The organism is Mesorhizobium sp. M1423 (genome assembly GCF_040317575.1).
GTDB lineage: Bacteria > Pseudomonadota > Alphaproteobacteria > Rhizobiales > Rhizobiaceae > Mesorhizobium.
In genome coordinates this window covers 111554-204266 of sequence record NZ_JAMYKU010000010.1, presented here as the reverse complement: position 1 = coordinate 204266, position 92713 = coordinate 111554, and the positions used below count along the sequence as shown (strand labels likewise).

The window sequence follows — 92713 nt, the reverse complement described above, 5'->3', positions numbered from 1 at the left end:
TCGAAGATCGTCTCATCCGACACCGCAAGGCCGTCCGCCAAGCTCAATTGACCAAGCACACGATCAACCATCCGCGAATCTCCCGCAGCGACCACGCCACAGAATCACCAATCCGATTCTGTGCAAAGGCCTCACACAAGGGGAGAAGGAAAGAGCTGCCGCTACTCCGCGTCGGCCACCATCTGCCGTCCGCCAGTCCAGTCGCGCCAGGCCCTCTCGTCGCCATGGAACACGTTGAGGTCGATGCGGCCTCTCACACCGTGCGACAGGCCGGAGCCGGAATATTGCCAGAACAGCCATTTGCGGCCGGGATAGACCTTTGACGGATGCGCCGCCACGGCGCGCAGCCAGAATGGATAATCTGGGAAGGCGCCGCGCAGATTGTCGCGGTAGAAGTCGGGGGCGGTGTAGATGATCGGCCGCTGGCCGTAGTGGCGCTCGAGCTTGTCCATGAACACCTGCATCTTCTCCAGCACCTTTTGCCGGGACGGGCGGCGCTTGCAGCTGGATTCGCCGTTCCACTCGACGTCGATCACCGGCGGCAGCGCACCCTCGACCCTCGGCACGTTGCGGATGAACCAGTCCGCCTGCTCGCCGGCGGTGCGGCACCAGTAGAAGAAATGATAGGCGCCGCGCTTCAGGCCGGCGGCGTCGGCATTGCGCCAGTTCCTGGTAAACATCGGGTCGATATGATCGCCGCCGTCGGTCGCCTTGATGTAGGCGAAATTGGCGCCCTGGGCGCGCAGCTTTTGCCAGTTCACATTGCCCTGCCAGCGCGAAACGTCGACGCCATGGACGGCAAGGCGCCTTGGCGAGGAGGACTTGCCGAAATTGATCGGCTTGGCGTCGCGAAAACCATAGCGCGTGACCGGCTCTGCAAGCATTGCCGGTGCTGCGCGTGTCAGCCGCTTCGGCGGCGACATCAGCGCGATCACCTCGGCCGGCGGTTCGATACTTTGGTCGGGCTCCAATGCAGCGACCGGCTGTTCGTCCTGCTCCTGTCCGGCAAAAGCGGGCGCAGCATCAGTTTTCGCCACGGATGCCACCGGCGCGGGTGGCCGCACAACCGAGCTGGTGGTCTCGCTGGACGGCACTTGCAGCGCATCGACGCCGGAGGTCGACGTGCAACCGGCAAGGCACAGCGCTGCGATCGAAAAGATGACGACGCCTGATATCCGCATCTGGACCTGTACGCAAAACACAACAGACCGAAGGCAGGACAACGCCGCCGGACAAACCAAGCTGGATTCCTAACAAGAAACTACCAACAAAGTTTGAATCGAATTGTTAGGGCTCTCGTCGAGACGTCGGCGGGCAAAGGGACGCTGCCCTTCCACCGTTCGGCCACGTCGCTGGCTTCGCAATCCCGCTTGACAACTCACTGCGTGAGATTAGTCTTCGCTAATCTTACGATGTAAGGCCATACTTGGGAGGGAGTCATGCAGCCCGCCGCCTTGTCAGAATTGCAGCCCTTAGTCACGCCGGAGCCACGCTCGCCCGCCATCGGGATCGACGAGATATCCGGCGATCTCAGCCGCGTCATCGAACGCGCTGAGGTCGATGCCTGGCTCGATCTCTATCGCGCCGCCCCGGCAGACTTTGCCGCAAGGCAAGGCCTAGCCATCGCCGAAGATGGCGATCTCGTCTGGACCACCTGCACGACGATCCCGTTCATCCATTTCAACTGCGTCAAGAACCTTGGTGTCGATAGCGCGGCCACCGAGAGCCGGCTCGATACGCTTCTGAGGCATTATCGCGACGCCGGCATTCTGCGGCCCTGGTTCTACACCAACCCACACACCGAGCCCGCGACGCTCAGCTGCTGGCTCGAGGCGCGCGGCCTGCAGCGTCAGGGAGGCTGGGAACGCATCTTTCGCGACGCCACGCCGTTGCCAGCGGAGCCGCTTTTCCCGACGGAGGATGTCTCGGTCGAGCGGGTGACGCCGGCAACGGCAAGGGAATGGGCTGGGTTCATCGACAGCCAATACCGGTTGCCGACCTCACCGTGGTTACTGGCGCTGGCCGGCCGGCGCGGCTGGCGCCATTACATGCTGCGGCGGGACGGCGCGGTGGCGGCGGTGCGCTCGATGTTCATCGGCGCCGACGGCATGGCCTGGAGCGGCATCGACGCGCCGGTGCCCGGCATCATGGCGCCGAGCTTCGATCTCGATGCAATGCTCGGCGAAGCGATGGTGCGCGACGGACTTGCGGCCGGTGCAAAACTGTTCGTGGCCGATATCGAGGCGCCGCAAGCCGAACGCGACGGGCCGGCCTATCGCAACTATGCACGTCTCGGCTTCAAACTCGCTTATTTCCGCAGCCATTACAGCTATTTGCCGGCAAATTCCGGCTAACCGCTTCAAGACCCTAGCCGCACAGCCACAGCTTGTGGCAGGTCGTGGCCATCAGGTGGGCCGGCGGTACAAAACGATCGTTGACCGCCACATCATCGTCCGCCCGGCGGACCTTTTCTTCGAGCAGCGTGCGAAGTTGCGCCGGTTGCACGCGGTCGCGCTCCATCACCAGCTTGATCATCGGATCGCTCAAGAGTTCGTCCAGGGTGTTGATGCTGTCGTTCATTCCGTCGCCTCCTCGACTGCCGCCCGCACGCAATAGATAGGCAGCAATGATGGCCCGCCAATGACGCTTTGCCGGCTATCTCGTGTCGCTTTGGATTAAATTTTGTCCAGATTTCACCTCAAACCGGAGGTGGCGCGCCTTCATATTGCGGCAGGCCGTCGTCGATCTGCACCCAGGGCTGCTTCGAGGCGGTCCAGATATGCATCTCGGGCCTGAACACTGAGGGGTCATCGAGCGAGCCGGTGGTGACGCCGATGATGCCGGCGGAATCGCGCCGGGAAAACATCGTCGTGCCGCAGCGCGGGCAAAAGCCGCGCTTGAGATCGGGCGAGGAATTCACCATCGCCAGCGGTCCGTCGACCGTCACATCGTCGATACGGAACAGCATGCGCGCGTTGAAGGCGGCACCCAGCGCCTTCTGGCACAACCGGCAATGGCAGACGCGCTCATTGATCGGTGCTGCCTCGGCGCGGTAGCGCACCGCGCCGCACAAACACCCGCCCTGATACCCAGCCATCGCCCGTGTCCCTGCCTGTGAGGATAGGCGGCATACCTATCGATAGGCGCGGTAGCGTCAATTGAAAAGCTTTGATGGCGCCATCTATAGCTGTGATGCGACCGATACACGACTGGCCGATGCGCCGCGCCAAGGCCTCATTGACGAAATGCCGGCCGTCTCGCGGGAGACGGCCGGCAGACAATTGACTGCGTGTCAGTTCGTTTCGTTGACGACTTCGTCCCAGGTCTTGACCTTGGTCTCGCCATTGAGGAACGGCAGCGCGGCAGCTGTGAGCTCCGGCGCGAAGAACACATCGTAGTGGGTGCGGTTCGGCACGATCGCCAGGCGGTTCTGCGACAGGTTCTCGCGCATCCAGCCGGCGTCCTTCAATCCGCCGCCGAGCATCTGGTAGAATTTGATCTCGTGCTCGGGCCGGTACATGTCGCTGTCGCCGAACACCAGCATCACCGGCATTTTCAGCTTCGGCACGTCGGCGGAATAATCGTAGTCCTTGCGCATATAGGCGCCAAGTTGATCGAGGAGTTTCGGAAAATCCTCCGGATGCGGCGCAACGGCGACGTAGGATTTGTACATCGGCGTGTCCTTCATCATGTCAGCCATCGCCGCGCCGACCTGTGCCTGCTGGCCACGCATCTCGGCATAGAAGCCGTCCGCGGCGTAGGGGGTCGAGACCAGCACCAGCCGGCGCACCGCCTCGGGATGCTGCACGGCCATACGGAAGGCGACGCCGCCACCCAGCGAATAACCCATGACGTCGACCTTGTCGTAGCCGAGCGCCTTGACGATCGCTGCCATGTCGTCGCCCATCGCCTCCAAGCTGAGCGGCCGGTCGCCGAGCGCGGTGCGGCCATGGCCCTGCAGGTCGACTCCGATGACGGTGCGGTTTTCGGTAAGCTTGGGCAGGATCGGCGCGAACATGTCGGTTGTGCCGAGACCGCCATGCAGCAGAAGCAGCGGCTCGCCCTTGCCATAGACGGCGTAATAATAGTTCAGGCCGTTGATCGGCAGCAGGCCGGATTTTTCCGGCTTCGGCAGTGTTGCGGTTGCGGTCGTCATGGCGGGCTTGGCCTCCTCTGCGTTGATGGTGCCCGGCGCCGCAAACAGCGCGGCGGCCGAGGCGAAAATGGCAAAAAATATCGATCTGGACATATCAGCCTCCCTCTCTCGTTTGCATCAAAGTCGCTTGTGCATCAAAGTAGCTTGGCGACCTCCTCGAGCTGTTCGGCGCACTGGCCCCAGCCGTCGTGAAAACCCATTTTCTCGTGCTGTTCGCGGTCGGCGACCGACCAATGCGCAACCCGGGCGATGTAGCGGGTCTTGCCCTCGCCCTCGTCGTCGAAGGTCAGCACGACCGTCATGAACGGCTTTTCGGACGGCTCCCACGCCTTGGTATAGGCATCGGTGAAGACGAGCTTTTTGCCCGGTACGACTTCGAGGAAGATGCCTGGATTCGGGAACTGCTTGCCGTCGGGATCGGCCATGACGACAAGGGTGGAGCCACCGGTCCGCACATCCATTTCGGCGCGCGGCGTCATCCACGGCTTCGGCGAGAACCATTGCGTCAACAGCTTCGGCTCGGTCCAGCAGCGATAGACGCTCTCACGCGGCGCATCGATGATGCGGGCGAGAACCAGCTCGCGGTCGGAGTTGGGGGCGATGTCGAGCTTGGTGGTCATGGTGTTTCCTCACATGTCGGATTTGGCTTTCGTGTCTAGGACGAACCGACAAGACGCAAGCCGACACGGTCCACGAGAAAAAATCCGCGGAACCGGAGATTCGAACGACGGAACCGAGTGGCTTCAGTGGCGCTTGGCTTGCACCAGATAGGCGTCGATCTCAGTCTCGCCGAGCCACTTGGCCGCTTCGAGCCGATGCAGGCCTTCGACCAGGATATGGCGCTTGCCGTCATGGCGCACCTGGATCGGCGTCTTCATGCCGTTTTCCAGAATGTCCTCGGCAAGATGGCGGACGGTCTCGGGATGCAGCGTCTTCTTGCGCGCGGTCGGCACGTAAATGTCGTTGACCCTAACCTTTTGCACTCTCAGCATATCGGCTCCCGTGGCGGACAAGGCCGCGTTTTGTGAGATAGTCTGTTTGTCCGGCAAGGCCAAGGGAGCAGCCCGGCGATGACTGGCCCGATCGTTTCCAATTGACGCTTGGCCGGCGGATGGCCGAAATGGCGGCCTTCGACCTTAGCGGTGTCCATGAACCATCTGCCGACCGAGTTTCCCGATTTCGGACTGACGCCGGAGCAGCGACGCCAGGCGGTGCGCAGCCATTACTGGGAATGGCCGGGTATGGATGGCGGGCGCGGCGAAATCTGGTGCTACAGCGACCGTTTTTCCTACCGCCCCGGCGAGATGGCGGCGCTGCATGTCAGCTCGACGGCCGCCAGTTTCGGCATCGCGATCGTCCGCGACGGCGGTACGGAAACGACGATATTCGAAAGGACCGGGATCGCGGCGCGCTGGCAGGATACGCCTGATCAGTGTTCGGTCGAGGGCTGCGGCTGGGAAGCATCGTTCGAATTTTGCATCGGCGACGACTGGCCGTCCGGCGCCTATCGCGTCACGCTTGAAGCCGACGCTCGCGACGGCAAGCCGATCCGCTACCACCATCTTTTCATCGTCGCGCCGCAGCCCGGCAAGAAGCTTGGTCGCGTGCTGCAGGTCGCGGCCACCGGCACCTGGCTCGCCTACAACACATGGGGCGGTTCCAACCATTACGAAGGCATCACCGGGCCAGGCCGCGACCAGTATGCACGAATAGTGTCGACGCAGCGGCCTTGGTGCCGCGGCTTCGTCGTGCTGCCCAGGGACGCGCCGCGCGTGCCGCTCGAAGTCGCCGTGCCGCCGAAAACCGTGCCGCGCTATCCGCATATGGAATGGGCGTTTGCCACCGGCCATTCGAAGAAATACGCCTCGTCCGGCTGGGCAAGCTATGACAGCCATTTCTTCCGCTTCGCCGAGCGTGCCGGCTACGCCGTCGATCTTGCCAGCCAGCACGATCTGCATTTTTCGCCCGACATTCTCGACGGCTACGACTGCGTCGTCTTCGTCGGCCACGACGAATACTGGACCTGGGAGATGCGCGATGCGGTCGACACCTATGTCGAGCGCGGCGGCCATGCGGCGCGCTTCGCCGGCAATTTCATGTGGCAGACCAGGCTGGAGGACGAAGGCCGCCGGCAGGTCTGCTACAAATACCGCGCTCGCGCAGAGGACCCGGCCTATCGCGGCGGCGATATAAGGCGCGCCACCAATTCCTGGGAAGCGCCGGAAATCGGCCGGCCGGGTGCGGCGACCTTCGGCCTCAACGCGACAAGAGGCGTCTATGCGGGCTGGGGCGGCTGCGCGCCGCGCGGCGTACGCGGCTTTCCGGTCTACCGGCCTGAGCATTGGGCGTTTGCCGGCACCGGCATCTACTATGGCGACCTGCTCGGCGCCGACAGCCATGTCTATGGCTACGAGGTCGACGGGCTCGATTTCGAGATCCGCGGCGGCCTGCCCTACCCCACGCCCGACAGCGGCGCACCGGACGGCCTGCAGGTGCTCGCGGTCGGCATGGCTGCCCAGGTCGAGGAAAGCGCCGACATTCCGTTCGAGGACCAGTTCCTCGGCGACGAGGACGGTCGCTTCACCGCCGAAACGCTGTTCGGCGAGGCAAGCGACGCCAATCTCGACAAGGTCAAACGCGGCAACGGCATGATCGTCAATTTCCCGCGCGGCAAGGGCGAGGTGTTTCACGCAGGAAGCTGCGAATGGGTCGCCGGCCTGCTAAGGCAGGACGCGATGGTCGAGCGCGTCACCAGAAATGTCCTCGACCGCTATCTTGGAAAGCCATGACATGCTGAAGCCCCCTGTCCCGGAAGCCCGCGAAGCCTCGCATCTGTTTTATCTGTCCAGCGTGCGTCGGCCGCTGATCGACCGCGCCGAAGGCATCTACATGTGGACGCAGGATGGCCGCCGCTTCATCGACGGATCGAGCGGGCCGATGGTCGCCAATATCGGCCACTCCAACCGCAACGTGCTCGACGCGATGAAACGGCAGATGGACCGCGCCACCTTCGCCTACCGCCTGCATTTCGAGAACGAACCGGCCGAGGAGCTCGCGCGGCAACTGGCGGCCAAACTCCCCGAGGGCCTGGACCGCATCTTTTTCGTCTCCGGCGGCTCGGAGGCAACGGAATCCTGCGTCAAGCTGGCGCGGCAATGGGCGGTCGCCACCGGCCAGCCCAGCCGCTGGAAGGTGATCACGCGTTTTCCGTCCTATCATGGCGGCACGCTGGGTGCGCTCGCCGTCACCGGCGACGATGCGCTGGCCGAAACATTTGCGCCGATGATGCAAGTGATGCCGACCGTGCCGGCGCCCATCGCCTGGCGCGACCGCGACAATCTTTCGATGGAACAGCGCGGCATCCGCTATGCCGACATGCTGGAGGAGAAGATTCTGGCCGAGGGGCCGGACAGCGTGCTCGCCTTCATCATGGAGCCGGTCGGCGGCGCTGCCACGGCAGCACTGGTGGCGCCGGACAGCTACTATCCGCGCATCCGCGAGATCTGCGATCGCTACGGCATCCTGCTCATCCATGACGAGGTGATGAGCGGCGCCGGTCGCACCGGAAAATTCCTCGGCGGCGACCACTGGAACTGCAAGCCCGACATCGTTGCGCTGTCGAAGGGGCTGGGCTCGGGCTACGCGCCGCTCGGCGCGCTGGCGGCACCGATGCGGCTGGTGCAGCCATTGCTCGCATCGGGCGGCTTCCAGCATGGCCATACCTATGCCGGCAACCCGCTCGCCTGCGCCGCCGGGCTCGCCGTGCTCGGCGAGATGGACCGTCTCGGCCTGATCGCCAATGCGGCCGATATGGGCAAGCTTTTGATGGACGAGCTGAAGGGATTGGCGAAGCGGTTTCCGTTCATCGCCGACGTCCGCGGCAAGGGCCTGCTCACAGGTGCCGAAATGGTCGCCGACCCAGATACGCTGAGGCCGATCGAGCCGGCAAAGAAGGCCACCCAGCGGCTGCTCGACCTCGCCTATGAGCGCGGACTGATCATCTACGGACGCAAGGTCAAGGGCGGCGTCGACGGCGACAATTTCATGGTCGCGCCGCCGATGATCGTCACCGCCGCGCAGATCGGCGAGATCGTAGCCATCATCGGCGACTCGCTCGAAGTGCTGGCCGGTGAACTCGACCTGCCGGTCGAAGGCTGAGGGGCGAACCATGGCGCCGCGAAAAATCATTATCACCTGCGCCGTCACCGGGTCGGTGCACACACCATCGATGTCGCCGCATCTGCCGGTGACGCCGGACCAGATCGCCGCCGACGCGATCGCCGCCGCCGAAGCCGGTGCCTCGATCCTGCATCTTCACGCCCGCGACCCCAAGGATGGAAGGCCGACCGCCGACCCCGAGGTGTTCATGCAGTTCCTGCCGCGCATCAAGCAGGCGACCGACGCAGTGATCAACATCACCACCGGTGGCTCCTCGCTGATGACGCTCGACCAGCGGTTGGCCGCCCCGCTCAGGGCGGAGCCGGAAATGTGCTCGCTCAACATGGGCTCGATGAATTTCGCGCTGTTCCCCATGCTCGAGCGGCCGCGGGAGTGGCAGCACGAATGGGAGCCGAAGCTGCTCGAGGCGACCCGCGACACGATCTTCAAGAACACCTTTGCCGACATGGAGACGGTGCTTGAGAAGCTTGGGCGTGGTTGCGGCACGCGCTTTGAATTCGAGTGCTACGATGTCGGCCACCTCTACTCGCTGGCGCATTTCCGCGACCGCGGGCTGGTGTCGGGACCGCTGTTCATCCAGTTCGTGTTCGGCATCCTCGGTGGCATCGGCGCCGATCCCGAAAACCTGATCCACATGAAGCGCATCGCCGACAAACTGTTCGGCGACAGCTACCAGTTTTCGGTGCTGGCCGCCGGACGCCATCAGATGCCGATGATCTCGATTGCGGCGGCGATGGGCGGCAATGTCCGCGTCGGGCTGGAGGACAGCCTCTACGACGGGCGCCAACTGGCCAAGTCCAATGCCGACCAGGTCCGCCGTATCCGCAGCGTGCTCGACGGGCTGTCGCTGGACGTCGCGACGCCGGCCGAGGCGCGGCAGATGCTGGCGCTCAAGGGCGGCGACCGTGTGGCGTTCTGATGGTTGCGCTCCGGCACACCCCCCTCTGGCCTGCCGGCCATCTCCCCCTCAAGGGGAGAGATCGGCAGCTTCGATCTCGCTGCCCACCCTGCAACGTTGGTGAATCGCGAAACCCGGCGCGACATCCAATCTCCCCCCTTGAGGGGGAGATGTCCGGCAGGACAGAGGGGGGTGCCTGGGCGCCCTGCCTGCCGTGAGTACGCCATCCACAAACGTGCTTATCCGCCCCGGCCGGGTGGAGGACGTCGAAACCATCCACGCCGCACTCCTACGGCTCGGCGCGCATGTCGGCGCACATCAGGAGATCACCTCGACAGCTGCGGATCTCCGCACCTATGGCTTTGGCGAAAAGCCTGCCTTCTCGACCTTGATCGCCGAAGTCGGCGGCGAATTTGCCGGGCTTTGCCTGCATTTTCCGATCTTCTCGACATGGATGGGACGACCCGGCGTCTATGTGCAGGACCTCTACGTCGAGGACCGGTTTCGCGGCCGCAGGATCGGCGAGCGCCTGCTGCGCCGGGTGGCGGCGCAGTGCCGGAAGGCAGGCGGCGTCTATCTCAGGCTGTCCGTCGATACCGACAACGAGACCGCCAAGGCTTTTTACGAACGGTTGGGCATTGCCTGGTCGAGCTACGAGCAGGTGCAGAAGATCGTCGGCGACGCCTTTTTCGCCTTCGCCGATGCACCGGAGGAGCCAACATGAAAGCCTTCTATGCCGAAGAACAGAAGCGCCACGACCCGAAGGCGTTCCTCTCAAGCGGCGCGCCGCAGCCCAATCCGGAAAAGCCGGAACGGGTCGAGCGATTGCTAGCCGGCGCAAAGGCTGCCGGCTGCACGATCGAACGGCCGCGGGATCACGGGCTCGGCCCGATTGCGGCGGTGCATACGCCCGAATATCTCGATTTCCTCCAGCATATCTTCGCTCGCTGGCAGCGCATCGAGGGTGCCTCTGCCGAGGTCATTCCCAACATCCATCCGATCGCGCGGCACGGCTCCTATCCTGCCTCGGCAGTCGGCCAGGCCGGCTACCACATGGCCGACACCGCCTGCCCGATCTCCGGCGAGACGTGGCAGAGCGCACTGTGGAGCGCCTGGAGCGCGGTTGAAGCAGCCGAGGCGGTGATGTCGGGCGTGCCTTCAGCCTATGCGCTCTGCCGTCCGCCCGGCCATCACGCCTTTGCCGAGGTCGCCGGCGGCTTCTGCTTCATCAACAATTCGGCGGTCGCCGCACGGGTTCTGCGCAAGCAAGCGGCGCGGGTGGCGATCCTCGACGTCGACCTGCATCACGGCAATGGCACGCAGGGCATCTTCTATGCCCGGCCGGACGTGCTCACCGTGTCGCTGCATGCCGACCCGGTGCGCTTCTATCCGTTTTTCTGGGGCCATGCCGACGAGCGCGGCGAAGGCGCCGGCCTCGGCTACAATCTCAACCTGCCGCTGCCGCGCAAATCCGGCGACGCCGCATTCCTCGAAGCACTGGACGTGGCTTTCCAGCGTATCCGCGCCTTTGCGCCAGAAGCGCTGGTGGTGGCGCTCGGCCTCGACGCCTTCGAGGGCGATCCGTTCGGTGGGCTGTCGGTGAGCACGCCCGGTTTCTCGCGCATTGGCGAGGCCATCGCCGGTCTCGGCCTATCGACAGTCATCGTCCAGGAAGGCGGCTATCTCTGCGACGAGCTCGGCGACAATCTCACCGCCTTCCTCACCGGTTTTGGCGGCGCCCACAAGCGATGATCGGCCCGCGAGGCGCGCTCAGGATCGTTCCTGCCTCAGCATGGCGACAACGCGGTGCACACTCTCCAGCGTCTCGTCGATCTCGGCTGAAGTGTTGTAATGAGCGATGCCGATGCGCACGACGCCCTGCTCGGCCGGAATGCCGAGCTGGTGCACGATCTCCCAGGCGTAGTTGTGGCCGGACCACAGGAAGATGTTTTCCGCATTCATCTGCCGCACGATCGTCTCCGGCACGATGCCTTCGACAGTGAAGGACACCGTCGGCACGCGCTCATTGATCCGCTTCGGATCGGTGATGCCGTGGATGGTCAGGCCGGCAATATCCGACAGACCGTCGATCAGCCGTTGCGCGAGAGGGTTCTCGTAAGCGATCGACGCTTCGAAGGCCTTGGCGATTTTCTGACGGCGCGATGCCTGCTCGCCGGCTGCCGCGCCCAGCTCGGCAAAATAATCGACCGCAGCCGACAGGCCGGCCATCAATTCAATTTGCGGCGTGCCGAGCTCGAAGCGCTCCGGCAGGGCATTGGACGAGCAACGGCATTTGTACGGCTTCAGCGCATCGATGACGTCCAGCCTGCCCCATAAAATCCCCATATGCGGGCCGAAGAATTTATAGGCCGAGCAGATCAGGAAATCGCAGCCGATATCCCTGACGTCGATCAGGCCATGCGGGGCAAACTGCACGGCATCGATGTAGACCAGCGCACCGGCCTGCCTGGCAATGCCGGTCAATGCCTTCACCCGGTTGATCGACCCGGTGAGATTGCTGGCATAGTTGAGCGCAACGAGCCGCGTCCTCTCGGAAAGCAACGCGGCAAGCGCCGCCTCGTCGATCTGCCAGCTCTGCTGGTCGAAAGGCAGCCAGCGCACGACAAGGCCAAGGTCCTCAGCCAGTTGCAGCCAGGGCGAGACGTTGCCCTCATGGTCCATGCGGGTGAGGATGATCTCGTCCCCGGGCTTCATTGTGCGACCAAGCGTTCGCGACATGTGGTAGGTCAGCGTCGTCATGTTGGCGCCGATGATAATTTCCCGCGGGCTTGCCGCACCGAGGAAATCGGTCATCGCCAGATGAGCGTTGTCGACGATTTCTTGTGCTGCAACGGTGGTCTCGAAGAAGCCACCGAGATTGGCATTGGTGGTCAGCAAGCAGCGTGACACCGCGTCCGCCACCGCCTGCGGCACCTGCGTGCCGGCAGGATTGTCTAGATAGATGCGCCTGCGGCCATTGTCGCTCAGCGACAAAGCCGGAAATTTTGCGCGCACCCCGTCGATCCGGAAGTCCATGGCTGTTCCCCTCCCCCTATGGCTATCGGACGATCACGCCTCGACGCATCAAGGGCACGGATTGCCGACGCGCTGGTGGATCGCATCGATGGCTTTCTGCATGTCCTCGGTCCAGACCACGTTGGCGGAAGACAACGCCATTTCAAGTTGCGAAATCGTGGTGGCACCGATGATGTTCGAGGTGACCAAGGGCCGGTTCGAGACATAGGCATTGGCAAACAGGGCCGGTTCCATGCCGAAGGTGCGCGCCAACCGGTTGTATTCGAGCTGCACCTCGGCAGCATTCGGCGTCTCGTAGCGCTGGCCGCGGTTGAACAACTGCGAGCGCGAGCCCTGCGGCCGCGCGCCATGATCGTATTTGCCGGTCAAATAGCCTTGCGCCAGCGGCGAATAGGCAAGCAGCGACACCTGCTCGCGCTCGCAGACTTCGGCAAGGTTCACCTCGAAGGTGCGGTTGACGAAATTATAGGCGTTCTGCAACGAGACGACGCGCGGGCCGAGGCCCTTGTCGGCTTCGGCAATGAAACGCATGACGCCCCAGGAATTCTCGTTCGACAGGCCGAAGTGGCGGATCTTGCCGGCCTTCACCAGCTCGTCGAACACACCAAGCGTCTCGGCGATCGGCGTCTCGCCCTCCGGCACGCCGACGGCATCGGAGCGTCGCGGCACGGCGCCGATGCGGTTCGGATTGGCGCCCCACGGCACGTCGCGTTCCGGCCAATGGATCTGGTAGAGATCGATGTGATCGGTGTTGAGCCTGGCGAGTGACTTATCAATAGCGTCGAAGATGTCGGCGCGCACCAGCTTCGACGGGCGGTCGCCGCGAAACCAGGTGTTGGCGGTGCGGCCAACCACTTTCGAGGCGATGATCACCTGGCCGCGATTGCGCTTCTCCTTCATCCAGTTGCCGATGATTGTCTCGGTGCGGCCCTGCGTCTCGGCCTTGGGCGGGATCGGATAGAGTTCGGCGGTGTCGATGAAATTGACGCCGCGCGCAAACGCCAAATCCATCTGAGCGTGACCGTCCGCCTCGGTGTTCTGCTGGCCCCAGGTCATCGAGCCGAGGCAGATCTGCGACACGAAAAGATCGGTCTGGCCGAGGCGGCGTTTGTGCATGGAGGTTCTCCGGTGGGAATTTTTGCGCGGCTGCGCGAGGAGGAAGCAACAGCATACAGGAAAGCGCCGGCCGCTTCCAAGCCCGCCGCCGGCAGGCCAGGCGACTTTCCCAGGATGCCGGCGAACGGGGTTTATCTCCACGGCCAATAAAAGCCGGACTGCATGTACATGCAGTCCGGAAGTTCGCCAGGAATGGCGAGGAAAAACCGGCCAAATGCCGGCACTGACGCATACGGTCGAAGTGCCGCAGAAGTTTCGCCGGACCAGCCGAATTATGTCAAAAAAGATCGGGGCAGCATGGCTGCCATGCGAATGCTGCACTGCACAATCGTCATGATCTGCCTATATTGGAGGCCGTGGAGGTTTCAATAGAGGGGCTTGAACCATGGGATTCTTCACTGAAATGTTCGCCCGTCCGCGTCCGCGGGAACAGCTGCGCTATCGCGCGGCACTGGCGCTACTCCATTCGATGAGCAATGCCGATCGCACCGATATCGGCGTCAAGCCGGCCGATTTCCCACGCATCGCCCGGGAAATGTCCTTGCGCTAAACAGTGCACCAGGAGATATCCCGGCGCGGCCGGGATATCTCCTGAGCGAATCTCAACGCAATCCGAGAAAGATCGACTTGCCCAACGGCACGCCGTTGTGACGCAGGATGTCATAGGCAGTGGTCAGGTGGAAATAGAAATTGGGCATGGCGGCATGCAGCAGATACTGCATTCCCGGCATCGAAACCTCGCGCCCCGCAAGCCTCAGTTCGACCATCCTGCCATCTGAACCATCGAATTCGGCCGACGAGAATGTGGCGAGTAGATCGAGCGTCTTGGTTATGCGCGCCTGCAGATCGGCGAAGCTCGCCTCATTGTCCTCGTATTTTGGCACCTCACGCCCGGCCAGCCGCGACGGCGCGCCCTTGGCGTGATCGGTGGCAATCTGTACCTGCCTGGTCAGGGCGAACATGTCCGGCGCCAGCCTCGCCGTGAGATACACCTGCGGATCGATCTTCCGGTCAGCCGCATTTTGCTCGGCAATGCTCAGGACGTTGGCCAGTGCCTTCAGCCTCGCCGAAAATACCGGCACGGATGCTTCATACAGTGATATGGTCACAAGAAATCTCCACGCGGCCCGACTGCCGACGGCGAGAGGTAGCGCTTTCGCACGTGATTGTTCAAGCGTCACCACGTCGCCGCAATCGATATGATAGGATTTTTCATCGAGTGGAGGTTCCCGATGAGACGCGCCCTTTTCGCAACGGCCGCTTTTATCTCTCTTGCCGTTGCCGGCCAATCGGCGCTCGCCGCAGACGCGCCTTATATCGACGACAGGTCGAATGCCGAAGCGGTCATCCGGTCGCTTTATAGTGCCATCAGCCGGCACGAATTCGCGCGCGCCTGGGACTATTTCGGCGACACCAAGCCGGCCAAGGATTTCAATTCCTTCGTCAAAGGCTATGACGGCACGGACACGGTCGAAGTCAAAACCGGTGGCGTATCCGAAGACGGGGCCGCCGGCAGTATCTACTACAGCGTTCCGGTCGCCATCCGGGCGACAGCCAAGGACGGCAGCCAAAATGTCTTTGCCGGCTGCTATACGCTGCGACAGATCAACGCCTCGATCCAGGAACCGCCATTTCGCCCGATCTTCATCGACAAGGGTGCGCTGAAACCGTCAAGGGCCGATTTCGAAGATGCCGTGCCGGCAAGCTGCGGCGAAGGACCGCCGCCGCCGAAGAAGGACGCGGCGCTTGAGCAGGCCAAAAAGGCGTTTGGCGCCACCTATGGCGACCAATGTGACAAGGAGTTTCTGAGCACCGAGCCGGACATTTTCTCGATCCAGTATAAAGACAAGGATGCGGCTGCCAGTGATCCCGAAAGGGAAACGCGGCTTTTCCACTTCTCCTGCTCGGCCGCGGCCTATAACGAAAGCTCTATTTATTACATGAGCGACGACGTGCTCGGCGTCAGGCAATTGCAGTTCGCCGAACCCGAAATGGACATTCGCTACGAAAACAACGACAGCGAAGGCAAACTGCTGGGCATGACCATAGTTGGCTTCCAGACCTCCGGCTGGGCAACCAATTCCGATTACGACGAAGAGACCAAGACGATCGCTACGTTCAACAAATGGCGTGGCATCGGCGATGCCTCTTCATCGGGGACATATCTGTTTCGCAACGGCGATTTTTCCCTGGTCCAGTACGACGTCGACGCGTCTTACGACGGCGAGGAAAATCCGCAGACGGTCGTCGACTACAACACCGCGCCCTAGGGGGCCTTCGATAACATCCAGTTGAGTGTACCCCGCCAGTCGGTCATGCGGATTGGCGTGCCATGCGTGCCAGTTTCAAAACGGACGAAGCGGGTCGGATAGGTTCTCGATTTGGCTAGGATCGATCGGAAGAAGCCTTCCTGTTTCTCGATTGGAAACACCGGGTCCTTGCTACCCTGGCCGAAGAAGACCGGCACACGACGCTTGAATGCGGGGCTTGAGAAGAAACTCTCATCCCACAGCGAGCCGAGCAGCAGCAGCCCGTCGATGCGCCCGCCGGTGTCCTTGCGATCGGCCAGCTTCCAGCATAACGAACCGCCCATCGAGCCACAGGCGACGAAGATTTTTGCGCCCGGCGACTGCTCGGCATAGTGGCCGATCAACGCAGCGATCTGGGCGGCACCGGTGTCGCCGAAGTCGGAAAAATCCGGCGACAGATAGAGGCCGCCATTGCCGGCCATCAGGTTCTTGATGCGGTTGAAATTGCCGCCGAAGGTGAAGTCGTCGGTGCCCTGCTTACGGCTGCCGCCCTGCCCGTGCAGGTAAAGCACGATGATGCTGGCGCCCCCGACTTTGCCGACGGCAATGTGGCGGACATCTCCAGCGTCGGTCTTCAGCAACAGATCCTGCTGCACCTTGCGCACGCCGGTATCGGTGTATTGCGCGTGCACACGACGCTCAGGCACTTCGTCACGGGCGTTGATGTCGCGCAGCTCACGATAGTCGATGACCGTATAGGCGCCGTTGTTTTCGGATGAGAGCGTCGCCGGATAGGCGAACAGATCATCCTTGAAGGGTTTGAGTTCGAGAGCGTTTGCGTAGGCGGCACAAGAGAGCCACAAAAGAATCGCGATCAGCAGGGCTGGGAGGCCAGAGGGGGGCAAGCGGAACCGGAAGCAGGAACGAAAGGCCATCCCGCAGCCATGCGTTTTTCGGCTTCGGTTTGTCAATCCTGCAGCACGCCGCCGGCGCTTTCCAGCGCCTCGCGCGTGTCGACATCGACGGCCGCCCCTTCGCCGATCTCGACATCGATGACGTCGAGGCCTTCGGCCTCGACCAGATGACGGGCACCGGTATCGCCTTCGAGGTGAGCGATCGCGGCGAACAGCGAGCGCGGCAGCAGCACCGGGTTGCCGCGCCGGCCATCATGAGAGGCGCGCACCACCGATCGCCCTTCGGACTTGCGGAACGCCTCGATCAGCCTGTCGAGGTCGGCCGAGGCGACGCCGGGCATATCGCCGAGGACGATCAGGGCGCCGGCGGCGTCGCCAGAAACCTTGGCGATGCCTGCCTTCAGCGACGAAGACAGACCCTCGGCGAAATCCGGATTGTCGGCGAAGGTCACATCCATGCCCGACAGTGCGCTGCGCACGCGCTCGCGCTCGTGGCCGGTGACGACGATGGTGGCCGCGGCTTTCGAACCGACCGCGCGTTCGGCGGTGCGGCGGACCAGGGGCTTGCCGTCGAACAGCGCCAAAAGCTTGTTCGGCCCGCCCATGCGGCTGGAGCGGCCGGCCGCCAGAAGCACCGTCTCGACCCTTGGTTTTGCTTTGGCCGGCAGCGGCTCGCGCGGCTGCGGCCGCGTCGGAATTTCCATCAGCAGCCCGCCAACGCCCATGCCGGCAATATCCCTGGCGGTCACGTCGAGACCAGCAATCAGCCGGTCGAGCACCCAGTCGAAGCCGTTCTCCTTGGGACTACGGGCGCAACCGGGCGCACCGATGATGCGCTTGCCGCCTAGATTGCCGAGCACCAGCAGATTGCCGGGATCGACCGGCATGCCGGCGCGAATGACGGTGCCGCCTGCCCTTTTGATAGCGGCGGGCACGACGTCGCCGAAATCGGCCATCGCCGAGGCGCCGAAGATCACCACCATATCGTTGTCGCGGATCAGCGAGGCGGCAGCCTCGGCGACGGGGCTGACCTCATGCGGGGTTCGACGCTCCGTCGTCAGCCTGCTGCCCGAACGCGCCAGGCGCGCTTCGGTGACGCGCAGCGTCTTGTCGAGCACGCTCGGCTTGATGCCGGGCAGCACCGTCTGGATGACGCCGACGCGCACCGGCTGATAGGCGTTGACCGCAAAAATCTCGCCCTCGGCGCAGATCCTTGCCACCGCATCGACCAAAGCGAAGGCGACCGCAAACGGAATGATTTTCACCGTCGCAACCATCTGACCTTTTTCGACCGGCGCATGCTGCGCCAGCGTGGCGATGGTAATCGTCGGATCGACGGCATTGATGGCGTCGATCATCGCCGCGTCGACGGTGAATATGCCGGCAGCCTGCGCGTGGAGGTTGACCCTGCCGGTCGCAGCGCGCTTCGCCTCGATGTTGCGATGGATCATATATGCGGCGAGCTTTTCGGCCGCGGCATCCTCGCTGAGATCATCGGGCGCCAACACCGCCGCGACGACCTCGGAAATCCCGGAGGCCTTCAACAGGGACACATCCTCGGCGCTTAGCCTGTGCGCCTTGCGGAAGCGGCGCTCTCCGGCTGTGGTGGCGTGCGCCAGCACTGCCCCTTCGGCCGCATCGATCGGAACGGGACCAAATTTCACGCGACCGCGCCTTTGGATTCGAGGCCGCGAGAGCGAAAGGCGTGGATCGCTTGCGCCAACACCGCGACGGCGATCTCGGCCGGGCTGGCAGCCCCAATGTCGAGGCCGATCGGTGCATGAATGCGGGCGATCTGGTCGGCGGTCGCGCCCAAGGCCAGCAAGCGTTCGACGCGTTTCGCATGGGTCTTGCGACTGCCAAGCGCCCCGACATAGAAGCAGTTGGCGTCGAGCGCCGCCTTCAGCGCGAAATCGTCGATCTTCGGATCATGAGTGAGGGCAGCCAGCGCGGTATAGCCGTCGAGCGGCTGACGCTTCAGGACATCCTCCGGCCATTCGGCATGCAGCGCGATGTCGGGAAAGCGGTCGGACGTGGCAAACGCCGTGCGCGGATCGATGATCTCGACGGGATAGCCGGCGATCCTGGCCATCGGTGCAAGCGCCTGGCTGATGTGGACGGCGCCGATCACCACCAGGCGTGGCTGCGGCAGATGTGCGTTGAGGAAGAAGGCCCGTCCCTCAGCTTCGACCGACCCGGAATTGCCGGTGCGGAATGCCTTGGCGATGGCTGCCCCGAGTTCGCCGGCAACCTGGTCGCCCTCGCGCACGATACGGTCGCGGCCGTCACCAAGATCGGTTACCAAAATCGCCGCGCGGCGGGCACGACGTTCGGCGTTGAGTGTCTTCAGCGCGTAAGGATCCATCGACAATCAGCCCAATCTTTCGACATAGACCTTGATGCGGCCGCCACAGGACAGGCCGACCTGCCACGCAGTCTCATCGGCGACCCCGAACTCCAGCATCTTCGCCTTGCCGCTATCGATGACGTCGATTGCTTCGGTCACCACTGCGCCTTCGACGCAGCCGCCCGAAACGGAGCCATGGAAATTGCCTTCGGTGTCGATGACCAGATGGCTACCGACCGGCCGCGGTGCCGAACCCCAGGTTTCGACCACGGTGGCAATGGCGACGTCCTTGCCGTCCTTCATCCAGCCCTCCGCGATGATCAGCGGGTCGCGGGCTTCATCGAGATAGACACTGTGTTCCATGATTTTCTCCCTGGGAGACATGTGGTTATGCGACGCGCTTCGCGCCAGCCTGGATCCACCGGCGCGGGTCGACCGAACGCACCGAATTCTTGTCCAGCGACGCACAGAGATCGGCGAGCGCGTCGAGATTGTGCACCGAACGGAATTCGTCGACATGCGGCAGCATCGCCCTGACGCCGCGGGCGCGCGCCTCGAAGCCGTCGAAGCGCAGCAGCGGGTTCAGCCAGATCAGCCGCCGGCAGGATTTATGCAGCCGTTCCATTTCCTCCGACAGGCCGGCGACCTCGTCGCGCTCCAGCCCATCGGTGATCAGCAGTACCACCGCGCCTTGCCCCAGCACGCGGCGCGACCAAAAACGGTTGAATTCTGCCAGCGTATCGCCGATGCGCGTGCCGCCCGACCAGTCCTTTACCGCGGCAGAACAGTCGGCGAGTGCGGCATCGGGATCGCGATGCCGCATCTGACGGGTCAGATTGGTAAGCCTGGTGCCGAAGACGAAGGCGTGCACGCGCCGGCGCTTTTCCGTCAGCGCATGCAGGAAATGCAGGAAGATCCGCGTGTACTGGCTCATAGAACCGGAAATGTCGGCAAGCACCACCAGCGGCGGATGGACTTCGCGGGGCGAGCGGAATTTAGGCAGGATCAACTCGCCGCCGGTGCGCGCAGCCGAGCGCATCATGGCGCGCGGATCAATACGGCGGCCATGCGCATCGGCTTTGAAACGCCGCGTCCGAACCATGTCGAAGGGCAGCCGCAACTGGGCGATCGCTATCTTGGCGTCGGCCATCTCGGCGGCGTTCATCTGGGCAAAATCCTTGCCTCTCAGCACCTCGTTGCCGGAGAAGGTGAAGCGCGCGTCGACCTCGATCTCGGGAACTTCCTGCGCCGGCTGGTTCTTCTGGTGACCCTCGAACATCGCCTGGCTGACGCGGTTCTCGGCCGCGCGGGGTTTTTGCTTCCCTTTGTTGTCGGGAGCGATCGGCGAAAAGATCGCCAGCATCTTTTCGATCAGCTCGTGCGACTTCCAGAACAGCCGGAAGGTCTCGTCGAAGGTGGCGTGATCTTCGTGCCTCGAGACCAGCACGGCGTGCAGCGTCCAGTAGAAATCGTCACGCGAGCCGATGCCGGCAGCGAGCACTGCCTCGATGGCGTCTTTGACCGAGGCCGGTCCGACACGCATACCGGCCTTGCGCAAGGTGCGGGAGAAATAGACGACGTTGTCGGCGATCCGCCCGTCCGCCGTTGCCTCTTTGGGTTCCGCACGCGGCATCGCCCTACTCCGCCGCCGACAGCTCGGCCTTGACCTCGTTGAGGATGCGCCGGCCTTCGCCCTCACCGATGCGGGCAATATCGTCCTGGTATTTCAGCAGCACGCCAATCGTGTCGGAAACCGTCTCAGGGTCCAACGCCACCTTGTCGAGTTCGGTCAGCGCGCCGGCCCAGTCGATGGTCTCGGCGACGCCGGGCACCTTGAACAGCTCGATCTGACGCAGCTTCTGGATGAATGAAACGACCTCGGCCGAAAGCCGGCTGTTGGCCTGCGGCACCTTTCGGCGGACGATCTCAAGCTCGCGCTCGGCATTGGGATAATCGACCCAGTGATAAAGGCAGCGCCGCTTCAGCGCGTCGTGGATTTCGCGCGTGCGGTTGGTGGTGATGATGACGATCGGCGGCTCCTCCGCCTTGATGGTGCCGAGTTCGGGCACCGTCACCTGGAAATCGGAAAGGATTTCGAGCAGGAATGCCTCGAAGGCCTCGTCGGTGCGGTCGAGTTCGTCGATCAGGAACACCGGTGCGGCGCCCGCCTTGCCAGTCAGCGCATCGAGCACCGGGCGGCGGATCAGATACTTTTCGGAAAAGACGTTGCGTTCCATGTCGGAGCGGTCGACCTTGCCGGCCGCCTCCTCCATGCGGATTTCGATCATCTGCGCGGCGTAGTTCCACTCGTAGACGGCAGACGAGACATCGAGCCCTTCATAGCATTGCAGGCGGATCAGCCTACGGCCAAGGGCCTCGGCCAGCACCTTGGCGATCTCGGTCTTGCCGACGCCGGCCTCACCCTCAAGGAACAGCGGACGCTTCATGCGCAGCGACAAAAACAGCACAGTCGCCAGCGACCGGTCCGCCACATAATCCGCACCGGTCAACAGATCGAGCGTCTCGTCGATGGTCCGCGGCACGGGGCGCGATTTCAGCTCGGTCATTTGATCTCCGTGGACGCGGCCATCAAAGCCTCTACAGAGCGTGGTAGCTGCGGTCGTGATAGATCAGCGGCCGCAAATTATCGCCGATGCGCAGGCCTGTCACCTTGCCAAAAAGCACACGATGTGTGGCCAGATCCTTGGTGTCGATCAGCTCGCAGTCGAAGACGGCGAGCGCGCCCTTCAACGTCGGCGCACCGGTCGAGATGACGTCCCATTCGGCCAATGCGAAACGCTCCTCGACCGGCAGGCCGGTGATGCCGGAAAAGCCGATCGACAGCGGCTCCTGATCCGAAGCCAGCGTGTTCAGGGCAAATTTGCCGTTTTTCACAAACGGCTCGTTCTTGGGATTTTCACGATTGAGGCAGACCAGGATGGTCGGCGGTGTGTCCGACACCGAGCAGGCCGCGATCACCGTCGCGCCACGCTTGCCGGCCGGGCCATCCGTGGTGACCACATGCACATGGCCGGCAAAATGGGCCATAGCGTCGCGGTAGGCCTGCGGCCCGATTTCATTCTTCTTCAGCACCGATGATTTTCCGTTAGTCAGAACCAGCCGTTATATATGACCGCATATTGCATGCCACAAGCGAAGTGCTTGAGCTATATCCCGAATTCGCGTGTTGCGCCAAAGCTGGCCAGCCTTTAGGTCTTGACGGCATTGGCGCCGGCAAAACACGCGATCGGCGCGGAGGAATTCTTCGCTCGCATGCGACCTTGGACAACCACGATAGCGGTGCTGGCCTGGCTCTCGCTCGCCGGTAGTGCGAGTGCCGAGACGCTGCTGATCGGCGTCGCGGCGCCTTTGTCGGGGCCGTCGGCGATCCTCGGCAAACAGATCGAGGCAGGCGCGACAATGGCGGCTGAAGCGAGTGATACCGAGATCAGGACGATCGATGACGCCTGCACGGCCGCTGGCGGCGTTGCCGCCGCGTGGGAATTCGCCGCGGCCAAGGTCAAGGTCGTCATCGGTTTTCTGTGCACCGACGCAATCGAGGCGGCTCTGCCGATCCTCAAGGATGCCGACATCCCGGTGATCACCGTCGGCGTGCGCACGGAAAGCCTGACCGACCGGCGCGCCAAGACGGGATGGCCGATCTATCGTCTCGGGCCGCGCGGCGACGACGAGCGCAATGCCGTCGCCGCCACCCTCACCCGCCTATGGCAGAACGAGCTGTTCGCTATCGTCGACGATGGCACGATCTATGGCCGCGAAATGGCCGAGACGTTTCGGTCTGCCGCCGAGCAGGCGGCATTGAAGCCAGTGTTCGTCGACACGTTCCGGCCGCAGCTCGACAACCAGATCGGCCTGATCGGCCGACTGAAGAAAGCCGGCGCAACGCATGTCTTTGCCGGCGGTGACGGCGATGATGTCGCCATTATGGGCCGCGACGCCGGCCAGCTCGATACCGGCATGGTGTTTGCCGGCGGTGAAGCGCTGCGCGCGCCGCTCGGCGACGTGCCTTACGCCGTCGGCACGCTAATGATCGCGCCGCCCGAATGGGTTGACGTCGCCGACCCCAAGGTGCTGCAAAGCTTTGCCGCACAAAACATCGTGCCAGATGGTTATACGCTGCCCGCCTATGCCGCGGTCGAGATCGCCCGCGAGGCCTTTGCGGCTTCCGAAACCTCCGGCAAAAGCCTGGCTGACCTGCTTACTGGACATGACTTCACTACGGCGATCGGGCCGATCCGCTTTGACGAGAAAGGCGACCTGACGCAAAATCCTTATCGCGCCTACCGTTTCGACGGCGGCCGTTTCGTGCGGGCGGAGAGCCAATAATGTTCCATACCGGTCCGCGCAATCTCATCACCGACGTTGCCGGCTTGCGGGTTGGCAATGCGGCGAATGCCAAGCTGAAATCCGGTGTGACCACCGTCATCTGCGACGAACCGGCCGTGGCCGGCGTGCAAATCCTGGGCGGTGCGCCGGGCACCCGCGAAACCGACCTGCTCGAGCCGCACAATTCAATCCATGCCATCCACGCCGTGGTGCTTTCGGGCGGTTCGGCCTTTGGCCTCGACGCCGCGTCGGGGGTACAGGCGGCATTGCGCGAAAGAGGCATCGGCGTCGAGGTCGGCGGCTTTCGCGTGCCGATCGTGCCGGCGGCGATCCTGTTCGACCTGCGCAATGGCGGCGACAAGGATTGGGGCCGGTATCCGCCTTACCGCGACCTCGGCTACGAAGCCGCGCAAGCCGCCGCGATAGACTTTGCGCTCGGCACCGCCGGCGCGGGTGCCGGCGCGCTGAGCTCCGGTCTGAAGGGCGGGCTCGGCTCGGCCTCGACAATGCTGGACAGCGGCGTCACCATCGGCGCGCTCGCCGCCGTCAACCCGACCGGCTCGGTGACGGTCGCCGGGACCCGCCATTTCTGGGCGGCACCGTTCGAGATCGGCGACGAGTTCGGCGGCTTAGGCTATCCTCACCCGATGCCTGACGGTGCCAGAAAGATCCTGCTGAAGTTCCGTGACAAGCATGCCGCAGAGCAGGCGGAAACCGGCGCCAACACGACCATCGCCGTGATCGCCACTGATGCGGTCCTCACCAAGGCCGCCGCCAAACGCCTGGCGATATCAGCGCATGACGGCTTTGTCCGTGCCATTTGGCCGACGCACACGCCCGCCGACGGCGATCTGGTCTTCGCGCTGGCAACGGGCAAGAGCGGCATCGAGCTCGGGCCCAACGATGCAATCGATCTCTACGCAGCTGCCGGCGCGACGATGGCGCGCGCCATCAGCCGCGGCGTCTTTGCCGCGACGCCGGCCGAGGGCGATCTCTTCCCGGTCTGGTCGTCGCGCTGAACGCGCCGACGCTCATTCGGTGAGCAGTAGTCAGACTGGACTATGATCAGGTGGGGTCGGATTTTTCTTCCTCGAACGTGACCGCAACATCCGAGTTTGCCGACAGGCGCACCTTCTGGCCCTCGACCTCGGCGACGAGGCTGAGAGGAATGAAGTGGTGATGGCCCCTGTGAGCGCCCTCGCCGCTGTCGCGCTTGGTCAGCTTGATGCGATCCCCGTCGACCTTGTCGACGGTGCCGACATGGACGCCGTCGGCGCCGATCACTTCCATACGTTCGCGGATCTTGGCTGCATCGGTCATGGGGGTCTCCCTTAGGGCGCCGCGCGTCCTTTGGACGCGCAAAGGATGCTCTAAACATTTTGAATCAATGCATCGTGCCTTACGAAAATCGATTCTGATTTTAGGAAGGCACGATGCGGTGAAGCTGCCGACAATAACAAACGACAGCCGGATTGGATGCATCGACTTCGTGTTTCAGTTAGCACGATCTTTTGACAGCATCGTGATAGGGAATTTAACGACGTCGACTGCCTGAACGGAAAGCCCCATGCGAAATCTTGCCCTGTTTGCCGTCTGCCTGTTCGCCCAGCTTGCAACTTTGGTCGCCGCCTACGCAGGCGATGTCGCCGAGCTTGAGATCCTCGGCTTCAGCCGTGACGGCGGCATCTTCGCCTTCGAAGAATATGGCGTCCAGGAAGGATCGGGATTCCCGTATGCCAACCGCTATTACATCAACACGGCCGACGACAATTTTCTCAAGGGCTCGCCGATCCGTATCCGGCTCGACCACGAGAATGCCACCGTGGACGCAGCGCGGCTGCAGGCCCGGCAAAAGGGCGAAGCGATCGTCAGTCAGGCGGAACTCACGGCAAATCGCGGCATCACCGCCGGCTTCAACCCGGTGACCGAGCTTTCTGCCGACCGCTTCCGCATGGTGGTCAATCCGCGCCCGATCTTTTCGCCGGTCGACGAACCGCTCGAGTTCCGGCTCGACCAGATCGGCATGAACGACACCGAACGCTGCCAGAGCCAGGGCGAGATCAATGGCTTTCGCCTGCTGCGCATCGAAGCGAGAGACGGCGGCCTGACGAGGATTATTCACGAGGACAAATCGATCCCGCAAAGCAGAGGCTGTCCGAATGGGTACCAGATCGGCGCGGTCCAGACATTTTCGCTGGATAGCCTCAGCGCCTATGCCGTGCTGATCGCGGTGCGCCAATACGGCTTCGAAGGGCCGGACTATCGCTGGATCGCGGTAACCGGTCGCCTGTGACGTTCCCCGCCATGCGCTATCGCGCTCTGCGCCGTCTCCGCCGCTCCTTGCCGCCGCTGCGCACCGCTTTTGTCGGTGCCTTGTTGTGGGCCATGGCGATGGGCGCCAGCGCGCTGCTCAATCTGCAGCTGTACGATTGGGAGACCCCGGCGAAGGTCCGCTTCGTCTCGCTGCTTTATGCTGCCGGCGGCGCGCTGGCCTTCCCGGTTGGGCTGTTTCTGGCGCGACTCGTCTCCCTCGGACGCAACTGGGAGATCGCCCTCGCTGCCGCCTTCGTCTGCCTTCTCACCGTGACTATCGCCTTCACCGGCGGCCTCTTTGGGCTGCAATACCGCTCCTACTATGTCCAATGGCATGCGCCCGCGCTCACCATCACCTGGGTTTTCCAGTTCGTGTTCACGATGTTGACGGCGCTCTACCAGTTCGTCGTCCTCGGCATCCGGCTGTATTTTCCGCTCGGTTTCATTGCGCTGGCTGTCGCCAGTGTCTGGTTTGCGCGCCAGCAACGTTGAGCATTTTGCTTGCCTCTGTTAGGACGCGGGCAAATGCTCTTGCAAGTCAGGACCGACTGATGATCCCTCGCTACTCCCGGCCGGAAATGGTGGCCATCTGGTCGCCCGAAACCCGGTTCCGCATCTGGTTCGAGATCGAGGCCTACGCCTGCGACGCATTGGCCGAGCTCGGCGTCATCCCGAAGGAGGCCGCCAAGACCATTTGGGAGAAAGGCGGGGCGGCGAAATTCGATGTCGAAGCCATCGACGAGATCGAACGCCTCACCAAGCACGACGTCATCGCCTTTCTCACCCATCTTGCCGAATTCGTCGGGCCGGATGCCCGCTTCATCCATCAGGGCATGACATCCTCCGACGTTCTCGACACCTGTTTTGCCGTGCAGCTCACCCGGGCCAGCGACATCCTCCTGGCCGACATTGACGGGCTGCTTGCGGCGCTCAAGCGCCGCGCCTTCGAGCACAAGGACACGATTACCATCGGCCGCAGCCACGGCATCCATGCCGAGCCGACCACTTTCGGCATCAAGCTGGCGCAGGCCTATGCCGAATTCTCGCGTTGCCGCGAGAGGCTGGTGCACGCACGCGAGGACATCGCCACCTGCGCCATCTCGGGTGCGGTCGGCACCTTCGCCAATATCGACCCTTATGTCGAAGAATACGTGGCCAAGAAACTTGGGCTGAAGCCCGAGCCGGTGTCGACGCAGGTGATCCCGCGCGACCGCCATGCGATGTTCTTCGCCACGCTCGGCGTCATCGCCTCGTCGATCGAGCGGCTGGCGATCGAGATGCGCCATCTGCAGCGCACCGAGGTACTGGAGGCGGAGGAGTATTTTTCGCCCGGACAAAAGGGCTCGTCGGCGATGCCGCACAAGCGCAACCCGGTGCTGACCGAGAACCTCACCGGCCTTGCTCGCATGGTGCGCTCCTTCGCGCTGCCGGCAATGGAGAATGTGGCGCTGTGGCACGAGCGCGACATCTCGCACTCGTCGGTCGAGCGCATGATCGGGCCCGACGCGACGGTGACGCTCGATTTCGCGCTGTCACGGCTGACCAGCGTCATCGACAAACTGCTAGTCTACCCCGACAACATGCTGAAGAACATGAACAAGTTCCGCGGCCTCGTGCATTCGCAGCGCGTGCTGCTGGCGCTGACGCAAGCCGGCATTTCGCGTGAGGAAGCCTACCGGCTGGTGCAGCGCAATGCCATGAAGGTGTGGGAGCAAGGCGCTGATTTCCTTGAGGAACTTTTGGCCGACAAGGACGTTGTTGCAGCCCTGCCTGAGGCCGAGATCCGCGAGAAATTCGACTTGGGCTATCATACCAAGCATGTCGACACGATCTTCAGCCGAGTGTTCGGAGAAGCCTGATGATTTCGGCGGCCGGAGATTTCGATTTTCTTGCCCTGCCCGGCCGCGGCAATTCCGGACCGGATCATTGGATGTCGCATTGGTGCAGGGTGCTCCCCAATTCGAGCCGCGTGCTGCAGGCAGAGTGGGACCGGCCGAAGCCTGAAGACTGGATCGGCCAGGTGGATGCTGCGGTGGCCGCCGCACCGCGCCGCATCGTGCTGCTTGCACATTCGCTGGCAGTGGCGACGGCGGTGAAGTGGGCTTCCGGGGCCAGTCAAAGCCAGCTCGACAAGGTCGCGGCGGCGTTCCTGGTCGCCGCGACCAATGTCGAGGATACCGATCCCTCATTCGACGCGGTGCGCCCGTTCGCGCCGATGCCGCTGAAGCGCCTGCCCTTCCCGGCATTGGTGGTGGCGAGCCGCAGCGACCCGCGCGTCACCTTCGACAAGGCGACCGCTTTTGCCGCAGCCTGGGGCGCGGATATCGCCGATGCCGGCGATCTCGGCCATATGGGAAACGAGGCCCGCCTGGGCGTATGGCCAGCGGGCCTGCTGATGCTAGGACGCTTACTCGAGAAGGCTAACCTCTAGCCTACGCCTTACCGGGAACCGTCCTTATCACTGTGCCCCACGGATCCTCGCGGGTAGTGTCGCTCGCGGCATTGTCCGAACGCATCTCGACCCAGGCCAGGCCGGAGCGGGAGGGATCTCGGCGACCGGCACCCGGGCTCTGCCACGCATTTGCGCCAATGTGGTGATGATAGCCGCCGGACGACAGGAACACCGCCGCGCCACCATATTTTGCCACCGTGTCGAAACCGAACTCCTGGTGCCACCATGCTTCGGCTTCTTCCGGCCTGCCGACCCGCAAATGGACGTGGCCGATAATGCTGTTTTCCGGCGCGCCCTGCCAGCCGGTGTCGCCGGCCGGCACTTCGGCAACCACCGAAGGGATGTTCAGCCGCTCCGTCGCCATCGCGATCTTGTCGCCGTTCCATTTCCAGTCCTGCGGACGGCGGTCGGCATAGATCTCGATGCCGTTGCCTTCCGGGTCGGTCAGATAAAGCGCCTCGCTGACCAGATGATCGGACGCGCCCTCGATGCCAATCTTGCCGGCGATGGCGTGATTGATCCAGCGGCCGAGATCGGCCCGACTGGGTAGTAGGAAGGCGGTGTGGAAAAGACCAGCGCTGCGCGGGTCATCCGGTTTCGCAGCCGGATCCGCTTCGATGTCGAGCAAAGGACGATTGACTGCGCCGAGCGTGATCGTGCCGCCGGAGCGGCTCAGTTCCTGCAAACCGACGACTTTGCGATAGTAGGCAGCGAGATTTTCTGCATGGCGCGCCCGCAAGCCGACGCGGGCAACGCTGACCGGGGTCGTCGCGGCAAAAGGCAGTTCGCTCATCAAAGTGCTCCGTTCAGGCGGCGCTCGACAAGCTTCCAACAGAAGAACCCGGCGCCATCAATCATTCTACGCCGTGTCCGTGCCAAAATCTCGGAACAGCCATTCTTTCCCGGCGACAGATCGTCGATCGCGATCGTTCACACAAGAGTGCAAGAAGCGAACATGGTGTTCACAATTGCGAGCAGAACCGGGCTCGTGAGAGGCCGTTTGCGTGTCGCTGTTGAGTTTATACCCGGTTGCACCCGACAGCGCCTCTCGCTACATGCGCGCCATGAAAGTCAGGGAAGCAGATATTCTCATCGTGCCGGGCTACACCAATTCCGGCCCCGATCATTGGCAGAGCCGCTGGCAGTCGAAACTATCGACAGCGCGCCGCGTCGAACAGGCGGAATGGTCGAAGCCGGTGCGCGAGGATTGGACGGCCGGTGTCGCCAAGGCGGTCAACGAGGCCGAGCGGCCGGTCGTCATCGTCGCTCACTCGCTTGGCGTCGCCGCGGTCATCCAGGCATTGCCTCGGTTCGAGCGGCCGGTCGCCGGCGCCTTCTTCGTGGCGCCGCCCGATGTCGCCAATCCCAAGATAAAGCCGAGGCACCTGATGACCTTCGGCCCCTATCCGCGCGACCCGCTGCCATTTCCGTCGGTGGTGATCGCCAGCCGCAACGACCCGTTTTGCGCCTTCGGCGTCGCCGAGGACATTGCCGCGGCCTGGGGCTCGCTGTTCATCGACGCCGGCGATGCCGGCCATCTCAACGCGGATTCCGGCTTTGGGCCCTGGCCCGAAGGGTCGATGACCTTCGCGAAATTCCTGACGGATCTCTAGGAAGCGATCGAATCCCTGACGCTGCTCAGCAGGGTCTTTGCCCCAAGCGAAATCAGCGAATGCTCGGAACCCATCGCCAGCAGCCGGTAACCCATCGACACCACGCGACCGGCGATGGCCGGTTCCATCACATAGATCGCCGCATGCTTGCCGGCCTTGCGGGTGCGCTGGGCGATCGAGGCGACGGTCTCCATCATGCTCTCCAGCGTCGAACTGACGGTGGTTCCCTTCGACCAGGCGATCGAGAAATCCGACGGGCCGAGGAAGATCCCGTCGATACCCGGCGTGTCGAGAATGCCGTCGAGTGCATCAAGCGCGGCGCGCGTTTCGACCATGGCGAACGCCATGGTGCGCTGGTTACTGTCGCGCAGCCAGTCGGCATAATCGCCCTTGCCATGGCGCGGAAAGGCATAGGTCGGCCCCCAGGAGCGCTCGCCGAGCGGCGGGTATTTCATGGCGGCGGCAAACAGCTTTGCGTCCGCCACTGAATTCACCATCGGCGCGATCACCGCCTCGGCGCCGAAGTCAAGCGCGCGGCTGGCCATGTCGAAGCGGCCGACCGGGATGCGCACCAGCGCCGGCTTGTTGGCCGCCAGCACCGGCACAAGCCCGCGCAGCACGCTGTCCTCGTGATGGCCACCATGCTGCATGTCGAGCGTAACCGCGTCGAATCCTTGTCTGGCCAATATCTCGACAGTCAGGGCATCCGGCACACCGGACCATGCGGTGAACAGCGTTTCGTCGGCCACTAGGCGTGACTTCAGGGACATTGGTGATTTCCTCTTTGCTTGCAGCAATTCAGCCGGAAATGACCGCAAAGGCAAAGAAAAACCGCCCGGTTAGGCCGGGCGGTCGATTGGTCCAGCATTCGATCGATGTCGGTGGAAGGATCAGGTGTTCTTGATCTGCTCGATCGCCTGCGCCATCAATTCATCCATGGTGCGGCGGATCTGATGGTCCGACTGGTCGATGCCAGCCGCATCGAAATCCTTGCGTATCTTGCGGAAAACGTCGTGATCGCCGGCTTCCTCTATGTCGCTGACGACCACTTCCCTGGCATAAGCGTCGGCATCGGCGCCGGATTTGCCGAGCTTTTCGGCAGCCCACAGGCCGAGCGCTCTATTGCGGCGTGCCGCAGCCTTGAACCGAAGTTCCTCGTCGAATGCGAATTTGCGCTCGAAGCCCTCTTCGCGGTCTTTCATGCTGCTCATGGCATCCCTCCGTGAAATCCGATTCGTTGGGTCAATATGTGTTGCCGGAGCACAAACCAAAAGGGCGTCGGCCGGTCAATATGCTACATTGCCTGCTGCGCTGCGGCATTTCGGTCCCGAAAGCGGTTGATTGAAAGGATTTGCCGATTGAGCAAACAGTGCGATTGGGATAGACACCGGCATTGAACCCCACCGTCGCCATCTTATTTTAGGCAGACGGACAGGAACTGGTCGCTTGCCGCCTGCCCGCAAATCCAGAGAAAAATCAGATGAAAAATCGCCGCCGCATTTATGAAGGCAAGGCCAAGATCCTTTATGAGGGACCGGAGCCTGGCACGCTGATCCAGTTCTTCAAGGACGACGCCACCGCTTTCAACAAGAAGAAGCATGAAATCGTCGATGGCAAAGGCGTGCTCAACAACCGCATTTCCGAGCACATCTTCAATCATCTCAACCGGATGGGCATTCCGACCCACTTCATCCGCCGGCTTAACATGCGCGAGCAGCTGATCAAGGAAGTCGAGATCATCCCGCTCGAAGTGGTGGTACGCAACGTCGCCGCCGGCTCGCTGGCCAAGCGCCTCGGCATCGAGGAAGGCACCGTGCTGCCGCGCTCGATCATCGAATTCTATTACAAGGCCGATGCGCTCGACGATCCGATGGTCTCGGAAGAGCACATCACCGCCTTCGGCTGGGCGAGCCCGCAGGAGATCGACGACGTCATGGCGCTGGCCATCCGCGTCAACGACTTCCTTTCCGGCCTGTTCATGGGTGTCGGCATCCAGCTCGTCGACTTCAAGATCGAATGCGGCCGCCTGTTCGAAGGCGACATGATGCGCATCGTCGTCGCCGACGAGATCTCGCCGGACTCCTGCCGGCTGTGGGACGTGGCGACGCAGGATAAGCTCGACAAGGACCGCTTCCGCCGCGACATGGGCGGGCTCGTCGAAGCCTATCAGGAAGTTGCCCGCCGCCTCGGCATCATGAACGAGAATGAGCCGCCGCGTCCGGCCGGACCGGTGCTCGTCGCATCGACCGACGGCGTCAAAGGCAAGCCGCACTGATGGCTTGCCCGCTCAACAGGTGAACAGGAGCATGTCCAGCGTGATCAAGGCCCGCATTACCGTAACCCTCAAAAGCGGCGTGCTAGACCCGCAAGGCAAGGCAATCGAGCATGCGCTGTCCGGAATGGGTTTCGGCGGCGTCGGTCAGGTGCGGCAAGGCAAGGTTTTCGATATCGAGCTTGCCGAGGGCGACAAGGCCAAGGCCGAGGCCGATCTGAAAGCCATGTGCGACAAGCTTCTGGCGAATACGGTGATTGAGAATTATAGTGTGGCCATTACCTGAGGTTGTGCCGGAGGGTAGATGGCTGAGATTGATGGAAGCCTGATTTTTGAGGTCCTCAAATCCATTCAGCCGCGGCTGGACAGGATGGATTTGACACTTGGCGAGGTAAAGTCCGAGTTGGGTTCGATCCGTGGTCATCTCGTCGCCACCGAGGGCGATGTGAAGAATATTTACGGCGTGCTGGCGCGGCAGGACGACCGTCTCGAACATATCGAACGCCGCCTAGAATTGCGCGAACTCGCGGAAGCCCAGAGGCCCTACGAACCAAAATGAAATCAGCCGTCGTCCTGCTCCCCGGCCTTAATCGCGACCGTGACATGATCGCGGCGCTGACCAAGATTTCCGGCACGCCGCCGGTCACCGTCTGGCAGACCGACACTGAAATTCCCGACGTCGACCTGATCGCCATTCCCGGCGGCTTTTCCTTTGGCGATTATCTGCGCTGCGGCGCTATTGCCGCGCGCATGCCGGTAATGCGGGCTGTGGCCGAGAAGGCGGCCAAGGGCGTCACGGTCATCGGCGTCTGCAACGGCTTCCAGATCCTGGTCGAGGCCGGCCTGTTGCCGGGTGCATTGATGCGCAACACCTCGCTGAAATTCGTCTGCCGGCAAGTCAAGCTGCAGATCGCCAATGCCAACTCGATGTTCACCAGCCGCTATCAGCCGGGCCAGGTCATCCGCGCGCCGGTGGCGCATCATGACGGCAATTATTTTGCCGATGCCGAAACGCTGGCCCGCCTCGAAGGCGAAGGCCAGGTGGTGTTCCGCTACGCCGAAGGCACCAATCCCAACGGCTCGATCAACGACATTGCCGGCATCGTCAACGGCCGTGGCAATGTGCTCGGCCTGATGCCGCATCCCGAGAACCTGATCGAAGCGGCGCATGGCGGCAGCGACGGCCGGGCGCTGTTCGAAAGCGCGCTGGGCATCGCCGCTTGATGCATTCAATTTTCCTCCTGGAGCGACGGTCATGAAACTCTATTCGCGACCGCTGTCGCCCTATTCGTCGATCGTGCGGGCGCTGGCCTACATCAAGAACGTGCCGCTCAAGGTCATTGCACCGCCGCCGGGATTTCCCATCCCCGAAGCCTTTCGTTCCATCTCCCCGCTCAACCGGATTCCAGTGCTGATCACCGGCTCGGGCGAAACGATCGTCGAATCGGTGGTCATTGCCGAATATCTGGAGGAACGCTTTCCCGAGCCAGCGCTGCTGCCCAAGGATTCGAAAGACCGGGCGTTGGTGCGCATGTTCGCCCGCATCACCGACCTTGACGTGCTCGCCCCAACGATGAAGCTGTTCGAGCTCTATTTCGTGCCGCAGCGCAACGAGGCGGACATCAAGGCACAGTTCGCCCGATTGCATCACGGGCTTGCGGCAATCGAGGCCCGCATGGCGCATGGCCCGTTCGCGCTCGGCGACGACATCTCCTTCGCCGATGCGTGGCTGACGCCGACCCGCTTCGTCTTCAACAATTTCAGGGCGACGATCGGCCGCCCCGACCTGCTTGACGCCCATCCGAAATTCGATGCCTATGAGCAAATCGCCTTGCAGCATCCGGCGCTGTCGCGCGTCTGGGGTGAGATGACAGACGGTCTGAAGATCTTTCTGTCAGAACTCGAGATGGGCGCCGCTTGACCATGCGATCGACACTCGCCAGCCTCGCCCTCGCCGCTGCCGCCGGTCTTGTACTCGCCTCCTGCCAGTCAAGCCCGAAGAGCACGCCGGCGCCGGCAGGCAAGAGCGCGTCACTGCTTGCCATGGAGCAGGTGGCAATAGCTGCCCACAAATGCTGGATCGCCAGCAAGGACCCTGCCTTCAAATCCTATCAGATGGCCAACGAGCTGAATTCGTTCAGCGGCACGCCGCGCTTCCTGCTGGTGCCGGCCAAACATTATGGCGGAAAGCCGTTGCTGGTCGTGCAGGCGCAAGGCAATTCGAGCCGCGTCGACGTGTTCGGCCCATTGATGGCGGAACCGCTCGGCGGCCGCATCGGCTCGGACATTGCCCGCTGGCAGGCGGGCAATCCGGCCTGTGGCGCTGCTGCCTAGCCCAATGGGTCGCTTGCTGCAGATCACCGGTCTGGTCGTCGGCCTGGCCGGGCTCGTCCTGCAGCTCTGCATCACCGTCCCGGCATCAATGGAAGCCGGCCGCGGCTTTGTCGGCTCGCTGGTCTTCTATTTCAGCTTCTTCACCATCCTGACCAACATCGGCGCGGTGCTCGTCCATGCCTCGTTGCTGTCGTCGACGGGTTATGCCTGGTTTCCGGCCTTTGCCGGGCCACGGATAGGGGCGGGCGTAGCCGTCGCCATAAGCCTGGTCCTCATTATCTACGCCACGGTCCTGGCGCAGCTTTGGCAGCCGCAAGGGCTGTTCCTGCTCTGCGACGTGCTCCTGCACTATGTGACGCCGGTGGTGTTCGTGCTGTGGTGGCTTGTGGCGGGCGCCGACGGCTCGACGCGATGGCGTGACATCTCGTGGTGGATGATCTATCCGATCGCCTATCTGGCCTACGCGCTGCTGCGGGCGCCGATCGTCGGCGAAGTACCCTATCCATTCCTCGACGTCTCCAAACACGGGGCGGCCAGCGTCGCCGTCTCGGCTCTGGCCATCACCGGGCTTTTTCTGGTTCTGTGTATCGTGGCCGTGCTTGTGGACCACGGCGTATCGAGGCTCAGGGCGGCGGGCGTCCGCTAAAGTGCGGTGACTCAACCCTCAGTCCCAGAACGGCCTGAGGCCCTCACGATGGGCATCACAACGCGTAATGCCTATGTCCTTGAGCTGGTCGTCGGTCATCTCGAGCAGGACCAGCCGGCTGCGCCGACGATCCATTAGCCTGCCAATCCATCTCGCGAAGGATCCGAGCGTACGCACCAGCCGACTAACATAGGTTGGCCGGCCTAACGGAGGCGCCACCTGCATCTGCAATTCAGCCCTAACGGGGCGGATTGTCTCTATTGTAGCCATTTTCTTTCTGCCAAAACTTCGGATTGTACCCTTCTCGCCGCCGATCTGATATGTATTGACTCACATCCTGGTGCAATGTAAAAAATTGTCACCATGACAACTTGGCTTCCAGATCTTACCGCGGGTACCGGCCCGCTCTATCAGCGGCTTGCCGATTCCATCGAGACGGACATCGACCGCGGCCTGATCGGTGCAGGGGCAAAGCTGCCGCCGCAGCGCGATCTGGCATACGACATCGGCACGACCGTCGGCACCGTCGGCAGGGCCTATCAATTGCTGCGCGAGCGGGGATTGGTCAGCGGCGAGGTGGGCCGCGGAACCTATGTTCTCGCTCAGCAGTCGGAAAGCGCAAAGCCGGATTTCCTGGAGCCGGTCGAACAAGGCACGCGCTATATGGATGCGCCCGGCGACAAGATGCGCTTCGATAGCACCGCCGCTCCGGATGTCGGCCAGGGTGCCATCGTCGCCGATGTGTTGACACGCACGGCGCAAGACCATCCGCATGAGATTTCAAGCTACACGCGTGATTTCCCGGACCGCTGGTTCGAGGCCGGCAGGCGCTGGCTGTCGCGCAATTCCTATCGCCCGGCGGCGGATGCCATTGTCCCCACGCTCGGCACCCACGCCGCGGTGATGGCAACAATTGCGGGGCTCACCGCCCCCGGCGACTATGTCGTCTTCGAGCACCTCACCTATTCGCAGATCTCCCGCAGCGCCGGCCTGATCGGTCGCCGGACCGCACTGGTGGCGGCTGACGACGAGGGCATCGATCCCCAGGATTTCGAGCGCGTCTGCGCACAAAAGCACCCGAAGATGATGTTTTTGATGCCGACGGCCAAAAACCCGACGCTGACAACGCTGTCGGCATCGCGCCGCGAGGCAATCGCGCATGTCGCCCGTCAATATAACGTCGTCTTGATCGAGGACGATCTCTATGGCGGACTGACCGACGACCCGACGCCTTTACTGGCCGAATATGCTCCCGAACGGACCATCGTTGCCGGCGGCCTGTCGAAATCGGTCGCGGCGGGTGTTCGCGGCGGTTGGCTCGCTTGCCCGCCGGCCTATCGTCACCGCATCCGGGTTGCCCATAAGATGATGACGGGCGGCCTGCCCTTTCTGCTGGCGGAGGTGGGCAGCCGGCTGGTGTTGTCCGGTCAGGCCGCCGAGATGCGCAAGCGCAGCATTGCCGAGATCGGTGCGCGCATCGCGATCGTGCGCGAGACACTCGACGGCTTCGACTTCAAGGCGCTGGATAATGTGCCGTTCGTCTGGCTCACTTTGCCGGACCCATGGCTTTCCGGCACTTTCAAACAGGCTTGCCTCGAACATGGCGTGCTCATCGACGACGAGGACGAGTTCAAGGCGGGGCGTTCCGAACAGGCCTTTCACGGCGTGCGGTTTGGCATCTCGCAGCCGCGACAGCGGGACGATATTGCGCACGGCGTCGCTGTGATCCGGCGGCTTCTGGACGAAGGCCGCGCCGGCTACGACAGCTTTTCCTGAACCGGCTTGAAACCGGCGGGTCGAGTGGCGATCTTCCGCTACTTGCGGCAAGCTGTTGCTTTCCGTCGTTTTAGTCATCCGACGGGGTGTATCGGCTGCAAAGCTTGCGATAAGACGGGACTCGATCCCAAGGACACAAATTGCCGATCATGACCATTTCCAATTCCGTGCCGATCACTCCGGAACTCATTGCCGCGCACGGGCTGAAGCCCGACGAGTACCAACGCATCCTCGACCTGGTCGGGCGCGAGCCGAGCTTTACCGAACTCGGTATTTTTTCCGCGATGTGGAACGAGCATTGTTCCTACAAATCCTCGAAAAAATGGCTTCGTACGCTGCCGACCACCGGGCCGCAAGTCATCCAGGGCCCGGGCGAGAATGCCGGCGTGGTCGACATCGGCGACGGCGACTGCGTCGTCTTCAAGATGGAGAGCCATAACCATCCCTCCTATATCGAGCCTTATCAGGGAGCGGCGACCGGCGTCGGCGGCATCCTGCGCGATGTCTTCACCATGGGCGCGCGGCCGATCGCGGCGATGAACGCGCTGCGCTTCGGTGCGCCGGATCATCCCAAAACCAGGCACCTCGTTGCCGGCGTCGTTTCCGGCGTCGGTGGCTATGGCAATTCCTTCGGCGTGCCGACGGTCGGCGGCGAGGTCAATTTCGACGCCCGCTACAATGGCAATATCCTGGTCAATGCGTTTGCCGCGGGCCTCGCGAAGACGGACGCAATCTTTTTGTCCGAGGCCAAGGGCGTCGGCCTGCCGGTCGTCTATCTCGGCGCCAAGACCGGTCGCGACGGCGTCGGCGGCGCCACCATGGCCTCGGCCGAATTCGACGACAAGATCGACGAGAAGCGGCCCACGGTCCAGGTTGGCGATCCCTTCACCGAAAAATGCCTGCTCGAAGCCTGCCTCGAACTGATGGCGTCCGGCGCCGTTATTGCCATCCAGGACATGGGTGCCGCTGGTCTCACCTGCTCGGCGGTCGAAATGGGCGCCAAGGGCGACCTCGGCATTGAGCTCGATCTCGACAAGGTGCCGGTGCGTGAAGAGCGCATGAGCGCTTATGAGATGATGCTTTCGGAGAGCCAGGAGCGCATGCTGATGGTGCTGCGCCCCGAAAAGGAAAAACAGGCCGAGGCGATCTTCCACAAATGGGGCCTCGACTTTGCCATCGTCGGCAAGACCACCGACGATCTGCGCTTCCGCGTGCTGCACCAGGGCGACGAGGTCGCCAACCTGCCGATCAAGGATCTCGGCGACCAGGCGCCGGAATATGACCGTCCCTGGGTCGAGCCGAAGAAGCCGGCGCCATTGGGCGCCGGCGATGCACCGCAAACCGATGTGGCCGAGGCTTTGCTGAAGCTGCTTGGCGGGCCGGACCTGTCCTCGCGCCGCTGGGTGTGGGAGCAGTACGACACGCTGATCCAAGGCAATTCGTTGCAGCTTCCCGGCGGCGATGCCGGCGTCGTGCGGATCGACGGTCATCCGACCAAGGCGCTCGCCTTCTCCTCCGACGTGACGCCGCGCTATTGCGAGGCCGACCCCTACGAGGGAGGCAAGCAGGCGGTGGCCGAATGCTGGCGCAATCTTACCGCCACCGGTGCCTTGCCGCTCGCGGCCACCGACAACCTTAATTTCGGCAATCCGGAACGGCCGGAGATCATGGGTCAGTTGGTCGGCGCGGTGAAAGGTATTGGCGATGCCTGCAGGGCGCTGGGCTTCCCGATCGTCTCCGGCAACGTCTCGCTCTACAATGAGACCAACGGCCAAGGCATACTGCCGACACCAACCATCGGCGGCGTCGGGCTGATTGCCGATTGGTCGAAAATGGTGCGGATCGGCTTTGCCGCCGAAGGCCAGATGATCGTGCTGGTCGGCGCACCGACCATGTGGGGCACGCATCTTGGCCAATCGGTCTATATGCGCGACATCCATGGCCGTGCCGACGGCCCGCCGCCGCCCGTCGATCTCGATCACGAAAAGCGCGTCGGTGACCATGTGCGGGCGCTGATTGCGTCGGGCGTCGTTACCGCGGCGCATGACGTTTCCGATGGTGGCATCGCGGTGGCGCTGGCCGAGATGGCGATGGCCTCCGGCATTGGCGCGACCATTCCAGGCCTGGTCGGCACAGATCCGATCCCGGTCTGGTTCGGCGAGGATCAGGGCCGCTATCTGCTGACGCTGTCGATCGATCCGCAGAGCGAAGCGTGGGACGCCATTCGCGAACAGCAAAGCAAGCTCGGCATCTTCGCACCGTGGATCGGCTCGACCGGCGGCAGCGACCTGAAGCTGGGCGAGGCGCGTGCGATACCGGTCAGTGAATTGACCGCTGCCCACGAATCCTGGTTCCCTCGCTTCATGGCAAATGAGGTCGTGGACCCGTGATGTGATCGAGTGGAGCCGTTTCACTGTGGTTCATCCGCCGTTTCGACCATATCTATGAGTTCACGACCTGAACAAGGAATCCTCGCATGGCAATGGACGCCCACGACATCGAACGGCTGATCAAGGAAGGCATTCCGGACGCCAAGGTGACGATTCGCGACCTGGCCGGCGATGGCGACCATTATGCGGCGGAGGTGGTGGCCGAAAGTTTTCGCGGCAAAAGCCGCGTCCAGCAGCACCAGATGGTCTATGACGCGCTGAAGGGCAACATGGGCGGCGTGCTGCACGCGCTTGCCCTGCAGACCAGCGTGCCGGACTAAACTCCCGTCCAGTTACCGGCTCGCAAGCGCCTTGCCGGTCACGGCAATGATCGGCCCGGCCGGATAGTTTCCACCAACAATCATCCGCTCGCCATTCGACAGCGCCGAAACGACCCCGTCGAAGAAAAGCGCATTGGGGCAAGTGAGCGCATCTCGAAACAGCCGTGCGAAGCTGCCGAGGCTGACTTGAGAGCGCGAGATCGCCAGCACGACGGTGTTTTCGTCACGCACGCCGACGCCGTTGCGGATATAGCGCGATGTGCCGTTCTGCTCGAATCGAGGATGAAGCCGTCCGTCGATCACCAGCATCGGGCCGGATTGCGTTGCGACCATCACGTCCGGCCTGGCCGCGGCATAGGCACTTGTCTCCATGACCGCCGCCTTGCCGTCCTTGCGGACCACGAATACGCCATTCGGTTTCAGGAAGAAATTGCCTTCGCTGTCGGCGACGTTGAGCGGCGCCTTCTCCCGGCCGTCTTCGACGAGAAGGCCGACTGGGGTCAGATCTTGGTGATACATGCCGGCGTTCATGGCGAGCAGCACCGGCCGGCCCTGATCCGCCATCGCCTTGTCGAATTTGTCCAGGGAACCGAAGGCCTTGCCGTCGAGGCCTACGTGGAACACACCGATGTCATAGCGGCGCAGATCGATTTCGCAGACGACGTAGGCGGCCGCCTCGAAGCTCGCGTCGCGGCACGGCGCCGGCAATTCACCGCCGACGACGAGGGGTGGCTGTCTCGGCGACCTGGCCCACCAAATCAAGGCCAGTGCGGCGAGCAGAACGGCGAGGAGGAACCCGGCGAGATATCGTCTTTTCATCGCGCCTCGGGAAAGATGGTGGCCAACGGCTTGGCACAAGATCAGACGTTCCTTTGCGCCATTTGCATGGCAAGGCGGCAAACATCTTGTTTCGCGCAACCCATGGGTTTATTTGAAGGGTAATGTTCGAGCCTGACTCCCACAGGCATGAAAGGGTATTCCATGAGCGGCATCAACGACTACATCGACAATGAAGTGAAGGGCAACGACGTTGTTCTCTTCATGAAAGGCACGCCCGGCTTCCCGCAATGCGGATTTTCCGGTCAGGTCGTGCAGATCCTCGACTATATCGGCGCCGACTATAAGGGTGTCGACGTGCTGACGTCGGCCGAGCTACGGCAAGGCATCAAGGACTATTCCAACTGGCCGACCATCCCGCAGCTCTACGTCAAGGGCGAATTCGTCGGCGGCTGCGACATCATCCGCGAGATGTTCCAGGCGGGCGAATTGCAGACCTTCCTCGTCGAAAAGGGCGTCAGCGTCAAAGGCGCCGCCTGACTTCTGTTTTGCGTATGGCTCTCCGAAGATCGACTGCGATTGTCGGGGTCATGCGCTTAGCGCCGGGGCACCTTGGCAAAAAGTTGTGCCCGCTATCGGGGCAATGAACGAATGGATGCGTCGGCACGCCGGCGCATTTTCGTTTGAAGATCGGACTGGCCGTGGATCAGCAAGCACAAGCGCAGCAAAAGGCAAGCACCTTGCCTATTCCGCGCTGGGAATTCATCGCGCTATGCGCGGCGCTGATGGCGCTCAATTCGCTGGCCATCGACATCATGTTGCCGGCGCTGCAGCAGATCGGCGCCTCGCTCGGCGTCGAAAATGAAAACCACCGGCAATATGTGATCACCGCCTACATACTGGGCTTCGGCGGTGGGCAACTGTTCTTCGGGCCCGTCTCGGACCGCTTCGGGCGCCGCGCTCCGCTGGTTGCCGGGCTGGTGATCTATGTTGCGGCGGCGGGCGCTGCTGCAGTCGCCCCGTCATTCGCCACGCTTCTGCTATGCCGGGCCGTGCAAGGCATCGGCGCGGCGGCGACGCGCGTCATTGCCGTCTCGATCGTGCGCGATACGTTCGACGGAAGGCGCATGGCCGAAGTCATGTCCTTGATCTTCATGGTGTTCATGGCAATTCCGGTGGTGGCACCCGGTATCGGCCAATTCATCATGCTGTTTGCGACCTGGCACGTGATCTTCGTCACCATGGCGGCCGGCGCGCTGATCGTGTCCGCCTGGTCGCTGTTGCGCCTGCCCGAGACACTACATCCAGAATATCGCCGGCCGCTGACGCTGTCCTCCATCATCGGCGGCTTCCGCATCGTTCTCACCAACCGCATCGCGCTCTGCTACGCCTTCGCCAGCACCTTCATCTTCGGCGCCATGTTCGGCTTCATCGCCTCGGCCCAGCAGATCTATGTCAGCGTGTTCGATGTCGGCGAGATGTTCCCGGTCATCTTCGCGGGGGTTGCCGGCGTGCTTGCTTTTTCGAACTATCTCAACTCGCGCCTCGTCGGCCGCATCGGCATGCGCCGTCTGTCGCAAAGCGCGCTGCTGCTGTTTCTGGCCATCAGCCTTGCCTGGCTGGTCGTTTCCATCGAAATGAAGATGCCGCTTTGGCTCTTCATTACTTTCTTTGCCTGCGCCATGGTACCGTTCGGCGCGCTCGGCGCGAACTTCAACGCGCTCGCCATGGAGCCGCTCGGTCACCTGGCCGGCACCGCCTCGTCGATTCTCGGGTTCATGCAGACATTTCTTGGCGGCATCCTCGGCACGCTGATCGGCCAGGCCTTCAACGGTACGGTGACGCCGCTGGCCGCCGGGTTCTGCAGCGTGTCGGTGGCGGCGCTGCTGATGATTCTCATCGCCGAGCGCGGCAGGCTGTTCCAGCCGCAAAACCCGCCGGTCTAGTTTTACGCGCTAGCGGGTAAAACTATTCCGCCCAGAGCTCGCGGCGCAGCTCCCGCCAGCTTTCCCTGTCCGGCGCGACCAGCAGGCCACCTCCGAGATGTGACGGCAGATAGGCGCTGCCGTCGAAGCGCGCGGCATAACCGCCGGCCTCGGCATGGATCAGCACGCCGGCCAGATGGTCCCACGGCATCAGCTTGTTGTAGACGACGAAATGGCCGTGGCCGCTGGCCAGCAGGCGATATTCGTGGGCTGCGCAGCGATAGTTGAACTGCGACAGCGACTTGGTCTGATTGCGCGCCAGGCGTGAGCGGTCCGGCTCGGGTAGATAGTGCCACGAGACCGCTCCAGTCATTTCCGATATCGGCGCCGGTTTGGCGACATGGACTTTTTCGAAATTGCCATGCGCGTGCCGAATATGACTGCCGGCGCCGCTGACGCCGACCAGCCAGTCCTTGCCGACGGGATCGTGGATGATGCCGGCGACCGTCTCGCCCTTGACCACGACGCCAAGCATGACGCCGAACAGCGGCACGCCGGAGGCGAAGTTGAAGGTGCCGTCGACCGGGTCGACGACGAAGGCGAGTTCGGCATCGCCGAGACCGTCGAGCAGCGTCGGGTCGTCGGAGCAGGCCTCCTCGCCGACGATCATCGCCTTGGGATAACGCTGAAGCAGCCTGGCGGTGATGAGCCGCTCGGCATTCACGTCGGCCTCGGTCACAAGATCGGCGGCCGAGGTCTTGCGACGCACGTCGCCCTCACTCAACCGGCGAAAGCGCGGCATGATCTCGGCGACGGCAGCGTCCGACAGAAGGTCGGCAAGCCAGTCGATCGCGCTGTCGTCAAATGTCATGGGGACCGTCTTGCTTTGCGTTAAGAGCATCGTTGAGGGCGGCGAAATCGAACAGCGTCCTGTCGAGCAGATGCGAGCGCCGCACATTAGCCATGGCACGGATCATGGTGTCCTTGCGGCCGGGCATGCGCTTCTCGATGTCGTCGAGCATCGCTTTCATGGCGTTGCGCTGCAGGCCTTCCTGGCTACCGCACAGATCGCACGGAATGATCGGGAATTTCATGGCGCCGGCGAATTTCTCGAGATCGGCTTCCGCACAATAGGCGAGCGGCCGCAGCACCATGACGTCGCCTTCGTCGTTGAGCAGCTTCGGCGGCATGGCGGCGAGGCGTCCGCCATGGAACAGGTTCATGAAGAATGTTTCCAGAATGTCTTCGCGGTGATGGCCGAGCACCAGCGCCGAGCAGCCCTCCTCGCGGGCAATGCGATAGAGATGGCCGCGCCGCAGCCGCGAACACAGCGAGCAATAGGTGCTGCCCTCGGCCAGCTTGTCGATGACCACAGAATAGGTGTCCTGATATTCGATGCGATGCGGAATGGCATGGCTGTCGAGATAGTCGGGCAATATGTGCTTGGGAAAGTTCGGCTGGCCCTGGTCGAGATTGCAGGCCAACAGCTCGATCGGCAGCAGCCCGCGCCATTTGAGATCGAGCAGCACGGCAAGCAGGCCGTAGGAATCCTTGCCGCCCGACAGAGCGACCAGCCAGCGGTCGCCGGGCCTCACCATTGAGAAATCGTCGATCGCCTGGCGGGCAAGCCGCAGCAGCCGCTTGCGCAGCTTGTTGAACTCGACGGAGGACGGCACATCGGCAAACAGCGGATGAAAGCCGCCTTCGGCGTCGGCGACCGGTTCGAGCGTTTCGGCGTCTGGCTGCATGTTCACGGCGCGTCGGCCCTAAAGTCCTGTTGCCGCCCGCAGTAGCGCATCGAACCGAAAATCGAAATCGATTTCGGAATCACGCCGCGAAAAAGGAACGAAAAAGTAAGGCCGCCCCGATAGGGCGGCCTTCGCTTGTATCGCGTACGAACGCGCCGATCAGCGCGAATAGAATTCGACGACCAGATTCGGTTCCATCTGCACGGCAAACGGAACGTCGGCCAGGCCGGGGATGCGCGTGAAGGCGGCGGTCATCTTGTTGTGGTCGGCCTCGATGTAATCGGGCACGTCGCGCTCGGCCAGGCCCACCGATTCCAGCACGATGACCAGCTGCTTCGACTTCTCGCGCACTTCGATGACGTCGCCCGGCTTGCAGCGGTACGAGCCGATGTTGACGCGCTTGCCGTTGACGTTGACGTGGCCGTGATTGACGAACTGGCGCGCCGCAAAGATGGTCGGTACGAACTTGGCGCGGTAGACGACTGCGTCGAGGCGCGATTCGAGCAGGCCGATCAGGTTCTCCGAGGTGTCGCCCTTGCGGCGGTCCGCCTCTTCATAGACCTTGCGGAACTGCTTTTCCGAAACGTCGCCATAGTGGCCCTTCAGCTTCTGCTTGGCGCGCAGCTGCAGGCCGAAATCGGAAAGCTTGCCCTTGCGGCGCTGGCCATGCTGGCCGGGGCCGTATTCACGCTTGTTGACCGGGGACTTCGGGCGGCCCCAGATGTTTTCGCCAAGACGGCGGTCGATCTTGTACTTCGCGGATTCGCGCTTGCTCATCGCATTCCCTTTCAAAACAACACACCCGGAACCTCATGGTCCGGGTGAAGGAAACGCGCCCTCCTCTGGCCCCCGTTTTCGAGACCTGACAGGGTTTTCCACGCAACGCGACGGAAAACCCACGGGACACGTCATTTCAAACAGGACATCAGGAAATTAAAACCGGCTTCCAAACGTCTTGCACACATAAAGAAAACCACCGGGCATTGCGGCCCGGTGTTGGTGGGCTGGTTAAACGGAGATTTAACCGCTGTCAAGCTTCCGGCTGGCGCGAATCGCCGAACCGGATAGTGTTGCGGTTGTAGAACGTGCCGGATGTGGCGGGAGGTTGCGCCAGCGGCATCAGGAAGGGACTGAAGTCAGAGGAGCTGGAATTCGCATGAAGAAGTTCTTCCTTACGTTGGTAGGAGCCGCGGTGATGGCCGGCACGATGGCGGTCGCGCCCGAGCCGGCGCAGGCCCGGCATTGGCACGGCCACAGGCATCACCAGGTCTGCCGCATCGTGGTCAAGAAGAAGGTGGTGTGGCGGCACGGTCATCGCAAGGTCATCCGCTACAAAGTGCGGCGCTGCGGTTGGGGATGGAACTGGTAATTTTCGCCCTCGCCCGTTGAGACTTCAGGGCCCGCGGCTCAGCCGCGGGCTTTTTATCGACCGGCATCCGCCGCCAGAATGGTCAGTCGATCAGTGTTTCGATTTCTTTTCCGGCAGGCCCTTGCGCTTGGTCTCGGCGAATTCCTCGAGCTGTTTTTCGCTCATGGATTTATACATTCCCTTCGACGCGCCTTTGAGCTCGCTCTTCTTGGTCTCGCCACGCTTGGCGGACAGTGCAGCACCGGCGGCTTTCTGCTGGGCTTTCGAGGTGGCTGGCATGATCGTTTCTCCTGTTCCTCAATGAGAAAAGAACGCATCGCCCTGGGCTGATGTTCCCGGAGCACCAAAGTGCCTGGGGTCAGGATACCGCCAGGCCAAATCCCTGCATCAGCCGGCGCGTCGGAAAATCGGCCTCGTTCGAGGTGAAGACGGCAAAATCGGCGCCTTCCGGCAGTACCTCTCTGCGATAACGGGCCTCGGTATCGGCGAGCAGCGACAGCGCGCGGCGTGCGATCGCCTCGGCCGGGTCGAGCCAGTCGACCGGCCAAGGTGCTGTCTTGCGCATGCGGTTGGCCAAAAACGGATAATGGGTGCAGGCAAGCACGACGATGTCGGTGCGTAACCCGTCATGCTCGACGAAGCACGGCGCGATCTCGGCGCGCACGGCGTCCTCGTCGACAAAACCATCGCGCATATAGGCTTCGGCCAATCCCGCCAGCTTGTCGCTGCCGACCAGGCGGACATGGCATTTCTGCGCCCATTTGCTGATCAGGTCGCGCGTGTACTGGCGCTTGACGGTGCCGGGCGTCGCCAGCACCGAAACTAGGCCTGAGCGCGTGCGTTCCGCCGCTGGCTTGATGGCCGGCACGGTGCCGACGAAAGGGTGGCCGGGAAACCTCTCGCGCAACGCATCGATGACCAGCGTCGAGGCGGTGTTGCAGGCGATGACCGAAATAGCCGGCGAAAACCGTTCGAGCAGCCTGGCGAACAACTCTAGGATGTGTGTTCTCAGCGCCGGCTCCTCCCAGGCGCCGAAGGGGAACGCCGCGTCGTCGGCGACATAGATGAAGCGGCGGTCAGGCATCAGGACGCGCGCCTCACGCAGCACAGTGAGGCCGCCAATGCCGGAATCGAACATCAGGATCGGACGGGCGCTCGATGGACTGGTCATTATCATTGAGTCACTAAGGGCTGGGAATCACAAACGAGATCACGAGAGAAGGTTCGGCCCATGCTTTTTGCTTCGGCCAATGATGCTTTATCCCGGCCGCTTCTATCTGGAACCATCATGGCCTTGATGCGGCGAGACGGTCACACCAGGCCCCGCTTGCCAAAGCCGCCGGCCCGCGGCCGGCCGTTCGCCGGAGATGCAGGGTGGTTCGACGGCACCGGTGCGGCCCGCATGGCATAGGCCGGAGCCAGGGCCGCCACGCCGGCGGCCGACTCTGAATGGGGCGCCGCGGCGCCGCGCAGCGGCCCGGGCGGGTCGAAATCGTCGAAACTCAGGGATGACGCCATATCCGAAGAGCTACCGCCCGCCGGCTTGGCCGCCAAGATGACCGCCCACAGCCCGACGAGAGCTAATCCCAGCAGGTTAAGGCCGGAATGCGACTCGTCGCCGTCGAGCTTTACGACAAGAACAGTGCCGGCCTGCAGAATCGCAAACAGGGTCGAGAACACGATATACGACCAAAGGATCCAACCGGACCCTTGCGCATCGCGGCTTCGACGCCAGGCGAAATTCGCGCGGAACAGAACAATCACCAGCGAGGCGACGAGAACGGCCGCGGCCAGCCCTTCCCTGGAAGGTCCGGGCTTCGAATTGGCCAAACCCTCGATGCCGATGGTCAGCACGACGCACAGCACAAAGGTCACGATTTCCGCAACCAGCAAGGCCGCCGAATAGAAGAAAAAGCGAGGACGACCGATATCCGAGCTAAACATCCGAGGATCCATCGTTTTCCAGACAATGGATCACATCAAATAACATTCGGTTACTGGTGAGATATGGGTAACTCGAAGGCTAGTCTTTGTCCTTCGCCTTTCCGGCGCGTGCCGCGGCCGCCGGGAGCCGCCTTGGATCGTCGCCGGGCGATCCGTCGCCGCGTGGCATGGCCGGCGAGAACCTGTCCAGCGATGATATAATACCGCGTAGCACCTTGAGCTCCGGCTCGGCAAAACCGGGGCGGGTCAGCACTGCGCGCAAATTGTCGACCATCTTCGGCTTCTTCGGTGCCGGGCGGAAATAGCCGCGCGCCTCCAGTGCACCTTCCAGATACGCAAACAGGGCGTGCAATTCTTCCTTGGCAGCTGGCGGCATTTCGGGACCGGAGAAGTTGGTCCTGGTCTCGTCTTCCAGGCCGGACTTCATCCATTCATAGGACATCAGCAGGGCCGCCTGGGCGATGTTGAGCGAGGAGAAGGCTGGATCGACGGGGAAGGTGACGATCTCGTCGGCAAGGCCGACCTCGTCATTATAGAGGCCGAAGCGCTCGCGGCCGAACAGGATGCCGGTGCGCTGGCCGGCCCGCTGCCGCGCGCGCAGCGCCCTGCCCGCCTCGACCGGGCCGCGCACCGGTTTGAAATTGTCGCGCGCGCGCGCCGTGGTGGCGAAGACGAAGTTCAAGTCGGCGACTGCCGAGCCCAGGTCGTCGAACACCTCGACGGCATCGATGACATGGTCGGCGCGGCTTGCCGCGGCACGCGCCTTCTCGCTCGGCCAGCCGTCACGCGGATTGACGAGGCGCAGTTCGGCAAGGCCGAAATTGGCCATGGCGCGTGCAACCATGCCGATATTCTCGCCGAGCTGTGGCTCGACCAGGATGATCGCCGGACCGGACGCAGGCGTTCCGGTGGCAAGAGGGTTATCGGGATCCTGAGTGGCGGTCATGGCTGTCAATGAACTGCTGTTTGCGGCATTTCGCAGTCCCTGCCACATTTGGCGGCGAAAATGAAGCTTTCGCAAAGAATGCCGGCACTACGGCGCGGTTCGCCGTTTGCGCGGCCAAAAAGCCTTTGATATACGGGCCGCATCCCAGGGCCGGCAGCCGTGCGGGCAAGGCCGTTCCGTTCCCCAAAAGCGAGGCATTCTTTCCATGGCGAAGATCAAGGTGGCGAACCCGGTCGTCGAACTCGACGGCGACGAGATGACCCGCATCATCTGGCAGTTCATCAAGGACAAGCTGATCCACCCTTATCTCGACCTCAAGCTCGAATATTACGATCTCGGTATCGAGCACCGCGACGCCACCAACGACCAGGTGACCATCGATTCGGCCAATGCCATCAAGAAATACGGCGTCGGCGTGAAATGCGCGACGATCACGCCCGACGAGCAGCGCGTCGAGGAATTCAAGCTGAAGAAGATGTGGAAGTCGCCGAACGGCACCATCCGCAACATCCTCGGCGGCACCATCTTTCGCGAGCCGATCATCTTGAAGAACGTGCCGCGGCTGGTGCCCGGCTGGACCAAGCCGATCATTGTCGGCCGCCACGCCTTCGGCGACCAGTATCGCGCCACCGACTTCCGCTTTCCCGGCAAGGGCAAGCTGACGATCAAGTTCGTCGGCGAGGACGGCCAGGTGATCGAGCACGACGTCTTCGACGCACCCGGCGCCGGTGTCGCCATGGCCATGTACAATCTCGACGAGTCGATCCGCGAATTCGCCCGCGCCTCGCTGAATTACGGCCTGCTGCGCAATTACCCCGTCTACCTGTCGACCAAGAACACCATCCTCAAGGCCTATGACGGCCGCTTCAAGGATATCTTCCAGGAGGTCTACGAGGCGGAGTTCGAAGCCGAGTTCAAGGCCAAGAAACTCTGGTACGAGCACCGGCTGATCGACGACATGGTGGCCTCCAGCCTGAAATGGTCGGGCGGCTATGTCTGGGCTTGCAAGAATTATGATGGCGACGTGCAGTCGGACACGGTGGCGCAAGGCTTCGGCTCGCTCGGCCTGATGACCTCGGTGCTGATGACGCCGGACGGCAAGACCGTCGAGGCGGAGGCCGCGCACGGCACCGTCACCCGCCACTATCGCCAGCACCAGAAGGGCGAGGAGACCTCGACCAATTCGATCGCCTCGATCTTCGCCTGGACGCGCGGCCTCGCGCACCGCGCCAAGCTCGACGACAATGCCGAACTGAAGCGCTTTGCCGAGACGCTGGAAAGGGTCTGCATCCAGACGGTCGAGTCCGGCTTCATGACCAAGGACCTGTCGCTGCTGATCGGCCCTGACCAGCCGTGGCTTTCGACCACCGGCTTCCTCGACAAGATCGACGAGAATTTGCAGAAGGCGATGGCCTGAGCCTGCGACATGGGCAAGCCCGTCGTCTACGGCGCGGACTACAGCGTCTATGTGCGCATCGTGCGGCTGGTGCTCGAGGAAAAGGGCGTCGGCTACGAGCTGGTTCCCGTCGACATCTTTGCGGCGGACGGCATTCCCGGCTGGTACTTCGAGCACCAGCCGTTCGGCCGCATCCCAGCCTTCGAGCATGACGGCTTTCGCCTCTACGAGACCGGCGCGATTGCCCGTTATGTCGACGAAGCCTTTGACGGCCCGGCGCTGCAACCGGTCGAAGCCCGGCCTCGAGCACGCATGAACCAGATCACCGGCCTGCTCGACGCCTACGCCTACAGGGCCATGGTCTGGGATGTCGCCGTCGAGCGGCTGGAAAAAACGCCGCCCGACGAAGCCGTGATCGCCAACGGGTTGCGGCAGGCGAGAACGACGCTGCAGGCACTCTCTTCGCTGAAAGCCGAGGGGCCTTGGCTATTGGGGACGGACCTGACGCTGGCCGACCTGCACGCCGCGCCAATCATCGGCTATTTCGTCAAGGTCGCCGAGGGGCGAAAACTGCTGGCGGAGTTTGCCGATATCCAGGATTGGTATGCGCGCATCGCGGCGCGTGCGGGTTTTGCGAAGATCGAAAAGGCAGAGTGAGGAGACAAGCGTTCGGCAATAGGCCTTCTGGTGATTAGCGAAAGCCGAAGTGACATCCAATCTCCCCCCTTGCGGGGGAGATGTCCGGCAGGACAGAGGGGGGTGTGAAGGATCGCTAACCTTCGACTGATCCTTTCCAATTGGGAACGGCCTGAGAACGTGGCTCCGATTGGGCTGGCAGTCGGAGGGACAGCACCCCCCTCTGCCCTGCCGGGCATCTCCCCCGCAAGGGGGGAGATCGGCAGCTTCGCCGAAGGCGACCCACTGCGAAATACCGCTCAATCGGGAAGGTAGATCTCCGCCTTCATAAAGGTCTTCGCACGGCCTGTGATCAGCACACGATCTCCGGCCAGCTCGCATAGCAAGTGCCCGCCGCGTTGCGAGCATTGGAATGCCGACAGATGCGTCTTGCCGAGTTTTTCAGCCCAGTAAGGCACCAGCGTCGCATGAATGGAGCCGGTTACCGGATCCTCGGGAATGCCTGCTCCGGGCACGAAATAACGCGAGACGAAATCATGGGCCTGCCCAGGCGCGGTAATGACCAAGCCGAGAGGATGAAAGGTTCCGATCCTGAGCAGATCGGGAACGAAAGATCGCACGCTTGTCTCGTCGTCAAGCTCGACAAACAGGTTCTCGAAATTGCGGAACCCCGCAACCGGAACCAGAGGCAATATCGCTTGCAGCGCCGACTTCAACTCTTCCTCGATGGGCTGCGGCGGAAAACAGGGCAGATCGAGTTGATAGGTCTCTTCCCGCCGGGAAACCCGCAGTTCGCCCACCCGGGTGGCGAAGGCCATTTCGCCCTGACCACTGTATTCCGTGGTCAGCACATGGGCGGCCGCAAGAGTGGCATGGCCGCAGAAGTCGACTTCATGGACCGGCGTGAACCAGCGCAAATCCCAACCTTTGCCATTCGCCCGCACAAACGCCGTTTCAGCAAGATTGTTTTCGTTGGCGATGGCCTGCATTACCTGCTCCGGCAGCCACTCCTCCAAAAGGAGAACGGCGGCAGGGTTGCCCTGGAAGGCCTGTTCGGCAAAGGCGTCGACCTGATACATCGTCAGCGTCGGCATATCAGGCCCTCAAGGATGTCCGCTGGGCGGCGCGCCATTTCGGCCGTGCCCGCCCCCGGTGCAGGTTCACGCCGCCTCGAGAGCCGCTTTCACCGCAGCGATCGCGTCTTCGGCCTTCGAGCCGTCCGGGCCGCCGGCCTGGGCCATATCGGGTCGACCGCCGCCGCCCTGCCCGCCCAATGCCGCGGACGCGACGCGCACCAGATCGATTGCGCTGAAGCGGCCGGTCAGATCATCGGTGACCGCGACGACGACGCTCGCCTTGTTGTCCTCGCCGGCGCCGACAAAGACGACGACGCCGGAGCCGAGCGACTTCTTGCCGGCATCGGCCAGCGGCTTCAAATCCTTTGGCGAGACGCCCGATACCGCCTTGCCGAGAAAACCGACACCGGCAATGGTTTCGTTTTCCGCAGGCACACCGGCTGGCGAGCGATCGCCGAGCGCCAGTTTCTTGCGCGCCTCGGTCAGCTCCTTTTCGAGCTTCTTGCGCTCGTCGAGCAGTGCCTCGACGCGGGCCGGCACATCGGCCGGCGAAATCTTCAGCGCGGCGGCGGCCGCCTTCAGCCGCTTGTCCTGCTCGTCGAGATGCTTTCTGGCCGCCTCGCCGGTCAACGCCTCGATGCGGCGCACGCCGGCAGCGACCGCGCTGTCGGACACGATGCGCACCAGGCCGATATCGCCGGTCGCCCTGACATGGGTGCCGCCGCATAGCTCGACCGAATAGGGCCGGTTGGCCTTGGCGCCATGCAGGCCTGTGCCCATCGAAACGACGCGCACCTCATCGCCATATTTCTCGCCAAACAGCGCCATGGCGCCTTCGGCAATGGCGTCGTCGACCGACATCAGGCGCGTGGTTACAGGGCTATTCTGAACGACGATTTCGTTTGCCATGCGCTCGACCTCTTCGAGCTCGTCCGGCGAGATCGGCTTGTTGTGGGAGATGTCGAAGCGCAGACGCTCGGGCGCGACCAGTGAGCCCTTCTGCGCCACATGGGTACCCAGCACCTCGCGCAGCGCCTCATGGATCAGATGCGTGGCGGAATGGTTCGCGCGCAGCCTGGAGCGGCGCGCGTGGTCCACCCTCAGCTCGACGGTCGCGCCCGTCTTGACCGTGCCGTTGGCCACCTTGCCGACATGGACGAAAAGCCCATCGGCCTTCTTCTGCGTATCGGATATCTCGATCGAGAACCCGTCGCCTGAAATGACGCCGGTATCGCCCATCTGGCCACCGGACTCGCCATAGAACGGCGTCTGGTTGACAACCACGGCAACGGCGTCGCCTTTGCCGGCACTGTCGACGGTCTTGCCGTCCCTGACCAGCGCCTGGACGAGGCCTTCCGCCTGCTCGGTCTCATAGCCCAGGAATTCGGTGGCGCCGTTCTCCTCACGCACCGCGAACCATACCGTTTCGGTTGCGGCCTCACCGGAACCAGCCCAGCTTTTGCGCGCCTCCGCCTTCTGCCGCTCCATCGCCTCGGTGAAGCCGGCAAGGTTGACCGAGATGTTGCGCTGGCGCAGCGCGTCCTGCGTCAGATCGAGCGGAAAGCCATAGGTGTCGTAGAGCTTGAACGCTGTCTCGCCATCCAGCATGTCGCCGGAGACCAACTTTTCCGTCGCCTCCGAAAGCAAGCCCAAGCCTCGCACCAGCGTCTTGCGGAAACGAGTTTCCTCAAGCTTCAGCGTCTCGGTGATCATCTGCTCGCCGCGCACCAGTTCCGGGTAGGCTTGGCTCATCTCGCGGACCAGCGCCGGCACCAGCTTCCACATCAGCGGCTCATTCGAGCCGAGCAACTGCGCGTGGCGCATGGCGCGGCGCATGATGCGACGAAGCACGTAGCCCCGCCCTTCGTTGGACGGCAGCACACCGTCGGCGACCAGGAAGCAGGACGAACGCAAGTGGTCGGCGATGACGCGGAACGATGCGACGGTGTCCGCATCCGGACCGCGGCCAAGCGCCGACGACGCAGCGTCGATCAGGTGGCGGAACAGGTCGGTCTCGAAGACGCTTTCAACCCCTTGCAGGATGGAGGCCATGCGCTCGAGGCCCATGCCCGTGTCGATCGACGGACGCGGCAGGTCGACGCGCTCGTCCTTCGTCACCTGTTCATACTGCATGAACACCAGGTTCCAGAATTCGAGGAAACGGTCGCCATCCTCCTCGGGACTGCCGGGAGGGCCACCCCAGATGTGCTCGCCACGGTCGATGAATATCTCCGAACACGGCCCGCAAGGTCCGGTGTCGCCCATTGCCCAGAAATTGTCCGAGGTCGCGATGCGGATGATGCGATCGTCGGAAAGACCGGCGATCTTCTTCCAGTAGGAGGCGGCCTCGTCGTCGTTGTGATAGACGGTGACCAGCAGCTTGTCCTTCTTCAGCCCGAACTCCCTGGTGATCAGGTTCCAGGCAAGCTCTATGGCGCGCTCCTTGAAATAATCGCCGAAGGAGAAATTGCCGAGCATCTCGAAGAAGGTCAGGTGTCGCGCGGTGTAGCCGACATTGTCGAGGTCGTTGTGCTTGCCGCCGGCACGAACACTCTTCTGGGCAGTCGTCGCACGCGAATAGGGCCGCTTCTCCAGACCGGTGAAAACGTTCTTGAACTGCACCATGCCGGCATTGGTGAACATCAGCGTCGGGTCGTTGCGCGGCACCAGCGGGCTCGACGCGACGACCTCGTGACCTTCCTTGCGAAAATAGTCGAGAAATGCCGACCGGATCTCGTTGACGCCACTCATGAATACTGCCTTTTCGAGAGAACCGCCGGCTGCCGGCGGAAAATAGACATGGCCTTTTAGCGGTCGCACCGCAGCCTGTCCAGAAACACCAAATGGGCTCAAATCCCGGCTTTCACCGGCGCTTTGAAATGCGTCTGACTCGCCGTCAAACGCCAACCGCCGGCACGGGGCCGGCGGTTCAAAATGTACCGATTACGCAAACTCAAAATCAAAACATCAAATCCAAACCTGGCTGACGCTCGGGAGGCGTCGCTTTTCCTACATCGCCCCGGCGTCGTCCTCGAAACCGTCGTCGCTGCTTTCGGAGCCGCCGTTCTCAAGGAATTTCTCGGCGATCAGTCCGGCATTCTGCCTCAGCGCCAATTCGATCTCGCGCGCCGTGTCGGGATTGTCGCGCAGGAACAGTTTTGCGTTTTCGCGGCCCTGGCCGAGACGCTGCGAATTATAGGAGAACCAGGCGCCCGACTTTTCGACCACGCCAGCCTTGACGCCGAGATCGACCAGCTCGCCGGTCTTGGAGACGCCCTCGCCATACATGATGTCGAACTCGACCACCTTGAAGGGCGGCGCCAGCTTGTTCTTGACGACCTTGACGCGGGTCTGGTTGCCGACGACCTCGTCGCGATCCTTGACCGAGCCGATGCGGCGGATGTCGAGGCGCACCGAAGCATAGAATTTCAGCGCGTTGCCGCCGGTCGTCGTCTCGGGCGAACCAAACATGACGCCGATCTTCATGCGGATCTGGTTGATGAAGATGACCATGGTGTTGGAGCGCGAGATCGAGGCGGTGAGCTTGCGCAGTGCCTGGCTCATCAGGCGGGCCTGCAGGCCGGGCAGCGAATCGCCCATCTCGCCTTCGATTTCGGCCCGCGGCGTCAGCGCCGCCACCGAATCGACCACCAGCACGTCGATGGCGCCGGAGCGCACCAGCGTGTCGCAGATCTCCAGCGCCTGTTCGCCGGTATCGGGCTGCGAGATCAGCAGGTTTTCGAGATCGACGCCGAGCTTGCGGGCATAGACCGGATCGAGCGCATGCTCGGCATCGACAAAGGCGCAGATGCCGCCCTTCTTCTGGGCTTCGGCCACCGTGTGCAGCGCCAGCGTCGTCTTGCCCGAGCTTTCCGGTCCGTAGATCTCGACGATGCGGCCGCGCGGCAGGCCGCCGACGCCAAGCGCGATGTCCAACCCAAGCGAGCCGGTCGGCACCGTTTCGATCTCGACGACCTGCTCGTTCGCGCCGAGCCGCATGATCGAACCCTTGCCGAAGGCACGCTCGATTTGCGACAGCGCCGCATCCAGAGCCTTTGATTTGTCCACCGCTTTGTCCTCTACAAGCCGCAAAGAATTCTGAGCCATGATACATCACCCCGTGGTCGTCAATGGAGGCCGGACAATCCCGCAATCCTTAAAAGAATGTACCTCGTTTGTTCTCATTTGTCAATGAGCCCCAAGGATTTGAAAAATAACGGATATCCATATTTGTTCTATTTTTGTTTCGCAATTTTGCTTCCGGACGTATCCCCTTCAAGCATGTAAATATTATTCCACAACGAAATCAACGAGTCGCGCACGCCCATGGGTTGGCGTCGTGAAGGCGCTTGTCTTAACGGTCACGGTGATTCTAGCTGGGTTAGGTTACGACGCTGTAGAGCGGCCGATCCAGAATTTCAATTTCCATGATGTCGAAGGGTTGTCCGTATTCGAATCGCCCCCAATGCTCACCGCCGCTGAGAATTGGCGGGGGAGCGGTCTTCCGGCTTACGCGGAATGCGGAAGCTGTCTGATAAAATCGTCCATCGTTCACGTAAGTGATGGATATTGCAAAAAGGAAATTGGCGCTGGGGAGCCTGTAGTTGGCTTCAAACGTTTGGGGGAATGTTATATAAACGATGTCGGTTTCAGTTTCACCGGGCAAGACTGTAAAAGCATTTTTCAGCCGTTGCTCTATGCTTTGTCGCTCTTCCCGGAGGGTCTCAACAAATTCTATGAAACCGGGTTCGTAACCGGTCTCGCTAGGGCCGGGCAGTATTTCTTGTCGCCTAACATTAATTCCCAAGGCGGGAAGTTTGCCGACGTTTGTTATGGCGATCGGAGCGTTGATTTCTCCCAAAAGACCAGACTGGCCATTGGCGCCCGGCGGGAACGCAACCGCGTCGTGAATGACCTTAAATCGAAGCCACGGTCTTTGTTCGCGCGAGAGTATGAGATTGGCTTCCTTGGCGGAGGCAGTTGCATCATTTGCGGCCTGTGTCGCGTTCTTGGCCTCGGTGACCATGTCCCTAGCGTAGTCGGCGGCCCGGCGAGTATGAACGAGAGTTCCCCAAATCAAAAGGAGCCCGATCAGCGTGACGCATATCTCCGCACCGCCAATCACCAGCATGTATTTGGCCCATTTAGCCATGCCCTCTTGGGCCGCAAGATCGCGCTCAGCGCTGTCGCGTTCTCCGGCGGTCTGAGCCTTATTGTTTCCGGCTTCTATGGCGCTGGCAATGCTTTGGAGAAGGTCTTGGATGGAAGGCGTCGCTTTTGGGTTCTGGTCGGCGGATGGCTTGGTTTGGCCCTCTCCGGCGGATTGATTGCTGCCGCTGTTCCCGTCTACTGGCTGAGCGTTTGCACCGGTTGCTAAGCCGAAAGACATTCCGACAAGCGCAGCGATGATGTAGATCCAATCCCTGAAAGACATCCGGCCCGCCGCCCTAATTTCCCCTAGCGGCTGTTATCCATTACAATGGAATTGAGGGCAACAGGAGCAACAAATGACCAACAACCAAAACGCCCGCTTTGACCGCCTTCTAAAGGCGATGGTCACTAAGCCGCCGCTCACTTCCCAACAGGGCGCGGGAACGATTTCAACAAGAGATCAATCATCAAGTGCGGCTCCCGACGAAGGTTCTGGCGGAACTCGAACTCCCAAAGGTAGGTCTGCAACCACTTCTTCGAAACCGAAACGTAAGTCCCGCACATAGAGCGCTTAACGTGCGACCAAAAGGCTTCGATGTTGTTGGTGTGAACCTCGCCTGAAACGTACTGTTTCGCGCTGTGGTTCACAGTGCCGTGGCGGTATCCGTTTTCGCCAATCTCATTAAAGGCTAGCGCCTCATCCGAAGCAACGCGCGAACCTTGTTGAACCCACTTCAAAATGGCTGGCATGACGTGGCGAGCCTTACGGCTACCAATGACCTGAGTAACGACTTCACCGCCGCGTTCGATAGCGCCGAACACTACGGCCTTGTCGTCAAAGCCGCGCCGGTCAACGCCACCAAAGAAAGCCTTGTCGACTTCGACAATGCCGCCACCCTTGCCGCCTAGTGTGTTGTCGCCATCGACGTAGCCCATGTACTGGCGAATGAGGTTGCACATGCGCCAAGCGGTCTTGTAGGTCACGCCAATGGTGCGCTGGACTTCCTTGGCGGACACGCCGTTGCGAGATGACGTGAACAGGAACATGACGGTGAACCAGTCGCGCAAAGAGGTGCGCGTGGCTTCGAACGGCGTGCCAGCGGTCGGATAGACCTGCGCACCGCAGAAATCGCACTCATAGCAGCGGCGAGCCTTCACGCGGTGAAACTTGGCGTCGCGATGACATTTAGCGCAGGAATGCCGCAAGCCGTACCGCGTGACCATGAGGTGGTCGAGGCAGGCATCTTCGGTCGTGAAGCGCTCTTGGAACTGGCGAAGGGTCGGAAGTTTGTTGCTCATGCATCATTATGTAGCATGCCGATTTACATGTTTCAAGGGGATACATCCGTTTGCTTCCGGATGTATCCCGCCTCGCATGCGGCGCCGTTGCCGTCACCATCCGAATCGCACCCGCGATTGCAGGGTTCCGCCCGGCGACCTAGTCTCCTCCCGGGCAACAGCAAAGGGCATTTTGCCGGCATGATGAACTCCCCGACGATCCTGGCCGTGGGCGGCGCCTATATCGAGCGGCGCGGCCGGGTTGCGGGCGCCTTCGTGCCGGCCGCTTCCAACCCCGGCACGATGCGCGAGCATGTCGGCGGCGCCGTCTTCAACGCCCTACGCTGTGCGGTGCGGCGCGGCGTCTCGGCCTCGCTGCTTTCGGTGCGCGGCGGCGATGCCCCGGGCGACACGGTTTTACGCGCCGTCACCGAGGCCGGCATTGCCGATTTGTCGGCGGTGTTCCTCGACCGAGCAACGCCAAGCCATACGATGCTGGTCGATAGCGACGGCAGGCTGATCGCCGGCCTTGCCGACATGGTGCTCTACGAGCTGGCGCTTCCCAAGCAGATCCGCCGCGCCAAGGTGCGCGAAGCGATCGATTCAGCCGACGCGGTGTTGTGCGACGCCAACCTACCGTCTTCCGCGGTGGAGCGGCTGGCTGCTCTCGCCGCCGGCAAGCCGGTGTTTGCGCTTGCCGTCTCGCCCAGCAAAGCGGCGCGGCTGACGCCGGTGCTTAACCTTCTGGCACTCGCCTTCATGAACCGGCACGAGGCCGGCGTGCTCGCCGGCGTCGACATCGATGCTGATGATCAAGGCATCGTCGACGGCCTGAGACGCGCCGGTCTGAAAAGCGGCGTGGTGACCGCCGGCGATGATCCAGTGCTCGGTTTCGACGAAACCGGCGCATTTTCGATCCTGCCACCGCCGATACACAAGCGGGCGGATATGAGCGGCGCCGGCGACGCGCTGGCAGGTGCCACGATCGCCGCCCGGCTGCGCGGCCTGACGCTGCGCGCGGCACTGTGCGAAGGCGTTGCCGCAGCTATGCTCACCGTCGAGAGCGCCGATACTGTTGCGGCCTTCAGCGGTGCCGGCTTTGCCGAGGCGCTGGCGCTCGTGCCCGAGGCGCGGGACCTGGCGTGAAATGCGGCCCAGAATTGCCGAAGCATGACGCAGCCTATTTGCCGGCGCGCCGTCCCGCCTCGTAGGCGCGGCGCGCCCAGATCGCCATCTCGTCGGGGTCGTCGAAAGCGCTGTCGGGAACGCTCCAATAGGGCATCGACACCAGCTTTCCGTGGCGCGAGCCGGTATAGGTCCATTGCCGGCAGCCGGCCGCTTCGAAATCCGGGGCGCTTTCGGCGTCGGCCTTCAGCATCAATTCGCCACGGATGACAATGGCGACGATGACGCCATCGAAATAGATGCCCTTGCCGCCGAACAGCTTGCGGATGCTGACCGGGCCGAGGCCTTCGAAAAGCTCTTCTATGCGCTCGTTGTCCATGGCGCGATCATGTCACCGGGATTTCCCCTTGTCATCGCCGCTACCGGCACCATCCTGACAAGTTCAGAATCAGTTTCATCGGAGTTTTTCATGCCGCTTCTGCTCAAAGGGTCCTGCCGGTGCAATGCCGTGCGTTTCGAGGTGGAAAGCCACACGCCGGTGCCGTTCATGCTGTGCTACTGCTCGATCTGCCGCAAGCAGCAGGGCGGCGGCGGTTTCGCCATCAATCTCGGCGCCGATTACGAGACGCTGAAAATCGAGGGCAAGCGCCATCTCGGCGTCTACCGGGCCGAGATCGAGGACGACGAGCACCCGCAAAGCGAGATCTCGACGGGCGAACGGAACTTCTGCACGAAATGCGGGACGGCACTCTGGCTCTACGATCCAACCTGGCCGGAGCTGGTGCATCCGTTTGCCTCGGCGATCGACACAAACCTGCCGAAGCCGCCGGAGAAGGTGCATCTGATGCTGAAATACAAGGCGAACTGGGTCGAGCCCGATATCGGCAAGGGCGATAAGGTCTTCGATGTCTACCCGGAAGAGTCGATCGCCGACTGGCACAAACGAACCGGGATGTGGGTAGATTAGCGTTTCTTCTCCCCGTTCGCTATCGCGTATGGGCAAGCGCCCCTCACCCGGATTGCCAACCGAATTGCGAAGGGCAATTCGGGGCAATCCGACCTCTCCCCGAGGGGAGAGGAAGTCGCCAGCGCTGGCGCCAGCCTCTTCTCCCCATCGGGGAGAAGGTGGCCCGAAGGGCCGGATGAGGGGGCTCCCATATGCGATTGCCGCCGGGGACGGCGAAGGAAAAGCCTCAGGCCGAAGCGCGCGCTTCGGCCAGTGCCTTCAAATCGGCGGGCTTCAACTCGACCGATTCGCCGCAGCCGCAGGCCGAGCTCTGGTTCGGGTTGCGGAAGGTGAAGCCGGTGCGCAGCGTCGTCTGCTCGAAGTCCATCTCGGTGCCGAACAGGAAAAGTGCTGCCTCTGGCGCGACATAGACATGGGCGCCGTCACGCTCGATGTGGTCGTCTTTGGTGTTGGGCTCGGTCACCAGGTCGACCGTATATTCCATGCCGGCGCAGCCGCCCTTCTTGATGCCGAGGCGAATGCCATGCGCATTCTCACGGGTCGCGACGATCTCGCGCACCCGGTCGGCAGCCTTTTCGGTCATCGTGATGACGGCAAAGCGTCCCATTCTTTCCTTCTCCATTGCGCGCAGGTTCAAGGCCTGCCGAATGATTCCTCACCTAAAATGGTGAAGTTTTGTACCCGGCGCAAGTGCGCCAGCCTTTGGCTGGTCGGATGCTAGTACCACCCCACCGCTACCTGTGCCTCTTCCGACATGCGGTCGGGCGACCAAGGCGGGTCGAAGGTCATGTTGACCTCGACGCCGGAAACGCCTTCGACGGCGCCGACGGCGTTTTCGACCCAGCCCGGCATTTCACCGGCCACCGGGCAGCCCGGCGCGGTCAGCGTCATGTCGATCTTGACCGAGCGGTCGTCCTCGATGTCGATCTTGTAGACGAGGCCGAGCTCGTAGATGTCGGCCGGGATTTCGGGGTCATAGACCGTCTTCAGCGCTGAGACGATGTCGTCTGTCAGCCGCGCCAATTCGTCGGCGGGGATTGTCGATCCGGAAACCGCCGCATTGGTAGTCGTTTCCGAATTGGTCTCGGCGGTGTGGCTGGCATCATCCATGGTCGTCACCCGAAGAACTTTCGCGCCTTTTCCAGCGCATCGGCCAAAGCATCGACTTCGGCCCTGGTATTATACATGCCGAACGACGCCCTGCATGTGGATGTTACGCCGAAGCGTTTCAACAGCGGCTGGGCACAATGCGTGCCGGCGCGCACCGCCACGCCCTGCCGGTCGATGACCATCGACACATCATGCGCGTGGATGCCCTGCAGCTCGAACGAGATGATGGCGCCCTTGCCAGGCGCATCGCCGAAGATGCGCAGCGAGTTGATGGCGCGCAGTTTTTCATGCGCATAGTCCTTCAGATCGGCCTCATGGGCGGCGATGCGCTCGCGTCCGATCTTTTCCATGTATTCCAGCGCCGCACCCAGCCCGATCGCCTGGACGATCGGCGGCGTGCCGGCCTCGAAACGGTGCGGCGGGTCGTTGTAGGTGACGATGTCTTGCGTCACCTCCTCGATCATTTCGCCGCCGCCCATGAACGGGCGCATCCGCTCCAGAATATCCTTCTTGCCGTAGAGCACGCCGATGCCCGACGGGCCATAGACCTTGTGGCCGGTGAAGACGAAGAAATCGCAGTCGAGATCCTGCACGTCGATCGGCATATGCACGGCGCTCTGGCTGCCGTCGACCAGCACCGGAATGCCGCGGGCGTGCGCAATGCGCACGATCTCCTTGATCGGCGTGACCGTGCCCAGCGCATTTGACATATGGGTAATGGCAACCAGCTTGGTGCGGTCGGTCAGCCGTTTTTCGAATTCCTCGATGTGGAAGACGCCGAGATCGTCGACCGGCACCCAAACCAGTTTTGCGCCCTGCCGCTCGCGGATGAAATGCCACGGCACGATGTTGGAGTGGTGCTCCATGATCGACAGCACGATCTCGTCGCCTTCGCCGATATTGGGCATGCCGAAGCCATAGGCGACGGTGTTGATCGCCGCCGTGGTGTTCGAGGTGAAGACGATGTTGTCGGTGCTCGGCGCGTTGAGAAATCTCTGTACTATCTTGCGCGCGTTCTCATAGGCGTCGGTCGCGGCGTTCGACAGGAAATGCAGGCCGCGATGGACGTTGGCGTATTCCTGGGAATAGGCGTGCTGGATGGCGTCGAGCACAGCCTGCGGCTTCTGCGCCGAGGCGCCATTGTCGAGATAGACCAGCGGTTTGCCGTAGACTTGCCGCGACAGGATCGGGAAGTCGCGGCGGATCGCCTCGACGTCGTAGGGAATGTTTTCGACTTTCTGGTCCATCACAAGCTCTCTCGAGGCATCGCCTCATTCCGTCCAGCACCCCTCGGCCAATTCTACCCGTGCGTCAAAAACCAATCGTCGAGCCGTCGTTCCAGCGCCTCGACGATGGCCTCGTCGTCCAGTTCCTCGATCACTTCGGCGACGAAGGCCTTGACCAGCAGGCCGCGCGCGGTCTTCTCGTCGATGCCGCGCGCCATCAGGTAGAACAGATGGCTGTGGTCGATCTCGGTGACGGTCGCGCCATGGCCGCAAACGACGTCGTCGGCGAAGATTTCAAGCTCCGGCTTGGTCGAAAACTCACCGTCGTCCGACAACAGCAGCGTGTTGCAGGCCATCTTGGCGTTGGTCTTCTGCGCATATTGGTGGACGTTGATACGACCCTGGAAGACGCCGCGCGCCTTGCCGGTCACCACGTTGCGGATGACTTCGGTCGAGGCGGTGTGCGGCACGGCATGGTCGAGCACCATGGTGACGTCGGTATGGGTGTCGCCGGCCAAAAGATTGATGCCGCGCAGCGTGAAGTCGGCGCCCTCGCCGGTCGTCCTCACGACGACCTCCTGGCGCACCAGCTTGCCGCCGGCATTCATGACGAACAGCGTCAGTTTCGAATTCTTGCCGAGATGCGCCTTGAACTGGGCGAGATGTGTTGCCGTATCCGGCTGCTCCTGCACGATGAGCCATGTCACTTCGGCGCCCTCGCCAAGCACAAGCTGGCTGACCGAGCTGACCAGCGCCGCCCCCTCGCCCGCCTGGCGCTCGACGATGACAGCCTTGGCGCCGGCACCGACGCGGACGGCCAGGCGTACATGCGTCTGTCCACCGGCCTGCAAATTCTGCAGCTCAAGCGGCTTTTCCAGTTCGGCACCGTCGGCGATGTCGACGAAATAGCCGTCGGCGACAAAGGCGGTGTTCAGCGCGCCGATCGCGTCATCGGTGCCATAGGGATCCAACCCCGGCGCAATGCTGCCGTCGGTCAGCTTCTCCGACAGGCGCTGTACGGCGACGCCTTCGATATCGGGCAGTTTCGCGCTCGAAACCCCGTTCAGGACCGGCAAAACCGAGGAGTCTTCGACGATCGGCGCAATGGCTTTCGCGACCGCTGCCGGATCGAAGTCCGGCACCGAGGTCAGCAGCCGGCGCAGGTCCGTATAATGCCAGGATTCGATGCGCCGCGTCGGCAGGCCGCCCTTGATCGCCTCGATGGCGTCGTCGCGCTTCAGCATCACCGCGCCGTCGCCGGGCAGCAGCGACAGCCGCTCGCCAAAGGCGTCGATCAGCGCCGTTTCGGCCAATGTTCGCTGGGGTGTCGTGTGCATGTTCATCAGTATCGCCTTGTTTGGCTTGCCTTCCGGGCCTGCTGGCATCTCACGCGGCTTGCCCGATCACGCCGGCATAGCCATTGGCCTCGAGGTCGAGCGCCAGCGACTTGTCGCCCGACTTGATCACCTGGCCTCTGTAGAGCACGTGCACCGTATCCGGCACGATGTATTGGAGCAGGCGCTGGTAGTGGGTGATGACAACGATGGCCCGGTCCGGCGAGCGCAGCGTGTTGACGCCGTCCGCGACGATCTTCAGCGCATCGATGTCGAGGCCGGAATCGGTCTCGTCGAGGACGCACAGTTTCGGCTCGAGCAGCTTCATCTGCAGGATCTCGGCGCGCTTCTTCTCGCCGCCGGAAAAACCGACATTGAGCGGCCGCTTCAGCATCGCCATATCCATGTTGAGCGAGGCCGCCGCTTCCTTCACGCGCTTGAGGAATTCCGGGATCTTCAGCGGTTCCTCGCCGCGCGCCTTGCGCTGCTCGTTCATCGCCACTTTCAGGAATTCCATGGTCGCCACGCCCGGTATCTCCATCGGATACTGGAAGGCGAGGAAGATGCCGGCAGTAGCGCGCTCGGCCGGATCCATTTCGAGGATCGACTGGCCGTCATAGAGGATATCGCCCTCGGTGACCTTATAGTCCTCGCGGCCGGCGAGGATATAGGACAGCGTTGACTTTCCCGAGCCGTTGGGACCCATGATAGCGGCAACCTCGCCGGCCCTGACCGTCAGGTTCAGGCCGCGGATGATCTCGGTGCCGTCATCGACGATGCGGGCGTGCAGGTTTTTTATCTCAAGCATTTTTTCTTTTTCCTGAAAATTCTTATCCGGTCAGCCGACCGAGCCCTCGAGGCTGATGCCGATCAGCTTCTGCGCCTCGACCGCGAATTCCATCGGCAGCTGCTGGATGACGTCCTTGACGAAGCCGTTGACGATCAGCGCGATCGCCTCTTCTTCCGGGATGCCGCGCTGCATGACGTAGAACTTCTGGTCGTCGGAAATCTTCGAGGTGGTCGCCTCATGCTCGAACTGCGCCGTCGAATTCTTGGCTTCCATGTAGGGCACGGTGTGCGCGCCGCACTGGTCGCCGATCAGCAGTGAATCGCAGTTGGTGAAGTTGCGGGCGTTGGTCGCCTTGCGGTGGGCCGAGACCTGGCCGCGATAGGTGTTCTGCGAAAAGCCGGCGGCAATGCCCTTGGAGATGATGCGGCTCGACGTGTTCTTGCCGAGATGGATCATCTTGGTGCCGCTGTCGACCTGCTGATAGCCGTTGGAGACCGCGATCGAATAGAACTCGCCGCTGGAATCGTCGCCGCGCAGGATGCAGCTCGGATATTTCCAGGTGATGGCGGAGCCGGTCTCGACCTGCGTCCACGAAATCTTCGAGCGATGGCCGCGGCAGTCGCCGCGCTTGGTGACGAAATTGTAGATGCCGCCCTTGCCCTCGGCGTCGCCGGGATACCAGTTCTGCACCGTCGAATATTTGATCTCGGCATCGTCGAGTGCGATCAGCTCGACCACAGCGGCGTGAAGCTGGTTCTCGTCGCGCTGCGGCGCTGTGCAGCCTTCGAGATAGGAGACGTAAGCCCCCTCCTCGGCGATGATCAGCGTGCGCTCGAACTGGCCGGTGTTCTTCTCGTTCATGCGGAAATAGGTCGACAGTTCCATCGGGCAGCGCACGCCCTTGGGGACGAAGACGAAGGAGCCGTCGGTGAACACCGCCGAATTCAACGTTGCGTAGAAATTGTCGGAGGTCGGCACGACCGAGCCGAGATATTTCTTCACCAGCTCCGGATGCTCGCGGATCGCTTCCGAGATCGAGCAGAAGATGACGCCGGCCTGCGCCAGCTCCTTCTTGAAGGTGGTGACGACGGAGACCGAATCGAACACCGCGTCGACAGCGACACGGCCCGACTTGTAGACATTGTCGCTGGCTTCCTCGAGCTCCGAGGCATCGGTCTTCTGCACGCCGGCGAGGATCTCCTGTTCCCTGAGCGGAATGCCGAGCTTCTCGTAGACCTTCAGCAGTTCGGGATCGACGTCGCTGAGCGAGGTCGGTCCGGGCGTGCTCTTGGGCGCCGCGTAATAGTAGAGGTCCTGAAAATCGATCTTGGGATAGTGGACGCGCGCCCATTTCGGCTCGTCCAGCGTCAGCCAGCGGCGATAGGCTTCCAGGCGCCATTCCAGCATCCAGGACGGCTCGTCCTTCTTCGCCGAAATGAAGCGGATAATGTCTTCGCTCAGGCCCTTGGGGGCCTTGTCCATCGCGATTTCGGTCTGGAATCCGTATTTATACTGGTCGACATCGATCTTTCGAACTCGATCGATCGTCTCCTGCACAGCAGGCATCAGCGTTCTCCATCCACGCCGGGGTCAAGGCCCGGCAGTTTTCAAACTATGGCACCGCCAACCAGCACCCTTTGGGCACCCGAAGCGGCGTAAGTTTCATATAGTGCGTTCATGCCGGAAATTCACCCGGCCAAATGCAAACGCACGGCTCTACCAGGCCGTAAGGCCCAAATGTCACGTTGCCGCGCTCAGGCGGCCTTTTCCCTGTTTGCCCGCCGCGCGACGATCGTCGCCAGCGCCGAACGGAACAGCTCGATGTCTTCAGCGCCGGTCGCGTGACCGATCGACACACGCAACGCGCCAAGGCTGTCGCCATAACCCATGGCCTTCAGCACGTGACTAGGCCCGACCTTGCCCGATGAACAGGCCGATCCGGCCGACAGCGCCACACCGGCCAGGTCGAAGGCGATCTGCGCCGTCTCGGCCTTGATGCCGGCAATAGCGAAGAATGTGGTGTTGGCAAGCCTTGGCGCGCCGGTCCCGAAGAATTCGGCATCCGGAACCAGCGTTTTCACGATCGCCTCGATTTCGTCGCGACGTTGCCGCACCGCTTCGATCGTTTGCAACCCGGCAAGCGCCTCACGCGCCGCCGCGCCAAACCCGGCAATCGCCGCCAGGTTTTCGGTGCCGCCGCGATGGCCCTTTTCCTGGCCGCCGCCGATGACCAGCGGCTTCGGCATCATCAAGTCCGACGCCGCGACAATGGCACCGACGCCCTTGGGGCCGCCGATCTTGTGCGACGAGAGAATCAAATAGTCTGCGTAACCCGCTGACATATCGAGCGGAATGCGGCCGGCCGCCTGCACCGCATCGACAACCAGGATGCCGCCCGCCGCCTTGACGATTTCGGCAATGCGGCCAACCGGCTGGATCACGCCGGTCTCGTTGTTGGCGGCGTGGATCGCCACCAACGGCAAGCCGTCGGCCTTGTCATGCGCATCGAGCGCTGCCGCCAAGGCGTCGAGCCTGACGATGCCGTCGGCGTCGACGCCGATCCGTGTCACCCGCGCCGCAGGGAAGCGCCCGCCATTCAGCAGGCAGGGATGATCGGCCTCGGACACGTAAAGCCGGCTCATGCGGACGGCGCCGCGCCCCATCTGCCAATCCGGGGTCAGCAGCGTCGAGGCCGCTTCCGTAGCGCCAGAGGTGAACACGACATGCTCGGCTTTGGCGCTGACCAGTCGCGCCACCTCGCGCCTGGCATCCTCGATCAGCCGCCGTGCAGCGCGGCCCTCGGCATGGACCGAGGACGGGTTGGCGGCGATGTCGAGCGCAGCGACCACGGCCGCACGCGCCGAGGCAAGCAGCGGCGCGCTGGCGTTGTAGTCGAGATAGGCGCGAGCTCCGGCCATTTCCGTCCAACTGGTCCCTTCAAAAGCCGTTCCGCGAAGATAGCGCGTTATTTCCTTGAAATTGCAAGGCAAGACGTCCTATTTACGCGGCTTGCGGCGCGGGTGGCCGAGCCACAATTTTTTGGCCGCCCAGTTTTGAACAATTCTAAACTAGCTTCTAGAAAGACGCCCGCCCTGCGTCAAGGCCTAGGGAAGACTGGGGCCTAGGGAAGACTGGGGCCAGAGGAAGAGTTGTTCCGGGCGCCGCGCAGTTTATGCCAAGTGGAGTATTTCATGCCTGAGGTCATTTTTACCGGTCCGGCCGGCCGCCTGGAGGGTCGCTATCAGCCCTCGAAGGAAAAGAGCGCGCCGATTGCCATCGTCCTGCACCCGCACCCCCAGTTCGGCGGTACGATGAACAACAAGATCGTCTACGACCTCTTCTACATGTTCCAGAAGCGCAATTTCACCACGCTGCGCTTCAATTTCCGCGGCATCGGCCGCAGCCAGGGCGAATTCGACCACGGCACCGGCGAGTTGTCCGACGCCGCCGCGGCGCTCGACTGGGTGCAGTCGCTGCATCCGGACTCCAAGAGCTGCTGGGTCGCCGGCTATTCGTTCGGCTCGTGGATCGGCATGCAGCTTCTGATGCGCCGGCCCGAGATCGAAGGCTTCATCTCGATCGCGCCACAGCCCAATACCTATGATTTCTCGTTCCTGGCCCCCTGCCCGTCGTCCGGCCTGATCATCCATGGCGACGCCGACAAGGTCGCGCCGCCAAAGGACGTGCAGGGCCTGGTCGACAAGCTGCACACGCAAAAGGGCATTACCATCACCCAGAAGACCTTGCCCGGCGCCAACCATTTCTTTGCCAACCATGCGGAGCTTTTGATCGAGGAATGCGCGGACTATCTCGATCGCCGGCTGGCCGGGGAGCTGTCCGACCCACGGCCGAAGCGGCTGAGATAGTCGGGGAACGAAAATGTACCAGCCGCCTCACTTCCAGGAAACCCGGCAGGACGTCCTGCACGGGCTGATCCGGGCGCATCCGCTTGGCCTGCTGGTCTCGAATGGAGCCGAGGGGCCGGTCGCCAACGCAATTCCCTTCCTGCTCGATGCCGCCTCCCTGCTCAACGTGGATGTGCCGCCGAACGGCAGGCTGCGCGCGCATCTGGCCAGGGCCAATCCGCAATGGCGGCTGTTGGCCGACAATCCGCTGGCGCCCGTGCTGGTCGTCTTCCAGGGCGCCGACGCCTATGTGACGCCGTCCTGGTACGAGACCAAGCGTGAAACCGGCAAGGTTGTGCCGACCTGGAACTATGCCATCGTCCAGGTGCGCGGCATCGTCAAGGTGATCGAAGACCAGGATTGGTTGGCCGAGCAGATTTCCGATCTGACGATGTCGCAGGAGGGCAATCGCGCGGCGCCGTGGGCGGTGACCGATGCGCCGGCTCCCTTCATCCAGTCGCAGATCAAGGGCATTGTCGGCCTGGAGATCGCGATCACCGAAATCAGCGGCAAATGGAAAGTCAGCCAGAACCGGCCGACCGCCGACCGCGTCGGCGTCGCCGAGGGGCTCGCAAGCGAGACTGCCAGTTCGGCCGACATGGTCCGGCTGGTACGATCCTATGGCGGGCTGGACGGCAAGTAATCTCGACCGGTCTCAGGCCGGTTGCGGGCTCAATCGACCTTGGTCATCGCCGCCTTGCGCTCGTTGGCGATCAGCCAGAGATTGCGGATATAGATCAACAGGCCCATGGCCTGGCCGGCGATGAACACCGGATCCTGACGCTGGATGGCGTAGATCAGCAGCAGGCCGCCGCCGAACAGCGAAAAAAACCAGAAGGCGATCGGCACGACACTGCGCTTGGCCTTTTCCGACGCCACCCACTGCACCAGAAAGCGCATGGTGAAGAAGAACTGGGCGACGAAGCCGAGCAGAACCCAGGCATCGAATTGCTTGACGAAAACATCGTGAAGCCAGGTCGCCAATTCCTGAAGCACGTTACCCATGCCTGATTTCCTCTACTTTGGGCATTCTGCGGCGCCTGCGGCGCAGCCACCAGACGCCGGCAAGATCGAGCACGCCCTGCAGGCCGCGATCGAAGATGCCGTAATTCGATTTGCCGTGGCGGCGGGAGCGGTCGACGACGTCGCAATGGACGACGCGGTAGCCCTCCTGGATGACCAGCGCCGGAACAAAGCGGTGGGTGCCGTCGAAGAACGGCAATTTCCTCAAAATATCGGTATGGATCGCCTTGAGGCCGCAGCCGGTATCCCGCGTCTCGTCGTGCAGGATGGCCTTTCTCAGCCCGTTGGCGAAACGCGACGCCAGCTGCTTGATCTTGCTGTCGCGGCGCTTCAGACGCTGTCCCTGCGCAGCCCCGACGTCGGGACCAGCCTGCCGGAGCGCGTCGATCAACACTGGGATATAGCCGGGGTCGTTCTGGCCGTCGCCGTCGATGGTGGCGACGATATCGCCGCGCGCTGCCCAGGCGCCCGAGCGTACCGAGAGCGACTGGCCGGCGGATTTCGCATGCCTGAGATGGCGCAGCGGAAACGCGCGAAGCGCCGCCTGAGCGGCAAGCACCGAAGGCGTGTCGTCGGTCGAGCCATCGTCGACGACGATGACCTCGAAGTCGCGGCCGGCCATGGCAGCGCCGATCTCGTCGAGCAGAAGCGGCAGGTTCGCCGCCTCGTTCCGGCAAGGAATGACGATGGATATCTCCGGCATCTCGACTCTGTCACAGGATATGGCATTCGATCGATGCCGCGCGGTCCAGCGGATGAGCCCCGCTGGTGCGGCGCCTCATTACGCCAGCCGAAACGAGGACGCAAGCAGGCGCGCCGGAAGTGTAGGATGATCGCTTCAGGTTTGGATGGCCTCCCACGTTACCCGTTCCGGGGAGAGCCGCTTGTCTCGCGACGCGCGGCTCTCCCTTCTCCCCTTCTTGTGGGAGAAGGTGTCGCCGAAGGCGACGGATGAGGGGTGCTCCAGCTTGGCACCAACCGCGCTCTGTCCAGCACCCCTCAACCGTCTTGGCGCTGCGCGCCAATCCACCTTCTCCCACTGGGGGAGAAGGGAAGAGGGCGGATTCCACTTTTGCTGATCGCGCTTGAGTGCTAAACGCCCGCCTTCATGCATAGCCGAGCCACGTTCGGCCGGAAGCCTTTCAGGAAAGAAAAATGTCCGCCTTCAAATCCGATTTCCTGCGCACGATGAGCGAGCGCGGTTTCATCCACCAGACCTCGGACGATGCCGCCCTCGACCAGCTTTTCGCCACGGAAACGGTGAGCGCCTATATCGGCTTCGACGCTACCGCCAGGAGCCTGCATGCCGGGTCGCTGATCCAGATCATGATGCTTTACTGGCTGCAGCAGACCGGCCACCGGCCAATCGCTTTGATGGGCGGCGGCACCTCGATGATCGGCGATCCGTCGTTCAAGGACGAGGCGCGCAAGCTTTTGACGCCGCAGGACATCGAGAACAATCTGGCCGGCATCCGCCGCAACTTCATGCCCTACCTCAAATTCGGCAGCGGCCCCAACGACGCCGTCATGATCAACAATGCCGACTGGCTGATGGATATCAACTACGTCAATTTCCTGCGCGATGTCGGCAGGCATTTTTCGGTCAACCGCATGCTGGCCTTCGATTCGGTCAAGCTCCGGCTGGATCGCGAGCAGTCGCTGTCGTTCCTCGAATTCAACTACATGATCCTGCAGGCCTACGACTTCGTCGAGCTCTACAAGCGCCTCGGCTGCCGGCTGCAGATGGGCGGCTCCGACCAGTGGGGCAACATCGTCAACGGCATCGATCTCGGCCACCGCATGGAAAGCGCGCAGCTTTATGCGCTGACGACGCCGCTGCTCACCACTTCGTCCGGCGCCAAGATGGGCAAGTCGGCCTCGGGCGCGGTCTGGCTCGATGCGGAGATGTTGAGCCCGTACGAGTTCTGGCAATATTGGCGCAATACCGAGGATGCCGATGTCGGCCGTTTCCTGAAGCTCTACACGACCCTGCCGCTCGCCGAGGTCGCGCGCCTCGAACGGCTCGGCGGCTCGGAGATCAACGAGGCCAAGAAGATCCTCGCCACCGAAATCACCGCCATGCTGCATGGCCGCGAGGCGGCGGAGGAGGCCAGCGAAACGGCGCGTAAGACGTTCGAAGAAGGCGCGCTCGCCGAAACACTGCCGACTGTCGAGGTGAGCAGGGCGGATCTTGAAGTCGGCGTCGGCATATTGTCGCTGTTCGTGACCGCCGGGCTGGCTGCGTCCAACGGCGAGGCAAGGCGGCATATCCAGGGCGGCGCCGTGCGCCTCAACGACCAGCTCGTAGCCGACGATCGCAGGATGGTGACGCTGCAGGATCTTGGCCCGGAAAACGTGGCAAAGCTGTCCCTCGGCAAGAAGAAACACGTTCTGGTGCGGCCGGTTTGACGCGCAACCGTTGGTGCCGGCGGGACAGCGCCCCCCTCTGTCCTGCCGGACATCTCCCCCACAAGGGGGGAGATCGGCTTTCGCGCCGGCTTTCGCCAATCTACAACGTTGCAGGAAGAGCGCAGCGTGGAAGCTGCCAATCTCCCCACTTGTGGGGGAGATGTCCGGCAGGACAGAGGGGGGCGCGAAGGATCACGACAGAGCGTCGGTGTTCACCCGCCTACCCTGCCCGCCTACCCTGGCCGCCTCAACGATACTCGAAGATCAACCGGAATATCCCGGGCGCGATCACCGATAGCGGATTGACCTCCAGGTTGGGCTTGTTGGCGTTGCCCTTGAGCCTGTAGGTGACGCCGATCAGGCCGCGGTCGCGGCCGTTGCCGAGCAGCGCGCCGATCAGCGGCAGTTCGCCGAAGATGCGGTTTACGCCGTAGGCCGGCATGAACGTGCCGGTGATGTCCATATTGTTGTTCTGGTCGTAGAGCGTGCCCTGGAAGGTGGTGCCGATGCGCGAGCCGCGCAGCACGCCGTTGCGCAGCTTCAGATAGCCGCTGCCCTTCTCGATTTCGCTGAAACCGCGCTCGAACTTCACCCTCGACGTGTCGAGATTGCCTTTGACCGCCTCGTTGAGGCTACGGCTGTCGCCAGCCGGCGTCGTCGACACGATCGAGGCGAGCTTCGGCTCGTTGACGATAAAGAAGTTCTTGGCGTCGACCTGGCCTTTCATCGGCCCGTCGCCGGCCCCGGTGAGTGCCAGCGTGATCGAGCCGCCTTCCATGTGCTCGTAGATGTTAAGGAAGCGCAGTATGGCACCGGCATCGGCCGACTTCATGTTGAGCGCGCGCAGGCCGCCGCCGGTCGTATTGCTGATGGTGATCGCGGCTCCCGAATCTGCCGTGGCGCTCACCTTGAGCCCGTTCACCCTGGAGCCGGCGGCGCTGTAGTCGAGCTTCAGATTCGATAGCACCTCGTCATGGAAGCCGGTCAGGGAACTGACGTCGGCGCTGACCGAGATCGTATCGACGCCGGTGGTCTTGGTGGCGGTGTCGACGTCGGACGTGAATTGCTTGATCAGCGAGCGTGCGTCCAGCGCGCTGCCGCTAACCTCGACCGCATAGGCCTTGCCCGACCGCTTCACCGAGACGGCGACGTCGTCGCCCCTGTTCAACGTGACCTTGCTGAACCGGGCCGAGGACAAGGCGCCGTTGACCAGCACCGCGCTGCCGTCGATGGAGAAGGTCTTGCCGTCGAGTTCGAAATTGGACAGCGTCGTGGTGTCGCCGGTCTTCGCCATGGCGAAGGTGACCTTGGCGGGGATGCCGGGGCCCTTGCTCCAGCCGGCCCAGGGAATGTCCAGCCTGGCATTGGTCAGGTCGGCCGACACGTTCTGGTTGCCGGTGCCGCTCTTGTCGATCGCCACCTTGATGGTTCCGGAAAGCAGCGTCGACAGGCCAGGCATGGCGGTGGCGCGGGTCTTGTCGTCGAGCACCAGCGCTACTTTACGACTGCGCGGCGGGCCGCCATCCCTGAGCGGCTCGATCAGGTCGAGCTCGGCCGGAATGCCGTTGAGCAGCGCCTTGGCCGAGATCACCGCCCGGTCGGGTGCGACGGTGATCGAGCCGTCGGCATGGCTGACCGTCTGGCCCTCGAACGGCTTGGCCAGCGACAGGTCCTTGTAGTCGAGCGCCACCAGCCAATCGAGTTTGGAGGAGTCGACGCCGGACTGCAGCGGAATATCGGCCTTGACGTGGCCGGTCACCGTGCCGGACAGGTCGTCCGGCAGCAGGCCGACATGGCGCATGGCGTTGATCGGGTCATAAGATGCCAGTTCGGCGATCGCCGGCGCCTCGCCGGCGACATCGATGTCGAGCGCGCCGATCACCGGCGGATGGTTCGCCGCCTTGACGGTGAGCGTGCCGTTGCTTGCCGCCACGGTACGGCCGCTCGGCATATAGACGCTGCCCGAGGACAGCGCGACGTCGACGTCGTTGCCGTGGAAGCCGACGACGCCGACGGCATCGCGGATCGGCGGAATACGGCCGGCCGTGTCGAAGCGCGATCCTTCAACCTGGAATCGGCCGAAGACTTCATCGGCGGAAAGCGGCACGCCGTTGCCGAGCCGTCCGGGTACGACCTGGAATTGCAGGCTGCCATCGACGACGCGGCCGCCGAACAGGTTCTTAAGCACCCACAGCCTGGCATTGCGCGCCGAAAACCACGGCCATAATTGCTTGACGTGCGAGACCGGCATGTCGTGGACATTGAGCGCCACCGAAATGCCCGGCGCCTGGTTGGCGACGAATGAAACCGAAGCCGTGCCCAGCACTTCGCTGCCCGGTCCGGACCGGACGCCGATCTGCTCGGCGACCAGCTTTTGGCTCGTCGGCTGGTAGATGCCGGCAATACGGGCAATGAAGCTGAGCGCCGGTTCCGGCGAATCCGACGGCGCCAAGGTCGAACCGTCGCTGGTCAGGTCGTAGCGATAGGATGGCTCCTCGCCCGCTGTGCCGGTCGCCGGCTTCGGCCCGATCGAACCGGCAAAATCGAAGGTCGAGCGGCCGGTCTTCACCAGCAATCCGTCGACCTGGATCTTGTTCGAACCGGCGACGAGCGTTGCATCGAGATCGACGTCGGCCGGAAGCAGGCCGCGCGAACCGAGATCGAGCACCGATCCGGTCAGCGACAGGGCAGCGGTCAGCCGCGAGCCGTTGTCGCCGGCCGCTTCCGACCCCGCCAGCTTCAAGGCGATTGCGCCCAATTTGCCACCTGCAGCCGCAGTGTCGGCGTCGGCCGCCTGGATGCTGGCGTCCAGCGTGGTGATGCGTCGCGTCGCCGGATCGCGGGTGGCGGAAGCGGCGATGGTGAGCGCCCTGCCGTCGACATCCGCGTCGGATGAAAACTCCATGCTTCCCGGTCCCGACTGCGACACGGAGGCGTCGGCGATGGTGACCGACTTGACCGATCCGGTCTCGGGCAGTGCCAGCTCGACGTTGCGCAGATCGATCTGGCGCACCGAATCCTCGCGCACCGCATCGAGCGCGCGGTTGACGTTGGCGAAGACGGCGACGGAAAGTTTTTCCGGATCGATGAGACCGTCCTGGTTGCGCAGCCCGGCCGTCCAGTCGCCACCGGACGGCATTGCCGCCATGACGATGTGCGCGTCGGAAATCCGGGCGCTGGTGAGCCGCACCTCGCCCGAAAGCAGCGGGATGAGCCGGATGCCGAAGCGGACCCGGCCGGCATCGGCCATCGGTTTGCCGTCGGCGGTCTTGAGGCTGACGTCGCTGACCTGCAGCGCAATGAAGCTCGACCCGTCAAGCGTCAGCCGGGCCGGCCCGACGGCAACATCGACATCGAAGCCGGCCAATTTCTCGATTGCCGTCTCGGCTTCCGCGCGAAGCCGCTCCGAGCCGAAGCCGGACACGCCGATCGCATAGACGCCGGCCGCAGCCAGCAGCACAAGGGCGACAAGGCCGGCAAACAGCCGCGCCATCAAACGAACGCCGCGACCGATCGACGCCTGGCCGAGCGGCGGGACGCGGCACGCGGACGGAAAGGTCCCCAGGTCGGTGATCTCGTCACGCCTGAACCTGATCTTCTCGTGCTGCGGTAGCTCCTGATCCACGCAATCTTCCGTTGAAACGAATTCGATCGTGGACGAATCCCCGCTCGACATTATATCGATGCAGCCTGGCGCGTAACCTCAAACAAGGGCATCGGTATGGCTGACCTCGACGTGGGCGATGTTGCGCCGCAATTCGATCTTCCGCGCGACGGCGGCGGTTCACTCAGCCTCGCCGCACTGCTGGGAAAACCCATCGTACTCTATTTCTACCCACAGGACGACACCACAAGCTGCACCAGCGAGGCGATCGGCTTTTCGCAGTTGAAGCCGGAGTTCGAAAAGGCCGGCGCTGTCGTCATCGGGCTGTCGCCGGACAGCGTCAGGAAGCACGACAAGTTCAAGGCGAAATACGATCTGAGCATCGACCTGGTCGCCGACGAAGAGCGCAAGGTGATCGAGGCCTACCATTTGTGGGTCGAAAAGAAGCTCTACGGCCGCATTTATATGGGCGTCGAGCGGGCGACGTTCCTGATCGGCCGGGACGGACGCATCGCCAGGATCTGGCGCAACGTCCGCGTCAAAGGCCACGCCGAAGCGGTGCTGGAGGCGGTTCGCGCCCTTTGAGAGCTGCGGCATGCCGCTGCAATTCGATGCCCGTTTTGCGCGAATACCTTTGCCCGTCGTTCGGTCCGGCAAAACTTTGTTAACCCTAATAATGTGTAATCAGGCTCGTCGTTGGTGTCGTAACGAAAGCTTGGTCCCGTGAACGTAGCCAGTCAGTCAGCGGTCTTCGGCAGACGCAGAGAGCCCCACACCGTCATCATCGCCCGGGGCGACCAGATAAGGCATTTCACCATACGTCCGTGGCTGGCCGCATTTTGCGGCTCGGCGCTGGCGGCGATCGTCATTGGCTACCTGCTGGCGACCTCCTATCTGGTGCTGCGCGACGACCTGATCGGCGCCACGACGGCGCGGCAGGCGCGCATGCAGCAGGCCTATGAAGACCGCATCTCGGCATTGCGCGGCCAGGTCGACCGCATCACCAGCCGCCAGCTTCTCGATCAGCAGCTGATGGAAACCAAGGTCAGCGAGTTGCTGGAACGGCAGAGCCAGCTCAGCCTGCGTCACGGCCGCCTCGGCCCGATCCTCGAACGAGCCGAAAGCGAGGTCGCAACGCCGCCCGTGCCGACGGCAAAGCCGGGCGAACATGCCGACGCGACCGGCAGCATCCAGCCGATGGCCTATTCCGTCGCCAGCCTTGCTGCCCCCCTTGCCAGCAACGACACCAGGCCGTTCTCGCTGTGGTCGACCCGCGCCGATCCGCTGCCGAGCGAAAGCGCGGCCGACCGGGCAGACAAGCTCTTCGTTTCGATCAACAACTCGCTGAAGGCCATCGAGAGCCAGCAGCTCACCCGCATCGCGGCACTTGCCGACAATGCCTACAAGAGCGCCGACGCGATCTCGCAGGCGCTCGAGGCCGCCGGCCTGCCGGTCGACAGCGAATTCGAAAAGAGCGACGTCGGCGGCCCGCTGATACCGCTCGACAGTTCGTTGGTCTTTGACAGCAAGGTCAAAGAGTTGGACGAGGCGCTTGACGCGCTGGATCATCTGAAAAAGGAGGCGCGCCGGCTGCCGCTCGCCAACCCCGCCCCCGGCCATAGCGTCACCAGCCCGTTCGGCGTGCGCACCGACCCCATCCTCGGCACGGCCGCCTTGCATTCCGGCATGGATTTCAGGGCGCCGGTCGGCATGCCGGCCAAGGTCACGGCAGCCGGCGTCGTCGTCAAGGCCGGCTGGAACGGCGGCTACGGCCGCATGGTCGAGGTCGACCACGGCAACGGTTTTGTGACGCGTTACGGACATCTCAGCAAAATCGACGTCGCCGTCGGCCAGAAGCTCGATGCCGGGGACATCATCGGCAAGACCGGCAACAGCGGCCGCTCGACCGGCCCGCATCTGCACTACGAGGTTCGCCACAATGGCGAGGCGATCGACCCGCTGCGGTTTTTGACCGTCGGCAAGAAGGTCGAGCGGTATCTCTAGGAGCCGGGCTGCTCCTCAGACGACCCAGCAATTGAGCGGCATCGGGCCGGCGCAGCCAGGCCAAGGCGGCCTCACCTAAGTATCCTCGGGCGATCGCCCTTCGCTCTATTCTCCCCAGCAGACATTCGGCTCCAGCCCTTGAGGGCCTCTGCCCCACAGCGTTGACTCCGACGCAGTTGTAGGATGATATGTATAAGCCTATGCCTTAGTCCAGCAGGCTTGTAATGACCGTTCATGGTATCCCGCCTGAAATTCTGAATGCTCTGGAGGGCGCTGTCGGACAAAGCGGCGTGACCGCCGACGCTGCCGGCATGGCGAAATACCTTTTGGACTGGTCCGGGGATCATCGCGGCGGAGCCCTTGCGGTGCTGAAGCCTGCTTCCGTCAGCGAAGTCCAGGCTGTGGCGCGGCTCTGCGGCACGCTCGGGCTCGGAATCATCCCACAGGGCGGGAACACGGGGCTGGTGGCGGGTGCAATCGACATCGACTCCCGTGGCGCGGTGGTCGTCAGTCTGGAGCGGTTGAACGGCATCCGTCTCGTCGACGCCGACAATTTCGTCCTGCAGGCCGATGCCGGCTGCATCCTGCAGCACATCAAGGATGCGGCAGAAGCAGAGGATTGCCTGTTTCCGCTGGCGCTCGGCGCGCAGGGAAGCTGCCAGATCGGCGGCAATGCGGCCAGCAATGCCGGCGGCACCAACGTGCTGCGCTATGGCATGGCGCGCGATATCATCCTCGGCCTCGAAGTCGTCCTGCCCGACGGCGAGTTGTGGAGCGGCTTTTCCGGCCTGCGCAAGGACAATCGAGGCTACGACCTGAAGCAGCTCTTCATCGGCAGCGAAGGAACGCTCGGCATCATCACCGGCGTCGAGCTCAAGCTGTTTCCGAAACCGGCCCGGGTCGAGACCGCTTATCTCGGTCTCGTTTCGTTCGAAGCGGCCATCACCCTGTTCCGGCAGGCTCGCCGGGCCTCATCCGATCTGATTTCGGCCTTCGAGATCATTGGATCGGAGTGCATCGCGCTCGCGCGCTTGATCGATGCCAACATCGTTTCGCCGGTCGAAGCTCCCGTCCACGTGCTGATCGAACTCTCCGCAAGTGCTACGGTCGATCTGCGCTCCATGCTGGTCGATTTCCTGGCCGGAGCCATTGAGAGCGGTCTGGTTGCCGAGGCCGTCCTTGCTGAAAGCGTCGCACAGGCCAGGGCCTTCTGGGCGATCCGCGAAGGGCTGGTCGAGGGCCAGGCAAGACGCGGCTACCATGTGCGCACCGACCTTGCGGTCAGGATATCGGACATCCCTGCCCTCATCGATCAGGCCCGCCAATTCGTGGCGCTGGAACATCCAGGCTGGCTGCCGCAGGCCTATGGCCATGCCGGCGACGGCAACGTCCATTTCAACGTCCTGCCACCGCTTGGGCTCGCCGAGGGTGAAGCTCGTGCCCAGGGCGCGGAGATCACCGCCGGACTCTACCAGATCGTCGGCGCGCTTGGCGGCTCGATCAGCGCCGAGCACGGTATCGGCCGCACCCGTCATCGCACTTTCTGGGCCGGCCTGGCGCCTGCCCATCGCCGGCTCATCACGGCCCTCAAAACAACGATCGACCCTCAGGGGTCAATGAATCCCGGCTGCCTGCTGCCACCAATGGAGACCTTTCCATGAAGCAAAGACTGGCCGCTATCGGCACGGTCGAGGCGCTGCCGCATCGCGTCGCCGCGTTCCTCAGCCGCGAGATCGAATCCGGCGAGCTCAATCCGGGCACGCGGCTGCCGACCGAGCAGCAGCTCTCGGAAAAATTCGGCGTCAGTCGCAATGTGGTGCGCGAGGCGATCGCTCAACTCAGGGCCGATGGCATGATCGAAGCCCGGCAAGGCGTCGGCGCCTTCGTGCTGGCGCCGGAGCAGCGCGCGTCGATCCGCATCGATGGCGAGGCGCTGAAAGCGACCGGGAATATGGAGCGGCTGTTCGAGCTGCGTTGCATACTGGAAGCCGAGTCAGCTGCGCTCGCCGCCGAACGGCGCGGACAGGAGCACCTCGACGCAATCAAGGCGGCGCTAGACCGGATGAGCGGCGAGGAGCGCTGGGAAGAAGGCAGCATCGACGCCGACCTTTTGTTCCATCGCGAGATCGCGCGGGCGACCGGCAACAATTACATCCACACCTTTATCTCCTTCGTTTGCGAGCAGATCCGCCGTTCGATCCACTACGCGCGCCTCACCAATCCGCTGCACGACCTGATCGAAGTCAATGTCGGGGAGCATGTGCGCATCTACGAGGCGCTGGTCGCGGGCGATCCCACGGCCGCCGAGGCGGCGATGCGCGCCCACATCGTCGGCGCCGCCGACCGCGTCGGCGTCAAGCTGCCAGCATCGCGCGCCGCGCACAGCACAGGGAGGTAGCCATGCCGGTCGGAGGCGCATATGCGATTTCGGACGTCTGCCTGCTCGTCGAAAATATCGAGCGGACGGTTGAGTTCTACGTCGAGAAACTCGGCTTTCGCCTGCGGCGCCGCGCCGAGGGCTTTGCCGACTTTCATGGCGAGGGCGTCACGCTGGCGGCGTGGGAGATCGACCACATCAACCGGCACACCGGCGTCTCGAAATTGAGGTCGCCGCGCCAGGCGCACAAGGTCTGCGTTGCGGTCAGGCTAGACGCGCCCGGCGAGATCGACCGGCTCCATGGCGAACTGGCAGCCAAGGGCGTGCCCTTCTACGGCCCGCCGGAGGATTATGTCTGGAACGCGCGCTGCGCATATTTCACCGATCCCGACGACACGCTTTGGGAACTATACGCCTGGCTCGACGGCGGCCCCGGCGACTATCACGACGAACAGCCGTAGACGACGCCGCGCCACGGGAACGGCGCGCAATGAAGAGACGGAACGTCTTGCAACAGGAGCGAAAAATGAGTGGGAACAGAGACTACGACATGAACCGCCGCAGCTTCGTGAAAGCCGGCTTCGCCGCCGTCGCGGCAGCTTCGGCCGGAATGCAGCTCGTGCTGACGCCGGGCGCCAAGGCTGCCGGAAAGGTCGTCATCCAGTATGATTGGCTGATGTCCAACGGACAGATCGGCGACATCGCCGCGGTCGCCACCGGCTATTTCAAGGACGCGGGCCTCGAGGTGGAATTCAGCCCGGGCGGTCCCAATGCGGCAACGGTGCCGCCGGTGATTTCGGGCGCCGCACAACTCGGCCAGTTTTCCGAAACGCCGCAGCTCTACGCGGCGCGTGCCAGCGGCGTGCCGGTGAAGATCATCGCCTGCGGCTTCCGCACCGGTCCCTATGCCTTCACTTCGAAGCCTGCCAAGCCGATCCGCGGCGTGGCCGATCTCAAGGGAAAGAAGATCGGCATCCAGCCGACGGCGCGCTTCGTCATCGATGAGATCCTGGCCAAGAACGGCATTGATCCGTCCGAGGTCACCGTCGTCAATGTCGGCTTCGACAAGGCGCCGCTGGTGCGCGGCGACGTCGACGCGATTGGCGGATGGATCACCAACACCCAGGCGCTGAGCGTCGTCGGCGACGACAGGATCGATCTTCTGGTGCGCGACCTCGGGCTGAACTCCTATGCCGACGTCTATTTCGCTACCGACACCGCGATCGAACAGGATGCGGAAACGCTGGCGAAATTCATCGGCGCCGTCGCCAAGGGCTGGGGCTGGGTGCACGCCAATCCGCAGGAAGCAGTCAAGAAGATGGTCGAAGCCTATCCAGAAATGGACCTTGGCTGGGAGCAGAAGACGATCAATCTGGTGCTGAAACTCTCCTTTGACGGTGCAACCGCCAAGGACGGATGGGGAACCTTCGATCCCGCCTCGATCGAGGAGCAGCTGGCGCTGCTGGACAAGGTCGGCCAATACCCGAACGGCCGGCCCGCGGCAGCCGATGTCTACACCACCAAGATACTCGAATTGTCGGCCGCCGACCGACCCAAGCTCGACGCGCCCGCCGCTTGATGGCGAAGGCGATCGAGGCCCGCAGGCTGGATGTCGGCTATAGCGGCCGGCAGCCGGTGGTGAAAGTGCTCTCCGGTCTCGACCTGTCGGTCGAGGCCGGCTCCTTCCTGTCGATCCTTGGACCTTCGGGATGCGGCAAGTCGACCCTGCTCCGCGTAGTCGCGGACCTGCTCGATCCGCTCGGCGGCTCGATCACCGTGCTTGGCGACACACCGCATGCTGTCCGTTCGCGGCGCGATGTCGGTTTCGTCTTCCAGGACTCGACCCTGCTGCCCTGGCGCACCGTGCGCGACAACGTCCGCCTGCCGCTCGATGTCGGACAAGGCCGGCTTACCCGGACAATAGACGATCGAACCGACGAGCTGCTTGATCTGATGGGGCTTGCCGGGTTCGGTGAGCGTCTGCCGCACCAATTGTCCGGCGGCCAGCGCCAGCGCGTGGCGATCGCCCGGTCACTGCTCGGGCAACCCAGGCTGCTTTTGATGGACGAGCCCTTCGGTGCGCTGGACGAGATCACCCGCGACCGCCTCAACGACGAGCTTTTGTCGTTGTGGCGGCGCACCGGCGCGACCATCCTTTTCGTTACTCATTCGATCGCCGAAGCCGCCTATCTCGGAGAACGGGTCATCGTTCTCGCCGCCAATCCGGGCCGCCTGGCCAGAGACCTCGACATGCGGCCGTTCAAGCAGGCAGGCAACCGCTGTTCGCGCGAGGATCCGGCGATCGTTGCCGCGATGGCCGAACTGCGCGGCGCGCTGGAACAGGCCTCATGAGGCAGGCGCCCTTGCCATCGGCGCTGGCCGTCGCCCTGCCCGTTTTTGGCGCGGCCTCGATCCTGCTCGCCTGGCAGTTCCTGCTGCCATGGCTCGGCGTGCCGGCCTATATCGTACCGACGCCGACGGCCATATCAGGCGTGTTCCGGAAGAGTCTTGCTTTGCTACTCAGCAATCTCTGGCCGACGCTGATCGAGGCGCTGGCGGGATTTGTCATCGGCAATTTTGCCGGTGTGCTGCTGGCGGTGCTGTTCGTGCACAGCCGCATCCTGCAGGCCGCCTATTTTCCGATCGTGCTGTTCTTCAACACCATCCCCATCCTGGCGCTGTCGCCGATCATCATCCTGATCTTCGGGCTCGGCATGACGCCGAAGATCGTGATCGCGGCGGTGATCTGCTTCTTCCCGACGCTGGTCAACATGATTCGCGGGCTGGACTCGGCCAGCGACAACGAGCACGAACTGTTCCGGGTGCTATCGGCTACGCGCTGGGAGATCTTCTGGAGCCTGCGCCTGCCAAGAGCATTGCCGATGCTGTTCTCCTCGCTGAGAATCGCTTCGGCCACGGCCGTGATCGGCGCCATTGTCGGCGAGTGGATCGGGTCGGATAAGGGCCTCGGCGCGCTCATCATCCAGGCGACCTTCAACTATCAGTCGGACCGGCTCTATGCGGCGATCGTGCTGTCGTCGTCCTTGTCGATCGCGATGTTCGCAATCGTGGTTCTGCTGGAGCGCCGTGCCATCCGCTATTGACCATTCCGTCGAGCGGTCATCCGCCAGGCGCGGGCTGTAAATTTATTTTTGAATTCCATTTGACTGAATAAATCTTCAGTGCCAGTCTGGCCTCTCTCGAGGGCGCAAGGCATGGCACTGCGGGGAACCAATCAGGAGTTCGGGCGGCCGTATAATCGGCGCATCGTGCTCGAATCCATCCGCCTTCACGGGCCGATCGCCCGCGGCGACATTGCCAGGCGGGTCGGGCTCACCGTGCAGACGGTGTCGACCATCGTTCGCGAGCTGGAAGAGCACGGTTACGTGCTGTCGCTGCGCGAAGAGCCCAAGGGGCGCGGCCTGCCCCCGGCAACGCTGCGGATCAATCCGGAAGGCGGCTATGCCGTCGGCATTCACGTCACCCCGCTGGGCATCAATGCCGCGCTGATCAACCTCAGCGGCGATGTCATCGAGAGCAGCTACCGCGAGGCCCCAAATGCAACGCCCGACCACGCCTTCGAGCTGATCGGCGCCATGGTACTCGAATTGACAGCACTGCGGCCCGGTGGCCGCGTCCTCGGCATCGGCATGGCGTTGCCCGGGCCGTTTGGCGTGGAGTCCATGAGCTTTGTCGGTCCGACCACCATGACCGGCTGGAAGGATGTGGCGCTGCGCGAGCGGCTGGCCGCCTCGACCGGGCTGCCGGCCTTTTTCGAAACCGACATGGCGGCGGCTGCCATCGGCGAGCGCCTCTATGGCCTCGGCACGGCCTATTCCGAATATTACTATCTCTATTTCGGTGTCGGCCTCGGCGGCGTCATGGTGCATGACGGAGCCGCATTGCGCGGCGCCTGGGGCAATGCCGGCGAAATCGGCCACATTCCCGTGGTGCCGGGCGGCGAGCCCTGCCCGTGCGGCAATCGCGGCTGCCTCGAACGGTATCTTTCGCTCGAGGCGCTGCGGCGCCGCAACGTCGCCGACGCCGACTGGGTGAGCGAGATCGCGCCGATCTTCCGCAACGCCATCACCATCATCGAAAACCTGTTCGACCCCGAAACCATCATCCTTGGCGGGCTGGCGTCCACCGACCTGCTCGAAAGACTGGCCGGCGCAGCTGCGCACCTGCCCAACTCGGTCTCGGCGCGAAGCGACCGCACGACGCCCCGCGTCAGCGTCGCGCGCGGCGGCCAGCATGCGGTGTTGCGCGGCGCCGCAGCGCTTGCCGTCTCAGGGGTGCTTTCGCCACGCTTCGGCCAGATCTTCACCGCCGAACGCGAACGCGGGCGGGATCTCTTGCATAACAAGGGGATCGCGGCATGAGCGAACCCCTGCTGGTGCTCGATAACGTTGCCAAGAATTACGGTGCCATCGAAGCACTGAAAGGCATCAGCTTTTCTATCGGCAAGGGCGAAGTGGTGGCGCTGCTCGGCGACAACGGCGCCGGCAAATCGACGCTGGTCAAGATCATTGCCGGCGGGCTCGAGCCGACCTCCGGCCGCATGCTGTTCGAAGGCAAGGAATTCCTCGCCAAATCCCCCGCCGAGGCCAAGGCCGCGGGGATCGAGACCGTCTACCAGGACCTGTCGCTTTGCACCAATGTCGACGTGGTCGCCAATTTCTTCATGGGCCGCGAGATCACCAGGAAGGTTCTCGGCATTCCGGTGCTCGACGAGCGCGCCATGGAGCAGGTGGTGCAAAAGGCGTTGGCCAGCGCCGGCACCCGCATTCCCTCGCTTCGCACCAATGTCGAGCACCTCTCCGGCGGTCAGCGGCAGGCCATCGAGCTCAACCGATTCGTGCATTTTGGCGGCAAGTTGGTGCTTCTCGACGAGCCGTTCGCAGCGCTCGGCGTCGAGCAGACGCGGCGCGGCCTCGACATGATCCGCCAGGTGGCGAGCCAGGGTATCGGCGTCGTCATCATCACCCATATCATGCAACAGGCCTTCCAGGTCGCCGACCGGATCGTGGTGATCCGGCAAGGCGTCGTGGCTGGCGATGTCGCACGCAGCAAAACAAGTCCCGACGCGGTGATCAACATGATCACCGGAGAGACGCTTGCCGGTGCCGGACCGGCGAGCTGAGGGACAAATGAGGGGTCCGGCGCAAGAGGAGCGAACGACATGAAGAAAATACTTCTTTCCGTCTTCGGTATCCTGGCACTGGCCTTTGCCACGCTCACGCCGGCATTCGCTCAGTCCAAGGGCACCGTCTACTACATGGTGCCGACACTGCTCGATGAGTTCCAGACCGGCTCGGTGAGCGCGCTGGAATTGTTCCTGAAGCAGGTCGGCTACGAGATGAAGACGCTGAACGCCGACAACAAGACCGACGCTCAGCAATCGCAGATGAACGACGTCATCGCGCTGAAGCCGTCGGCGATCATCCTTGCCGCCGTCGATTTCAATGCGTTGAAACCGTCGATCGAGGCCGCCCGTGCCGCCGGCATCCCGGTCGTCGAGTTCGACCGCCAGATCACCTCGACGCCTTCCGACTTCACCTCGGTGGCCGGAACCGTCGAGATCGGCTACGTCGCCGCCGATCAGGCGCAAAAACTCCTGACCGCGAAGAACGGCTCGGTGAAAGGCAAGATCCTGCAGGTGCTCGGCGATCCGGGCGACCCCTACACGCTCGACATCCAGAAGGGTTTCGAGGAGAAGATGAAGGCGTTCCCGGACGTCAAGATCATCTCGCTGCCGGCCATGCAATGGGCGGCGGATGCAGCCGGGACCATCGTCAACGACCAGCTGCTCGCCAACCCCGACATCGACCTGATCTTCAGCCACGCCGCGCATCTTTCGGTCGCTGCCGTCGCCTCGCTCGAGGCCGCCGGCAAGAAACCGGGCGACGTCATGCTGATGAGTTCGAACGGTGCTCCGGTCGGCCTCGACCTGATCCGCAAGGGCTGGCTTAATGTCGAAGTCGAGCAGCCGCTCTACGCCCAGGCCGCAGCGGTCGCCATGTTCATGGACAAGGTGGTCAACAAGCAGGAGATCAAGCCCGGCGAATATGATGTGCTTGGCCTGAAATCGACCCTGACCAAGGAAGCGTGGGGGCCGAACATCAAGATCCCCGGCGCTGCGATCACCAAGGAAAATGTCGATAACCCGGCCTTCTGGGGCAACATGAAGCCGCCGACCGAAACCATAAAGCCGGTCGAATAGCGAACTCGCCAGAAGCTCCGGGCCACGCAGGCCCGGAGCCCAGCCCTGCAGCCCGGTGCGTTCAAACGGACGCGCACGGGAACGTTGCAGCAATTTTCAACCGCGCCTGATCTTTCCGACGACCGAGTGGTTCTTCGGGTCATGCGCCAACCGGATCCGCAGATGAACCCCCGCACGCGCCAAACCCTCGAGTTCATCCTCGACAATCTTGTCTGGTTCATGCTGGTCTTCGTGCTGGTGGTCTTTTCCATCCTCATCCCGAACTATTTTCAGCTCGGCATCTTCGCCAACATCATCGAGGCCTCGAGCGTGCTCGGCGTCATGTCGATCGGCCTGGCGCTGGTCATCATCGCCGGCCATATGGACCTATCGGTCGAATCGGTGGCGGCGCTCAGCGCCATGGCGGTCGGCATCCTGTTCTGCTCGTCGGGCATCGGCCTTGGCATCCAGTTGCAGCCGCAATGGCTGATGGTTCCGGTTTCACTGCTCATCGCGCTTGCCGTCGGCGGCATAATCGGCGCCTTCAACGGCTATCTGGTGGTCAGGGTGAAGATGAGCGCCTTCATCATCACGCTGGCCTCCTACATCTGGGTGCGCGGCCTGGTGCTGGTCATCTCCGGTGGCCGCTCGGCACAAGACCTTGCGCCGGCAATCCGCTGGTTCGGCATCCAGCGCCTGGGCGGCCTGCCGCTGACTGCCTGGATCGCCATTGCGTGCTTCGTGGTGTTCTCGCTGATCATGGCCAAGACGCCCTTCGGCAGGCACCTGGTCATGATCGGCGGCAACGAGACGGCGACGTTCCGCGCCGGCATCCGCGTCAACCGCAACCTGGTCATAGCCTTCGTTCTGGCCGGCGCCATCGCCGGCCTTGCCGGCTGGCTGCTGGCAATCCGCACCTCCGGCGCCACCGCCAATCTCGGCGTCGGCCTGTTGTTCAACGCCTTCGCCGCGGTCGTCATCGGCGGCGTCAGCCTGAAAGGCGGCGTCGGCACCTTGCCCGGCGTCTATGCCGGCGTGCTGCTGCTCTCGGCCATCAATACGGCGATTAATTTGATGGGCCTGCCGGCCAACTTCACCCAGGTGATCCACGGCCTGCTCGTCCTCGCCGCCGTGCTGCTCGACGCCTTCAAGCAAACCATCCGCCAGAGGCTCGCATGACCGGCCGACCGCAAACCGGTAGACTTTTCGGTAAGGTGGCGCTGATCATCGGTGCGGCCCGCGGCATCGGCAAGGCGATCGCACAGCGCTTTGCCGAGGAGGGCGCGAAGCTCGTTTTGGCCGATACCGAGGTTGAGGCCGGGCAAGCGACTGCGGACGAGCTCGGCGCCGCTTTCATACGCACCGACATTTCACAGATGGCCGATGCGCAAGCCGCCGTGGCGCTGGCGCTGGCGCATCACGGCCGGCTCGACATCATGGTCCAGAATGCCGGCATCTATCCCTGGCAATTGCTGGAAAACACCAGTCCCGACGATTGGGACCGGGTCATGGCGGTGAATTTGCGCGGCAGCTTTGTCGCCGCACGCGCGGCGCTGGTGCCGATGAAGGCACAGCGTTTTGGCCGCATGCTGTTCACCTCCTCGATCACCGGCCCGCATGTCACCAGTCCCGGCCACGGCCATTATTCGGCGACCAAGGCCGGCATCAACGGGCTGATCCGTTCGGCTGCGCTCGAATTCTCCGGCTACGGCATCACCGTCAACGGCATCGAGCCCGGCAACATCCTCACCGAAGGCATAGAGCAGCATCGCGGTGCGGCCTTCATCAAGAACATGGAAGACGCCATCCCGCTCGGCCGCCTCGGCAGCCCGCGCGACGTGGCCAACGCCTTCCTGTTCCTGGCCTCGGATGACGCCAGCTACATCACCGGCACGACCATCATCGTCGACGGCGGGCAGCTTTTGCCCGAGGGCAAGGATTTCCGGCTGCTGCCGCCATGATCGTCGATTTCGGCGGCGGTTTCTTCCTGCGCCGGGCGACCGCCGCCGATCGTGCAGCGCTTGCCGCAATCTGTCTCAAGACCGGCGACGCCGGCAAGGATGCCAGCGGCCGCGAGGACGACCCGGAACTGCTCGGTCTCCTCTACACCATTCCTTACCAGGTGCTCGAACCCGAACTGGCCTTCATAGTCGACAGCCCCTCAGGCGCCGCCGGCTATCTGCTTGGCGCAGCCGACACAGCTGCTTTCAATGCCAGCCTGGCATCGAACTGGTATCCCGACCTGCAGCGGCGCGTGACCGACCCCGGACCCGACAGCTCACGCTGGCGCGGCAGCGACTGGGCGCGGCACCGGATCCATCATCCCGATTTCGCTGTTCCGTCTGCAGTGGCCGCCTTTCCGTCGCACGGCCACATCGACCTGTTGCCGCAAGCGCGCGGGAAAGGCATCGGCAGGCGCGCGATGGAATTTCTCGAGCAGCGCCTTGCCGCGAGCGGCTCAACCGGCATTCACCTCGAGGTCATGCCGCAGAATGATGATGCGCGAAGGTTCTACAAGGCGATCGGGTTTGAGGTGGTGCAGGTGCCGAAGCGTTGTGTTTATGTGGCGAAACGGCTTGCTCAGGCTCCGGCGATTGCAGGCTGAGCTGCGGCAAGCAATCGCTCAAGTTGCATAGAACCGGGAGGTTTCAATACAGTGCGGGCTAGTTCCAGTCTTGGCGGAGCGTCTGCTAGTTCGGTGTGGGCGGCAGAGGAACATGCGCAACCGTTTCTCCCGCCACAATCGAGAACACATAGAGCAGATAGATAGCTAATACCAATAGCGCGAGGAATGAGCCATTGGCGAAAATTCCCGCAACCGTGGTGCTGCGATAAGGTTCAACTTTTTCTTTTTTAATGTCTTCTTCGCTGCGGGTTGTCTTCACAACCTGTTCGCCTGGAAGCCGGTTTTTTTCAGCCTCCTTCGATATCTTATCCGCGAGATCTCCTGCGATCACGGCATCATCCGGAAGATGACTCGTAAGCCATCCAGGAATATTTTCGCTCCCGCCCATGCTCATGTGCAAGTATGATTCAGCTTTCTTCTGTTCTCCCCTAAATTACTGCATGTTTTATCTTTCGGCAATCGTTTGCCTTATGGGGAAGCGCCAGATCAGACTTAAGTCCCTACGGAAAGGCGCTTTTGATCGGACCAAAGTCCTAGTGGCGTAGTGGTCAGATGTGTCTCGCCTGGGCCGCGAAGCATTTGCGGGCGGAAAATAGCGCAACAACAGCGAAACCATTGGTTGCGATCAGAGGTTGCGCCGGGCGGGTCAGCTTGGGCGGTGTAGCCCCTGATTGAGCACATTGAGGAAAATGGTGGGCGATGACGGGCTCGAACCGCCGACATCTTCGGTGTAAACGAAGCGCTCTACCCGAAATGGCTTGATCCACAGGAAAATTATCCCTGTGAAATCAAAGACATATCCTTAGCTCTCTCTGGTCCCAAAGCTGACTAATCGGTTGCTGTCACAGCACAGTCACACCGGGAGTTAACAATGGCTACTATTCGAAAGCGCAACGGCAAGTGGCAGGTCCAGGTCAGGCGCCAAGGATTTCCTGTCCAATCCAGGTCATTCGTATCAAAGGCGGACGCCAGGGAATGGGCCAGGACGATTGAGCGCCAGCATGACAGACAAGACCTTGGACCCGACCGAAAGACCCTCAAAGCGATCACCCTAGGCGACCTAGTCTCGCGGTATCGGGATGAGGTCGTTCCCAGAAAGAAGTGCTCGTGTGTCGAGACGATCCTGTTAAACCGCTTCCTTCGCTATCGGATCTGTCAGAAAACGCTCTATGAGCTAAGCGCGGCTGATTTCGCAGGCTACAGGGATCAAAGGCTGAAAGAGCCCAAGCACAGGTCAGACAAGCCGATTACAGCCAAGTCCCTGAAGCGGGAGCTTTCTCCCCTCTCCCATATGTTTCGTCACGCCCTTATCGAATGGGAGATCCCACTCAGGAACCCGCTGGACGGATTGAAGCTGAAGGTGACCGACAACAAGCGGGAAAGGCGGCTTCGTTCCGGCGAACTTGACAGGCTCTTAGAGGCGACAAAGCGGGGCAAGAACAGGCTCGTCGTTCCTATCATCTTGTTTGCTCTAGAGACGGCCATGAGGCGTGGCGAGATACTTTTGGTCCAGTTCGTCATGTCGATTTCGAACGCCATTCCTTGGTCATCCCTGAGTCGAAATCTGGCTATTCGAGAGTGATCCCTCTGACACCAAAGGCAGTCGCAATCCTAGGAGCTCTGAGGACAGCCGATGCCAACCCAACAGACCTAGCCTTCCCTGTCACTCCGGTGGCTATGAGGCTCCAATGGGACAGGCTGACGAGACGAGCTAAGATTGATGATCTCAACTTCCATGACCTCAGACACGAAGCCATTTCTAGGCTATTTGAACTCGGCCTCACCGTCCCCGAGGTCGCCTCGATCTCAGGCCACCGGACGCTTGCACAGTTAATGAGGTACAGCCACGCCAATCAGGAAGCAGTCAGAGCGAAGCTTTTAGGTCCGGTATCGGCAAAACCTCTCACCACCGACCGACAGGCGATTCTGGTTGCGGACTGAACTTCGATACCCTCTGCAATGTCAACGCAGTGCCCTCTCGCTGTCAGTATCCGAAATTCTCGTCACTGGCACACCCGGACCTTAGGATTGGGCCTCAATCGGCTTGCTGCTTCATCGATTGCTTATTAACAGCCGACAGCTTGTATGAGAAAGCGCTGCAATCTTTCAACGGTTAGGAATGGAGCTCCGGTGCCTGCAAACAGGGAAGCTAACTCTGAAAAGCGCTGAACTATCGCCGAACTGATCTTCATATCCCAGTCTGAATCGTGACCCTTGATGGAAAATAAGCAATCAGAGGTTATTTCCGGCTTCGACGTTCGCACGATGCTGCCCAGCTTTAGCGCCCCCACTCTTGGCAACAAAATGCTGCCTGCCGGTGATTGTCTATAGACACAACCATAGGTTGGTAATTCATAGCGTTCGACGATGCGCCCATCTCGTACACCAGTTGTGTGGACCATGCCGCATTCAGCATCGCTTATCAGTCTACTTTTACGAGCAATTGAAGCGTTTCCCCTCATGATCTTCCAAGGGAAGCTATCGGTCACCAAGGGCTCTTGTTCGCTCAAGCAGTTTGGGTATCTCCCAAAACAGACTCGTGCCAGATATACGGAAGCATCCACCCTAGGGAAGTGTCCATACGCAGGTGGTTTTGTTACAGAGAAACCGTATTGCTCACTGAGAAAAGCCCTAACATCACGATCAAGCCGGCTGTGAAGGGTTGATGTTGGCAAAATAGCGAGTAACTCGCCATGTTCAGACAGATGATCTAGAGCAGAAACAACAAATGACATCGGACGGCTGCATTTTATTGAGGAGTTGCTTCCTCTTGGGTTGAACGGAATGTTACCTCCTCCTGCGAATGGTGGATTTAACAGTATAAGGCAGAATTTATCATTGTCTCTTAATGAACTCTTTGACAAAAATTCAGGGTCCAAGAAATCCAGATCATCAGTTATGCTCGCTAAACCCTGTCGCCTTATCTCCTGGGTTGAATTTGCATCAAGGTCATTTGCATACAGAAACGCATCTGCCCATCGGGCACCTGCGGCTCGGATAAGGCTGCCGTTTCCAGCAGCAAAATCAGCTATACGAGCCGGCCGATAGAGTCCGCAGTGGGACAATAATGTCGACGCCAGCGCGGGAGATGTGTAGTGCGCATCGCTTTGCGACCGGCTATCGACCCGAGACGTATTCTGACACATAGTAGACATGGCACCGCGATGATCCAGAGGTTCGGGTGGGCTTGCGAACTGGGTGGTCGTAAACCAGTTCTACATTGTCATTCGACAACGCGAACATGGCCGCCCCTAGAGCGTGGGGCTTGGTGCCTATAAGAGGTACCTGTAGGAAGCTGTTGGGCGTCGACCTTCGGAACTCATGCAGCAACTCGTTCACTGCAAAAGGGCAAGCGGCGTCTGCAAACCGCACGTTTTCCCAAGCGCGAGTTGAGTCAAGCGTGGTGGCGTTTCCCTGGTATGCATGAAAGGGGTATTCAGGCTTGAAGCCGGGAACGCCTACTACAGGATAAACGTTTTTGCCCTCAGGCTGCAGCGTTTCGACGATATAACGAAAACGCGTCCCTTCGAATCCTAGCAATGGGACCATTATCGTTTCTAATTTTCGTCCGCTAGAAAGCTTAGCGAATGACGGGATTGGCGATATTCCTCGAATTCTCTCGCTTAGATCAAAAAATTCGCTTGGTCGAGGATTATTCGTTATCTGATATTTCTCTGGCTCTGCATAAATGCAGCGAACTGACACCCCAAGCTCCATCCCAGCTCTAAGCAACGGCATCCAAGAATGGTGGCTTAACCCAGTTAAATCGATGAATATTGGCCTTCCAGCTATTAGGAGAAACAGCTCATTTAGATCGGCACGGCTATCCCCGGCAATTTTCTTCCCCGGGCGAGATCGAATTTCGAACCAAGCTATGCTGTCGTTCTCGACCACTTCCATAAGTTCAATAGAGGGATTTTTTGTCCATTCATCTGGCAAAGCGCTCCTCTCCTCCAAAAAGCCGTGCAGCAACACACACCCTGCCGGCAACTGAAGCAGCGAGCTACGGTCATAAATTTGGGAAGGCCTAGCTATCAGCATTGGCGCCGAGGTAGTAGTCGTCAAAGAGGCGAAGCTGGCGAGGTATTTCTTGGTCAAAAAGAGGGGCGCGATTCTTCAACAAGCGCCGGATCGTATCTTGAGGCCGATCGACCATATCCAAGATGTCCTCTTCAGTGAGGTCTAGTTTACGCTTTCGCCGATGGCTGAAATTGAAGAATGGCGCGAAGATTGGATGAGGCGAGTAGTCCCACTCTCTAGTGTCGGACTCGGTTGCCAACTTCGTGCCCGGGGAACGAACCAGTGCAAGATACATAACGCCGTATCGCAGTAAGTCGGTTGCGGCGTCGACGGTGTGCTTTGAGATTTTTGAGGTCTTTTTTAGATGGAATTGATTGCACTCTGGCG

At 62.4% G+C, this 92713-nt stretch carries 100 protein-coding genes (1 of these 100 only partly in view); 51 read left to right on the top strand and 49 right to left on the bottom strand.

What is annotated here, in order from left to right:
• Positions 1–161: 161 nt before the first annotated feature.
• Positions 162–1181: a glycoside hydrolase family 25 protein gene (locus NKG95_RS15550; protein ID WP_353041368.1), complete on the bottom strand. Its 1020-nt coding sequence runs from the start codon at positions 1179–1181 to the stop codon at positions 162–164.
• Positions 1182–1439: 258 nt separating this feature from the next.
• Between NKG95_RS15550 and NKG95_RS15545 the strand changes: the two genes are divergently transcribed.
• Positions 1440–2354, top strand: coding sequence for a hypothetical protein (locus tag NKG95_RS15545; protein ID WP_353022649.1), 915 nt, complete (start codon positions 1440–1442; stop codon positions 2352–2354).
• A gap of 13 nt (positions 2355–2367) precedes the next feature.
• On the opposite strand, the gene NKG95_RS15540 is transcribed toward NKG95_RS15545, so the two are convergent.
• From NKG95_RS15540 to NKG95_RS15520, 5 genes are all read right to left on the bottom strand, one after another.
• Positions 2368–2580, bottom strand: coding sequence for a hypothetical protein (locus NKG95_RS15540; RefSeq protein ID WP_352495816.1), 213 nt, complete (start codon positions 2578–2580; stop codon positions 2368–2370).
• Between the two features lie 118 nt (positions 2581–2698).
• Complete coding sequence (locus NKG95_RS15535) at positions 2699–3097, bottom strand: GFA family protein (protein WP_023717421.1); 399 nt, start codon at positions 3095–3097, stop codon at positions 2699–2701.
• Between the two features lie 195 nt (positions 3098–3292).
• Positions 3293–4249 carry an alpha/beta fold hydrolase gene (locus NKG95_RS15530; RefSeq protein WP_023717420.1) on the bottom strand — a complete coding sequence of 319 codons (957 nt, stop codon included), beginning with the start codon at positions 4247–4249 and terminating at the stop codon, positions 3293–3295.
• 41 nt (positions 4250–4290) lie between these two features.
• On the bottom strand, positions 4291–4776 hold the full coding sequence (locus tag NKG95_RS15525; RefSeq protein ID WP_353041366.1) for an SRPBCC family protein: 486 nt from the start codon (positions 4774–4776) through the stop codon (positions 4291–4293).
• A 123-nt stretch (positions 4777–4899) separates the two neighbouring features.
• Positions 4900–5148 carry a ParB N-terminal domain-containing protein gene (locus NKG95_RS15520; protein ID WP_352481155.1) on the bottom strand — a complete coding sequence of 83 codons (249 nt, stop codon included), beginning with the start codon at positions 5146–5148 and terminating at the stop codon, positions 4900–4902.
• Between the two features lie 156 nt (positions 5149–5304).
• Between NKG95_RS15520 and NKG95_RS15515 the strand changes: the two genes are divergently transcribed.
• The 5 genes from NKG95_RS15515 (at position 5305) to NKG95_RS15495 (ending at position 10985) form a co-directional block, all read left to right on the top strand.
• Positions 5305–6945: a N,N-dimethylformamidase beta subunit family domain-containing protein gene (locus NKG95_RS15515; protein ID WP_353041364.1), complete on the top strand. Its 1641-nt coding sequence runs from the start codon at positions 5305–5307 to the stop codon at positions 6943–6945.
• A 1-nt stretch (position 6946) separates the two neighbouring features.
• Positions 6947–8314 (top strand): aminotransferase family protein, encoded by a 1368-nt coding sequence (locus tag NKG95_RS15510; RefSeq protein ID WP_353041362.1) that lies wholly within the window; start codon positions 6947–6949, stop codon positions 8312–8314.
• Between the two features lie 10 nt (positions 8315–8324).
• A complete protein-coding gene (kce, locus tag NKG95_RS15505; protein WP_023717415.1) occupies positions 8325–9254 on the top strand; it encodes a 3,5-dioxohexanoate:acetyl-CoA acetone transferase in 930 nt (309 codons plus the stop codon).
• A gap of 193 nt (positions 9255–9447) precedes the next feature.
• The gene (locus NKG95_RS15500) at positions 9448–9957 is read left to right on the top strand and encodes a GNAT family N-acetyltransferase (RefSeq protein ID WP_352495812.1); all 510 of its coding nucleotides are present in this window, start codon (positions 9448–9450) and stop codon (positions 9955–9957) included.
• Entirely contained in the window at positions 9954–10985 is a 1032-nt protein-coding gene (locus NKG95_RS15495) for a histone deacetylase family protein (protein ID WP_023717413.1), read from the top strand. The genes NKG95_RS15500 and NKG95_RS15495 overlap by 4 nt, the downstream gene beginning before the upstream one ends.
• An 18-nt stretch (positions 10986–11003) precedes the next feature.
• On the opposite strand, the gene NKG95_RS15490 is transcribed toward NKG95_RS15495, so the two are convergent.
• Both NKG95_RS15490 and NKG95_RS15485 read right to left on the bottom strand, forming a co-directional pair.
• The gene (locus NKG95_RS15490) at positions 11004–12269 is read right to left on the bottom strand and encodes a cysteine desulfurase-like protein (protein WP_353041361.1); all 1266 of its coding nucleotides are present in this window, start codon (positions 12267–12269) and stop codon (positions 11004–11006) included.
• Between the two features lie 48 nt (positions 12270–12317).
• Positions 12318–13385, bottom strand: coding sequence for an aldo/keto reductase (locus NKG95_RS15485; protein ID WP_353041359.1), 1068 nt, complete (start codon positions 13383–13385; stop codon positions 12318–12320).
• A 385-nt stretch (positions 13386–13770) separates the two neighbouring features.
• Between NKG95_RS15485 and NKG95_RS15480 the strand changes: the two genes are divergently transcribed.
• Complete coding sequence (locus NKG95_RS15480) at positions 13771–13935, top strand: hypothetical protein (protein WP_353041357.1); 165 nt, start codon at positions 13771–13773, stop codon at positions 13933–13935.
• Positions 13936–13987: 52 nt separating this feature from the next.
• Here the strand turns inward: NKG95_RS15480 and NKG95_RS15475 are convergent, their stop codons facing one another.
• Positions 13988–14494, bottom strand: a complete 507-nt coding sequence (locus NKG95_RS15475; RefSeq protein ID WP_353041355.1) for a DUF1993 domain-containing protein — start codon at positions 14492–14494, stop codon at positions 13988–13990.
• A 123-nt stretch (positions 14495–14617) separates the two neighbouring features.
• Here NKG95_RS15475 and NKG95_RS15470 point away from each other — a divergent pair, with 123 nt between their 5' ends.
• Positions 14618–15655, top strand: coding sequence for a DUF1176 domain-containing protein (locus NKG95_RS15470; RefSeq protein ID WP_353041353.1), 1038 nt, complete (start codon positions 14618–14620; stop codon positions 15653–15655).
• Here NKG95_RS15470 and NKG95_RS15465 read toward each other — a convergent pair.
• The 7 genes from NKG95_RS15465 to NKG95_RS15435 are packed head-to-tail and all read right to left on the bottom strand — an operon-like array spanning position 15652 to position 21988.
• The gene (locus NKG95_RS15465; RefSeq protein ID WP_353041351.1) at positions 15652–16569 is read right to left on the bottom strand and encodes an alpha/beta hydrolase; all 918 of its coding nucleotides are present in this window, start codon (positions 16567–16569) and stop codon (positions 15652–15654) included. The genes NKG95_RS15470 and NKG95_RS15465 overlap by 4 nt on opposite strands.
• 32 nt (positions 16570–16601) lie before the next feature.
• A complete protein-coding gene (locus NKG95_RS15460; protein WP_353041349.1) occupies positions 16602–18212 on the bottom strand; it encodes an NTP transferase domain-containing protein in 1611 nt (536 codons plus the stop codon).
• On the bottom strand, positions 18209–18913 hold the full coding sequence (locus NKG95_RS15455; RefSeq protein WP_352481162.1) for an XdhC family protein: 705 nt from the start codon (positions 18911–18913) through the stop codon (positions 18209–18211). The genes NKG95_RS15460 and NKG95_RS15455 overlap by 4 nt, the downstream gene beginning before the upstream one ends.
• 6 nt (positions 18914–18919) lie before the next feature.
• Positions 18920–19258 carry an XdhC family protein gene (locus tag NKG95_RS15450; protein ID WP_023717405.1) on the bottom strand — a complete coding sequence of 113 codons (339 nt, stop codon included), beginning with the start codon at positions 19256–19258 and terminating at the stop codon, positions 18920–18922.
• Positions 19259–19283: 25 nt separating this feature from the next.
• Positions 19284–20528, bottom strand: a complete 1245-nt coding sequence (locus NKG95_RS15445; protein ID WP_352481164.1) for a vWA domain-containing protein — start codon at positions 20526–20528, stop codon at positions 19284–19286.
• Positions 20529–20532: 4 nt separating this feature from the next.
• The gene (locus tag NKG95_RS15440) at positions 20533–21462 is read right to left on the bottom strand and encodes an AAA family ATPase (protein WP_352495809.1); all 930 of its coding nucleotides are present in this window, start codon (positions 21460–21462) and stop codon (positions 20533–20535) included.
• A gap of 31 nt (positions 21463–21493) precedes the next feature.
• Complete coding sequence (locus NKG95_RS15435) at positions 21494–21988, bottom strand: flavin reductase (RefSeq protein ID WP_352587690.1); 495 nt, start codon at positions 21986–21988, stop codon at positions 21494–21496.
• A 180-nt stretch (positions 21989–22168) separates the two neighbouring features.
• Between NKG95_RS15435 and NKG95_RS15430 the strand changes: the two genes are divergently transcribed.
• Positions 22169–23242 carry a branched-chain amino acid ABC transporter substrate-binding protein gene (locus tag NKG95_RS15430; protein WP_353041347.1) on the top strand — a complete coding sequence of 358 codons (1074 nt, stop codon included), beginning with the start codon at positions 22169–22171 and terminating at the stop codon, positions 23240–23242.
• Complete coding sequence (locus NKG95_RS15425) at positions 23242–24261, top strand: P1 family peptidase (protein ID WP_352481167.1); 1020 nt, start codon at positions 23242–23244, stop codon at positions 24259–24261. Before NKG95_RS15430 ends, NKG95_RS15425 begins: the two co-directional genes overlap by 1 nt.
• Positions 24262–24307: 46 nt before the next feature.
• On the opposite strand, the gene NKG95_RS15420 is transcribed toward NKG95_RS15425, so the two are convergent.
• Positions 24308–24562 (bottom strand): DUF2171 domain-containing protein, encoded by a 255-nt coding sequence (locus NKG95_RS15420; RefSeq protein ID WP_254817658.1) that lies wholly within the window; start codon positions 24560–24562, stop codon positions 24308–24310.
• Between the two features lie 247 nt (positions 24563–24809).
• On the opposite strand from NKG95_RS15420, the gene NKG95_RS15415 reads away from it, so the two are divergent.
• The 4 genes from NKG95_RS15415 to NKG95_RS15400 are packed head-to-tail and all read left to right on the top strand — an operon-like array spanning position 24810 to position 27986.
• On the top strand, positions 24810–25535 hold the full coding sequence (locus NKG95_RS15415; RefSeq protein WP_353041345.1) for a DUF2259 domain-containing protein: 726 nt from the start codon (positions 24810–24812) through the stop codon (positions 25533–25535).
• A gap of 11 nt (positions 25536–25546) precedes the next feature.
• A complete protein-coding gene (locus NKG95_RS15410; protein ID WP_031193518.1) occupies positions 25547–26047 on the top strand; it encodes a hypothetical protein in 501 nt (166 codons plus the stop codon).
• Between the two features lie 59 nt (positions 26048–26106).
• Entirely contained in the window at positions 26107–27414 is a 1308-nt protein-coding gene (gene purB / locus NKG95_RS15405; protein ID WP_353041343.1) for an adenylosuccinate lyase, read from the top strand.
• Positions 27414–27986, top strand: coding sequence for an RBBP9/YdeN family alpha/beta hydrolase (locus tag NKG95_RS15400; RefSeq protein ID WP_023717394.1), 573 nt, complete (start codon positions 27414–27416; stop codon positions 27984–27986). The genes purB and NKG95_RS15400 overlap by 1 nt, the downstream gene beginning before the upstream one ends.
• A gap of 1 nt (position 27987) precedes the next feature.
• Here NKG95_RS15400 and NKG95_RS15395 read toward each other — a convergent pair whose 3' ends face one another.
• Positions 27988–28800 (bottom strand): VOC family protein, encoded by an 813-nt coding sequence (locus NKG95_RS15395; RefSeq protein WP_023717393.1) that lies wholly within the window; start codon positions 28798–28800, stop codon positions 27988–27990.
• A gap of 271 nt (positions 28801–29071) precedes the next feature.
• Between NKG95_RS15395 and NKG95_RS15390 the strand changes: the two genes are divergently transcribed.
• On the top strand, positions 29072–29620 hold the full coding sequence (locus tag NKG95_RS15390) for an RBBP9/YdeN family alpha/beta hydrolase (RefSeq protein WP_353041379.1): 549 nt from the start codon (positions 29072–29074) through the stop codon (positions 29618–29620).
• Here NKG95_RS15390 and NKG95_RS15385 read toward each other — a convergent pair.
• Complete coding sequence (locus NKG95_RS15385; protein WP_353041342.1) at positions 29617–30390, bottom strand: HpcH/HpaI aldolase family protein; 774 nt, start codon at positions 30388–30390, stop codon at positions 29617–29619. The genes NKG95_RS15390 and NKG95_RS15385 overlap by 4 nt on opposite strands.
• A 120-nt stretch (positions 30391–30510) precedes the next feature.
• Positions 30511–30831: a DUF1476 domain-containing protein gene (locus tag NKG95_RS15380; RefSeq protein WP_023674726.1), complete on the bottom strand. Its 321-nt coding sequence runs from the start codon at positions 30829–30831 to the stop codon at positions 30511–30513.
• A gap of 269 nt (positions 30832–31100) precedes the next feature.
• Here NKG95_RS15380 and purC point away from each other — a divergent pair, with 269 nt between their 5' ends.
• Genes purC through NKG95_RS15345 form a run of 7 tightly spaced genes read left to right on the top strand, consistent with a single transcriptional unit; the run spans position 31101 to position 34872 of the window.
• On the top strand, positions 31101–31895 hold the full coding sequence (gene purC, locus NKG95_RS15375) for a phosphoribosylaminoimidazolesuccinocarboxamide synthase (protein WP_023674725.1): 795 nt from the start codon (positions 31101–31103) through the stop codon (positions 31893–31895).
• 40 nt (positions 31896–31935) lie between these two features.
• Complete coding sequence (gene purS, locus NKG95_RS15370) at positions 31936–32178, top strand: phosphoribosylformylglycinamidine synthase subunit PurS (protein ID WP_353041378.1); 243 nt, start codon at positions 31936–31938, stop codon at positions 32176–32178.
• Between the two features lie 18 nt (positions 32179–32196).
• A complete protein-coding gene (locus NKG95_RS15365) occupies positions 32197–32451 on the top strand; it encodes a hypothetical protein (protein ID WP_353041341.1) in 255 nt (84 codons plus the stop codon).
• Complete coding sequence (gene purQ, locus NKG95_RS15360; RefSeq protein ID WP_352817470.1) at positions 32448–33116, top strand: phosphoribosylformylglycinamidine synthase subunit PurQ; 669 nt, start codon at positions 32448–32450, stop codon at positions 33114–33116. The genes NKG95_RS15365 and purQ overlap by 4 nt, the downstream gene beginning before the upstream one ends.
• 31 nt (positions 33117–33147) lie before the next feature.
• Positions 33148–33813: a glutathione S-transferase family protein gene (locus tag NKG95_RS15355; RefSeq protein WP_352817467.1), complete on the top strand. Its 666-nt coding sequence runs from the start codon at positions 33148–33150 to the stop codon at positions 33811–33813.
• Positions 33814–33815: 2 nt separating this feature from the next.
• Complete coding sequence (locus NKG95_RS15350; RefSeq protein ID WP_352860923.1) at positions 33816–34226, top strand: hypothetical protein; 411 nt, start codon at positions 33816–33818, stop codon at positions 34224–34226.
• Positions 34227–34230: 4 nt separating this feature from the next.
• On the top strand, positions 34231–34872 hold the full coding sequence (locus NKG95_RS15345) for a Pr6Pr family membrane protein (RefSeq protein ID WP_023717384.1): 642 nt from the start codon (positions 34231–34233) through the stop codon (positions 34870–34872).
• An 18-nt stretch (positions 34873–34890) separates the two neighbouring features.
• Here NKG95_RS15345 and NKG95_RS15340 read toward each other — a convergent pair whose 3' ends face one another.
• Positions 34891–35097: a DUF1127 domain-containing protein gene (locus NKG95_RS15340; RefSeq protein WP_353022699.1), complete on the bottom strand. Its 207-nt coding sequence runs from the start codon at positions 35095–35097 to the stop codon at positions 34891–34893.
• A gap of 138 nt (positions 35098–35235) precedes the next feature.
• Between NKG95_RS15340 and NKG95_RS15335 the strand changes: the two genes are divergently transcribed.
• The 3 genes from NKG95_RS15335 (at position 35236) to NKG95_RS15325 (ending at position 39358) form a co-directional block, all read left to right on the top strand.
• On the top strand, positions 35236–36648 hold the full coding sequence (locus tag NKG95_RS15335; protein ID WP_023717382.1) for an aminotransferase-like domain-containing protein: 1413 nt from the start codon (positions 35236–35238) through the stop codon (positions 36646–36648).
• 149 nt (positions 36649–36797) lie between these two features.
• Positions 36798–39038, top strand: coding sequence for a phosphoribosylformylglycinamidine synthase subunit PurL (gene purL, locus NKG95_RS15330; protein WP_353041339.1), 2241 nt, complete (start codon positions 36798–36800; stop codon positions 39036–39038).
• Between the two features lie 86 nt (positions 39039–39124).
• On the top strand, positions 39125–39358 hold the full coding sequence (locus NKG95_RS15325; RefSeq protein ID WP_023674714.1) for a BolA/IbaG family iron-sulfur metabolism protein: 234 nt from the start codon (positions 39125–39127) through the stop codon (positions 39356–39358).
• A 12-nt stretch (positions 39359–39370) separates the two neighbouring features.
• Here the strand turns inward: NKG95_RS15325 and NKG95_RS15320 are convergent, their stop codons facing one another.
• Positions 39371–40177 (bottom strand): phosphodiester glycosidase family protein, encoded by an 807-nt coding sequence (locus NKG95_RS15320; RefSeq protein ID WP_352845035.1) that lies wholly within the window; start codon positions 40175–40177, stop codon positions 39371–39373.
• A 162-nt stretch (positions 40178–40339) separates the two neighbouring features.
• Between NKG95_RS15320 and grxD the strand changes: the two genes are divergently transcribed.
• Positions 40340–40675 carry a Grx4 family monothiol glutaredoxin gene (gene grxD, locus NKG95_RS15315; RefSeq protein WP_023674712.1) on the top strand — a complete coding sequence of 112 codons (336 nt, stop codon included), beginning with the start codon at positions 40340–40342 and terminating at the stop codon, positions 40673–40675.
• 206 nt (positions 40676–40881) lie between these two features.
• A complete protein-coding gene (locus NKG95_RS15310) occupies positions 40882–42081 on the top strand; it encodes a multidrug effflux MFS transporter (protein ID WP_031193515.1) in 1200 nt (399 codons plus the stop codon).
• 22 nt (positions 42082–42103) lie between these two features.
• Here the strand turns inward: NKG95_RS15310 and NKG95_RS15305 are convergent, their stop codons facing one another.
• The 3 genes from NKG95_RS15305 to rpsD form a co-directional block, all read right to left on the bottom strand.
• Complete coding sequence (locus tag NKG95_RS15305) at positions 42104–42931, bottom strand: inositol monophosphatase family protein (RefSeq protein ID WP_353041337.1); 828 nt, start codon at positions 42929–42931, stop codon at positions 42104–42106.
• The gene (ttcA, locus tag NKG95_RS15300; RefSeq protein ID WP_352641108.1) at positions 42921–43814 is read right to left on the bottom strand and encodes a tRNA 2-thiocytidine(32) synthetase TtcA; all 894 of its coding nucleotides are present in this window, start codon (positions 43812–43814) and stop codon (positions 42921–42923) included. The genes NKG95_RS15305 and ttcA overlap by 11 nt, the downstream gene beginning before the upstream one ends.
• A 153-nt stretch (positions 43815–43967) precedes the next feature.
• The gene (rpsD, locus tag NKG95_RS15295) at positions 43968–44585 is read right to left on the bottom strand and encodes a 30S ribosomal protein S4 (protein ID WP_023717376.1); all 618 of its coding nucleotides are present in this window, start codon (positions 44583–44585) and stop codon (positions 43968–43970) included.
• 379 nt (positions 44586–44964) lie between these two features.
• Between rpsD and NKG95_RS15290 the strand changes: the two genes are divergently transcribed.
• Positions 44965–45177: a hypothetical protein gene (locus tag NKG95_RS15290; RefSeq protein WP_023674706.1), complete on the top strand. Its 213-nt coding sequence runs from the start codon at positions 44965–44967 to the stop codon at positions 45175–45177.
• Between the two features lie 90 nt (positions 45178–45267).
• On the opposite strand, the gene NKG95_RS15285 is transcribed toward NKG95_RS15290, so the two are convergent.
• From NKG95_RS15285 to NKG95_RS15270, 4 genes are all read right to left on the bottom strand, one after another.
• Entirely contained in the window at positions 45268–45456 is a 189-nt protein-coding gene (locus tag NKG95_RS15285) for a DUF3008 family protein (RefSeq protein ID WP_023717374.1), read from the bottom strand.
• A gap of 79 nt (positions 45457–45535) precedes the next feature.
• Positions 45536–46348 carry a glutamate racemase gene (gene murI, locus NKG95_RS15280; protein ID WP_023717373.1) on the bottom strand — a complete coding sequence of 271 codons (813 nt, stop codon included), beginning with the start codon at positions 46346–46348 and terminating at the stop codon, positions 45536–45538.
• Positions 46349–46488: 140 nt separating this feature from the next.
• Positions 46489–47133, bottom strand: a complete 645-nt coding sequence (locus NKG95_RS15275) for a DUF805 domain-containing protein (RefSeq protein WP_353041336.1) — start codon at positions 47131–47133, stop codon at positions 46489–46491.
• A 67-nt stretch (positions 47134–47200) separates the two neighbouring features.
• A complete protein-coding gene (locus NKG95_RS15270) occupies positions 47201–48067 on the bottom strand; it encodes an RNA methyltransferase (protein ID WP_353041334.1) in 867 nt (288 codons plus the stop codon).
• 205 nt (positions 48068–48272) lie between these two features.
• Here NKG95_RS15270 and NKG95_RS15265 point away from each other — a divergent pair, with 205 nt between their 5' ends.
• Together NKG95_RS15265 and NKG95_RS15260 are read left to right on the top strand one after the other, a co-directional pair.
• Entirely contained in the window at positions 48273–49484 is a 1212-nt protein-coding gene (locus tag NKG95_RS15265; protein WP_353041333.1) for an NADP-dependent isocitrate dehydrogenase, read from the top strand.
• A gap of 9 nt (positions 49485–49493) precedes the next feature.
• Positions 49494–50120: a glutathione S-transferase family protein gene (locus tag NKG95_RS15260; RefSeq protein WP_353041331.1), complete on the top strand. Its 627-nt coding sequence runs from the start codon at positions 49494–49496 to the stop codon at positions 50118–50120.
• Positions 50121–50398: 278 nt separating this feature from the next.
• Here NKG95_RS15260 and NKG95_RS15255 read toward each other — a convergent pair whose 3' ends face one another.
• The 5 genes from NKG95_RS15255 to NKG95_RS15235 all read right to left on the bottom strand — a co-directional run bounded on the left by NKG95_RS15255 (position 50399) and on the right by NKG95_RS15235 (position 57625).
• Positions 50399–51193, bottom strand: a complete 795-nt coding sequence (locus NKG95_RS15255) for a PhzF family phenazine biosynthesis protein (RefSeq protein ID WP_353041329.1) — start codon at positions 51191–51193, stop codon at positions 50399–50401.
• Between the two features lie 66 nt (positions 51194–51259).
• A complete protein-coding gene (gene alaS, locus NKG95_RS15250) occupies positions 51260–53926 on the bottom strand; it encodes an alanine--tRNA ligase (protein WP_353022701.1) in 2667 nt (888 codons plus the stop codon).
• A gap of 258 nt (positions 53927–54184) precedes the next feature.
• Complete coding sequence (recA, locus tag NKG95_RS15245) at positions 54185–55282, bottom strand: recombinase RecA (RefSeq protein WP_023717366.1); 1098 nt, start codon at positions 55280–55282, stop codon at positions 54185–54187.
• A gap of 274 nt (positions 55283–55556) precedes the next feature.
• Positions 55557–56609 carry a hypothetical protein gene (locus tag NKG95_RS15240; RefSeq protein WP_353041328.1) on the bottom strand — a complete coding sequence of 351 codons (1053 nt, stop codon included), beginning with the start codon at positions 56607–56609 and terminating at the stop codon, positions 55557–55559.
• A gap of 137 nt (positions 56610–56746) precedes the next feature.
• Positions 56747–57625 carry an IS1595 family transposase gene (locus NKG95_RS15235; protein WP_353041327.1) on the bottom strand — a complete coding sequence of 293 codons (879 nt, stop codon included), beginning with the start codon at positions 57623–57625 and terminating at the stop codon, positions 56747–56749.
• Between the two features lie 180 nt (positions 57626–57805).
• Here NKG95_RS15235 and NKG95_RS15230 point away from each other — a divergent pair, with 180 nt between their 5' ends.
• Positions 57806–58750: a carbohydrate kinase family protein gene (locus tag NKG95_RS15230; protein WP_353041325.1), complete on the top strand. Its 945-nt coding sequence runs from the start codon at positions 57806–57808 to the stop codon at positions 58748–58750.
• Between the two features lie 34 nt (positions 58751–58784).
• Here NKG95_RS15230 and NKG95_RS15225 read toward each other — a convergent pair whose 3' ends face one another.
• Entirely contained in the window at positions 58785–59108 is a 324-nt protein-coding gene (locus tag NKG95_RS15225; RefSeq protein ID WP_023717364.1) for a TfoX/Sxy family protein, read from the bottom strand.
• 90 nt (positions 59109–59198) lie between these two features.
• Here NKG95_RS15225 and NKG95_RS15220 point away from each other — a divergent pair, with 90 nt between their 5' ends.
• A complete protein-coding gene (locus NKG95_RS15220) occupies positions 59199–59696 on the top strand; it encodes a GFA family protein (RefSeq protein ID WP_353041323.1) in 498 nt (165 codons plus the stop codon).
• A 226-nt stretch (positions 59697–59922) separates the two neighbouring features.
• On the opposite strand, the gene sufA is transcribed toward NKG95_RS15220, so the two are convergent.
• From sufA to NKG95_RS15185, 7 genes are all read right to left on the bottom strand, one after another.
• The gene (gene sufA, locus NKG95_RS15215; RefSeq protein ID WP_006206001.1) at positions 59923–60303 is read right to left on the bottom strand and encodes a Fe-S cluster assembly scaffold SufA; all 381 of its coding nucleotides are present in this window, start codon (positions 60301–60303) and stop codon (positions 59923–59925) included.
• A gap of 110 nt (positions 60304–60413) precedes the next feature.
• Positions 60414–60806, bottom strand: coding sequence for an SUF system Fe-S cluster assembly protein (locus NKG95_RS15210; RefSeq protein WP_023717362.1), 393 nt, complete (start codon positions 60804–60806; stop codon positions 60414–60416).
• A 5-nt stretch (positions 60807–60811) separates the two neighbouring features.
• Positions 60812–62053 carry a cysteine desulfurase gene (locus NKG95_RS15205; protein WP_352495793.1) on the bottom strand — a complete coding sequence of 414 codons (1242 nt, stop codon included), beginning with the start codon at positions 62051–62053 and terminating at the stop codon, positions 60812–60814.
• Between the two features lie 53 nt (positions 62054–62106).
• The gene (gene sufD, locus NKG95_RS15200; RefSeq protein WP_352481178.1) at positions 62107–63375 is read right to left on the bottom strand and encodes a Fe-S cluster assembly protein SufD; all 1269 of its coding nucleotides are present in this window, start codon (positions 63373–63375) and stop codon (positions 62107–62109) included.
• 43 nt (positions 63376–63418) lie between these two features.
• Positions 63419–64174, bottom strand: coding sequence for a Fe-S cluster assembly ATPase SufC (gene sufC, locus NKG95_RS15195; RefSeq protein WP_353041321.1), 756 nt, complete (start codon positions 64172–64174; stop codon positions 63419–63421).
• A 30-nt stretch (positions 64175–64204) separates the two neighbouring features.
• On the bottom strand, positions 64205–65722 hold the full coding sequence (gene sufB, locus NKG95_RS15190) for a Fe-S cluster assembly protein SufB (RefSeq protein WP_023717358.1): 1518 nt from the start codon (positions 65720–65722) through the stop codon (positions 64205–64207).
• A 188-nt stretch (positions 65723–65910) separates the two neighbouring features.
• The gene (locus NKG95_RS15185; protein WP_353041319.1) at positions 65911–67074 is read right to left on the bottom strand and encodes a cysteine desulfurase family protein; all 1164 of its coding nucleotides are present in this window, start codon (positions 67072–67074) and stop codon (positions 65911–65913) included.
• A gap of 273 nt (positions 67075–67347) precedes the next feature.
• Between NKG95_RS15185 and NKG95_RS15180 the strand changes: the two genes are divergently transcribed.
• Positions 67348–68022 (top strand): alpha/beta hydrolase, encoded by a 675-nt coding sequence (locus tag NKG95_RS15180; RefSeq protein ID WP_023717356.1) that lies wholly within the window; start codon positions 67348–67350, stop codon positions 68020–68022.
• 13 nt (positions 68023–68035) lie between these two features.
• The gene (locus NKG95_RS15175; RefSeq protein ID WP_353041317.1) at positions 68036–68704 is read left to right on the top strand and encodes an FMN-binding negative transcriptional regulator; all 669 of its coding nucleotides are present in this window, start codon (positions 68036–68038) and stop codon (positions 68702–68704) included.
• Positions 68705–68733: 29 nt separating this feature from the next.
• Here NKG95_RS15175 and NKG95_RS15170 read toward each other — a convergent pair whose 3' ends face one another.
• On the bottom strand, positions 68734–69066 hold the full coding sequence (locus NKG95_RS15170) for a lipid-A-disaccharide synthase N-terminal domain-containing protein (protein ID WP_023674681.1): 333 nt from the start codon (positions 69064–69066) through the stop codon (positions 68734–68736).
• Positions 69059–69787 carry a glycosyltransferase family 2 protein gene (locus NKG95_RS15165; protein ID WP_352717322.1) on the bottom strand — a complete coding sequence of 243 codons (729 nt, stop codon included), beginning with the start codon at positions 69785–69787 and terminating at the stop codon, positions 69059–69061. Before NKG95_RS15165 ends, NKG95_RS15170 begins: the two co-directional genes overlap by 8 nt.
• Before the next feature lie 452 nt (positions 69788–70239).
• On the opposite strand from NKG95_RS15165, the gene tyrS reads away from it, so the two are divergent.
• Complete coding sequence (gene tyrS, locus NKG95_RS15160; protein ID WP_353041315.1) at positions 70240–71493, top strand: tyrosine--tRNA ligase; 1254 nt, start codon at positions 70240–70242, stop codon at positions 71491–71493.
• 247 nt (positions 71494–71740) lie between these two features.
• Here tyrS and NKG95_RS15155 read toward each other — a convergent pair whose 3' ends face one another.
• The gene (locus NKG95_RS15155) at positions 71741–75118 is read right to left on the bottom strand and encodes a hypothetical protein (RefSeq protein WP_353041313.1); all 3378 of its coding nucleotides are present in this window, start codon (positions 75116–75118) and stop codon (positions 71741–71743) included.
• 96 nt (positions 75119–75214) lie between these two features.
• On the opposite strand from NKG95_RS15155, the gene NKG95_RS15150 reads away from it, so the two are divergent.
• From NKG95_RS15150 to NKG95_RS15085, 14 genes are all read left to right on the top strand, one after another.
• The gene (locus NKG95_RS15150) at positions 75215–75682 is read left to right on the top strand and encodes a peroxiredoxin (RefSeq protein WP_353041312.1); all 468 of its coding nucleotides are present in this window, start codon (positions 75215–75217) and stop codon (positions 75680–75682) included.
• A 138-nt stretch (positions 75683–75820) separates the two neighbouring features.
• Positions 75821–77101 carry a M23 family metallopeptidase gene (locus NKG95_RS15145; protein ID WP_353041310.1) on the top strand — a complete coding sequence of 427 codons (1281 nt, stop codon included), beginning with the start codon at positions 75821–75823 and terminating at the stop codon, positions 77099–77101.
• A 224-nt stretch (positions 77102–77325) separates the two neighbouring features.
• Entirely contained in the window at positions 77326–78762 is a 1437-nt protein-coding gene (locus NKG95_RS15140) for an FAD-binding oxidoreductase (RefSeq protein ID WP_353041308.1), read from the top strand.
• Positions 78759–79499 carry a FadR/GntR family transcriptional regulator gene (locus NKG95_RS15135; protein WP_353041307.1) on the top strand — a complete coding sequence of 247 codons (741 nt, stop codon included), beginning with the start codon at positions 78759–78761 and terminating at the stop codon, positions 79497–79499. Before NKG95_RS15140 ends, NKG95_RS15135 begins: the two co-directional genes overlap by 4 nt.
• Before the next feature lie 2 nt (positions 79500–79501).
• A complete protein-coding gene (locus tag NKG95_RS15130) occupies positions 79502–79939 on the top strand; it encodes a VOC family protein (RefSeq protein ID WP_023717347.1) in 438 nt (145 codons plus the stop codon).
• Between the two features lie 89 nt (positions 79940–80028).
• Positions 80029–81057 (top strand): ABC transporter substrate-binding protein, encoded by a 1029-nt coding sequence (locus NKG95_RS15125; protein WP_353005562.1) that lies wholly within the window; start codon positions 80029–80031, stop codon positions 81055–81057.
• On the top strand, positions 81057–81830 hold the full coding sequence (locus NKG95_RS15120; RefSeq protein WP_352857127.1) for an ABC transporter ATP-binding protein: 774 nt from the start codon (positions 81057–81059) through the stop codon (positions 81828–81830). The genes NKG95_RS15125 and NKG95_RS15120 overlap by 1 nt, the downstream gene beginning before the upstream one ends.
• On the top strand, positions 81827–82582 hold the full coding sequence (locus NKG95_RS15115; protein WP_023717344.1) for an ABC transporter permease: 756 nt from the start codon (positions 81827–81829) through the stop codon (positions 82580–82582). The genes NKG95_RS15120 and NKG95_RS15115 overlap by 4 nt, the downstream gene beginning before the upstream one ends.
• A 111-nt stretch (positions 82583–82693) precedes the next feature.
• On the top strand, positions 82694–83860 hold the full coding sequence (locus tag NKG95_RS15110) for an ROK family transcriptional regulator (RefSeq protein WP_352495338.1): 1167 nt from the start codon (positions 82694–82696) through the stop codon (positions 83858–83860).
• Positions 83857–84621, top strand: a complete 765-nt coding sequence (locus NKG95_RS15105) for an ATP-binding cassette domain-containing protein (protein WP_352857132.1) — start codon at positions 83857–83859, stop codon at positions 84619–84621. Before NKG95_RS15110 ends, NKG95_RS15105 begins: the two co-directional genes overlap by 4 nt.
• Before the next feature lie 39 nt (positions 84622–84660).
• A complete protein-coding gene (locus NKG95_RS15100) occupies positions 84661–85701 on the top strand; it encodes a sugar ABC transporter substrate-binding protein (RefSeq protein WP_352571438.1) in 1041 nt (346 codons plus the stop codon).
• 162 nt (positions 85702–85863) lie between these two features.
• Complete coding sequence (locus NKG95_RS15095) at positions 85864–86859, top strand: ABC transporter permease (protein WP_353041304.1); 996 nt, start codon at positions 85864–85866, stop codon at positions 86857–86859.
• Entirely contained in the window at positions 86856–87641 is a 786-nt protein-coding gene (locus NKG95_RS15090; protein ID WP_353041302.1) for an SDR family oxidoreductase, read from the top strand. The genes NKG95_RS15095 and NKG95_RS15090 overlap by 4 nt, the downstream gene beginning before the upstream one ends.
• Positions 87638–88285, top strand: coding sequence for a GNAT family N-acetyltransferase (locus NKG95_RS15085; RefSeq protein WP_353041301.1), 648 nt, complete (start codon positions 87638–87640; stop codon positions 88283–88285). Before NKG95_RS15090 ends, NKG95_RS15085 begins: the two co-directional genes overlap by 4 nt.
• A gap of 85 nt (positions 88286–88370) precedes the next feature.
• Here NKG95_RS15085 and NKG95_RS15080 read toward each other — a convergent pair whose 3' ends face one another.
• A complete protein-coding gene (locus NKG95_RS15080; RefSeq protein WP_353041300.1) occupies positions 88371–88694 on the bottom strand; it encodes a hypothetical protein in 324 nt (107 codons plus the stop codon).
• A gap of 483 nt (positions 88695–89177) precedes the next feature.
• Between NKG95_RS15080 and NKG95_RS15075 the strand changes: the two genes are divergently transcribed.
• Positions 89178–89888, top strand: a complete 711-nt coding sequence (locus NKG95_RS15075; protein WP_353041298.1) for a site-specific integrase — start codon at positions 89178–89180, stop codon at positions 89886–89888.
• Positions 89849–90247 (top strand): site-specific integrase, encoded by a 399-nt coding sequence (locus tag NKG95_RS15070; protein WP_353041297.1) that lies wholly within the window; start codon positions 89849–89851, stop codon positions 90245–90247. The genes NKG95_RS15075 and NKG95_RS15070 overlap by 40 nt, the downstream gene beginning before the upstream one ends.
• 125 nt (positions 90248–90372) lie before the next feature.
• Here the strand turns inward: NKG95_RS15070 and NKG95_RS15065 are convergent, their stop codons facing one another.
• The 3 genes from NKG95_RS15065 to NKG95_RS15050 form a co-directional block, all read right to left on the bottom strand.
• On the bottom strand, positions 90373–90795 hold the full coding sequence (locus tag NKG95_RS15065; protein ID WP_353041381.1) for a hypothetical protein: 423 nt from the start codon (positions 90793–90795) through the stop codon (positions 90373–90375).
• A 628-nt stretch (positions 90796–91423) separates the two neighbouring features.
• On the bottom strand, positions 91424–92281 hold the full coding sequence (locus tag NKG95_RS15055) for a hypothetical protein (protein WP_353041295.1): 858 nt from the start codon (positions 92279–92281) through the stop codon (positions 91424–91426).
• Between the two features lie 52 nt (positions 92282–92333).
• Positions 92334–92713 carry the 3' end of an ORC-CDC6 family AAA ATPase gene (locus NKG95_RS15050; RefSeq protein WP_353041293.1) on the bottom strand. Its footprint extends 1507 nt past the window's final position, so 380 of the gene's 1887 nt are visible here — the last part of the coding sequence; its start codon lies beyond the right edge, outside the window — the gene reads right to left on this strand; it ends in the stop codon at positions 92334–92336.

Excerpts from the sequence above, each read along its gene's own strand:
- NKG95_RS15525 (WP_353041366.1), bottom strand. The coding sequence starts at position 4,776 with ATGACCACCAAGCTCGACATCGCCCCCAACTCCGACCGCGAGCTGGTT.
- NKG95_RS15345 (WP_023717384.1), top strand. The coding sequence starts at position 34,231 with ATGGGTCGCTTGCTGCAGATCACCGGTCTGGTCGTCGGCCTGGCCGGG.
- purL (WP_353041339.1), top strand. The coding sequence starts at position 36,798 with ATGACCATTTCCAATTCCGTGCCGATCACTCCGGAACTCATTGCCGCG.
- kce (WP_023717415.1), top strand. The coding sequence starts at position 8,325 with ATGGCGCCGCGAAAAATCATTATCACCTGCGCCGTCACCGGGTCGGTG.
- NKG95_RS15395 (WP_023717393.1), bottom strand. The coding sequence starts at position 28,800 with ATGAGCGAACTGCCTTTTGCCGCGACGACCCCGGTCAGCGTTGCCCGC.
- NKG95_RS15100 (WP_352571438.1), top strand. The coding sequence starts at position 84,661 with ATGAAGAAAATACTTCTTTCCGTCTTCGGTATCCTGGCACTGGCCTTT.
- NKG95_RS15490 (WP_353041361.1), bottom strand. The coding sequence starts at position 12,269 with ATGGACTTCCGGATCGACGGGGTGCGCGCAAAATTTCCGGCTTTGTCG.
- NKG95_RS15115 (WP_023717344.1), top strand. The coding sequence starts at position 81,827 with ATGAGGCAGGCGCCCTTGCCATCGGCGCTGGCCGTCGCCCTGCCCGTT.
- NKG95_RS15275 (WP_353041336.1), bottom strand. The coding sequence starts at position 47,133 with ATGGATCCTCGGATGTTTAGCTCGGATATCGGTCGTCCTCGCTTTTTC.
- NKG95_RS15485 (WP_353041359.1), bottom strand. The coding sequence starts at position 13,385 with ATGCACAAACGCCGCCTCGGCCAGACCGATCTTTTCGTGTCGCAGATC.
- NKG95_RS15325 (WP_023674714.1), top strand. The coding sequence starts at position 39,125 with ATGGCAATGGACGCCCACGACATCGAACGGCTGATCAAGGAAGGCATT.
- NKG95_RS15150 (WP_353041312.1), top strand. The coding sequence starts at position 75,215 with ATGGCTGACCTCGACGTGGGCGATGTTGCGCCGCAATTCGATCTTCCG.
- purC (WP_023674725.1), top strand. The coding sequence starts at position 31,101 with ATGAAAAATCGCCGCCGCATTTATGAAGGCAAGGCCAAGATCCTTTAT.
- NKG95_RS15350 (WP_352860923.1), top strand. The coding sequence starts at position 33,816 with ATGCGATCGACACTCGCCAGCCTCGCCCTCGCCGCTGCCGCCGGTCTT.
- NKG95_RS15550 (WP_353041368.1), bottom strand. The coding sequence starts at position 1,181 with ATGCGGATATCAGGCGTCGTCATCTTTTCGATCGCAGCGCTGTGCCTT.
- NKG95_RS15180 (WP_023717356.1), top strand. The coding sequence starts at position 67,348 with ATGCCTGAGGTCATTTTTACCGGTCCGGCCGGCCGCCTGGAGGGTCGC.
- NKG95_RS15105 (WP_352857132.1), top strand. The coding sequence starts at position 83,857 with ATGAGCGAACCCCTGCTGGTGCTCGATAACGTTGCCAAGAATTACGGT.
- NKG95_RS15265 (WP_353041333.1), top strand. The coding sequence starts at position 48,273 with ATGGCGAAGATCAAGGTGGCGAACCCGGTCGTCGAACTCGACGGCGAC.
- NKG95_RS15225 (WP_023717364.1), bottom strand. The coding sequence starts at position 59,108 with ATGGACAACGAGCGCATAGAAGAGCTTTTCGAAGGCCTCGGCCCGGTC.
- NKG95_RS15085 (WP_353041301.1), top strand. The coding sequence starts at position 87,638 with ATGATCGTCGATTTCGGCGGCGGTTTCTTCCTGCGCCGGGCGACCGCC.
- NKG95_RS15235 (WP_353041327.1), bottom strand. The coding sequence starts at position 57,625 with ATGAGCAACAAACTTCCGACCCTTCGCCAGTTCCAAGAGCGCTTCACG.
- NKG95_RS15130 (WP_023717347.1), top strand. The coding sequence starts at position 79,502 with ATGCCGGTCGGAGGCGCATATGCGATTTCGGACGTCTGCCTGCTCGTC.
- NKG95_RS15445 (WP_352481164.1), bottom strand. The coding sequence starts at position 20,528 with ATGCCGCGTGCGGAACCCAAAGAGGCAACGGCGGACGGGCGGATCGCC.
- purB (WP_353041343.1), top strand. The coding sequence starts at position 26,107 with ATGATCCCTCGCTACTCCCGGCCGGAAATGGTGGCCATCTGGTCGCCC.
- NKG95_RS15385 (WP_353041342.1), bottom strand. The coding sequence starts at position 30,390 with ATGTCCCTGAAGTCACGCCTAGTGGCCGACGAAACGCTGTTCACCGCA.
- NKG95_RS15425 (WP_352481167.1), top strand. The coding sequence starts at position 23,242 with ATGTTCCATACCGGTCCGCGCAATCTCATCACCGACGTTGCCGGCTTG.
- sufC (WP_353041321.1), bottom strand. The coding sequence starts at position 64,174 with ATGCTTGAGATAAAAAACCTGCACGCCCGCATCGTCGATGACGGCACC.
- NKG95_RS15285 (WP_023717374.1), bottom strand. The coding sequence starts at position 45,456 with ATGCCAGCCACCTCGAAAGCCCAGCAGAAAGCCGCCGGTGCTGCACTG.
- grxD (WP_023674712.1), top strand. The coding sequence starts at position 40,340 with ATGAGCGGCATCAACGACTACATCGACAATGAAGTGAAGGGCAACGAC.
- NKG95_RS15480 (WP_353041357.1), top strand. The coding sequence starts at position 13,771 with ATGGGATTCTTCACTGAAATGTTCGCCCGTCCGCGTCCGCGGGAACAG.
- NKG95_RS15210 (WP_023717362.1), bottom strand. The coding sequence starts at position 60,806 with ATGGATGATGCCAGCCACACCGCCGAGACCAATTCGGAAACGACTACC.
- NKG95_RS15095 (WP_353041304.1), top strand. The coding sequence starts at position 85,864 with ATGAACCCCCGCACGCGCCAAACCCTCGAGTTCATCCTCGACAATCTT.
- NKG95_RS15465 (WP_353041351.1), bottom strand. The coding sequence starts at position 16,569 with ATGGCCTTTCGTTCCTGCTTCCGGTTCCGCTTGCCCCCCTCTGGCCTC.
- NKG95_RS15510 (WP_353041362.1), top strand. The coding sequence starts at position 6,947 with ATGCTGAAGCCCCCTGTCCCGGAAGCCCGCGAAGCCTCGCATCTGTTT.
- NKG95_RS15125 (WP_353005562.1), top strand. The coding sequence starts at position 80,029 with ATGAACCGCCGCAGCTTCGTGAAAGCCGGCTTCGCCGCCGTCGCGGCA.
- NKG95_RS15355 (WP_352817467.1), top strand. The coding sequence starts at position 33,148 with ATGAAACTCTATTCGCGACCGCTGTCGCCCTATTCGTCGATCGTGCGG.
- NKG95_RS15415 (WP_353041345.1), top strand. The coding sequence starts at position 24,810 with ATGCGAAATCTTGCCCTGTTTGCCGTCTGCCTGTTCGCCCAGCTTGCA.
- sufD (WP_352481178.1), bottom strand. The coding sequence starts at position 63,375 with ATGAACATGCACACGACACCCCAGCGAACATTGGCCGAAACGGCGCTG.
- NKG95_RS15185 (WP_353041319.1), bottom strand. The coding sequence starts at position 67,074 with ATGGCCGGAGCTCGCGCCTATCTCGACTACAACGCCAGCGCGCCGCTG.
- NKG95_RS15520 (WP_352481155.1), bottom strand. The coding sequence starts at position 5,148 with ATGCTGAGAGTGCAAAAGGTTAGGGTCAACGACATTTACGTGCCGACC.
- NKG95_RS15305 (WP_353041337.1), bottom strand. The coding sequence starts at position 42,931 with ATGACATTTGACGACAGCGCGATCGACTGGCTTGCCGACCTTCTGTCG.
- NKG95_RS15450 (WP_023717405.1), bottom strand. The coding sequence starts at position 19,258 with ATGGAACACAGTGTCTATCTCGATGAAGCCCGCGACCCGCTGATCATC.
- NKG95_RS15390 (WP_353041379.1), top strand. The coding sequence starts at position 29,072 with ATGAAAGTCAGGGAAGCAGATATTCTCATCGTGCCGGGCTACACCAAT.
- rpsD (WP_023717376.1), bottom strand. The coding sequence starts at position 44,585 with ATGAGCAAGCGCGAATCCGCGAAGTACAAGATCGACCGCCGTCTTGGC.
- NKG95_RS15135 (WP_353041307.1), top strand. The coding sequence starts at position 78,759 with ATGAAGCAAAGACTGGCCGCTATCGGCACGGTCGAGGCGCTGCCGCAT.
- NKG95_RS15340 (WP_353022699.1), bottom strand. The coding sequence starts at position 35,097 with ATGCAGGTGGCGCCTCCGTTAGGCCGGCCAACCTATGTTAGTCGGCTG.
- NKG95_RS15410 (WP_031193518.1), top strand. The coding sequence starts at position 25,547 with ATGCGCTATCGCGCTCTGCGCCGTCTCCGCCGCTCCTTGCCGCCGCTG.
- NKG95_RS15515 (WP_353041364.1), top strand. The coding sequence starts at position 5,305 with ATGAACCATCTGCCGACCGAGTTTCCCGATTTCGGACTGACGCCGGAG.
- purQ (WP_352817470.1), top strand. The coding sequence starts at position 32,448 with ATGAAATCAGCCGTCGTCCTGCTCCCCGGCCTTAATCGCGACCGTGAC.
- NKG95_RS15540 (WP_352495816.1), bottom strand. The coding sequence starts at position 2,580 with ATGAACGACAGCATCAACACCCTGGACGAACTCTTGAGCGATCCGATG.
- NKG95_RS15365 (WP_353041341.1), top strand. The coding sequence starts at position 32,197 with ATGGCTGAGATTGATGGAAGCCTGATTTTTGAGGTCCTCAAATCCATT.
- NKG95_RS15320 (WP_352845035.1), bottom strand. The coding sequence starts at position 40,177 with ATGAAAAGACGATATCTCGCCGGGTTCCTCCTCGCCGTTCTGCTCGCC.
- recA (WP_023717366.1), bottom strand. The coding sequence starts at position 55,282 with ATGGCTCAGAATTCTTTGCGGCTTGTAGAGGACAAAGCGGTGGACAAA.
- NKG95_RS15090 (WP_353041302.1), top strand. The coding sequence starts at position 86,856 with ATGACCGGCCGACCGCAAACCGGTAGACTTTTCGGTAAGGTGGCGCTG.
- NKG95_RS15120 (WP_352857127.1), top strand. The coding sequence starts at position 81,057 with ATGGCGAAGGCGATCGAGGCCCGCAGGCTGGATGTCGGCTATAGCGGC.
- NKG95_RS15290 (WP_023674706.1), top strand. The coding sequence starts at position 44,965 with ATGAAGAAGTTCTTCCTTACGTTGGTAGGAGCCGCGGTGATGGCCGGC.
- NKG95_RS15220 (WP_353041323.1), top strand. The coding sequence starts at position 59,199 with ATGCCGCTTCTGCTCAAAGGGTCCTGCCGGTGCAATGCCGTGCGTTTC.
- NKG95_RS15175 (WP_353041317.1), top strand. The coding sequence starts at position 68,036 with ATGTACCAGCCGCCTCACTTCCAGGAAACCCGGCAGGACGTCCTGCAC.
- sufA (WP_006206001.1), bottom strand. The coding sequence starts at position 60,303 with ATGGGACGCTTTGCCGTCATCACGATGACCGAAAAGGCTGCCGACCGG.
- NKG95_RS15075 (WP_353041298.1), top strand. The coding sequence starts at position 89,178 with ATGGCTACTATTCGAAAGCGCAACGGCAAGTGGCAGGTCCAGGTCAGG.
- NKG95_RS15545 (WP_353022649.1), top strand. The coding sequence starts at position 1,440 with ATGCAGCCCGCCGCCTTGTCAGAATTGCAGCCCTTAGTCACGCCGGAG.
- NKG95_RS15470 (WP_353041353.1), top strand. The coding sequence starts at position 14,618 with ATGAGACGCGCCCTTTTCGCAACGGCCGCTTTTATCTCTCTTGCCGTT.
- NKG95_RS15140 (WP_353041308.1), top strand. The coding sequence starts at position 77,326 with ATGACCGTTCATGGTATCCCGCCTGAAATTCTGAATGCTCTGGAGGGC.
- NKG95_RS15240 (WP_353041328.1), bottom strand. The coding sequence starts at position 56,609 with ATGTCTTTCAGGGATTGGATCTACATCATCGCTGCGCTTGTCGGAATG.
- sufB (WP_023717358.1), bottom strand. The coding sequence starts at position 65,722 with ATGCCTGCTGTGCAGGAGACGATCGATCGAGTTCGAAAGATCGATGTC.
- NKG95_RS15535 (WP_023717421.1), bottom strand. The coding sequence starts at position 3,097 with ATGGCTGGGTATCAGGGCGGGTGTTTGTGCGGCGCGGTGCGCTACCGC.
- NKG95_RS15080 (WP_353041300.1), bottom strand. The coding sequence starts at position 88,694 with ATGGGCGGGAGCGAAAATATTCCTGGATGGCTTACGAGTCATCTTCCG.
- NKG95_RS15440 (WP_352495809.1), bottom strand. The coding sequence starts at position 21,462 with ATGACCGAGCTGAAATCGCGCCCCGTGCCGCGGACCATCGACGAGACG.
- NKG95_RS15260 (WP_353041331.1), top strand. The coding sequence starts at position 49,494 with ATGGGCAAGCCCGTCGTCTACGGCGCGGACTACAGCGTCTATGTGCGC.
- NKG95_RS15255 (WP_353041329.1), bottom strand. The coding sequence starts at position 51,193 with ATGCCGACGCTGACGATGTATCAGGTCGACGCCTTTGCCGAACAGGCC.
- alaS (WP_353022701.1), bottom strand. The coding sequence starts at position 53,926 with ATGAGTGGCGTCAACGAGATCCGGTCGGCATTTCTCGACTATTTTCGC.
- NKG95_RS15170 (WP_023674681.1), bottom strand. The coding sequence starts at position 69,066 with ATGGGTAACGTGCTTCAGGAATTGGCGACCTGGCTTCACGATGTTTTC.
- tyrS (WP_353041315.1), top strand. The coding sequence starts at position 70,240 with ATGTCCGCCTTCAAATCCGATTTCCTGCGCACGATGAGCGAGCGCGGT.
- NKG95_RS15270 (WP_353041334.1), bottom strand. The coding sequence starts at position 48,067 with ATGACCGCCACTCAGGATCCCGATAACCCTCTTGCCACCGGAACGCCT.
- NKG95_RS15430 (WP_353041347.1), top strand. The coding sequence starts at position 22,169 with ATGCGACCTTGGACAACCACGATAGCGGTGCTGGCCTGGCTCTCGCTC.
- NKG95_RS15400 (WP_023717394.1), top strand. The coding sequence starts at position 27,414 with ATGATTTCGGCGGCCGGAGATTTCGATTTTCTTGCCCTGCCCGGCCGC.
- NKG95_RS15165 (WP_352717322.1), bottom strand. The coding sequence starts at position 69,787 with ATGCCGGAGATATCCATCGTCATTCCTTGCCGGAACGAGGCGGCGAAC.
- NKG95_RS15205 (WP_352495793.1), bottom strand. The coding sequence starts at position 62,053 with ATGGACCAGAAAGTCGAAAACATTCCCTACGACGTCGAGGCGATCCGC.
- NKG95_RS15420 (WP_254817658.1), bottom strand. The coding sequence starts at position 24,562 with ATGACCGATGCAGCCAAGATCCGCGAACGTATGGAAGTGATCGGCGCC.
- NKG95_RS15530 (WP_023717420.1), bottom strand. The coding sequence starts at position 4,249 with ATGTCCAGATCGATATTTTTTGCCATTTTCGCCTCGGCCGCCGCGCTG.
- NKG95_RS15110 (WP_352495338.1), top strand. The coding sequence starts at position 82,694 with ATGGCACTGCGGGGAACCAATCAGGAGTTCGGGCGGCCGTATAATCGG.
- NKG95_RS15335 (WP_023717382.1), top strand. The coding sequence starts at position 35,236 with ATGACAACTTGGCTTCCAGATCTTACCGCGGGTACCGGCCCGCTCTAT.
- NKG95_RS15230 (WP_353041325.1), top strand. The coding sequence starts at position 57,806 with ATGATGAACTCCCCGACGATCCTGGCCGTGGGCGGCGCCTATATCGAG.
- NKG95_RS15380 (WP_023674726.1), bottom strand. The coding sequence starts at position 30,831 with ATGAGCAGCATGAAAGACCGCGAAGAGGGCTTCGAGCGCAAATTCGCA.
- NKG95_RS15455 (WP_352481162.1), bottom strand. The coding sequence starts at position 18,913 with ATGGATCCTTACGCGCTGAAGACACTCAACGCCGAACGTCGTGCCCGC.
- NKG95_RS15495 (WP_023717413.1), top strand. The coding sequence starts at position 9,954 with ATGAAAGCCTTCTATGCCGAAGAACAGAAGCGCCACGACCCGAAGGCG.
- murI (WP_023717373.1), bottom strand. The coding sequence starts at position 46,348 with ATGACCAGTCCATCGAGCGCCCGTCCGATCCTGATGTTCGATTCCGGC.